This window comes from Paraburkholderia sp. BL21I4N1 (assembly GCF_002973525.1).
Taxonomy (GTDB): domain Bacteria; phylum Pseudomonadota; class Gammaproteobacteria; order Burkholderiales; family Burkholderiaceae; genus Paraburkholderia.
This window is the reverse complement of record NZ_PVEN01000001.1, coordinates 1-115062: the sequence shown is the minus strand read 5'-3', so window position 1 is coordinate 115062 and position 115062 is coordinate 1. Positions and strand designations below refer to the sequence as shown.

Genomic DNA, 115062 nt, shown 5'->3' with positions numbered 1-115062 from the left:
CCAGCCCGCTAGCCCATGAGTGGGAAGCGCTGGCGCCGGAACTCTCATCCATCGTCTTTCCGGAGCGGCATCGCGCCAACGCGCTCAGCAGCAACGATATCTCCGACGTACGGCATTTAGCCACAGCCATTCAGCACAGGCTCGCCGGTCTGGTCACCAACGACGGATCCATCCTCAATGCCGCAGCGAGGCTCAATGAAAAGTACGGCATTCAAGTCATTTCTCCCGGCGCTTTCAAACACCTGAATGCGGGCGCCACCAGAGAGGAAATTTTCGAAACGGGGGCGGACAATTCTCTTGCGATCTCCCGCCTCGATCGATCCGACGAAGCAGAAGTGCTTCAGCTTTTGTCCCGGTTAGGCATACACAAATCAGCCGTGGTCACGGAGTGGGCCGCGGTCGATTCGAATGAGCGGATTTGCAATCGGTATGGCGCCTGGTCAAAAGACCGTCTAGTTGGGTACCTGACGTGGCCCAAGGCCATGACACTGGAAAATATCAGCGCACACGTAGCCGTGGATGAAACGCAACCTGGAGCGTTTCACGCCGCCAGTCTTCTGCTCAGCCATCTGATCGAACAAGCCACCGTGGCGAGAGCGGCCCAAATCAGGCTTGCGTTTCCTCCGCAACAGGCGCAGATCCGTGAAATTGCTTCGACGCTCGGCTTCGGCGGGTTGGCGGGACAGACATCGCTGACCAAGCTTGCGTTGGGAGGCATCGTGACGACATCGAATTGGGCCGATCGCGCAGAAGACATTTATCTGGCCAGCCGGGTACGTCTGCCTGATGGGCCACCGGCCTATCGGGAAGTCGATCAACAGATTCGCCTTCTCAGACCCGACGGCAATGTTGGACATATCTCCTTGATGGCATTGGAAACCTTGCTTTCTCCCGCGCTCTTCTGTCTGCCCGGAAGATCGGCCGTCATTACGCCGCTCCGGCGAGCGTTTGCCGATCATCTGTTAGCACATTCCCCTCAGAAGAGTCTGCTCCCCCACGCTCGCGCCAAGCTCTACAAAGAGCGGCACTATTTCAGCGGCGCCGCCACGCTGAAGCAATTCAAGCGTGGTAACCTCATTCTGTTCTACGAGTCAGCGAAGAACCGGGGGCTTGGCGCCATTGTCGCAATCGCGCGCGTACAACACGCCTACCTGAAGTCCCAGCAGGCGTTGGACAATTCGGACCTCGATCCGTCAGTGCTGGACCCCGCGGGACTCGAAGCAATCGGTCGGTCCAAGACGAAAACGGTGACCGTGTTCGACAACATCATTCGCCTCGAACGTCCAGTACCACTTTCAACACTGCAGCGCCTCGGCTGCGGCAGTCCGACCAACCTGCTGACCACCCGCGCAATCAATAACACACAGCTTCAAGAAATCCTCGATGAAGGGTTTGCCCATGGAACATCCCGAACACGTACTCATTTCGCTTGAAGAGCGACACGCCGAAAACATATTTGCGGGCACCAAGCATGTTGAACTGCGGCGCCGCACGATGAACGTCAAGGCAGGCACTGTCGTCTGGATTTACGTCAAGCTGCCCGTTGGCCGCGTGATCGGCTGTGCGAGAGTGAGCGGCGCACATTCGCTTGCACCCGCCGCGTTATGGCGGCAATTTGCCGATGTGTGCGGTATCACGCGTAGAGAATTTTTCGACTATTTCGACGGGATTTCCAAGGGCTTCGCCTTGGGATTGCATGATGCGCAGCGCCTTTCCGGCACCGTTTCGCTGACCGAGTTGAGAGAAGCGTCGGAGGGATTCCAGCCCCCGCAGTTCTTTATTCGTATTGCGCCCGACAGCCCACTGCTCAGGGCATTCGAAGGCAAACGTTCATAGGCAATTCGTCGGAACAACCGCGCATCATGAACCCCCGCCTACGCTACCTCAGCGCCCTCGTCATCAACGTTGCACTGCCCTGGCTCGCCTACCGGTTCGCCTTCCCGCACTGGGGCCAACTCGGCGCGCTGGCCGCGTCGGCGTTGCCGTTGATCGCGTGGATGAGTTGGGACCTGCTGCACCGTCGCCATTTCGACGCGCTCAGCGCGCTCGTGCTGGTCGGCATTGCGTTGTCGAGTCTCGCCGCCGCTTTCGGCCGCAGCCCGGCGTTACGCGCGCTCGAAGACCCCATGGTGCTCGCCATGATCGGCGCGTTGTTTCTCGTCTCGCTCGCGCTGCGGAGGCCGCTGGTGTTCTATCTCGCCCGCTCGACGATGATGCGCGAAGGTCACCGCGACGCCGAGAACTTTGAAAAGCATTGGCGCGAACGCCCCACGCTCGCCGCGTATATCCGCCTGATGACGCTCGTGTGGGGCCTCGGCATGATCGGCGAGAACATTGTGCGCACGCTGATCGTCTGGCAATGGCCGACCGAGCCACGCTCGGGGATAGCTTCCGAAGCGGTGCGCTACGGCGTCTATGCCGCGCTGACGGCTTGGACCTTCTGGTGCCGTCGGTGCATCCGGCAAGATGCCCTGCGCTACGCGGACAACGCCGCGTCGCCCGCCACGCCGCCGCTCGCCAAGTCATAACCCACGCGCTCACGCCAACTCGAGAAATCGCGCCAGACACGGATTGCGATTCGCCGGCGACCACGCCAGCACCTGCTCAATCAAGGGCGCATCGACCAGCGGCCGGAACACCACGCCCGCAAGTTGCGCCTTGCGCATCGAAGCGGGCACCAAGGCCACGCCCACGCCTTCATCGACGAGACTCAGCACGGTCTGCTGCAACTGCACTTCGAAGCGGATATCCGGTTCGAAACCGCCCGACCGGCAATGGTCGAGAATCGCGGCACGCAAACCCGGCGCGACTTCCGACGAAGCGAGCACGAACGGCTCACCCGCCAGTTGCGCAATCTTCAACCGCCGGGCACGCGCCCGCGGATGCCCACGCGACAGCGCAACGCACAACGGCTCGCTCAGGATCGTGCGCGTGGCCAGCCCTTTGTCGGGCACGTTCGGAAACATGATGGCCGCGTCGATCTGTCCAGCCAGCACCTGCGCGGCCAGATCGTTCGACACCACTTCGCGCAGATTCAACGCCACGTCGGGAAACGCCGCGCCGAACACGCGCGCATAGCCCGGCACGACGCTGTACGCGGCACACATCGTGAAGCCGATCGCGAGCTTGCCGGCTTCGCCATGCGCTGCCGCCCGCGCATTGCGCACCGCCTGATCGAGCGACGCGAGAATCGCCTTCGCGTCAGCGTAAAAACGTTCGCCCGCCGCGGTCAACGTGACGCTGCGCGGGCTGCGCTCGATCAGCACGACGCCGAGATTCGCCTCCAGCGCCGCCAGTTGCCGGCTCAATGGCGGCTGCGACAGATTCAGACGCGCCGCGGCCCGGCCAAAATGACGCGTCTCGGCCAGCGTCACGAAGTAGCGTAGCGGCTTGATATCGATCACAATGCGCCCACCCGAAATGACAATGCTAAAAAAGTATCGTCGGACTCGAAAAACAGTATTGGATTGTATCAACGCAAGCCACTACGCTGGCGGATCGTCCTTTTTCCAAAGCCGTGCGCCTCGATGTTAGCCACCCTCGAAATTCTGCTTCCCGTCTTCGGTTTGATTTTCGCGGGCTTCGCCTGTCGGCGGCGCGGCGTGCTTGGACCGAACTCCGCGTCGGAGCTGAACCGATTCGTGGTCTGGCTCGCGCTGCCGGCGCTGCTGTTCGATACGATGGCCCGCGCCACGTGGCAGCAGTTGTATCAGCCGGCCTTCGTCGCGACCTTCTCGATTGCGTGCGCCGCCGTGTTCCTGCTGATCCTCGCGCTGCGTCTGATGAACGGCCGGCATCTCGCCGATGCCAGCGTCGATGCGATCGCGGCGTCGTATCCGAACACCGGCTACATCGGCTTCCCGCTGGCGTTGATCGCTTTCGGTCCCGCCAGCCTGACGCCGACCACGATCGCCACGATCCTCGTCGCCTGCGTGTTGTTCGCGTTCGCGATCGTGCTGATCGAAATCGGTCTGCAGACCGAGCGCGCGCCGCATAAGCTGGGTCTGAAAGTGCTGCGCGCACTGGCGCGCAATCCGCTAATCGTGTCGCCCATCGCGGGCATGCTGCTGGCGAGCTTTCACGTCGCGATGCCGGCCAGCGCAGAGACTTTCCTGAAGTTGCTGAGCGGCGCGGCAAGTCCGTGCGCGCTGGTGAGCCTTGGCTTGTTCCTCGCCGAAAAACGTCCATCGGAGCCCGGCGCGCGCGGCGTTGCGCTGCTGCTGACCGGCGTCAAACTGGTGGCGCAACCGGCGCTGACGTGGTGGCTCGCGGCGCGGGTCTTCGGGCTGCCGCCCACACTAGTCGAAATGGCCGTGGTGCTGGCCGCGCTGCCCACCGGCACCGGCCCGTTCATGCTCGCCGAGTTTTACGAGCGCGAGGCGCACATCACGTCGCGGACCATTTTGCTGTCCACGGCCGGTTCCGTCGTCACGCTGTCCGCCCTGCTGCTGTTAATGGGGCACCGCACCTGACGGCAGCCGCGCCGCGCGCTATGCTTCGCCCACGGACCGCCACGGTCCGCGATCCTCACTCGCGAAGCGCGACCCGAGCCGCCTGCCACCACCGTGCCCAAAGCCCGCCCTCCCGAACTCCGCGACGCCGCCGGCGCCGGCGCGCTCGCGCGCCACTACCCGCGCGGGCTGCGCATCGAACCGCACTCGCACACGTGGGCGCAAGTGCTATATGCGGTGTCGGGCGTGATGTGGGTCGAAGTCGGCCGCGAAGCGCTGGTCGTGCCGCCGCAACGTGCGGTCTGGCTGCCGGGAGGCACGCCGCATTCCATCCACATGATGAGCGAAGTGGAGATGCGCAACCTGTACTTCCACGAGCGCAACGTCGGCCATTTAAGCCGGCGCAGCGACGTGTTCGAAGTGAACGGTCTGCTGCGCGAGCTCATCACCTCGATCGCGGAACACGAACGCACGCAAACGGGCGATGAAGCCTATCTCGAAGCCGCCTATCGACTCGCCGTGCTGGAGTTGGGACGCGCGCCGCGATCGTCGCTGCGCATCGCGCTGCCCGATGCGTCGGACCGCCGTCTCGAAGCGCTCTGCCGCGCGGTGATCGGCAATCCGTCGATCGCGATCAGCTTCGAGCAGCACGCGGCGTCGGTCGGCGCGAGCGTACGCACGCTCGCGCGACTCTTCACGCGCGAACTGGGTGTGGGCTTCGCCGAATGGCGACGTCAGGTGCAACTGGCGGTAGCCGTTTCGGGACTCGCCGAAGGACGGCCGGTGAGCAGCATCGCGCGTGAACTGGGCTTCCAGCCGAGCAGTTTCAGCGACATGTTCCGGCGTGAGTTAGGTGCGCCGCCTACCGGCTTCGATCCGGGCGGCACGTTGAGCGAAGCGGCGGCGGCAGCTTCGGTAACGGCGATCGAGCCCCAGCCGGCGAAATCCGGGCGCGGCTGAAAGCTAGCCGGCAATGCGTTGCGCGACGCGCGCATTGAAACCTCCGCGTGCGGCCTCGAATACCGTGGTTCTCGCGTTGCGCCTTGTCCGAAATTCGAAAGTTTTTGTCATGACACCGCTCTTCCAGCCATCTACACTAGCCTCAATCCGCTGCCCATGCAGCCCAAGACCCAACAGGAGCGACACGCGATGAAAGCCATTCAATTCCAGTCCTTCGGCAATCCGGAAGTGCTCGAACACGTCGATCTGCCGGCGCTGCAAGCCGATGCGGACAGCGTCGTCGTGCAAATCAAGGCTGCGTCTGTGAACCCGAGCGACGTCAAGAACGTCTCCGGCCATTTCGAACACACGGTATTGCCGCGCACGCCAGGGCGCGACTTTAGCGGCGTGGTGGTGGACGGCCCGCAGGCCTGGATCGGCGCGGAAGTCTGGGGCACTGGCGGCGATATCGGCTTCACCCGCGACGGCACGCATGCCGAGTTCATCAAGATTCCGCTCGCCGCGTTGTCGCGCAAACCCAAAACGCTGAGCCACGCGCAAGCCTCCGCGATCGGCGTGAACTTCGTGGTCGCGTGGCTCGGCACCGTGGAATATGCGCATCTGCAAGCGGGCGAAACCATCGCGGTGATCGGCGCGGGCGGCGGCGTCGGCGGTGCGGTGGTGCAGATCGCGAAGGCGCGCGGTGCGCGTGTCATTGGGGTGGACCGTCATCCGCTGGACCCCGCCACGCCCGCGGGCCGTCTGATCGACGACTACGTACCGTTCGACGACGAGGCCGCCGGTCGCGTACGGGCATTGACCGGCGGTGCCGGCGCGGACGTGGTGTACGACACCGTGGGCGGCGTGGCGTTCGAGACCGCGCTGAGCCTCGTCAAACGTCGCGGCCGGGTGCTCGAAATCAGCGGCACGGGCAAACGCCGCGTCGAATTCGACCTGATCGATTTCTATCACAACGAGACCCAACTTCTCGGCGTGGATAGCGCCAAGCTCGGCGTCGCGGAATCGGCACCGTTAATGACCGCCTTGGTCGAAGGCTTCGAAAACGGCCAGTTGACCGGGCCGGTCATCGCGCAGACCTTCCCACTCGCCCAGACCCGGGAAGCCTATGCCGCCGTGGCCGGCGGTACACGCGGCCGGGTCGTCATCACGATGTAACGGCTGACGCGGGCACGGCGGTGCGACAGCCGCCCCGCTCGCGCCGCTCATAACAGGGACAACCAACATGAAAGCGTATCTGGTCTCGCTGGCCGCCGGTGTGGTGGTCGGCCTGCTCTACAGCGTGATGAACGTGAAGTCGCCGGCGCCGCCCACCGTCGCGCTGGTTGGCCTGCTCGGCATGCTGGGCGGCGAGCACGTCATTCCGCTCGTGCGCACCTGGCTGGCCGCGGGTCTGCATTGATCGCGCGGGGCACCTTTCCCATCCTCGGGCGTCACACGCTAAGATTGAGCCCGCCGGGCTCATGCGCCACATGACGGCGCGCCGCCCGATGACGACAAGAAAGCATTGCCTCGGAGAATCAGATGTCTGAAGAGTTTGAAGTGCATGGTCCGCACGACCATGCAGTGGAACACGCCGGTCACCACGACGAAGACCCTTTTGCGAGCCGGATGGCCGTGATGACGGCGATCCTCGCGACGATCGGCGCGCTCTGCGCCTATCAAAGCGGCAACAGTGAAAATCTGGCGCTGTACTACAAGAACGAAGCCGCGATCAAAAAGACCGAGGCGTCGAACCAGTGGAACTACTACCAGGCCAAGGGCGAGAAACAGAATCTCGCTGAACTCGGCGCGGCGCTGTCCACCGGCAATATCGACGCTCACGCGAAATTCCTCGCCGACGTCGACAAATACAAGTCGCAGAAAGAACCGATCCGCGCGAAGGCCGAAGCGATCGAAAAAGACGTCGTGGATAACGACGCCAAAAGCGAAGCGCTGTTGCACGGACATCATCGCTGGGCGCAAGCCACCACGCTGATTCAGGTGGCAATCGCGCTGTGCGCGATCACGTTGCTGACGCGCAAGAAATGGTTGCGCAATCTGTCGTTCGTGGTTGCGGCAGCGGGTGTCATCACCGGCGCGATGGCACTTCTGTCGGCCTGATGCGCGCCTGTGTCGCTTGGCCGCATTCTGGGCCGGGCGACACGCATGACAGCCTGTCACGCCGCACGTCCGTTTGCGCCAGAACCCGTTGACCATTAAAGAGATACCCGCCCACCCTACCTCATGACATAAATTAAGGATGCCGGATTAATTCACACACGAATGCAAACGTCCACTTCGATGCAATCGTGAGGTCCGGTGCAATCCGTCATGGAGGAATCACTGTGAACAAAACCACTGAGCTACCAGGCGCGCGCGCGGGCGTGGCCCATCTCGACGAAAGCATTCTGCTGCCGCAACTCGGCTGTCCTGCGGGCAGCATCGGCATCGCGGTCGGCGACATGCTGGAACATTCGAACCGCGCCGTGATCGAGGCGTCGTTCGAGTTTCTCGATCTGCACGCCAACGAGCGCATTCTCGAAGTCGGTCTCGGCAACGGCGCACATGTTCCGTTCGTGCTGGACCAGGCCCATGGCGTGCATTACACCGGCGTCGATATCTCGCCCACCATGATCGCCGTGGCACGCTGCCGCAATGCGGCCTATGTCCGCGAAGGCCGCGTGGCGTTCGAAACCGCGGACGTCGTCGCCATGCCCTTCTCAAATGCCTCGTTCGACAAGGCGATCACGATCAACAGCACGTATTTCTGGCCCAAGCTCGCGGCCGGCCTGAAGGGCATGCGCCGCGTACTGCGCGTGGACGGCACGCTGGTGATCGCGGCCATCACGCCGGACGCCGCCGTTGAATTGCCGTTTGCGGACTACGGTTTCGCCGTGCACGATGCCGCGACGTTGGAAGCGGCGTGCGCGGCAGCGGGCTTCGGCGATATCGGCATCACTCGTTATCTCGAACCGCTGGCCAATCCGCCGCAGGAGACCGGGCAGCGTGAGTTCTACCTGCTGCGGGCGGTCGCCGGGTGAAATCGCGGCACATAACACGCGTGCTCGCGGCGCACCGCATTCCATTCAAGACGTCATGCCACGAGCACGTTCAAGCAGCAACTCACGTTCGCGCGCGTTGCGCGTCATCGCCGCCGCGCGCTCGAACTCCGCACGCGCCTCACTCACGCGCCCGAGTTTCGCGAGCAGATCGCCACGAACGCTCGGCAGCCACTGATAGTTCGCGAGCAAGGCATCGGCGGCGAGCGCGTCGACAATTTCCAGACCGGCCGCCGGACCGAAGGCCATGCCTACGGCCACCGCCCGATTCAACTCGACCACCGGCGAAGGCGCGACCTGCGCCAACGCGTCGTATAGCGCAACGATCTGCGCCCAGTCCGTGTCTTCAGCGCGGCGGGCGCGCGCATGACACGCCGCCAGCGCGGCCTGCAGTGCATACGCGCCGCTCGCGCCGTTCAGCGCGTGCGCGGCTTCGAGCGCGGCCAGCCCGCGACGAATCAGCAGCGGGTCCCAGCGGCTGCGATCCTGATCGAGCAACAACACCGGGCGACCCTGTGCGTCGGTACGCGCATGAGTACGCGACGCCTGAATCTCCATCAACGCGACAAGGCCGTGCACTTCGCTTTCGTCGGGCATCAGACTGCTAAGCACGCGACCCAGTCGCAATGCTTCCTCGCAAAGTGCAGGGCGCATCCAGTCGTCGCCGGCCGTGGCCGAATAGCCTTCGTTGAAGATCAGATAGATCACCTGCAACACTGATACGAGCCGCGCCGCACGCGCGTCCGCCTGCGGCACCTCGAACGGCACCTTGGCCGCCGTCAGTGTGCGTTTGGCCCGCACAATGCGTTGCGCGACGGTGGGCTCGGGCACCAGGAACGCGCGGGCGATTTCGTCCGTGGTGAGACCGCCGAGCAGGCGCAGCGTAAGCGCGACCCGGGCGTCGGTGGACAACACGGGGTGACACGCGGTGAACACCAGCCGCAGCAGATCGTCGCCGATATCGTCGGCACGGGCGGCGTCGAGAGCGTCGACGAAATCCGGCACGAGATGCGCCTCCACTGCGTCGAGGTCGTGGCCCAGCTCTTCACGCTTGCGCGCATGCAGCGCTTCCTGCCGCAAACGGTCGAGCGCGCGGTTTTTCGCGGTGGCCATCAGCCACGCTCCCGGATTGTCGGGGACGCCCGCGTCGGGCCAATGCTCGAGCGCGGCCACCAATGCATCTTGTGCCAGCTCTTCGGCGAGCCCCACGTCGCGCACGATCCGCGCGACGTGAGCGATGACTTTCGCGGATTCGATCCGCCAGACTGCCTCGATGGCACGATGGGTGGCCGGTATCGTCACAGTGTCAGCCCGCTGCCTTGCCGTTCGGATCCATGTAGATCAGCTCCCAGATATGTCCGTCGATATCCTCGAAGCCGTGACCGTACATGAAGCCATAGTCTTGCGGCGCGCGCGGCACGGCACCACCGGCGGCGCGAGCCTTGGCCACCAGGGCATCCACCTCGCCACGGCTTTCGCACGACAAGCCCAGCAAGGCCTCGGTGCTCTCCTTCGGATTGCACAGCGGCTTGCGCGTGAAGGACTTGAACAGTTCCTTGACCAGCAGCATCGCGTAGAGGTTTTCGCCGAGGATCAGACAGGCGGCTTGCTCGTTCGTGAACTGCGGATCGAAGCTGAAACCGATCGCGCTGAAAAAGGCTTTCGAGCGCTCGAGATCGTTGACGGCGAGATTGACGTAAATCTGCTTATGCATGATGGCATCCATGAATCATGGTTTTCGACAGGGCGGCGAGGACGCGGCGGGATCAGCGTGTGAGTCAGCGCTCAACGCCGGTTCGCGTCCAGATCGCGAAACTTCTCCCGCTCCTCGCCAGGCTCGAAGTCGTCGAGTTCGAACAACTGCCGCACTTCGATTTCACCGTCGGCGTGTTCGCCGAACGGCGCCGGATAGCGTCGCGCCCACTCCATGGCTTCTTCGCGCGACCGCACCTGAATCAGCGTGTAGCCGGCAATCAGTTCTTTGGCTTCGGTGAATGGGCCATCAACCACGGTCCGCTGGCCACCGCTATAGCGAAGGCGCCAGCCCTTAGAACTGGGTTGCAGCCCGGTGGCGTCGAGTAGCACGCCAGCCTTCGCCAGTTCCTGATGGTAGGCGCCCATTGCCGCCATCAGGGAGGCTTCCGGCATCACGCCGGCTTCGCTGGCAGCCGTTGCCTTGACCAGAATCATGAATCGCATTGCCGTTCTCCTTGTGCGTGGTGAGAAGCGGAGCCGCGCAAATGGGCGGCTCCTTACTCACACGACGAGCAACGCGCCGCCGGATCGACAGGCGAACCGGCATGCCAGGGAAAACCCCCGACCAAAGAACAGCAGCGGGACGAATCGCCTACATGAAGCACGGCCCGAGCTTGCGGACTTCGACCGTGCACCATGAGGCCGCCGGGCAGGCCTCGGCGATCGCCACGGCTTCTTCGCGAGTGTCGCAATTGAGCAGGAAGAAGCCGCCGATCATTTCCTTGGCTTCGGCGAACGGGCCGTCGAGCAGTTTCGGCTGGCCGTCGCGCACCTGAACGCGCACGGCGTCGTTCGACGAAGTCAGCGATTCGACCGCCAGCAATTTGCCGCGCTCTTTCAGGTTCGTGGCGTAGCGCACCATCTGATCGTAGACTTCGCGCCCGGCGGCTTCACCGCGTTCGACGCGCTGGTTGGTCGGTTCAACGATGAGCAGCATGTAAGACATGGCGTCTCCGATTGATTGCCCTGCCCGCATGAACGCCCGGCAGGCGGATGGCGGCACAGGTCGCGCTGGCGGCGAGTGGGGCAGCCAGTCTAACAAGCGTGAAAGACTCCGGCAAACCCAATCCGGCTCGGGAACCGCGGCCGCTCGTCACCTTTACGAGGACTCGTAATATCCGTCACGCATAGGGATTTACTTTTGGCATGCGACACGATAACGGCGCTTTGAAGTATTCTCCGAAATCGTTAAAGTCGGCCGGCAAAAATGCCGTTTATCGTTTTAAGTTTAGCGACCGCGAATAATCGGATTCTTTCGGTTTGGCTACACAACACCACAATAAAGCCGGATAGTGGCGCGCTCATCGGCATAATCGGCCGGCAAAAACAAACGACTCCAATAATCAGGACATCGGGGAATTTCATGTATCGATCGTCAGTACGCACGGCCTTGGCGGCCGCCGCGGCTTTGGCCTTTTTCCAACTCAGCGGTTGCGGCGGCAGCGGCGGTTCCAGCACCGCCTCATCGGGCACGCAGACTGTCACCGCCAGTTCGGTGAGCGGCACGGTCGCCTCCGGCAGTCCGCTCGTCGGCGCCAATGTCACGCTCATCGACGCGACCGGCGCGACGGTCAGCGCGACCAGCGGCGCGCAGGGCGCGTACACGCTCTCCGTGAAGAACCTGACCGCGCCGTTCGTGATCGTCGCTACAGATGCCGCCGGCCTCGCCTCGCCGCTCGTCTCCGTGCTCGCCAGGCTGCCCAGCGGCACGGCGCCGGCAGTCGCCAACGTGACCCCGCTGACCACCGCGATCGCCGCGATGCTGACCGCCTCGGGCAACCCGATCGACCTCACGGCGAGCACGGCGCTCGCCCAGGTGACGCTGCAGCAGGTGCAAATCGCCACCATCACGCTCGACACGATCCTGACCAACCTGCTCGCGCAGAACGGCATTCAGGCGGCGGGCTTCGATCCGATCGGCACCGCTTTCACGCCGAACCATACCGGCGCCGACGCGGTGATCGATTCGGTGTCGGTCGCGAGCGCGCCGAGCGGCGGCTTGTCGCTGGCATCGAACGCGGCGCCGGGTACGACCTTGTTGCTGAACACGCAGACCGGCCTGTCGACGATGCTCGCCGCCCCGCCTGCCGCGGCCAACTACCTGGAGCCGCTCGCGACGCTGCTCACGGCCTGCGCCGCCTCCGGCACACTCAACACGTCCTGCTCTCCGGCGATCGACGCCGCGTACGTCGAGAACGGTTCGAACGACCTCGCCACCGGCCACAACCTGCCCGACGCCGTGTTCGCCGGCGCGGTCTTCGGCTCGCCGAAGACGCTGGCGTTTCTCACGCGCAACGGCAAGCAGATGGCGTTCGTGCAGTTGCCGGTCACGCTCGCGAGCGGCAACATCGAAGGCGTGCTGTACACGTTCGTGCAACAGCTCGCCACACCGGTCACGCTGGCCAACGGCACGCAACTCGGTTGGGATCTGATCGGCAATCAGTCGCAATTCGCGGTGTCGATCAATTCGCAGATCGCGCGCCGCACCTTCCTCGATTCACGACTCGCCGACGTCAATCGCTACGAGTCCGGTCTCACGATTTCGATTCCGAGCGCGTTGAATCCGACGGTGTATTCGGCGTCGGTCACCGGGCCGGGGCTCGCCGCGCCGGTCTGGCTGATGCCGCGCAACGCCGCAGGCAACAGCCTGCTGGGGATATCGGACACGCCGCTGAGCGCCGCGCCGGTCTCGCCTGCGGTGACCAATAGCAACACGTCGTTGTACCGCTGGTCGTGGCAATCGCTGTCGTCGACGGCGAGCTTCGCGCCGCCCACGTCGACCGGCTATTACGCGCCCCAATCGGTCGATGCGAGCACGGTGCCGCCCTTCGCCACTTACACGGTCACGTTCTACGACAAAAACGGCGCGCAGCTTGGCCAGTCGTCGGTGGTAAATCCGGGCAGTCCGCTGAATGCAACGGCGGGCGGTTCGGTTGCGTGGCCGTCGCTGCTGCCGGACTTCGAGACGCAGTTCCTGACGCCGGGCGGGTCGCTGGCCGCGTCGCAATATGCAATGAGCGTGACGTGGTCGAGTCTCGTGAACGGTCAGAATCTCGCGTACCCGGTCACGTCGGTGCAGATTCAGACGACCGGCATGGCCGCCGCCGGTCCGTTCGAAGTCGACGGGTTCTCCGTCGGCGTGCCGAACAACACCACGTTCGGCCAGTATCAGACCACCGTCAGCGCCGGGATCAATTCGCTCGGCGTGCAGACTTGCGTGAACTGCCAGTTCACGCCGCTGCAGGCGGGCAACTCACGGCTCGTGCAATTGAGCGGTGCTCAGAGTGGGATCAGCTATTACGACATCACGCGGTATAACGACTAGGGTTTGGCTTGGCCTGGACGATTACCGAACGTTAAAACGCCCCTCGCGGGGCGTTTTCTTTTTTCAGCGTCACTGCGCCGCGCGCCTCACCGGTTCGCGCGTTACGACCCGCGATGCCCGTCGTTAAACGCCACGGATCGTTTCTGCCGCTCATCGACGTTGAGCGCGAACACATCCGGCCGCGAGTAATGCCCCACGACGTCGAAGTCGTAACGCGCACGAATCAGTTCGTCCGTGTCGATTTCCGCGACGACCAGACCCGTTTCGCCGAGCAACGGCCCGGCAAGAATATCCCCGAGCGGCCCGACGATCACGCTGCCGCCATTGATCAAACGACGGTTCTCATCCCAGTCGGGCACGCTGATTCCCAACGCTTTGGGCGACGGCTGGACCTGACATGCGCTGACGACGAAACAGCGTCCCTCATGCGCGATGTGGCGCATCGAGCATTGCCAGATCTCGCGTTCGTCGACCGTCGGCGCGCACCAGATCTGCACGCCCTTCGCATACATCGCCGTGCGCAGCAGCGGCATGTGGTTTTCCCAGCAGATTGCGGTGCCCAGACGCCCCGCGCGCGATTCGACGACGGGCAGCGTCGAACCGTCGCCTTGGCCCCAGATCAGCCGCTCGGTGCCGGTCGGCATCAGCTTGCGGTGTTTCGCGACCAATCCGGCGCCCGGCTCGAAGAACAGCGCGGTGCAGTAAAGCGTGTTGCCGGATCGCTCGATCACGCCGATGACGATAGACGCATCGCAGCGCGTGGAGAAGGCGGCGAGTTCGTCGGTCTCGGGGCCGGGCACGTCGATCGCGTTGCGGAAATAATCGGCGAACGCCTCGCGCCCTTCGGGTAAGCGATAGCCGAGCCGCGTGCCGAAAATCTCGCCTTTCGGGTAACCCACCCAGCAGTGCTTCGGGCAGCACGACCACGGACGCGCCCGACGCCCGAATTTCGGCCTCATAGGCCAGGATGTTCTCGAGGGTGTCCTGCTTACCCTTGGGTGACGACCCGATTTGCAGCGCGGCGACTTTCGACTTGGACATGGTGATTGAACCGGTAATGGGATGTCCCAGATCTTGCGACCGTCATAAAATGAATGGAACGCCATTTCGAACTTTCTGATATGAACCGGAGTGATATCTCGGGCGTCGACCTGAACCTGCTGAAAATCTTCGAAGCCCTCTACGAAGAAGGCGGAGCAAGCCGGGCGGCCATTCGGCTGGACATGACGCAATCGGCCGTCAGCGCGGCCCTCAGACGGCTTCGTAGCCTCTATTCCGATCAGATGTTCGTGCGCACCGGCCGGGGGCTGACACCGACCTCCCGGGCCAGCGAGCTGAAGCCGCTGGTGAGCGAGGCGCTCGATAAATTCCGGCAGAGTCTCGCAATCGCGTCCCCGAACCCCACGGATTTCCTTGGTCGAGCCGTGGCGATCGGCATGTCCGACGATTTCGAACTGGCCATCGGCCGCAAGCTCATGGCGCTCATGGCGAAGCGCGCGCCGGGTCTGCGCGTGATATTTCGCCAGACCTACAGCCAGATCGTCACGGACGCGCTCGCCAATCAGGAGATGGACCTGGCCATTACATCGGGCGGCTTCGCGTTACGCGGCCTCAGCCGGCAGGTTCTGGGGAAAGGCCGCTACGCCTGTCTCGTCGACCCGGGTAGCCTGCGGGGCGGCAACACCACGATTTCGCTCGATGACTTCGCGAACCGCGATCACATTCTGGTGTCGGCCGGCGGTGTAGTCGGGATAGTCGACGAGATGCTGGCGAGCGTCGGACGCAAACGCCGGGTGGCCGCCTCGACCACGCATTTCGCGGGGCTTCCGTATTTGCTGAAGGGCAGCGAGGCGATTGCCACGATCCCGACGCATGCCGCACACGCCATCGCAGGCGTAACGGGACTTCTGCTTCTACCCTGCCCGCTGGCGCTGCCAGAGTATCCGATCGAAGTGGGTTGGCGAATCAATGCGCTGCGTGACACGGCGGTCGCCAAGGTTCAAGCCGCGCTGGCGGAATGCTTCGACCCGGCGCACGTCAAACTGGCGTGAAGCGAACGCGCTGGCGTCGATGAAGGAGAAGGGAACCATGGACCACGCTACTTTTCTCGCTGCCATCCGGCAACTGTGCGCTGCGGCTGACATCGCGGCCAGGGCGGGACCGCAGAACCTGCAGTTCGACGCGTTCCAGTTACTCGCGTGCTTTCGTCGATACGACAACGCGGGACTCAGCCGCGCGGCAGCCTCGACATCCCATGACGAACTGTTCCAGCGCACCGCCGAAGCAGCGCTGACAATGGCGGGACGCAACGAGTTTCCCGCGTCTCTCGCGTTGCTTGAGCAGGCCAGGTCGCTGCTCCACGCAACGTAGCGGCGACGGTCACGAGCGATCGGCTCACAGCGCGTCGTGGCAAAGCGCCATCATCCGCTGGACCATCGTGCTCGATTCGTTGAGTTCCATCTCGCTGGTGAACAGCGCATTCACGCTGGACAACCGAACCGCGACGCCGGCCTCGAGCAGGTCCTGCCGGGCAATCTTCAACGCGAGCTGGCCGATGCGTACCCGATCCAGCCAGTCCATCTTCAAGCCGTTTTTCCGCAGCCATTGGCGGCAGATCTGCACGACATGGTCCACTCGCCATTCGTTGGTCAGCGCATACGACGCCGCCGCAATCGCGACGAGAAGACACAGCAAGTCAGGGCGAGCGCTGTCGCGCTCGTTGAATTCAGGTTTGATCATGTCTATCGGTGTGTCGATTGCGTTTAAGCAAACCCGCACATGTGGGCAAACATGGGCAAATCAATCGCTCATGATTTACCCCCTTTTTCCGGGGCTCTGACAGACCCACCAAGCCGCGCAGCCATGGAGCCGTGCGTGTGCCGGCAACCGGGCGCGTCAAGTTGGTTTCCGCTGGATTATCAACTATGGTCAATAAGTTCGTGCGCACACCGACAACCAGCGAGGTGAAATTCATGTCAAGAATGAAGGCCGTACAGGTGGAAGAAGCGGGTGGTCCGTTGCAACTCGTCGAACGCGACGTGCCTGAAGCGAACGAAGGACAGGTCCGCATCAAGGTTCAGGCGTGCGGTATTTGCCACAGCGATTCGTTGACCAAAGAAGGGCACTGGCCGGGCCTGCAATTTCCGCGCGTTCCGGGCCATGAAATCGCCGGCGTGATCGACGCGGTGGGAGCCGGTGTAGAGGGATGGCGTGTCGGCCAACGCGTCGGTGTCGGCTGGCACGGCGGCCACTGCGGCCGCTGCGCGCGTTGCCGTCAGGGCGATTTCGTTCTTTGCGAAAAAGCCCAGGTACCAGGCATCAGTTACGACGGCGGTTATGCCCAGTTCGTCGTGGCGCCGGTCGAAGCGCTCGCCAGCATTCCGGACGACCTGTCCGATGCGGACGCCGCCCCGTTGCTCTGCGCGGGCATTACCACCTTCAATGCGCTACGCCATAGCGGCGCGCGCGCCGGCGACGTGGTCGCCATTCTCGGGATCGGCGGCCTGGGACATCTCGGCGTGCAGTTCGCGCGGAAAATGGGTTTCAACACCGTCGCCATCGCTCGTGGACAAGACAAGGCCGCGCTGGCGAAAGAACTGGGCGCGCATCACTACATCGACAGCACGACGCAAAGTATTCCGGACGAACTCAACAAACTCGGCGGCGCCAAGGTCATTCTCGCGACGGTCACAAGCGGCAAGGCCATGAGCGCGGCCGTGGGCGGCCTCGGGCTGAACGGCAAAATGATCATGGTCGGTATCTCCGAAGAGCCCGTTGAAGTGCCTATTGCCCAATTCATCATGGGACGTCATTCGATCCAGGGCTGGCCGTCGGGCACATCCGCCGATTCGCAAGATACGCTCGTATTCAGCGCACTCTCCGGCATCAAACCCATGATCGAAGAATTCCCGCTCGAACGCGCCGCCGAGGCCTATGACCGGATGATGAGCGGGGGCGCGCGTTTCAGGGTGGTATTGAAGGTTGCGTGAAGCGCCGCATGAGTTGTTATGATGATCGGCTTCGTGGGTGTGCCCCCTCGATAAACGCATGACGCCCCGCGAGGGGCGTTTTTATTGATCAGTTACTGTTGCGTTCCAACCCCATGCGGCCGCTCCGGCCCACCGGCCGAACGTATCGCCTCTGTCGTGGTCTCACCGGGTTACGGTGAAATCGTTCCACCGTCCACCCTCCACTCGAATCCCGATGCGCGCAACTTTCACCAAATGGCTGTTCATTGTCTACCTGCTCGGTAGCGGCACGCTGTATTCCATGATCATCCTGCTGTTGTTTCCGTTCGTCGGACGGGCCGGGCGATACTGGCTCGCCAGACAATGGTGCCGTGCGCTGGTGTTCGTGATGCGTTGGCTGCCGGGCGTGTCATGTTCGATCGAAGGACTTGAACATCTTCCCGCCGGTCCGGCGATTATTTTGTGCCGTCATGAATCGACGTGGGAAACGCTCACGTTCATGGCGCTCTTTCCGCGTCGCGTCAGTTTCGTGTTCAAGGAAGACCTGCTGCGTATTCCGTTTTTCGGCTGGGTGCTGCGTGGCCTCGATATGGTCAGCCTGAACCGTGGCTCCGCACGTCAGGCGCATCAGGCCGTGACGCAGGAGAGCGCCGAGAAGCTGGCCAAGGGCGACGTCATCGTGATCTTTCCGGAAGGCACGCGCGTGGCGCATGACGCGCCGTTGCGTTTGACCTCGGGTGGCGTTCGCCTTGCGTGCGCGACAGGCGTGCCGGCGGTTCCCGTGGTGCTCAATGCGGGCAAAGTGTGGCCGGCGAAAGGCTGGCCCACCGGCCACGGACATATCCGCGTGGTGGTCGGGCCCGCGTTCTCATCGCAAGAAATGTCGCAACAGGATTTGAGTCGCGCCGTGCACGAGTGGATGAAAAACGAACTGCAACAGCTGTGATCATTTTCAGGCTGGATCGACCGCGCAGCGACAGTCGCGACGCCAGCCGCAATTGAATCCGCGGCGCCTGGCGTTCGCGTTCTGCCCGACCCTCATTGCGCAGCTTTGGCGGTCTTCGCGGTGTCGTTAGCCGACATGCTGGGCATCGCCGTATCCGTCATGCTCATATCGCTTTTCATGCCGCCCGGCACGGTGCTCCACGGGCTTGTCACCGGCTCGCTGTGATAGGTCATGCCGGCGGTTGCCGCGCCGTGCGAACCGCCGCTGCCATTTCCCCCGTTCCCATTACCGCCGGCCTGCGCGAGGGTCGCGGCGCACGCGCAGAGTGAAACGACAGCGAGACGGGCCAACAAGGCATTCAACGTCATCTTTTCCATGGTAGTTCTCCGGCGATCTCTGAGTAGCCAAGCTTGATTGCCTGGCACGAACTCATATACGGCGTTCCGTTGCGATTGGATTCGAATCGCCGCATGTCATGCATTGTCACAATCGCTTGCTATACAGGTCAGGCAATCTGCGTAGGAGATCGCTTTGCCCATGCGAAAGTCAGCCTTGCACATCGAAAGTCCGGCGAAACATCCGTTTGAGAGCTGTTTCGTCGACCTTGGCGGCCACTCGGCGGAACGCGCACTGTCGGCGCTCACGGCGGCGGTCCACGCGGCCCAGCGAGAGATGAACGCGTTCGTTTGGCTGGAAGAAGCCCTGCCCGGGGCAACCCTGAAGCCTGCTCTGGCGTTCGGGACGGTCGGCGAGCTCTACCGGTCGTACACGCGGCCAGCCGAATTCGGGCGACTGAAACAGGTCTGGCGAGCCTGATAAGGGCTGGTAAGGGCTCGACCCGCGCGGACCGATCCGCACGGTGCAAAGAGGGGTCCGGCTTCGCGTCGGCGCCTTGGCGTCCGCTCACGTTTGCGCGCCTTCACGTCCGCGTGGGCCGCGCTCCGTATTTCTTCGTAATCTTCGTAATACTCAAGAACTTCGCTCCGCAGGCCGTTATCCCGTCGATAGACGGACTCGAGGCCATCCATGGTAAAGCCGCATCCCAGCCGCACGCATAGCGGACCGTCGAGACGGCGCGACACCGCCAGCTTTGCAGGGCTGGCATTGCATCGCGACCTCATCGGCAAGGCGTTTACGGCCATTGTCGTTGCGTTCATTCTTTCCGCGATCGGTCTGAATACGTTTCTGGCACGCCGGCAGACGCACGAACAGGAGAACTCCGTCGGCACGCTGCACGAATGGGGACGCCTGAAGCGCGACCTCGATCAGGTCCAGCAGATCATGCTGGACGAGCACGGCGAACTCAACACGCTGATCGGCACTCGCGCGTTTTATAAGCGCGCGCCGTACTACTTTCCCATGGCGACGTTGCTCGATCTGACCAACGACGCCCGCTCCGGCTGCCGCAATCGTCAGGACTGCCTGTCACGGCTGGACGAGCTCGACGATCTGATGCGCAAGCTCGGCGAACACAGCCAGGCGTTGGCGGTACGGGTCAACGACCGGCCGGGCAGCGTCAGTCTCGGCGACCCGGAACTCAACGAAATCGACGCGTATTTCTACAGCGTGCTCGAACATGTAGTCGACGTTCGGATGGAGGCGGACGCCACGCTCGATTCCGTCGTTAGCCAATCGTCGTCGGACGCGAAATGGGTGTCCAACGCGCTGCTGGTCAGCGGCTTCACGGCGGCGGCGTTGTTGCTGGTGCTGCTGCGCTGGAACGCCCGCATCGCGCGACGGCTGCGTGCCGCGCTGCGCCTCGCGGATTCCGCGCGCGCCCGCTATCAGCGGTTCTTCGACGAACATCCGCTGCCCATCTGGATCTACGACAACGAGTCGCTCAAGCTCGTCGCGGCCAATGGCGCCGCGCAGCGGAGCTTCGGCTATCAGGAAGAGGAACTGCTCGACATGTCGCTCGAAGACGTCCATTCGGCGGACGAGTTCGACCGCCTCAAGACGTTCTTCGAATCGAATGCCGGTGCGAGCTTCGGCGAAACCCGCGCAGCCGGCGTGTGGCGCTACCAGACCCGCGCAGGCGAGCAAAAATCGATGGCCGTGCATCACCTGAACGTTGCGTTCGAAGGCCGCGCGTCTACGATGGCCGTCATGGTGGACGTCACGCTCGAACTAGCGGCGCGCGCCGAACTGTTCGAATCGAAGCAGACGCTCGAATACGTGCTCGACCATATTCCGCAAGGCATCGCGTGGAAGAACGCGCAGCATCGCTATGTCGGCGGCAACGAGATTTATGCGAAAGACGCGGGGCTGCCGTCGCGAGAAGCGCTGATCGGCCTCAGCGATCACGATCTACTCTGGGGCACCGACGCCAACGTCGCGCAGAACGAAGACGTCCAGGTCATGTCCGGTCAATTGACCCGCCGGCATTTCGAACGCAGCGCCATTGCGGTGAACGGTTCCGAAGTGTGGATTTCGGAAACCAAGCTGCCGCTCAAAGACCAGAACGGCCATATCGTCGGCGTGCTGATCGCCTACGACAACATCACCGCCCGGCGCAATGCGGAACTGGTGCTGCGCCTGCAGGGCCGCGCCATCGACGCCAGCATCAACGGCATCGTGATCGCGGAAGTCCGCACCGAGCGCAACGTCGTGATATTCGCCAATGCGGCGTTCGAGCGCATTACCGGTTATTCGTCCGCCGAGGTCACCGGGTCGGATTGCGATTCGTTGTTCCAGCTGACCGGCGATCCGCAGAAATGGGCCGAGGTTCGCGCCGCGCTGGATCAGCACACCGAGGCCAACGTCACGCTGTCGTGTTTCCGCAAGAACGGCGAGCGATTCTGGAACAACGTGCTGGTGGCGCCGGTGCGCGACGAGCAGGGGCTCGTCACGCATCACGTGGGCGTGATGAGCGACGTCACCGCGCTCGTCGAATATCAGGCTCGTCTGGAGCATCAGGCGAAATACGACGCGTTGACCGAACTACCCAATCGCACGCTACTTGATGAGCGTTTGAGCGAAGCGATCAAACGCGCGTCGGACGCGAACAGTCAGGTCTCGGTCATGTTCCTCGACCTCGATCGCTTCAAGGAGGTCAACGATTCGCTCGGTCACCGGGTGGGCGACACATTGCTCGCCAGCGTGGCGAGGCGGCTGCAGCGGCTGGTGCGCTCCACCGATCTGGTGGCCCGCTACGGCGGCGACGAATTCATCATCGTCGCCGCGCGCGCGAGCAGCGAGCAACTGGTGCCCATGCTCGAACGCCTGATCGCCGCGATGACGGAACCGTTCTATGTTGGTGAACGGGAGCTGTACGTGGAAGCCAGCATCGGCGTCAGCACCTTCCCGCAAGACGGCGCGGACGCCGACACCTTGATCCGCAACGCGGATGCGGCGATGTACCTCGCGAAGTCACGCGGTCGCAACGGCTACCAGTTTTACCGGCCCGAGTTGAATCGCGCGGCCGCCGAACGCCTGCAACTGTCGACCCGGCTGCGCCGCGCCGCGAAAACGAAGTCGTTGCAGGTCGCCTATCAGCCGCAAATCGATATGGTGACGGGACGTATCTTCGGCGCCGAAGCACTGCTGCGCTGGCACGACGCCGAACTGGGTGTGGTGTCGCCCGCGGTGTTCATTCCGATCGCCGAAGAAACCGGCCTGATTCAAGGCATCGGCGAGTGGGTGTTGCGAACCGCCTGCGAGCAGACGAGCCAATGGCGAGCGCAGGGGCTGCCGCCAATCCGCGTGTCGGTGAACGTCTCGCCGCATCAACTGGAGCGCTCCGACCTGGTTGGCGTGGTGCGCGCCGCGTTGCACGACACCGGCTGCGACGCCGACATGCTCGAACTCGAAGTGACGGAAGGCGCGCTGATGCGCAATGCCGACGACGCCGCGCGCGTGCTGCACGATCTACGCGAACTCGGCGTGAAGATCGCGATCGACGACTTCGGCACCGGCTATTCCAGCCTGAGCTATCTGCAACGCTTCAGCGTGGACCGGATCAAGATCGACAAGGTGTTCGTGCAGGAGATCGGCAGGGGCACGGAATATGAAGCGCTGACGCTCGCGGTGATCGCGATTGCCGAGGCGCTGAAGTTCGACGTGATTGCCGAAGGTGTCGAAACCGACGTACAGCGCGGCTTTCTGGTCGAGCACGGGTGCAGCGAAGGACAGGGCTTTCTGTACAGCGCCGCAGTGTCGGGCGACGCCATCGCGGGCATGCTGCGCTCCGCGGCGGCACAGGCGGATCTTCGACAGCAAGGGGAGTATGCGGACTGACTGGTAACGCTTTGCCTTGGGGACACGCCACATAACCGTATATACTGTTTATACCATTATTACCGTGGAGTGCCCTATGAACGCACCGATCACCGCAAAGCCGACCAAGAAAGCATTTCATTTCCCGAAGAATTCGGACACCCAAGGCACGGGTAGCGCTGAGCCGGCAGAAGCCGCGGTTACGGCCAAACCCGCAGCGACCAAACCGTTTGCAGCACGAAAGGCCGCGAAGACCAAGCGTGCTTCGGCTGGCGCTGCGGCGGTAGCGGCCGCTGAGAAACCGGCCAGTACCAAGTCGGCCAAGCCGGCTTCGGCAAAGAAGGCGTCCAAAGCAAAACGCGCGGCGGTTCCGGTCACCGCCGCCCCCGTCGCAGAGGCTGAAAAACCGGCCGCAACCAAAGCGGCCGCGACGAAGAAGGCCGCCAAGGCCAAGCGCGTCGTTGAACCGAAGGTGGAAAAAATCGCCGCACCGGCCGAAGCCAAGCCGAAGCGCGTGAAGAAAGACAAGGTCGTGCGCGACAGCTTCACGATGCCCAAATCCGACTACGAAAAAATTGCTTCGCTGAAGCAGAAATGCCTCGACGCCGGCGTCTCCGTCAAGAAAAGCGAGTTGCTGCGCGCCGGACTGCTGATGCTCGAAGCCGCCGCACCCAAACGCCTGCTGGCCGCAGTGGCGGCGGTCGAAGCGGTAAAGACCGGTCGGCCCGTGAACGAATAAGCGCCCGCGACTCTCGCGAGCCCCGTGGGGCTTTCGGACAGCGTGACCATTCACTTAGTCCGCTGTTTCGTAAGCCCTACGAGATGCGATCGCGAAACGCGGCAACAGCAACGCTGACCCGTTTCAGACTGCGGCTTCCGCAATAGCCTGGACCTGCGCGGAGCGCATCAAGCCTTCTATCATCCGCGCTTCCGCGCTCGCGATCTCGCTCAACGACGCCACGGCAAGTTGCCCGTCAAGGATGGCCAGCGCCGTGCAGAGACGCGCGTAGTCGCTGTCTTCGAGCGCCCAGCTACCTGTTTCGTGTTCACGAGCGTCGAGTCGCACCATCGCCGCATGGGCGCTTTCAATCTCGGCGATCATGTCTTCGCCGAGGCCGAGCCGCGCCAACTCTTGCGACACCAGCAAATGCCGGCTCAGCGTCAGATGCAGATCCCGCGAACCCTGGCCGCGCCGGAACGCGTCGAGGGCGGTATAGCACTGCATCAGCATCGCCGCCGTCACCGGCTCGTGTGCCGTGCGGCTGAAGGTCAATGCACGCAGCAACGGTGACATGGCCGGTTGGTGGTGCTTGCGGACTCGCGACTTATTGGACATAACGGTTCAACCTCCATCACTCATTCTCGGCTTCGCCACCGAATGATCGTGCTCTGCGGTGGCAAACGCCGCCGACTTTTCCCGGCGGCCTGACAGGCCCTTAATGCGAGTCTGTGAAGCCATCATGGCAAGCAACTATTAAGACAGACTTAAACACCCGCAGGGCCGAATGAGGTGCGGCATCCTGCCGCCCTACCCACTCGCGGCCGGCAAACGGGCGCGGTATCAAGTCAACGCTCGCATATCGGTTCGAACGCGAGGAATACAAGTCACGCCGCGTGGCATCGACGAAAAAAAACCCTGTTCCCGCGAAGGAACAGGGCCGGACAGGATGGAACAGTCGCACATGCGCGTGGATGCTTGCCGACCTCTAACCATCAAAGCTAAAACGCTGTTGCTACTCGAACTGCCACTGCAGAAGCGGTTGCTGCATCACATCAACATTTTTACTGCCTGAACTGCTTGAACTGCCACTACGCGAACATCTGCTGCAAAAACCTTTGCTACTGACCTACCACTCAATCGCAGCCGGGTCCCTCGCCTTCAACTACACCAACACCTAGCCGCAACCCCCTGCTACTTCGCGCGCTTATCGCACTCACTGCGCGCCGTTTTCCATTGCTTCGACTTCCTACTGCTTTACTGCCCTGCCGCGTTCGACAACCGCGGCACACTGCCATCAACGGTACGGTTCAAAACAACGCGGGGGGAGACCGCGTCGATGGGGCTCGGTGATTTGTCGCGCCATGGAAAACAGTTTATAGGAGTCGTTGCGAATGCAATTGGGCGAAGCGAGGGGAATTGGCGGCCTAATTTGGCGAATCGGCGTAACACAAATTCAAACGCCGATTCGAACGAAAATTCGTCAGACAGAATCGCGACAGCCGTCAGCCGCGCGCGACGAAATCGCTGATGGTCAGCAGGACTTTTTCGCCCGGCCGCGCGAGCATCTTTCTTTCCGCGACCGCGGTGATACGTTGGCGGCCGTCCGCGAACGTCTTGAGAATGCGCGCCTCACCCGCGCCGCGCTGTAGCCAGAAATGCTGCTCCAACGCTTCACGCGTGACGGCGCACTCGAGATCCCGGCCTCGCGTCGAAAGCTGGAAAATCACCGCGCGTCCGTCTGCCGAGACGCTGGGTTCAAGCTCGATAATCTCCATAGCCCACCTCGCAATGTTCGTTAAGCCGTTCGCCGTCTTGAACGAATGACGGCGCATCAAACTGAATGGAAACGCAGGCCAGGCGTTCCATCATGTCGACTCATCCCATCCGCGCGGTTCTACCGCCCCGATCGCCGCACGCGCCCCCGCCCTCACGAGCAAAGGTCGTGGCGAATGAATCCATGTCGGGATGAAAGACAGGCGTCGGTGGTTCGACGTTTGGTACGCGCGGTGTCGATCCCGCGCCCACCAATCCGCGAACTAGGCAAAAGCAAAGCCCATGCCAATAAACGCTCAAGCGCTTGTGCCGAACCTGGCGAGCGCGGCGCAGTCGCACCGCGTCGAGCATGCGCGCTGCCTCGCGAGCCGCAAATGCCGACCGCGCCTGTTGCCGCGCGCCGTGCATCGCGCCCGGCGGTGTCGGCGCTGACCGTACGCCTATAGCGCCGACAACGTCGCTGAAGCAAAACGTGGAAAAGCCGAAACATCGCAGCATGGTAAAAAAGCGCAACGCACGCGACAATTCACAGCCATTCTTACCTGCCGCGTGGGCACCGCCAACGCTATCCACATGTCCGTTCAAGAACCCGCCCTCACCTTGCGTCCTGCGACACACGCCGACGAAGCCTTTCTATTCGAACTGCGCAAAGCCACGATGACGGAGCATCTGACCCGTGCCGGCGAACCCGTGGACGACACCGCCCATCGCGCGCGCCTGCTGCATCGCTACGACGCGGCGCAGGTGATTTGCATCGACGGCGCGCCGGCCGGCCTGCTTAAAGCGTATCGCACCCACACCGAGTGGGTCGTCGTGCAGGTGCAAATTGCGCCGGCTCAGCAAGGACGCGGCATCGGCGAGCGCGCGCTGCAATCGGTTTTGCAGATCGCGCGGACCGATGCGTTGCCCGTCACGCTCAAGGTGCTCAAAGGCAATCCGGCGAAGCGCCTGTATGATCGTCTCGGCTTCGAGATCGACGGCGAAGATGAGATGCAGTTTTACATGCGATACGCGCCACGCGCGTCGGCGGAAACTGAAGCAGAATAAATGTCGGATAAAGACTGAACCTCACCACGGACCCTGCCATGAACCTTCGCGACACCTCAGCCATAGAAAGCTGGCACGCCCACATCTATTTCGACGCGAGCAGCCGCGACGCCGCGTGGGCCTTTCGCGACGTAGTGCAAGCGCACTGGAACGGCAAGCTGCAATTGGGCCGCTTTCATGAACGCCCGGTTGGGCCGCACCCTATGTGGTCGTATCAACTCGCGTTCGCGCCCGAGCAATTCGCGGAACTGGTCGGCTGGCTCACACTGAATCACGGCGCGCTCGATGTGTTCCTGCACCCGAATACGGGCGATTCACTGAGCGACCATCGCGACGCGGCAGTGTGGATTGGCCGATCGCATGAGTTGGTATTGAGCGCACTGGGGTGACGGGTCACAAGCGGGTCACAAGCGGGTCACAAGCGGGTCACACGCGGTGCGTCGAAGCGGCCGCTCAACAGCCCGTCACATATTCGAGTACGAATCGCACCAGCCGCGCGCGGCGACCTGCTTGTCGCCGAACAGCGTGCAGCCGCCGTAGGTATCGGTGGTTTTGCCCTGAAACAGCGAGCAGTTGCCGCAATTCTGTCCCGCCGCATAGCCGGGATATTTCGCCTTGTCGACCTTCGAAGCGTCTTCTTTATAGCCGACGGCTTGCGCCTTCGGATCGGCTTCGCTGAGCGTATTCGCGGGGTCGGCGAACGCGGTGCCCGACAGAACGAGCGATGAGCCGACGCCCACGCTGAGCCTCAGCAGAAATTCGCGGCGCGATGTTTTCATGATGTTCCGATAGGAAGTGGGGGACTCACTTCAAGCGCGACGATTCTAGCGCGCGCCGTCGCTTTCCCGCTGGCAAGCCGGCAGGCGCGGGCCGGCACTCCGGTGTGCCCTGCCAAGCCCACAGCGTCCCCCGCCTAGCTCAGCGGCGTTTTCAGCGCATCGATCAGATCCAGCATTTCGAAGGGCTTGCGCAGCAGCATGGCGTGCGGCAACACCTTGCGCTGTTCCGGCGTCAGCACGAGGTCGTAGCCGGTCAGAAAGATCACCCGCAGATCGGGCCGTTCGCGGCACACGTCCAACGCCAGATCCACCCCGGACTTGCCGGCCAGCCCCACGTCGGTCAGCATCACGTCGATCGCGTGATCGCGCAGCATCTGCTTCGCTTCGCGCTCGCCTTCGGCCTCCAGAATGTCGAACTCGAACGTGCGCAGCAATTCCGCCGTGCTCACGCGGATCAACTCGTCGTCTTCCACCAGCAGAATCCGCAGCCGTGCGCTCGCGGCAAAACCGTCGGCGCTGTCCGCCGCGAGTGGCGGCTCGATCTCAAGAAGGTGCCGCTCGGCTTCGGCAATCTCGGCCGCTTGCGGATTCTGCGTCTGCAACACGTAGCGGACTTTGCGCGCCAGCGCCTCGTGCGTGTACGGCTTGCTGAGCAATTCGATGCCTTCGTCGAGCCGCCCGGAATGCACGATCGCGTTATCCGTATAGCCCGACGTGAACAGCACCGCGATCGCCGGCAGCCGCTCGCGCGCCTTGCGCGCAAGTTCGGTGCTGCGCAACGCGCCGGGCATCACCACGTCGGTGAACAACATGTCGATCGGCACACCGCTTTCAACAATCGCCAGCGCGCTCTGCGCGTCTTTCGCCTTCAGCACGCGATAGCCGAGATCGGACAGCATTTCGACCACGGTGGTGCGCACTTCCTCGTCGTCCTCGACCACCAGCATCGTTTCCGTGCCGCCCTTTGCCGGGCCGGCGTCGATATTGGTTTCGAGGTCCTCTTCCTCGCGGACGCGCGGCAGATAAATGCGAATGGTCGTACCGTGCCCTTCTTCGCTATAGATCTTCACATGGCCGCCGGACTGCTTGACGAAACCGTACACCATGCTCAAGCCGAGGCCGGTGCCCTGACCTTCCGGCTTGGTGGTAAAGAACGGTTCGAAGACGCGCTCGCGCACTTCCGGCGACATCCCCGCGCCGGTATCCGTGACCGCGAGCATGACGTACTGGCCGGGTGTCACCTCGGCGTTGCGCTTGGCGTATCCGTCGTCGAGCGCGGCGTTGCCGGCTTCGATCGTGAGCTTGCCGTGGCCGCTCATCGCGTCGCGCGCATTGATCGCCAGATTGAGCAGCGCGTTTTCCACCTGGAACGGATCGACCAGCGTATTCCACAGGCCGCCCGACACGATGGTCTCGATCTCGACGCCGTCGCCGAGCGCACGCCGCAGCATATCGTCGAGTCCACGCACGAAGCGGCCGAGATTGACGACCTTCGGCGCGAGCGGCTGACGCCGCCCGAACGCCAGCAATTGCGACGAGAGATTCGCACCGCGCGCCACGCCCGCCAGCGCATTGCGCACACGTTGCTCGGCCTTCTCCGCGCCCGCGACGTCTTTCGCGAGCAATTGCAGATTGCCGCCAATCACCTGCAGCAGATTGTTGAAGTCGTGCGCGACACCGCCCGTGAGCTTGCCGATCGCCTCCATCTTCTGCGCCATGCGCAACGCTTCTTCGGCGAGGTGCAGCGCCTCCGTGGTTTCCTTGTCGGCCGTGACGTCGCGGCCCACGCCGTGAATCCGTGCGGTATCGGGATCGAGCGCGAGCGTCCACGCGACCCAGCGCCAGCTGCCGTCGATCCGCTTGAAGCGGTTTTCGTAGCGCACCGGCACACCGGTACGGCGCAATTCGGCCAGATGCGCGGCGACGACCTCGATGTCATCCGGATGCACCAGGTCGACGTAAGACCGCGACAGCAGCCAGTGCTTGTTATGACCGAGCGCCGTGCTCCACGACGGGCTTACGCGTTGCAGGCGGCCCTCGATGTCGGCGACCACCAGCAGATCCTCGCTCAACTCCCACAGACGGTCACGGTCCGCCACCGTTTCGATCACGCGGCGTTCCAGCGTCTCGTTCAGATCGCTTAGCGCGTTCTGCGCCTTGGTGCGCTCGGCAATCTCGGTTTGCGCGGCCTGATAGAGACGCGCGTTGTCGATTGCAATGGCCGCCTGCGCGGCGATGCCGACGACGATCCGCTCGGCGCGCTCGGTGAACACGCCGGGCTCCGGGTGACCGAAGAACAACCCGCCGACCACCTCGCCGCTACGCGACTGCACCGGTACGGCCAGATAGCTGCGTACTTTCAGGTGGCCTTCCGGCATGCCCTTATGCGGCGCGTTGTGGCCGTAGCGCGGATCCTGGGTGATGTCCTCGACACGCACGATCCCCGTGCCGCTGAATGTGGGCGCGAACACCGCCGTGTTGCGCGGCATCGGGAAGCGATCGAAGGTTTCCTTCGGCACGCCGGACAGCGTGTAAAGCGTGTAACTGCCGCCATGATCGTCGAGCACGTTGTAGAAGAACGAGCCGAACGCGGCGCCGGCGAGTTCGGTGGCGGCATCGGTCACGATCTGCACCGCGCGGCTCAGATCGAGTTCGGCCGCGACCGTCGAGCCGACGCGATTAAGAATTTCCAGCGTGCGCGATTCCTCGCGCAGCTTCATTTCGGTCTCGCGACGCAAACGGGCCAATTGCAAATTGCCGGCCACGCGGGCCAGCAATTCGCGGGCGGAGAACGGCTTGGTCAGATAGTCGTCCGCACCGTGCTCGATACCGTCGAGGCGCGATTCCTCCCCCGCGCGGGCGGACAGCATCAGCACCGGCGTATCGCGCAACACGGGATCGGCGCGCAGTTCACGCAGCAGGCCGAAACCGTCGAGGCGCGGCATCATCACGTCGGACAACACCAGATCCGGCGGCGCCGCGCGCGCGGCGTCGAGCGCCGCCTGACCGTCGGAGGCGAGCTGCACGTCGTGGCCTGCCGCGCGCAGAATCCGGCTCATGTACTCGCGCAAATCCGCGTTGTCGTCGACCACCAGCAGGCGCGCGGCAGCCGCCGGTGCGGCATCGGAACCTATTGCGCCGCCGCGCGGGCCGTCGGCAACCGGCGCATCCGCGAGAATCTCGTTCTCCGGACTCCAGCGCAAAGCCGCGTCGGCATACGTGCGCGCGTGTCGGCTCATGGCGGCATGCACGGCGTCGTCTTCAGTCTGAGCCGGCACGGCGCCGCGCGGCAGCGTGACCGTGAAGCACGCGCCGTCGCCGAGTACGCTGTCCACCTGCACCGTGCCGCCATGCAGCTTGACCAGCTCCTGCACCATGGCGAGTCCAATGCCGCTGCCTTCGACCGAGCGGCCCGGCGCACCCGCCACGCGATGAAAGCGCTCGAAGAGGCGCGGCACTTCTTCTTCGGCGATACCAATGCCGGTATCCGTCACGCTGACCGTGACGCCCTCGCCCTGGATCGCATGCACCGTCACCCGGATCGTGCCGAAGAACGTGAACTTGTACGCGTTCGACAGCAGGTTCATCACGACCTTTTCCCACATCTCGCGGTCGAGTTGCACGACCACCGGCGCAGCGGGAACGTCCACCTCGAGCCGCAAGCCAGCCGCCTCGATCGCGGACTGGAACAGCGACGCGAGTTCAGCCGTGAAGGCGGCAATGTCGGTAGGCTGCGGGCAACTCTGAATGCGCCCCGCCTCGATCCGCGAAAAATCCAGCAGTGCGTTCACCAGCTTCAGCAGACGCAAGCCGTTGCGATGCGTGATCTCGATCAGCGCGCGGTCGTCGAGGTCGTTGCCGCCGCCGGGCACCGCGTTGACGACGCCCGCCTCCCGCTGCGGCCTGGCGAGCAATTCCTCGAGCGGACCCAGCATCAGCGTCAGCGGCGTACGGAATTCGTGGCTGATGTTGGAGAAGAAGGTGGTCTTCGCGCGGTCGATTTCGGCCAGTGCCTCCGCGCGCCGCCGCTCTTCTTCATAGGCCTGCGCGTAACCGATCGCCGCGCCGATCTGGCCGGCGGTCAGATTCAGAAAACTGCGGTAAGCGTCGTCGAACAGGCGGCAAGGATTCAGACCGGCGATCAGCACCACCGCTTGCGTCGTTTCGCTGCCCGTCGACACCGGCAGAATCACGGCCTGCTCGGGTGCGATGTGCCACGGACCGCGCGGCACCTCGGTACCGAAACGCTGCGTCAAACCGCGCACCATGTGCGGGACCTGGATATTCAATACGTCGGCCACGGGCCATGCCGGTTCACCGGTCAGACTCATGGACGCGGGCGCCAACGGATGCCCCGGCTCGACGCCACTCGACGCGACGAGCGTAACCGTATCGCTGCCGGGTTCGGCGGCATAGAGCAACGCGAAGGGGATATCCTGCTGATTCGACTTCAACGCGCGCGCGCTCAGTTCGCATGCCTCGCGCCAGTCGCGGCCGTCCGGACTGGCGGCCGCCAGTTCCTTCAGGAGCGCCAGTTGGCGTTCGCCGACCACGCGCAGCGTGTCGTCGCTATTGGCGCAGAGGATCCCGCCGGGCTCGCCGTCGTCGCCGGGAATCGGGCTATACGAGAAGGTGTAATAGGTTTCCTCGGGGAAGCCATTGCGCTCCATGATGAGGAACTGCTGTTCGACGAAGATGCCTTCGGTGCCCGTCATCGCAGTGTTCAGCAGCGGCTCGATCTCGGTCCAGATTTCGCGCCACACCACACGCGCAGGCTGACCGAGCGCCACCGGATGCTTGCCGCCAATGATCGACTTGTACGGGTCGTTGTAAAACTTGATGAGCTCGTCGCCCCAGCCGATCCAGATGGGTTGGCGCGAAGTCAGCATGATGCGGATCGCGAGCTTCAGCCCTTGCGGCCAGCTCTCGGGCGCGCCGAGCGAAGTCTGTGTCCAGTCGTAAGCACGAATAAGCGCGCCCAGTTCGCCGCCGCCGGACAAAAACGGCGGTGCGGCGCGGGGCGTAGACGGCATATCCGACGTGAAACTGTCCGGCTCTTTCAACGCGATCTCCTCGACGCGGCGGCGTCACGATCGTACGGCGCCGCGTTGAGGAACGGGTGCCCGATACGATGGAAGGCGGGTGCAAAACGGCGCAATTGTTCTAGCGCGATTCTCGCACGTCACAAGCTGCCGGGGGAAGTCGGGAAGGCGTGTAAACGCCTGAAGCGGCGGGGTTTTCGCGTCCCGGCGCGGGCTGCTGGACAGCACGCTTCGCAGGGACAAAGGAGATTGATGGTTGGCGGCAAAATGCCGGTAAAACGTACTTTAATAAAGCGCGCGGGCAAGGCGATCTTCCCGACCGTATCCTTGCCCGCCGCGTCGTGACGGTAGACCTGAAACAGCCCTACAGCAGACCCACACAAACCGCCGCAACGATCGAGCCGAGCACCAGCACGGCGCCCACCGTCTTGCGTTTGTTCAGCTCGGTCCAGAGCAGCACGCCGGTCAGCGACAGCAGAATGATGCTGCCCGCCAGCGTATCGATCAGCAAAACCCAGCCGACACTCAAGCCGACGCCCTTGTGCAGATTCGTCAGCATCGCGAGAAACGTGTTGTCGCTGCGCTTGACCGTCACATAGCCGTTGCCGACCCAGTATTCGGCCGAGGTATTTTCATGCGGCGACGCAAAGTTAAGCTGCCAATGCTCGGGTTGCACGACGCTGCGATCGCCCCATGCGACCGGGTGCGCCGGCTCTTTCTGCACGCGTCCCGGCGTGCCGGTCAGATGCAATTCGTGCTTCAGCCATTTGCCCAACTCGCGCGGCGTTTCCGGCGCGGGTTGCGGCAACGGCACTTGCATCGTCGACACTTGCGGCTCGCCGGTCGACACTTTCAACGGGCCGCCGCGATGATTCAGCAGAAAGCCCGTGGTACCGAACAACAGCCCCAGCGCCGCGCCCCACAAGCCGATCCAGCCGTGCACCTTGCGCAGCCATTTGACGAAGGTGGCGCGGCGCGAGCGCTGCTGGCGCGCCTTCAGTTCGCTGCCGCCGAGCCGTTGCGGCTCGCGCGCGGCCGGGTCGAGGCCCGTGGCTGGTTGAAGGTCGATTGCCTCGGGTACGCTCACGTTTCGCTCCAGGTACGCAACAGGTTGTGATAACAACCGACGAGGCTGCGGCGCGCGGCATCGTCGGCGTGGGTGGCATTGAGACGTTGAATCGCGGTGTCCATGTCGAACAGCAGCGCGCGCTGCGTGTCGCTGCGCACGAGGCTTTGCACCCAGAAGAAACTGGCGAGCCGCGCCCCGCGCGTGACCGGCGTCACCTGATGCAGGCTCGTGGCCGGATAGACGATCATGTCGCCGGCCGGCAGCTTGACCTGCTGCACGCCGTAGGTGTCTTCGATCACCAGTTCGCCGCCGTCGTATTCGTCGGGCCCGGAAATGAACAGCGTCACCGAGACGTCGGTGCGCAGCTTTACGCCGTTGGGCAGCACCCGCACCGCGCCGTCCACATGACTGCCGAACGTCATGCCGCTTTCGTAGCGATTGAAGAGCGGCGGATAGGCCTGATTCGGCAGCACCGCGCTGATAAACAGCGGATGCCGTTCGACCGCCGCGAGAATCACGTCGCCGAGTTCGCGCGCGAGCGGCGTGTGCTCGGCGATCTGCTGGTTGCGCTTGACCGGCGCGCCCTGATAGCCGGCGGTCGCGCGACCGTCGACCCAGGCGTCGCCGGCCTGATCGAGCCGCTCGCGCACGAAGCGCAACTGCTCGGCGTTCAGTACATTCGGAATCCGCAGCAACATAAGTGTTTCCTTGGCGTGGGCTTGCCGTTCTCGACCGAAAACGGCAAGCCTAACGCAACCGTTCGGCTTACATCAGAAGCGGTAGTCGAACGTGGCCAGCAGCGTGCGGCCGATACCCGGCACGGAGCGGCCGCCGTCCGATTGAATCAGACCGTCGTAGTACTGCTTGTTGGTCAGGTTCAACAGGTTCAGGCGCACGTCGTATTTCTTCGCGTGGTAAGCGGCGGTGGCGTCCCAACGCGTGTAGCCCGGCACTTCGACGTAGTTCGTATTCGACGCGTAGCGCGGCGACATGTACGTCGGGCCACCGCCAATTTCCCAATGCGGCGTGATCGCGTAGGTGGTCCAGAGCGTCAACGTGTTACGCGGCGTGTTGGCCGGCGTATGCCCTTGCGTACCGTCGAGCGCCTTCAGCACCACGGCGTCCATGTACGTATAGCCGCCGAAGATCTGCCACTTGTCGGTGATGTGACCGGTTACGCCGGCCTGGAAACCGTCCACGCGAATATCGCCGTCGAGTTCGTATTCGGTCGGCGAGACCTGGGTGCGGGCGTTGGTCATTTCCTCGCGGAAGAACGCCGAATTCACCGACAGATTGCCGCCGAGCAGATCCCACTTGCCGCCCACTTCATACGACTTGGTCGACTCCGGCGCGAGATTCTGCGTGAGGTTTGTGACAGTCAACGCTTCGAGCGACGGATCGAACGACGTACCGTACGACACGTAGTACGACTGCCAGTCGGTCGGCTGATAAATCACGCCGGCGCGAACGCTGGTGAAGAAGTTGGTTTGACTCGCGTAAGCCGGCAGACTGATCGAGTTGTGGATCTGCGCCTGGAAGCGATCCCAACGCAAACCGCCAATCACCTTCCAGTGCTGGCCGAGCGAAATCGTGTCGTTCACGTAGCCGGCAATTTCATTCGAGCCGGAGTTCGCGTAGTTGCCGACCGTGGTGGTGACTCCCGCTGGCGAGGACAGGTACGCCGGGTTCAGCATCGTCACGACCGGCAGGTTGTTACGCGTGTACGCCTGATTCGAGTAGCTGTCGTGGCCGAGTTCGACGCCGGCGATCAGGTCGTGCTTGATCGGGCCGGTGTCGAATTTGTATTCGACCGTGGTGTCGTTGTACAGCGAGTGGTTCTCGATCACGCGGTCGTGGCTTTGCAACTTGATGAACAGTTGCGACGGCGACAAGCTTGTGAAGTTGCCGTTGACCAGCGCGGGACTGGTAGCGAGCGGGCCCGTCAGCACCGATTGCGGCGCGGTCTCGCGGGCGTCGGTCATCGAGTGCGAGAACTGCGTCTGGTTGGTCAGCGTCAGCGCGTCGGAGAACTTGTGCTTGATCGCGGCGGTGAACGTCTGCACGTCCTGGATCGTGCGGTCGGTGGTCAGGCCGTAGAACGTATTCTTCGGCACCGGCGACGGACGGCCGTTCAAGGCCTGCACGCCGTAGTCAGGCATGTCGTCGTTGTGCTGGATCAGCGCGGACAGCGTCACCTCGGTCGGCGTGCCGATGCCGAAGCGCACTTCCGGCGCGATGCCATAGTCCTTGTTCTTCATCACGTCGCGCGTCGAGCCGAGACTCTGGCCGAATGCGTTCAAACGAATCGCCGCAGTGTCGGTCAGCTTGTGGTTCACGTCGACGGTGCTGCGATAGCGGTCGTCGGTGCCGATCATTTCCGAGACTTCCGCCGAGTCTTTCAGGTTCGCTTTCTTGCTGACCTGATTGATCACGCCGCCCGTGGAGCCGCGGCCGAACAACATCGACGACGGACCGTACAGCACTTCGAGTTCCTCGAGGTCGAAGGTGTCGCGATAGTACTGGTTGCGATCGCGGAAGCCGTCCAGATAGATGTCGTTCTGCGCGGTGAAACCGCGCAGGTTGATGTTGTTGCCGATCTGGCCGCCTTCGGCGCCGCCGATCGTCACGCCCGGCGCATTGCGCAGCGCGTCCTGGAACGACGTGGCGCCTTGCGAAGCGAGCACGTCTTTATTGATGACGGTGACCGTCTGCGGAATGTCGCGCAATGCGGTGGGCGTCTTCGCACCGACATTCGATTTCTCCGCCTGGAAGTCCTGTTGTTCAGCCTGCGCCGCGACGCCGATGGTCGGCAGCGTGCCGCTGTCGGTGGTGGCGGTAGCGGCGCTGGCGCTTGCGGCTTTGTCGGTCGACGACTGCGTCGTGCCTTGCACGGCAGTCTGCGCGACGGCCGGCGTCGCAAAAGGAATGGCAAAGGCTAGCGCTAACGCGGTCGCAAGCGGCGTGTGGTTGAACATGGAAATCCCGTCGGAGGTGCGCTTGCCGGATGCGCATGTCTGCGCATGCGATCAATGACAAAGCTGCATTTGGCTGGCTGCCGGTCTCCTGGATGAAGCAGGAACGACGGGATGGCTGGCTGATGGTTAAATGAGAATCGATATCATTCCATACGCATAAAGCGGCATCAACGTCGGCATCTCTTACTTCGTGAAATGGAATTATTTCGGTATTTTACGAGCGTATGGATAACGTAATTTTCAATGCGACGGCGCGATCCGTTTATTACGGTTTTGTAAAAATTAGACAAGCGCAAAGTAAAACAGATCAATGTGATTGAAAGCCACTCTGCATGAACTTGCTTTCAAACGGGTAACAAATCGTGAGCCCGATCACCGACACGAAATCACGACACGGTTTATCCTTTTTGCAACACCTCTGTCCTCACTGTTCCGTTCACCTCGGAGTTGACCATGCAATACCGCCAATTCGGCCGCACCGGCCTGAATGTTTCGCGACTGTGTCTCGGCACGATGACTTTTGGTCTGCAGACTGAAGAGGACGCCTCGCAGCGCATTCTCGACACGGCCGCGGAGGCCGGCGTGAATTTCATCGATACGGCCAACGTGTATCCGCTCGGCGGCGGCGAGGGTCTGGCCGGACGTACGGAAGAAATCGTCGGGCGCTGGCTGAAGGGCAAGCGCGACCGCTTCATTCTCGCGACGAAGGCCGTCGGCAAGATGGGGCCGTCGGCGTGGGACCAGGGCGCGTCGCGCAAACATCTGCTGGATGCGATCGACGCGTCGCTGCGCCGTCTTGGCACCGACTACGTGGACCTCTACCAGCTCCACTCCGACGACGCGAACACGCCGCTCGACGAAACGCTCGAAGCGCTGGACGTAATCGTGCGATCCGGCAAAGCGCGCTATGTGGGCGTGTCGAATTTTCTCGCGTACCGGCTGGCGCTCGCGCTGGGCCGCGCCGATGTGCTGCGCGTGGCGCGCTTCGTTTCGGTGCAGCCGCGCTACAACCTGCTGTTCCGCCAGATCGAGCGGGAGTTGCTGCCGCTGGCCGCCGAAGAGCATCTCGCCGTCATGCCGTATAACCCGCTCGCGGGCGGCTTGCTGACCGGCAAGCACAAGCTGGATGCCACGCCGACCTCGGGACGTTTCACCGAGACTGTCGGCAAGGCTGGCGCGATGTACCAGGCGCGTTACTGGCATCAACGCGAGTTCGAAACGATCGAACGCTTGCAGGCCATCGCGGCGCCGACCGGCGAGTCGTTGACGCGCGTTTCGCTGGCGTGGGTGTTGGCGAATCCGCAGATCACGTCGGCGATTATCGGCGCAAGCCGTGCGGAGCAATTGAGCGACACGCTCGCGGCTTCGGAGTGGGTGCTCGACCCGCAAATCAAGACGCAACTCGACGAGGCGAGCGTGGAATACCGCTGGGGCGACGCGGCGCGCTAGGCGCCGCGACGTGATTTATCGCCCGTAGCGCAGCACCGTGCTCGACGCGGCGAGCACATGATCCTTGATGGCCGCGAGCAAAGCGTCGCGCGTCAGCCCGGCGGGCAACGCATCGGGCGGCAGATCGAGCGCGTAGACCTGCGCGACGTAGTGATGCGGCACATCGCCTACGGGCGGACACGGACCGTAATACCCCGGTCCGCCCGTGCGATTCGTTCCGGAGACGCTGCCGGGCGGCGAACTGGCGCCGGCGCCGAGCGACGTCGTCGAAGCCGCGACGCCATACACGATCCAATGCACGATGCCCAGGCCCTTCGCGCCGTCCGGATCGAAGATCGTCACCGCGTAACTCTTCGTCCCCGCGGGCACATTGCGCCATTGCAGCGCCGGCGACACGTTGCCGCCGCCGCAATTGCTCGCGCTCGCGGCATGGCTCGCGTCCAGCGTGCCGCCGTCGGCCAGACCCGGCGAAGCAACCGCGAACGCTTCGGCCGCACGGCCATGCGTCGCTGCAAGCGCTAATGCCGCGCACACGCCCACCGAAAGCAGGCGTCGCGCGAGGTCAAACCGGCCGCTCCGTATCATCGTGCATCACCCCTTTTTTTACGCTCACGGCTTGCAGAGTCATTTGAACCGGCCTGTCCGTGCCGTCGCTTCCGGCAATTGGCGCGTCTCGCGGAACGACTTCGGGTGCCACAAACGCGCGCCGCCTTCGATACCCGCGTCGTTGGAAACGGTCGCCACGTTGGCCGGCAAATCGAACGTGAGACGTGCCGCGTTGCCGCCGCCGATCCACAGCTTGTCGTAGTTCACGAGCGCGCTGAGAATCCCGATCACTTTCTTAACGCGCCGGTTCCACGTTTTATTCCCGATCTTGTCGCGCGCGGCGTCGCCGATGTATTCGTCGTAGGCGACGCCTTTCTTGCTGACCGGGTGATGGGCCAGTTCGAGATGCGGCATCAGTTCGCCGTCGCGGAACATGGCCGTGCCCGCGCCCGTGCCGAGCGTCAGCACGAACTCGAGACCATGCCGCTCGATCGCGGCGAAGCCCTGCATCTCGGCGTCGTTGATCATGCGCACCGGCAAGCCGCCTAAGCGCTGCGCCAACGAATCCGCCAGCGGAATGTCATGCCAACCCTCCACGCCGAAATGCGGCGCGGTCAGGATGCGGTTGTTGCGCACCACGCCGGGAAAGCCGATCGACATCAACGTAGGCGGTTGCTGTTCGATCAACGGACCGGCCAGCTTCGCCAGCGCATCCACCAGTTGGTCCGGCGTACACGGATGCGGCGTCGCGACCCGCACGCGTTCGGTTTTCATCTGACCGTCGGCGTCGATAATCGCGGCCTTCAGACCGGTGCCGCCAACGTCGATCGCCAGAATCCGCTCGGTGCTGCTCGTCGCTTTCGTCTTGCGCGTCGCCACGGTCTTACGTGCTGCCACGGTTTTGCGTGTTGCCACGGTATCCCCCGAATAGTTTGAACCGCGTGATGGAATCACTTCTTTTCGACTGGAGCCTGTTGCAAGGGCCGCCATGCGTGGCCGTCGCGGGCGAGCAGCGCGTCCGCTTGCGCCGGACCTTCGCTGCCCGAGGCATAACCATGCACCGGCATCGCGCCGCCGTCTTTCGGATGCAGCACGTCTTCGACCGCCGCCCAACTGGTTTCGATGCTGTCGGCGCGCTGGAATAGCGTCTCGTCGCCGAGCATGCAGTCATAGAGCAAGGTCTCGTAGCCGACGTTCGCGCGCTCGGCGAAGAAGTCCGCATAGTCGAACGACGACTGCACCGCGCCGACCTGCATGACCGGTCCCGGCGTCTTGACGTTGAAGTCGAAGCTGGTGCCGTGCGCCGGATCGATACGCAAGGTCAGCACGTTCGGTGTGAGCGCGTCGACGGGCGTGTCGCGGAATAACCGGAACGGCACCGGCTTCAGTTGCACCGAAATTTCCGTGCGGCGTGCGGCCAGCCGCTTGCCGGTACGCAGATAGAACGGCACACCGGCCCAGCGCCAGTTCTCGACGTACACGCGCGCGGCGGCATAGGTTTCCGTCGTGCTGTCGGGCGCCACGTCCGGTTCCTCGCGATAGCCAACACCCGGCGGGCCCTTTTCGTATTGACCGAACACGACGTCGTCGGCGGTCAGCGGCTGGATCGCATGCATGATGTCGGCCTTCTTGTCGCGCACGGCTTCCGCATCGAATGAATTGGGCGGTTCCATCGCGACCATGCCGAGCAACTGGAACAGGTGGTTCGGCAGCATGTCGCGGAACGCGCCGGTCTGCTCGTAGAACTTGCCGCGCCCTTCCACGCCGATCGTTTCCGCCGCCGTGATCTGCACGCTGTCGATGTATTCGCGCCGCCAGATCGGCTCGAACAGCGCATTCGCGAAGCGCACCGCGAGAATGCTCTGCACGGTGTCCTTGCCGAGAAAGTGATCGATGCGATACACCTGCGATTCTTTGGCAAACGACAGGATGTGCGTGTTCAGATCGCGCGCCGACGCGAGATCGGTGCCGAACGGTTTTTCCACGACGATGCGGCGAAAGCACCCGCTTTCGCCCTCGCCTTCCTTCAGCAGACCCGCTTTGCCGAGACGCTCGACGATCGGTTTGAAGAACCGCGACGTGACGGCGAGATAGAAAATCACATTGCCGCCCTGCGCCTGATCGAGCTTCTGCTTCAGCTTGCTGAAGACGTCGTCGGTTTCGAATTCGCCGGCCATGTATTCGAGGCGTTGCCCGACCCAGTCCCACGCTTTTTCGTCGAGCTTGCCGGCGTGGAAGGTGCTGGCTTTGTCGGCGGCGAACTGTTCGAGCGACTTGTGCAGATCGTCGCGCCATGCACTCGTCTCGCGCTCGCCGTGATTCACGCCGATGATTTTCATGCCGTCGTCGAGCAGGCCATCCACGGCGAGGTTGTAGAGCGCCGGCATCAGCAGCCGTTTGGTCAGGTCGCCGCCGGCGCCGAAGATCACCAGCGTGCACGGCGGCGCGGGCCGCTTGCCGGCTGGCGACGCCGGAGCGGACGGCGCGTCGTGCGGGCTCACGCTGACTTTGCAGCTGGGTTCCGCAGCGGTGGCGGGGCGGTTGGAAGCAGGCGTATTCGGTGTAGTCGACATGGGATTCACTCAGGAAGCCAATGGAACAGACGTGGCGGTACATGAAAGACCACGCTTGAAGCCACACAGTTCAAAAACGACTCTACAACCGGGCCGACGCGCTGGCGTGTAGGGTTTATGTAACCTGCGCGCCGGGTTTATGTAACCTGCGCGCCGGGTGGCGCGGCCCACGGCTTGCTAACGCGCGACCCGCTAATGCTCGACGTGTTCGGCTTGCTACCTGGTAGTCACTGCGGTCACGAGCGCGGGTGCGGGCTCGGGCGCGGCTTCGGGCGCCGCGGCAGGCGCAAACTCCGTCGGGCACGCCGGCGTCGCGACCTGCGCATTGGGCCCGGTCGGAATCGGCGCCTGGTCGCCCTCGCCGGTCAACGGCACATTGCCCGACGCAGCCATGGCACGCGGTTGCAGCAGCAACGCAACCAGTCCGGTCCAGCCGGTCTGATGCGAAGCGCCCACGCCGCGCCCGTTGTCGCCATGAAAGTACTCATGGAACAGCACCAGATCACGCGAATGCGGGTCGGCCTGCAGCAACGGATACGCACCCATCACCGGACGTTCGCCATCCTTGTTCTTGAGGAATAGCGTCGTGCAGCGGCGTGCGAGTTCATCGGCGATTTCGCTCAGCGAGAACTTTTGCCCAGACCCGGTCGGATACTCCACACGAAAATCGTCGCCGTAATAGCGATGAAATTCGTACAGCGATTCGATCAGCAGATAGTTCATCGGCATCCACACCGGGCCCCGCCAGTTCGAATTGCCGCCGAACACGCGCGAATCGGATTCGGCCGGCAGGTATTTGACGGTGAAGCTGTCGCCGTTGTGATTGAATACGAACGGCTGGTCGCGATGAACCCGCGACAGCGCCCGCACCCCGTGATCCGACAGGAACTCGCTTTCGTCGAGCGCGCGGCGCAGCAGCGCTTTCATGCGATGTCCGCGCAACAGCGAAAGCAGCAACGCGTTGCTCTTGCCGGGTTCGTTCCAGCGTGAGACCAGCCGCGCCAGATCAGGGCGATGTTCGAGAAACCAGGTCAGCCGTTCGCGCAGCCCCGGCAAGCCGCCATGCAGACGATGTTCTAGCACGTGCACGGCAAACAGCGGAATCAGGCCGACGATGGAGCGCAGCCGCAACGGAACGTTGCTGCCGTCAGGCAGGCGCAGCTTGTCGTAAAAGAATTCATCTTCCGAATCCCAGAGTCCCGTCTCGCAGCCGTCGTCGCAACTCACGGCTTCGGCGATATACAGGAAGTGTTCAAAGAACTTCACGCCGATATCGACGAACACGTGGTTCGCATAGGCGAGTTCCAGCGCGATACGCATCAGGTCGAGTGCGTACGCGGCCATCCACGCGGTGCCGTCGGCCTGATCGATATGACCGCCGGTGGGCAGCGGCGAAGAGCGGTCGAAAATGCCGACGTTGTCGAGTCCGAGAAAGCCGCCCTGGAAAATGTTGTGGCCGTCGGCGTCCTTGCGGTTCACCCACCACGAGAAATTCAGCAGCAACTTGTGGAACACGAGTTCCAGAAAATCGCGATCCGCCTTGCCGGTGAGCGCCCGGTCGATTTCATAAACGCGCCATGCGGCCCACGCATGCACCGGCGGATTGGCGTCGCCCAATGCCCATTCGTAGGCCGGTATCTGACCGTTCGGATGCTGATAGCGGTCCTTCACCAGCAGCAGCAATTGACGCTTGGCAAACGCGGGGTCGATCAGCGCGAATGCGGCGGCGTGGAATGCCAGATCCCACGACGCGTACCACGGGTACTCCCACTTGTCGGGCATCGACACGATGTCGGCGTTGCACAGGTGCCGCCAGTCTGTGTTGCGGCCTTTTTTGCGGCTCGCGGGCGGTGCGGGTTGCAGCGGATCGCCGTCGAGCCAGCGTTGCACGTCGTACTGGTAGTACTGCTTCGACCACAGCATGCCCGCGAGCGCCTGGCGCTGCACGAGACGCGCGTCGGGATCGGTGATTTCGTGCTGCAACGCGCCATAGAATTCGTCGGCCTCGGCAATGCGGTGCGCGAAGACCGCGTCGGCATCGAGCAGCACGTCGTCGGGACTCGATTGCGGACGCCAGCGCATGTACACCACCGCGCGTCCGTGCGGACCCAATTCGATCGATGCATGCGCACCGGCCTTGGTGCCTTTATCGCGACGCACCGCGTGTTCGTCGCCATGCACGAGGTAGTCGTTGAAACCGTCTTTGAATGGACCCGGGCTGTCCATGTTGAACAGACGCTTGACGTTAGTGTCGTTCTCGCAGAACAGCCAGTCGACCTGCGGCGCGTCTTTCGACCAGGCCGTCACCACGATCGGATCATGGCCGTGCTGATGGCCGATCAATTGCGGGTTGCCGTTGTGATCCGTGCCGGCGGTCAGCGACGGCTTGTCTTTGTTCTCTTTCCAGGACCACGAATTGCGCGCCCAGATCTGCGGCAGCACATCCAGCGAAGCGGCCTGGTCCGCGCGATTATTGATCGTCACGCGCATCAGGATGTCGTCGGGCGCGTGCTTCGCGTATTCGACCTGCACGTCGAAATAACAGCAATCGTCGAACACGCCGGTATCGAGAATTTCATACTCCGGCATGTCGGCGCCGCGGCGGCCGTTTTCCTGCACGAGGTCGTCGTAGGGAAAGGCCGCGATCGGGTACTTGTAGAGCATTCGCATATACGAATGCGTGGGCGTGCCGTCGACGTAGAAGTACAGCTCCTTCACGTCCTCGCCATGGTTGCCCTGCGCGTTGGTGAGGCCGAACAGGCGCTCTTTCAGGATCGGATCTTTGCGGTTCCACAGCGCGAGCGACACGCACCAGCTCAGTTTGTCGTCGCCGAAACCGGCAATACCGTCTTCTCCCCAACGGTAGGCGCGGCTGCGGGCGTGGTCGTGCGGAAAGGAGTCCCACGCGGTGCCGTCCGGGCTGTAATCCTCCCGCACCGTGCCCCATTGACGCTCGCTGAGATACGGCCCCCAGCGCTGCCAGTGGGCACAGTCGGCCGAATGCAGGCGTGAACCTTCAAGGGTAGCGAGCAGATTCGCAGCGCGCAGCGGTGGCATGACTCCGTCCTTGCAGCAGGCTTGGCAGCGGGACACACATCGTAGCGCGGTTTACGCGCCAACGGGCTCCTGCCCGGCAAGTAGAACTTCAATGCGCAGCAACTCGCCGAGCGACCAGGCTTGAAACGGCGTGCCGGCCGGCGCGTGCGGGGCATCGCCATCGGCGATTTCCGACAGATGGTCGAGCCCGGCGTGATCGAGATGCGCGACCAGCGGGTCGAGAAAGCGCATTTTGGCTTCGCTGCGGGCCTCTGTTGCCGTACCGTGAACCCGCAGCCACGCTTCGACGAATGGACCGAGCAGCCATGGCCAGACGGTGCCTTGGTGGTAGGCGCCGTCGCGTGCGAGCGGCGGGCCGCCATAGTGTCCGCAGTACGCCGGATCGGACGGCGCAAGCGTTCGCAAGCCAAGCGGCGTGAGCAAGTGCGCCTCGACCTGATCGAGCACCGTGCGGGCCGCGGCGCCTTCGAGTAACGGAAACGGCAGTCCGCCTAGCGCAAAAATCTGGTTGGGCCTGATCGCGCGGTCGACCGTGCCTTTGACGTGGTCGACGTCGATGTTGTCGAACAGGGCCTGAGTCGACGGATCGATGAAGCGTTCATGAAACGCTTGCAACGCTCGGTCGGCGGATGACTGCCATTGCGGATTCCAGATTGCTGCAATGCGCAACGCGTTGATCCAGAGCGCTTGCACTTCGACCGGCTTGCCGATGCGTGGCGTCACCACCCAGTCGCCGACTTTCGCATCCATCCACGTGAGTTGCACGCCGGGTACACCGGCGCTCAGCAGGCCCTCTTCGGGCGATGCCTGAATCCCGAAGCGTGTGCCTTTCGTGTAGCCCGCGAGGATGGCCTCGACGGCTTGTTGCAGGCGCTGCGCGGTGGCGGCGCTAGCGTGCTGCGTGGCCAGATAGTCGTGGACGGCGACGATGAACCACAGCGAGGCATCGACCGAGTTGTATTCGGGCGTGTCGCCGTAGTCGGGAAATCGGTTCGGCAACATGCCCTCGGACAACGTGCCGGACCACTCGAGCAGAATCGCTTCGGCTTCGTCGAGACGGCCCGACGCGATCAGCAGGCCCCGCATGGCGATGAACGTGTCGCGGCCCCAGTCGGTGAACCATGGAAAGCCCGCGAGGATCGTACGGCCCTCGTTGCGCGCAACGACGTAGGCGTCGGCGGAACGCTGCAGGCGGGAGCCGAGGGCGGCGCGGCGTCGTTGTTCGATGCTGCCGAGTTCGGTCGCGTGTGGGGCCGCGGCTTGGGCGTTCAATGCGGGCTGCTTCTGCAATGGCGTCGCCAAGTTGGTTGTGCCTGCAACGCTCGCGGTAAGAATCATCACCGCTTCACCCTGCGCGAGATCGAAGCTGAACACGCCTGGCGTCGCGAGATCCTCGCTGAAGTCCAACCCCCGTTCCTGCTCCCGGACGTAGCAGAAATTTCGATACCAATCGGGCGCGTGCGTGTACGCGCCGTTCGTCGCGGCATGAATGGCCGGCACGTCGCCATAGGGCTGCCAGCTGACGCATGATCGATCGGCACTGGTCTGCGCGTTGAAGTCGAATGCCGGGTTCTCGTGATGCAACGCGTGATAGTCGCGGCCCGAAAGCAGCGGCCTGACTTTGAGCGTCGGCGCATTCATTGCTTCAGCAGCCGTTCCCGTGTCCTGCAACCGCCAACGCAACACCGTTTCGCGCGTCGCTTTGCTAACGAATACTTCCGCGATCAGCACCCTCTGCGCGTCGAGGTCGAAGCGCCACGTCGGCCACGGTGAGGTATCGAACTCAATAAGACGCGTTGTGAGGTCCGGGTAAATCACGTCGGGCACGTAGCGTTGCATGCTGAGCGGAAACCGCTGCCCATTCGCTTCAACCCATGCCTCCACACCGTTGACGAGCACCATCCGCCCGCCCGGCGCGCGCGTCGCCGTCAGCAGCAGTGCGTGATAACGACGCGTGCGCAGCGTGCCCACGGTGCCCGAGGCAAAGCCGCCAAAGCCGTCCGCCTCCAGCCATTCGTCCTCGAGACGCGTGATGTCGAAAGGTCGTTCGATGCGTGTCATGAAGTTATCGGGTACGCACAGCCGTTAATCGTTAGGGATGCCTCGACTGCCGGCATGTGGCGCTTCGGTGACCATTGTCCTTCTTATCACTTTCCATTTCCTTTCTAAAATCCGACGTAAATACGCAAGATTTGCCACTCGCAAACGTTTCACAATTATTTCTTGAAAGGAATAGAGACTGCATCCGCTTTCACGAAACTGGATGCCGACATGAGAAGAGACAAAAGCTTCGCGAGCGCCGTGGCAATTTCAATGGCAGTACTCGTATTGACCGCTTGCGGTCCCGACGATTCCGCGTCGAGCGGCGCGCCTTCATCGTCTTCCAAGGGCATGACCGCCGCCGATGGCGGCGCCGTCCAACGCGCCGCCGCCTTGCCCGCGACGCCAATCCTCAACACATCCTCAACGCTCGCCGCGAACGCGGCCGCAACTGCGAACGCCGCCGCCGCGGCATCCGATCCGATCACGCAAGACATGCAGGCCAGTCTCGCCGCCGATAGCCGGCAGGTCGCGCCGGTGATGCATTACGCGCCCGGCGACAGCGCCACCAGCAACTGACCCGATTCAAGCCGCGCGCCAGACGCGCTATTCTTCCTCCCCGCAGAAGGTGATATTCGATGACATCAACTAGCCGTCGCCGTTTCTTGCAGACCGTCGCTTCATCCGCCGGCGCCGCTGCCGCGCTGACCGCGCTGCCCGAGTCGATTCGCAATGCGCTGGCCGTCCCCGCGTTTTCGCGCACCGGCACCATTCGCGATGTCGAGCACATCGTCGTGTTCATGCAGGAGAACCGTTCGTTCGACCACTACTTCGGCCATTTGCGCGGCGTGCGTGGCTACAACGACCGCTTCCCGATTCCGCTGCCGGGCGGCAAGCCGGTGTGGTATCAACCGTCGAAGGAAGACCCCACGCAGCCGGTGCTACCGTTCCATCTGAACACGGCGACCACTAGCGCGCAATGCGTGGGCGATCTCGATCACAGCTGGTACAAGACGCAAGCCGCGATCGACGGCGGCCGCTACGATCAGTGGCCCGCCAACAAGACCGACATGACGATGGGCTATCACCTGCGCAGCGACATTCCGTTTCACTACGCGCTGGCCGATGCCTTTACCGTGTGCGACGCGTACTTCTGCTCGCTGCCGGGACCGACGCACCCGAACCGCGCGTATCTGATGAGCGGCATGGTCGACCCGAGCGGTACGATGGGCGGCCCGCTGCTCGACAACAACGATTTCGTCGACGGCGACGGTCCGCCGAATTACCAATTGCTCTCCTGGACTACATATCCGGAACGCCTGCAGGCTGCGGGAATTTCGTGGCAGGTGTATCAGCAAGGGTTGACCGGCGCCGATCCGTTGAACGGCAATTACGGCACCAACATCCTGCAGAATTTCACGAACTTCATCAACGCGCAGCCGGGTTCGCCGTTGTATGAGCGCGCGCAAACCGTGCGTACCATCGACGATCTGAAGGCCGACGTGATGGCCAACCAGTTGCCGCAAGTGTCGTGGTTGTGCCCGCCGGCCGCGTATTCCGAGCACCCGAGCTACACGCCGGCCTACGGCGCCGAATACACGTCGCAGATTCTGGATGCGTTGACATCGAATCCCGAGGTGTGGAGCAAGACCGTGCTGTTCATCATGTACGACGAGAACGACGGCTTCTTCGATCACCTCGTGCCGCCGCAACCGGCGACGACGCCTGCGCAAGGGCAGTCGACGGTCAGCACCGACGGCGAGATTCACAACGTGGTCAATCCGCAGCGCGGCGGCAGCTATACGGCCGATGGTTTCCCGTACGGCCTCGGCCCGCGCGTGCCGATGACGATCGTGTCGCCGTGGAGCAAGGGTGGTTTTGTGTGTTCGCAGGTGTTCGATCACACGTCGGTGATTCGTTTCATCGAGGCGCGTTTTGGGGTGTACGAGCCGAATATCACGGCCTGGCGTCGCGCTGTGTGCGGCGATCTGACGACCGCGTTCGACTTCCGCACGCCGGATTCGAAAGTGCCGCCGTTGCCGGATACGAGCAACTACAAGAGCATCGCGGACAACCAGTGCGCGACGCAGCCGAAGCCGACCGTGCCGACGACGCCGGGTGCAATCGATCCGCAGGAAAGTGGCATTCGTTTCGCGCGGGCGTTGCCGTACGAGTTGCATGTGAATGGTCATGCGGACGTGAAGAAGAACACGTTCGAAATTTCGATCGGCAATACCGGCGACCAGGGCGCGCATTTCTATGTGTACGGGACGAATCGCACGGATGGTCCGTGGCGTTATACGGTTGAAGCGGGTAAGTCGCTGAAGGAGACGTTCGATCTGACGTCGACGAGCGGTGTTTACGCGTTCGAAGTGTTCGGGCCGAATGGGTTTGTGCGTAAATTTGCGGGGAATACGCAGTTGGCGGCGGCGCAGACGTCGGCGGCTTCGCAGGTCGCGGGCTGGGGTGGGCATGAGAAGCCGGCGCATCCTGAGGTGAAGGTGCAATACGACGTGGCCAATGGGAATGTGTTCCTTAAGTTCAGCAATAGCGGCGGTGGGGTTGCGCGGTTGACGGTGACGGATAACGCGTATGGTGCCCGGACGCGTCCGGTGTTCGTGCCGGCTGGCGCGCATATTGAAGAAGCGTGGGTGCTGGCTTCGAGTCATCACTGGTATGACTTGACGGTGACGAGTAATGACGACGCCAGCTTCTTGCGTCGGTTGGCGGGGCATGTTGAGAACGGGCGGCCGAGTATTAGTGATCCGGCAGCCGTGGCGCCGGTTTTGGTTGGGATTTGAGGGTTTGCGGTTTAGCTTATGACCGTGGCAGGTGAGGAGAAAGGCGCGAATTGTTCGCGCCTTTTTTCTTTTTCTTTTGTCGACTACGGTCCGATCCGAAAGCGTTCCGGAGGCGTCAAAAAGTACGGGTAGAACTTCCGGGCACACTCCATGATGTCTGGCGGCCCATAGAACGCGCCGGTGCCCCATGATCGATCACCAAATGCGATCCAATCGCCTATGACGGGCATCACGACGTAGTACTCGGAATTGACTCCGAGCGCGTCGGCAAGACTGTCCCCGGGGTCTTTAAGCAAGAACTCAAAGAACTCGTCGTCGGTGTGCTCCGCTCGATGAATAAAACCAGGGTACTTTCCAAAATGAAAATGAAAGTAGCTGAACGGGTCCGGCTTCAAGACCAGCATGGCAAAGTCATGCGATCCCTCGACGGCAAGTAGATACCGAATAAGTTCGAAGAACTTCTGCGTTTGAAGATCTATCGAGTCGAAATAGAGCATGTCTGTGAGAGGTATGCCACGAAGCATTTGGAAACCTGCCGTGGCGCGTTCCCAAAGCGGCATGAACTCTGAATGCTCACGGATGAAGTCGATTTTGGTCATTTCGGCAATCGGATTTTGAGGGTTGGACGCTGCGCGCCAAGAGGGACAAAATCGGCGGTCGGCGATCCCGCATTCGACTCGTCACGAACGGTGTACCTTGCACCTTCTTTTGTGAAGATGTCAGCTTTGCCATCTTTGCTAAGAGACTGTATCCAACCGTCATTACGAAGATTCGCCTCAAATTCAGCCTTACCAACGTCCGTTTCAACATTTCTTGTACTTCGCCCCACCGTAATATCAGTGTATTCCGACGTAATCCTGCCCGGCGGAATCCCATCGACCTCGGTCTCCGCAGCGGGCTTGCACAACTGCTTGATGCGCTCCCAGTTCTCCGCCGCTTTCCTTGCACCCTGCCCGATCCCGTATCTAACCGCAGGGTTCTGCGCGAGCCGCCAGACAAACGCAATGCCACGCGCCGCACCGTCGATCAGCCCCGCTGAGAAATGGCAACCACCACAAACCGTCCCCGTCCCGGCAAAACCCCCAGCCCGCAGCATCTGCCGCACACCCTGCAGATTCGCAGGCGGCCCCACCGGCGAATCGCCATAGTTGTAGTTATCGATCCACTGGTCGGTCTCATCGCTACTGATCGGAAGATCCGTTCCGTCATTCAGATCGAGAACACTGCCATTCCGTGCAACCGTCCCTGCTCGCGAAACAACCTGACCATCCGGCGAGTAACCCCACCTGACCTTGAATACCCGTCGAACACCGCCATTCGCGGCACTCGCGTACTCACTGAACTTGAAGAGATCAATGCGTCCGCGCCGGTCGTAACGCAGATAGAAATCGCCCGTCGGGTTGTAGCCATTCAGAACACGGTGTGCCGCGTCCCGCATGATCATCTCGGTCGCGTCTGGAATCCTCTGCTGGATCACGATCGCAAACACGTTCCCGGTCGCATCGCGCGTGACTTTCCACTGTCCCACCACCTTGCCGTCCGCCAGTTGCTGAACGAACGCGAGCCGATTGGTCGCGTCGTACGTCATGCCGTAGGCCATCGTTACGCCGTCGGACTTCGGCGCGTCGAACGCGCTTGCGCCGGTCAGATCGCGCGTCGGCGTTTCGGCGATGCCGGTGGTGTTGCCGTTGGCGTCGTAGACGAACGACTGAAGCAGACCCGGCGATGCGATCATCAACGGCCGCAGACTCGTCCCGTCCGCATAGCGCATCGTGCTGATGGTGGTGCCGGACGCATTTTTAACTATCGCGCGGACGGGCCGTCCCACATCGTCGTAGCTATATTCGGTGCTACCTCCGCTTGCGTCCGAGTCCTTTAGCAGATTGCCGGACGCGTCCCATGTGGAAGCGGTGTTACCCGCGATCGACAAACTCCCCGTCGGCCGCAACATGCCGCCAATCGACGAGAGATTCAACGTCGTAGCGCGTCGGCTATCGGTAATAACCGTCGAGCCGGTGTTATAGGCAAACCGCACATTGCGCGACGTGTCAGGATGGCTGACCGCTACGGCGCGTCCCTGCGCGTCATAACTCCACGACGCAATGCGACTACCCGATTCGTCGATCTCTCCGGTCAGCGCGTTTTTAAAGCGGGTGTCGTCGTAGACATAGCGATGCACGTACCCATCGGGCCACGTGACGGAAACAAGATTGCTATTCGCGTCGTACCCGTATTGGGTCATTCCAGCCAACGGATCATTCAGGCGTGACAGACGCCGCCTGTCGTCGTAGTCCAGACGAAGCGTGATGTCCTGCTTCGCGTCCGTAGCAACCGCATGCTGCGTGATCGTGGTCAGCAAGCCAGACGCGTCGTAGGCGAGCGCCCGGACGAATCCCGTCTTCGTGCGTTCGGACAGCAGCACGCCTTGGGCGGAATACGACTCGACGGTCTCGGAGCGAAGGTCGGTTAGCGTCCAACCGGACCCATTCTGTGCAAGTGCAAGTCCCGTAAAGCCGGCCGAACGCCAACTGCCACTTGCCCATTTGAACGTGACCGGTTCGCCGTTCTCACGATAAGCAAGCACCGTCGACGAACTGCCGCTGTTCGCATTGGCCAGTCCCAGACTGCGTTGCCAACTGTGAACCCACACAGGCCCCATCGCCGCGGACGAAGCACTCAACGATTTCGAGCGATAAGTCCGCGTGAACCGCATCGGCAGATCGTCACCGCTGACGAAATCGGCCTCCGTCAGCGTGACCGCGCCATTCCCCGGATACACCGGATCAGCAACGGGACAACTGGCCTCAGGTTCGTTTGTCGCCGGCGTCGCGCACCATTGATCAATCAGCGCGAGGTCGTTGATACACGCGTAGTTGCCCATCCCGCCCGGCGTATTGCCCACGACGTCGAGGCGACACGTCTTGGATCCCGGCGATGCGCCAGACTGCGAGTAAAGCGTGAGACAGTCCGTCGCATTCGCGCCGAACGCGAACAACAGCAACGCGAACATGGCCAACACACGCGCCAGGTTTCCCGTCATTCCGCAAAACGGGTTCTCATTTCTCATACGTCCCCCCTGCTTTGTCATGCGTCGTTAGAAATCCGTAATGACCAGACGCTGAATCAGGGGGATAAAACTCAGAATAAGAAAACTCGGAAAAACGAAAGCTTGCGGCGTATCTTTACGAGTGTGCTGAGTTAACAGGCAGCACTCGGAAAATGCAGCACGCGACGCGATCTATTCCTACGCGGCGCGCCCAGACCTCGGCACGAAGCCGAAGAAAAATCCAAGCCACCGAAGATCGCGATAGAGACCCACCGCGAGTGCGGCGCCGACGACGACACGCCCTGCAGAAAACCCCGCCCCGCGTTAAAGTAAATCTCCCCCACCCCACAGCGAGCAAACCACCATGGACCGCGAAGCATTCACTGAAAGCCTGACGAAAGACGGTTTCCCCGAGGCCGTGGTGATCACGAAGGAACCCAGCACCACGATGGCCGTCCACACGCATCCCTTCGAGGCCAAGGCCTTGATCCTGGAAGGTGAGCTGCACATCATCTGCGGCGACGAAGAACGTTTGTACCAGGCCGGCGACGTCTTCCACCTGGCGGCGAACAAACCGCATTCGGAGCGCTACGGTCCGAATGGCGTGACGTATCTGGTGGGGAGAAAAGAATAGAGAACAGCAGACAGGCAACGACGGGCGAGGCAATTTCACATTCAAACAGCGAAACACACCACGCCCGTAGAGAGAAAAAGAAGAATCAGGCGCCCAACAACACCCCAGTCCTGAACGGACGCGTCCCCGTCACGCGTCCCAACGGCGCACCCGTCGTCACGAACCGAATCGCGCGGCGCATATAAAACACGCCCTCGGTATTGCTCGAAATCGTGGTGGTCTCATCCGTCAACGGATCGACAATATCGAACAGCGCCTGCCCAGCGCGAATCGTCTCGCCGATCTTCGCGCGATGAATGAGAATCCCGCTGACCGGCGCATAAAACTGCTCACTGCCGGCGAGCGGTGTCGCCGGCGACAACAACGCCGGCATCGGTTTCACCTCACGCCGAATCGCCTTACGCCACACCAGATAATCGACAATCGCATCCGCGTCCTCTTGCGCCACCTCGTAGGACACATCGCGCTGCCCCCGGCATTCCACCGTGACTGCAATCGCACCGTTCGGCACCGGCTTATCCGCCGGCATGTCCTGCTGCAATTTCCACCACAACAGGCTGTGCGTCTCGTCGAACGATTCGCCGCCCGAGTTCGTCGCCAGCAACGACGCCTGCGCGCCAAGATACCGCGACAAAGGCTCGAACTCCGGCCACGCTGCCTCGCTAGTGTAGAGATGCATCGCGGCTTCCAGCGAGCAATGCAGATCGATCACCACGTCTGCATCGTACGAGAGCTTCAGCGAGGCCAATTGCAGCGACTCGAACTCGGTCAACGGTTTCTGCGCGGCCAGTTCCTCGGCGATCAGCTTGCGCACGAGCCGCACGTTTTCCGCGGCATCGGAACCCAACACCTCTTTCGCCCGCGCGCTCAACTTCGTGAACTGCAGGAAATGGCGATTGAAGTTCTTCCCGCTGCCCAGATCGAAACGTCCAAGAAACTGTCCGAGCACGTATTGTCCGAGCCCGACCGGATTCGCCACCGGCACGAGCACGATTTCCGCATCCAGCGCGCCCTGCTGTTCCAGTTCGAGCAAACGGCGCTTCAGCAGCACCGTCGTCAACATCGCGGGGGTTTCGTCGGCATGCAGCGACGACTGGATATAAATCTTTTGCCCGCGATCCGTCGGGCCAAAATGAAACGACACCAGTTCGCGGTGCGTGCCGATAGCCGGCGAGAGAAGCGGAATCGATTGCCTGTTCATGGACGGAAAGCCTGATGCGAAAGAGTAGGAAGTAAAAGAATCAATTGCCGTACGGATCGAAGTCGAAGTACTTCTTTGCGATCTGCGCGTACGTACCGTCCTTGAGCATGGAGGCAATCGCCCCGTTGATGGATGCCTGGAGCGCCGTCTCGTCCTTGCGCAAGCCGATGCCCACACCGTGATCGCCCATCGAGAGCGGCTCGCCGACAAACGCAAAGCCCTTGCCCGCCGGCGTGCGCAGAAAGCCGTAATCCGCTTCCACCGTGCCGAGCAGCGCGCCATCAAGCCGGCCGTTTTCCAGGTCGGCGAATACTTCGTCCTGGCTCTTGTACGCGACCACGTGCACGCCGTTCGGCGCCCAATTCTTCAATGCGTACGACTCGAACTGCGTGCCCGACTGCACGCCGATCTGCTTGCCCGACAGCGCGTTCATGCCGCCCGCGAGCGGCGAGCCTTGCCGCGAGATCAGCCGCGATTTGAATTGAAACAGCTTCGACGAAAACAGAATCTGCTGCTCGCGCTTCTCCGTGATCGCCATCGACGACATCACGGCGTCGATCTTGCGCGCCTGCAGCGCCGGAATCATCCCCGAGAATTCGAGCTCCACCCACTGGCAGTGCGCGTGAATGCGCTTGCAGATTTCGTTGCCCAGATCGACGTCGAAGCCTTTGACGCTGCCGTCGGGCGCCTTGGAGTCCATCGGCGGATAGGTCGGGTCGATGCCCAGGCGCAAGGTCTGGGCATCGGCGGCGAACGCTCCGCTGCTAAACGTCAGCGCGGCGCTCAATATCATCAGCAGAATTTTCATGGGAGACGGAGTGTGAAGTGGGCGGAGAACGACAGCCCTATCCTATGCCGCGCTCGTGCTTCAAAGAAGTCCCGTTCAGGCTATCATGATCACTTTTACCGATCACAAGACCCGAACCGCCATGGCGTTGACGATCTCCCAGTTGCGCGCGTTCACGGCGGTGGCCGAGCACGGCAGCATCCGCGCGGCGTCGCGAGCGCTCGGCATTGCGCAGAGCGGTATCACGCAGCAGTTGCAGAACCTCGAATCGGTCCTCGGCGCCACGCTGTTCACTCGCACAAATCGCGGTATTGCGTTGACCGCGCTCGGTCAGCGCTTGCTACAGCGGGCCGGCACAATCATCGGCGAATGCGAGCGCGCCGAGCAGGAAGTGCAGCAATTGCGCGGCGATTACGTCGGCGAAGTGACCTTCGGCATGACCACGGAACCACTCGTCGACGCGCTCGCGCCGGTGTTGACGCAATTTCGTACGCGCTTCGAGCGGGTCGCGGTGCATCTGCGCACCGGCACCTCGCGGATGATGATCTCGATGATTCGCGAAGGCACACTGGATTTTGCGGTCGCACTCGTGTCGAAGCAAACCGATACCGCCGATCTGTCGGTCACGCCGCTTTATCCGTCCGATCCGGTGGTGGTGTGCCGCAAAGGGCATCCGAAAGCGGGCGCGACGTCGCTGGCCGAGCTGGTCGATTGCACGTGGGTCGCCACGCGTTCGCCGAATCTCACGGACGACCCGCAGGTCAGCCGTCTGCATCATCTGCTCGACAGCCACGGCTTGCCGCCGCCAACCATCATCGCGACGATCGAGGGGCTGTACGAGACCTTGCATCTGGTCGGGGCAACGGATTGCCTGTCGCTGGAAGCATCGGCCGTGGCCACGCGCGGGCCATTCGCCAGCACGCTCACCGTGATTCCCTTACGCGAGCGGGCGGTGGATCAGAACGTCTGCCTGCTGCAGCGCGCAGCGATTCCGCTTACGCCTGCGGCGCAGGAACTCGCCACCATGATCGCCTCGTACACGCGCACCGTGCGGGCGCGTTAGTCATGTGCTCGATGCGGCGCGGCGCGTCGGCGCTTACGGCCGAGTCAACCGATCGTTTCGAGCGCGATCAACTCGTCGAGAGTTTGGCGCCGCCGGATCACACGCGGCTGGCCGTTTTCGAGCAGCACTTCGGGCGCAAGCGGCCGGCTGTTGTAGTTCGATGACATCGCCGCGCCGTACGCGCCCGCATTCTGAAATACGACAAAGTCACCGATCTCCGGCGTGGGCATCGACCGGTTCAGGACTATGCCGCCCTCCGCCTGCGTGAAGACATCGCCGGCTTCGCAGAGCGGGCCGGCCACGGCGAACGCGTCGAGCGCGGCATCGCTCGGCGTCCCGTCGCGTTTCAGCACCGTCATCTCATGATGACTGCCGTAAAGCGACGGTCGCATCAGATCGTTGAATCCGGCGTCGACCAAAGCAAACTGCCGCGATGGACGCCGATTCAACGCATGCACCTCGGCAACCAGCACGCCCGCTTCGGCGACCAGGAAACGTCCCGGTTCGATTTCAAGCCTGACGCGATGCCCGACATGCGCCTCGATCCGCCGGCGCGCCGCGTCCCACAACCGGAAGTAATGCTCGATGTCGATACGCGGGTCGCCATTCCTGTACGGCACCGACAATCCGCCACCGGCCGAGATCGCTTCGATATCGTGGCCTTGCAGGCCTTTGACTGCCTCGACCATCGCATCGCAAACCCGCGACAGATGCCCATAATCGACGCCCGAGCCGATATGCATGTGCAGTCCAACCAGCTTCAACCGATAACGACGCACGATCCCCAGCGCCTTCGGCACTTCATCGAGCCAGATACCGTGCTTACTGTGTTCGCCGCCCGTGTTGGTCTTGTTGCTATGTCCGTGGCCGAAACCGGGGTTGATCCGCAGCCACACGCGATGACCTTCGGGCGCATGTCGGCCCACGCGTTCGAGCATGTCGAGCGACCCGGCATTGACCGTGATGCGATGCTCGAGCACGGTGGCGAGTGTCGTGCGATCGATCAGATCCGCCGTAAAAACCACGCCTTCCGGATCGCCGTTCGGTGTAAATCCCGCAGCTAGACTGCGTGCGATCTCGCCGTGAGACACCGCGTCGACCATCACCCCAGTGTCGCGCATCAGTTTCAGAATGTGCAGATTCGAACACGCTTTCTGCGCGTAGCGAATCACGTCGAAACTGCGCAGTTCGGCGATGCGTTGACGGATCACGTCGGCGTCATAGACCCACAGCGGTGTGCCGTGCTGCTGGGCAAGTTCGACAAGTTGTAGCGGATTGAATAGCGTCACGTTCCCGGCTCTCGATGCTTAAGCGTTGGCATGCGTGACATGATGCGGAGAAGTCGACATTCAGTAAAATACCGATTATTCGCCGATCCATTCATTCCTGATATACCCATCATGGCGCTCACCCACCGGCATATCGAAGTCTTCCGCGCTCTGATGACGGCGGGCAGCGTCACCCGCGCCGCCGAGATGCTCTTTACCTCGCAGCCCACCGTGAGCCGCGAACTGGCGCGCATGGAGCAGAGCATCGGTTTCGCGTTGTTCGAACGCGTGCATGGGCGGCTGCGTCCCACGTTGTCGGCGTTGACGCTGTTCGATGAAATCAAGCGCGCGTATGTCGGGCTCGAACGGGTGGCGTCCACGGCGGCGAGCCTGCGCGAATTCCAGGGCGGGCAGCTTTCCCTCATCGCATTGCCCGCGTTTTCACATTCCATCCTGCCGGGCGCGTCGAAACGCTTTCACGACGCGCAACCTGACGCGAGTCTGTCGATCGCCACGCGGGAATCGCCCTTCCTCGAAGAATGGCTCACGGCACAGCGCTACGACCTCGGCCTCACCGAGCACGGCGCGCCGCCGGCCGGCACCCGTCTGACACCCTTGCTCGAAGTGGACGAGGTCTGCGTGCTGCCCGACGGGCATCCACTGCTGGCCAAGCGCGTGATCGCGTTGAAGGACCTCGCGAATCAGCCGTTCATCAGCTTGTCGTCGAGCGATCCGTACCGGATTCAGATCGACGAAGCCTTCGCTCATGCCGATATCGCGCGCCGTCAGATTGTCGAAACGCCCACCGCCGTGTCCGTGTGCGGTTTCGTGCGGCAAGGGCTCGGCGTGGCGATCGTCAATCCGCTGACCGCGCTCGACTTCGTGGGCCGGCAGTTGCATATCCGCCCGCTCGCCGTGTCGCTGCCGTTTCGCGTGAGCGTGGTGCATCCTGAGCATCGGCCGAGTCATCCGCTCGCCGGTGCGTTCGTCGAAGCGCTGCAAAGCGAGGCCGCCGCGCTGCGGCTACAATTGAAAAGTCACACCGGACGCAAGCAGCCATAACGCCGTGGTCCGGCCCGCGACGCATACGAGACACGCCGCCTCGATCGCCCTCGTGGCAGGCAAGGCGCGTTAGGTCCCTTCTCAGCACACGGCCGTTCGCAGCGCGCGAACCCACGCCGATCCACCCGGCAATCAGACCGGGCACGCTTCACGCTAATTGACGTAGCAAACCGACTGCGGACGTGACCTCGCGCCTGGATTGCGCATTCGCGCCGTACGAAGTGTTCCCAGTAGGTCGTAGACCATCAACCGGAGTTTCCCAAATGATGAACCGAGACAATCCCGTCTGGCTGATCACAGGCTGTTCCACCGGCTTCGGCCGTGAACTCGCGAAGCTGGTGCTGGAGCGCGGCTGGCGCGCGGTAGTCACGGCGCGCGACGCGTCGAAAGTGAAAGATATTGCCGAAGCGCACGGCGACCGCGCGCTGGTGTTGCCGCTCGACGTGACGAACCTCGCGCAGGTCGAAGACGTGGTCAAGCAGGCGAAGCAGCGTTTCGGTCGCATCGACGCGCTGGTCAACAACGCGGGCTATGGCTATCTGGCCGCGGTGGAAGAAGGCGAAGACACCGAAGTCCGCGCGATGTTCGAGACCAACGTGTTCGGCCTGGTCGACATGACGAAGGCCGTCCTGCCGATCATGCGTGAACAACGCGGCGGACTGATCGTCAACGTGTCGTCGATTGGCGGCCTGACGAGTTTCGCGGCGACCGGCTATTACCACGCCACCAAGTACGCGGTGGAGGGTTTGTCGGAGTCGCTGGCGGCGGAGGTGAAGCCGCTCGGCATCGGCGTGCTGATCGTCGAGCCGGGACCGTTCCGCACGAACTGGGCGGGACCGTCGATCAAACAGTCCGCCACGCTGATCGACGATTATGCGAGCACGGCTGGCGAGCGCCGCAAGCAGACCGAAGCACGCAGCGGCAAACAGGCGGGCGATCCGGTACGTGCAGCGCAGGCGATTATCGACGCCGCGCTGTCGGATACGCCGCCGTTGCGCCTGCTGCTCGGGAAGATGGCGCTCGAACTGGCGCGCAAGAAGCTCGACTTCATGCGCGGCGATTTCGATGCGTGGGAAGCGGCCACGGTCGGCGCGGATTATCCGGAAGGGGCGGGTTAAGGCTGTTGGACGGCCCGGCGCGTTCTGCCGGGCCGGGCCGTGGCGTTGCTAGCTACTGGGGATCATCAATCAGCCGGTCGAGCAGACTCAAAACTCGACCAGCGCAAAATCTTCCTTGCCCACGTCGCAAAGTGGGCAACGCCAATCCGCCGGCACATCCGCCCAGCGCGTGCCCGGCGCGATGTCTTCTTCCGGCAGGCCCGCGGCTTCGTCGTAGATCCAGCCGCAGATCACGCAAACCCATTGTTTGAAGTCATCCACCGAGGCTGGAGCGTCGGCGACCGGCACGTCCGCCACGGGCGCATGCGCTGGCGCGTCGAGACTCACCACCAACGGCGCGGCAGTTCCGCCGCTTGCCCCGGCGAGGCGCGCCTGCAAGCTTTCCAGCAGTTGCTGCGCCTCGGCCTGCGTCAAATCGATCCAGTACGGATCGCCGGCGCCGTCATTGAGCCGTTCGGCGGAAAACTGGATTTCAACGGCTACGCCCTTCTTGTACATGGCAAATCGAAATATCGAGGAAGCCGGCAGCGCGTCCCGCGAGAAGACTTCTCGGGGAACGCACCGGCATAGGTCGGAAGTGTCGAGCTGAAACGTCGCGGCGGCGTCAGACGAACTGGTTCAGTACGATGGCGGCAATCAGGCCGGCGGCGCCGATGAGGCCCAGCAATTGCAGCAGAGTGAGGGATTTGCGCGATGCGGTGGGGATGTGTTGCGAAGTCACGGGCAGGGTCTTGAAAGTCGGAAAAAGCGAAATGGTACACGGGTCCGCGACCGGCACATGCCGTTTAGCGCAAACCCGCGTGCATCAGATGTCATGTCAGATGCCATTATCGCCGCCCGACGGCCGCTCATTGCCTACCGAGCGGAGATGGACTCATTCCCCACGCGGCGCAAAGGCAGCGGACAGACCGGCTACGAAACCGCTGCCTCGCTGGCGCGCTCCGACACGACGGCCACGATCTCGGCCACCGCCGCGGGTTCGAGCGTGAGGCCGATATGCCCGACACCGGGCACGATCGTGACCGGCACCACTCGCCCCGCGTCGGCGAAATCACCGGCGAAGGCTTCGGCATAAAAGGCTTCGTCGTTCGCGCCGACCAGTACTTCAAGCGGCCGACGCGTCGCGCGAATATTGGCCCGGTAGTGGTCGTGCGGGCGGAAATTCTGCATGAGGTTGTACGAGTACTGCGGCGTGAGTTTCGCCGCCGCCAGCGGCGCCAGCGCGAAAGCCACCGTGTGCAGATGATTGAACGCCGTGATACGCAGTTTGTTGAGCAGAACCAGCACGATAGTGCGTGGCATACCCACGCTGACCCAGCCACCGCCGCCGGGCACCGTACTCGGCGCATTGTGGTGAAGCAACGGCGCAAGCAGCACATAGCGCTCGAAGGCCAATTGCCGCGCATCGCCCGCATAGCGCAGTACGAACCCACCGCCCGCGGAAAACCCAGCCAGCGTGCGCGGCCCACGAGGCTGCACTTCGTCGAGAAAATCGCTGAGGTCGTCTTCGAGTTGGCCGATATAGGCGATCGTGCCTTTCGTGCCCGATTCGCCATGACCGCGTACATCGGGCACATAGACGTCGTAAGCGGCCGCGGCGAGCGCCTTGGCCAGCGTATGCATGCTCACGCCACTTGCCGATGAACCGTGAATCAGCACCACGCTGCCGCGCGCCTTCGCGACACGGCTCGGATAGAGCCGATAGGCGAGCGCGGTGTTATCGCGTGCGGTGGAACGTTTCAGAGGGGGTAAATCGGAGGTATCGATCGACTTGAAAGGCGCGTTGATCGAATCAAGCGGCGGCGGCGGTTTGGGACCGCCCTTCACAAGCGCCCACGCCACGACGGCGAGGCCCACCAGGAATACGACAACCGGCATAACCGTATGCAGTTCGGTACTCATCGAACGAGCCTCTCAGGCGATTATTTATGTTTGTAGCTTTCCCGATCGATGAACCCGCGCCCCGCGCATGTGTGTTGTGCCGCCCCGCCGCCCGGCTCGCCGCTCATCGTCGCGGATGATTGTACGGTCCCAGGCGGCGCGAAAAAACTCAAATATCTGTTATTCGGTGGCAGCCCGGTCCGGCCGGTCGTGACGCGAATCCCAGAAGCGAATCACGGATGTGTCGCCCGTACCGACGCCCACCACCTGATCCGGCGCACCGCTCTCGCGCAACAACGCGCGCAATTCGTTGATCACCGGAAACACCTCGTGATTCCAGTCCGAGCCCTGCGAATCGTGGGCGCGTTGTTCGGCTTCGACGATCTCGCGGTCTTCCTTGAAGATGCGTTCGGTGAACCACACGAGCAGCGGCCACGCGAGATTCAGCACGCCGGGAATACCCGGTTTGCGGATCGACAGCAGGCCGAACGTGCGGTTGGTGCGCTGCTCGCGATCGAGCGGCACATAGATGATCCACAGGTCCATGACCAGCGTGTTCTCCGACGTGCGGATCTGCAGCGTCTGATACGGATACTGCGTGCGGATCGTCATGACGTCTTTGTCATTGTCGCCGCCGGTCTTGCGACTCTGGCCGAACACGATCGCTTCGCCGATCGGCTGCTGGCCCGCCATGCGTGCAAACGTGTAATCGACCTCGACCCAGCCGTCGCCGCGCCGCCGGCCCAGCGAGCGTGCCCGCATCTGCCCCATCTGACGGCGGTGCAGGAACTGATGGTTCATGTCCATCAGGTTCTCGTGCATGAACGAGTAATGGCAATTCACCGGACGGCCGAAACGGCGCGTCTTGTACTTCGGGTCGGAGACCGAGCCGAGCGGCGGCAGCGGCCGTTCGTCGGCCAGCGCGGGATCGCCCGGAAACACGAAGATCAGCCCTTCCACTTCGCGGCACGGATAAGCGCGCACGCCGTTGGGCAGACGATCCTTGCCGAGATACGGCACGTCGATGCACTTGCCCGAGCAGTCGTAGGTCCAGCCGTGGTAACCGCAGCGAATCGATTCGCCCTCCACCACGCCCTGATGCAACGGCACCTGCCGATGCGCGCAACGGTCTTCGAGCGCGAACGCCTTGCCGGTCTCCGTGCGGGCCAGCACGATCGGCTCGCCCGCGAACGTCACACCGTGCGTCTTGCCGCGCTTCACTTCATGCGACCACGCGAGCGGATACCAGTAGTCAGGGTGAATACCGACGCGGCGCAGATCGCGGACCGGCGCGTCGTTCGCGGCCTGGTCCGGCGTGTGTGCGTCAGCGGCAGCATGCGCGCTTTTCGGCGATGCGCCATGAGCCGGCGGTGCATCGATCGTTGCTTCGACGGTGTCTTGTTCGAGCGGGGGAACAGCATGCATAGGTGGGGCCTCCTTGCACGAGCGGATAGAAGGTAGCCGCCTCATTACCAGCGCGGCATCGCCCGTCAGTCTACTCGAAGCGGGCCCCGACCGGGGTCCCCGGACGCACCCTGGGCCGCCCTGGCGGGCCGTCCAGCGAGGCGAGCGCGCCCTACCGCGCCAAAAAAACGGCCGCTAGCTTTCGTCGTGCGCGACCAGCCCGGAGCGCCGTTGCACGCCCCATGACCTGCCGCCGCGCAGGAAATGCAGCCAGCCGAGCGCTGCGCCCACATGCCGCACCAACTGGAACGTGAACGGCTCCGCCACGGCCGCCAGCATCGCCATGCCCAGACTGGAGCCGCTGCGCTCGCCGGTCCAGCGGCGGTAGAGATGAATGCTCCACAGATAGAACGCGAGATCGATCGCGGTCTTGATGCCGATCACGCTGAAGATCGAAATGACGATCGCCCCATGGCCGCCGAATAGAAACGCGACCAGCAAGCCAAACGCCGTCAGCCCGTAGATCGGCTGCATCGTGTCGATCGCCTTGACCGGCAGCATCAGCATGCCGAGCGTGCCGTAACGCGGATTGCCGGTCATATCGCGGTTCCAGTACTGCGTTTGCAGAAAGCCCGCGAACCAGCGGCGGCGTTGCCGCAGAAAACTGCCGAGGTTATCCGGCGCATCGGTGCGCGCATGCGCTTCGCCGACCACCCGCACGTCCCAGCCGAGGCCGTGATCGACCGAATAACGGCGCAGCCGGTGAATCAGTTCGTAGTCTTCGACCAGACAAGCCGGGTCGAAACCGCCCACGTCGACCAGCGCGTCGCGCCTGAACGAAGCGAACGCCCCCGAGATCAGCAGCAGACTATCGGCGCGCATCCACGCAAAACGGGCGATGAAGTTGCGCATGTACTCGTAGGTCTGGAACCACTGGAACACGCGGCCCGACACCGTCTTGCCGCAGACCGGCACCAGAATGCCGGCGGCGGCGACCAGCTTCGGCTCGCTCGCGAACGCGGCGCGCATCGCGTAGGTGGCGTCGTCGTCGAGCAGCGTGTCGGCGTCGACGGTCATCACCGTTTCGGTGGTCATCAGCGTGATCGCGGCGTTCAGCGCGCGCGCCTTGCCGCCGTGCGGCACGCGCAGCCAGAACAGGTTCGGATAAAGCGAACTCGGCGCGCTCAGCACACCCTCGGCGGCTGCCGTCAAACCGAAGCGTTCGATCAGCAACTCGCGGGTGTGGTCGGTGGAGCCGTCGTCGGCGATCACGATCTGCGCCGGACCGTGCGTCTGCCGCAGCAACGCGGCCAGCGTCACCGGCAGCACACTCGCCTCGTTATGGGAAGCGACGATCACGCCCATGGCCGGCAAATCACGCTGATCGTAGTCGGGTTCGAGCGGCGCGGTGCGCCGCATCAGCGGCAACGATTTCCACGTGACGAACGCCAGCAGCAACGTGTCGTACAACACGTAGGCGATACCAGTGGACCACGCCAACGCGCCTTTGAGAAAGAAGGCGCGCGCGAACAGCAGCACCCACAAGGCAAGCACGCTGAAATGAATCAGCAAGCTCAACGGCGTCGTGCGACGCGGCAGGATGCGTGGCGACGCCAGAGCGAGCGCCTGTTCCAGGGTTTTCTTCAAAATGACGACGAATTCTTCGAGGCTGCGGTTAAAGGACTCAACGAAGCGCGGTGTGACTCACGGCACCATGCGCTTCAGCACCGACTTGCGATCGATCCACTGATGCTTCAGTGCGCCGCCAATATGCATGGCCAGCAAGGCATAGAGTGCATAGCCGAGCCACGTATGCAACGCGCCGAACCGATCGTGCAAGCTCTCCTTGAGCGTCGGATCGAGGTTCATCACGTAGCCGATACGCGGCCACGGAAACAGGTTGAACAGGCGCATGGGATGTGTCGCCGCGTCTTTCCACGCGGAATCGTGCAACCAGCCGGACAGCGGCAACGCGATCATCAGTAGATAAAGCAGGAAATGCGCGACATGGGCGGCAATTTTTTCCCACGACGGAAACTCGCGCGGCAACGGCGGCGGCTTGTGCGACACACGCCACAAGATGCGCATGAGCGCGAGGCCCAGCACCGTGATACCGATCGACTTGTGGGTATCCACCACCGGACGCACCCAGTCATCGGGCAGCGAATCGGCGCTCAGACCGAGCACCACGTTGCCTATCATCAACAGCGCGATCAGCCAGTGCAGCGTCATCGCGGTGCGGGTGTAGCGGGCCGATGCTTCGTTCGAGTCAGACAGAGAATTGGCGTGGGTGTTCATCGTTGTATTCCATTCGCGAACGCAGTGCCGCGAAAGCTGTTTGAAATGCCGGCGACGCCGAAGGAATCAGGCGCCCGACTCAGTTAGCCAAACGCCTAAGTGTGGGCTTTTATTCCGCCACGCGCGTAAAGGTGTGTTTCAGATTATTTCGATGCGGCGTGACGGGCGCGAGATCGATGCGGACGCACGCATTGCGCCGGGCGGTCGATTCGATCCGTTTGTCGAAGTGGGCGCCATTTCGCGCGCACGGAGTCATCGGCGGCCGTGTCCCGCTGCGGCCAAAGTCAGATTGTGCCTTTATCGCGCCCCGCTTGCCTGGCACCGCGAGATTTGCGGGCGGCGCGCCGTCGGCGACGCGCATTCAATGCGGCGACCTGCCGTTGCGGAGATCGCCGGTTGTGGGTTGTTGGTCGTTACTCAGCGCTTCACGAACCGATAATGCCCGACACCCCACTCATTCCCGTTCGCGTAACCGAACAACTCCGCGACGGCCATGTAAAACATGCGCCAGCGCTGCAACCACACGGCTGCGTCGCGCGCGCCGTAGGTGTCGACGAGCATCGGCATGACGCGCTCACGCGCGGCGTCGAGCGCGGCCAGCCAATGATTCGCCGTGCGTTCGTAGTGCGTGCCGTCGACCCACCATTGCCGCTCCATCCGCAGATGGTCCTGGAAGTTCAGCAGCAGCGCTTCGGACGGCATCGTGCCGCCGGTGAAGAAGTACTTCGACATCCAGTCGCTGCCGTCCTGCACCTGGAAGTGATACGCAAGCGTGCGATGCACGAAAATATGCACGAACAGTTTCGCGTCGGCGTCGTCACGCATCCAGCGTGCGATTTTCGCGAGCAGCAGGCCGTAGTTCTTCATATGCTCGAACATCTCGATCGACACCACGCGGTCGAAGCCCTCGCCCAGCTGCGCCTGATCGAATTCGAAATCGACGACATTGCCCGTGACCACGGTAAGGTTCTGCAAGCCCCTTTCCGCCGCGCGCGCTTCGATGAAAGCGCGCTGCCCGTGCGAGTTGGATAGCGCGACGATTCGCGCGTGCGGATAGCGCGCCGCCAACCACAACGACAACGAACCCCAACCACAGCCGAGGTCGAGAATCCGCTGCCCGTCGGCGAGTTCCGCACGTTCGGCATAACGTTCGAGCATGGCGGCTTCGGCTTGCGCGAGCGTCTCCGTGCCGGTCGGATACAGACAGCACGAATACTTCAGATGCGATCCGAGATGCGCATGGAAGAATGACGCAGGCACCTCGTAGTGCTGCGTGTTGGCGGCTTGCGTTTCGATGGCGATCGGACTCGCGCGCAATTCGTCGAGCAGACGGTTGAGCCGTTGCGCACGCACCTCGCCGTTGTCGAGCGCTTCGTCACGCAGACGCTGACGCATCAATCGACGCATGCCGAAGCGGATCAAACCATCGGGCAGCCAGCCGCGTTCGCAACCGCGGATCAGCCAGTCATCGCCGGGTTCGGCGGGGGCGGACGGCGGGAGGGTGTGGTCGGTGGTGGAAAGGCTCATGAGGCTAACTCCCATCATTCATGTATTTGTCGGGACACGCACTTGCGCTTCGGTCGATGTTTCAATGCCGCGGCGGCCACGGAATCAGCGCGCTGGTGGTGCGCATGTACTCGGCGTAACCGGGCCGCCGTTTCGCCATGCTTTCTTCCAGCAGCGGAATGCCGGACAGCTTGAGCAACAGAAACGCCATCAGCAGCGGCGGCAGCAACGTGAACCAGACCCACGGCGTCCCCACCGACAGCGCGATATAAGCCACCCAATGCACACATTCGAAGAAGTAATTCGGATGCCGCGAATAGCGCCATAAACCGGCACGGCACACCGCGTCGCGATTGGCCGGGTCGGCCTTGAAGTGTTTCAGTTGCCGGTCGGCCAGGGCTTCGCCGATCACCGAAGCGATCCACAGCACGACCGCCAGCAACGACCAGCCGGCGGCCGGCGCCGCGGTCCGGTACGACGGCACCAGAAACGCGATCGACAGCAACATCGACACCACCACTTGCAGCTGGAAGAACCAGAACATCTTGCTCGCGGCCTGGTCGCCCCATTCCTCGCGAAAGCGGTGATAACGCGCGTCCTCGGGCTTGCCGAAATTGCGCCGCCACAGGTGAGTACCGAGCCGCACGCCCCACACCAGACCCCCCAGCGCGGTGAGCGCCCGCGTCGTCGGATCGCCGTTGCCGAGCACCGCGTAAAGCACGGCGACGAGACCCAGCGAGTAGGCCCAGATCAGATCGATCATGCCGGCGTTGTCGGTTTTCAATTGCCAGGCCCATGCGGCGCTGAAGATCGCGACGAGGCCGATCAAGGCAATCACGGCGGCGGCAAGTGGCGGCATAAGGCGCTCATTCAGTAACGATGCGGGTTATACGCGATGAAAACAGGATCGGATGCGGCATGCGCGACACAGGCGACGCAGCCGACACACGCGAACGCGCTCCGCGCCCTAGTTCTTATCCCCCGGCGACGCAAAGCCCGCCTTGCCCAACTGCTCCGGATGCTGCGGCACGCGCTTGAAACGCGACGTGTCGTAACCCATCGCATCGAGACGGGCGAGCAGTGCCCGGTAGGTGTCGTCGCTCATATCGGGCTCGCGCGAAAAAATCCAGCCGAGGTTTTTGCCCGGATAACCCAGGATCGTGTAGCGATAGTCGGGATCCACGTACAGCGTGAGTTGCGCCACGTGAACCGGCCAGAAGATCTGCACGCTCCATTCGCCGCCCTCTTTGCCCGGCACCGGCGTGTCCAGAAACTGATAATGCTTTTCCGGCGCATCGAAACTTTTCTTGCGCGCGTAGTACGAGTCGTCGATCTTGCCGTCCGGACGCAATTGCCATTCCGCGCGGCTCGCCACCATGTCGCGTTCGGCAAAGTACGGAATGTTTGCAATGATGTACCAGCGGCCCATATAGCGCGGCAAATCGACCGGCACGGTGGCGAGCGGTTCGCTCGCGCGCGGGTTCGGATTGGGCGGATCGTTGGAACAGCCGGCGAGAGACAGCAGCAGCACGGTCATAACAGCGGCGGCGGAGAACAGGCGGCGCATGGCATGGGCCTCGAACGTAGCGTCAATAAACGGTTTACGCTCGACGGGGCCGGATGGATGCGTGCGCAATGGGTAGGCGATTCGGTTCGCCCGGACCGGCGCGATGAGGTGAGCGCCTATAGCGGACTGAGAACCGCCAAATAATGCTACATTCCGCCCATTCCAGACTTTGGCGCTCGAATCAACCGAATGGACAACCTCAGCGGTATCGTCGCCTTCGTGCAAACGGCGGAAGCATCCAGTTTCGTCGCCGCGTCGCAGCGGCTGGGCGTGTCGCCGTCCGCCGTCGGCAAAAGCGTGGCGCGGCTCGAACAGCATCTCGGCGTGCGCCTGCTGCAGCGAAGCACGCGCCGCGTCAGCCTGACCGACGACGGCGAACGCTTCTACGAGCGTTGCCGGCAAATCCTCGACGCGCTAAGCGAAGCCGAATCGATGATGCTGGAAGCCAACGCCGTGCCGCGCGGCCGGTTGCGTGTGAGCCTGCCGACCATCGGCTATCGCTTTCTGCTGCCGATCCTGCCGGCCTTCGCGGAGCGCTATCCGGAGATCGACCTCGAGCTGGATTTCAACGACCGCATCGTCGACGTGATCGAGGGCGGCTTCGACGCCGCGATCCGCAGCGGCAACCTGGCCGATTCGCAACTCATGGCGAAGCGCCTCGGCCCGTTCCGCTTCGTGCTGTGCGCGTCGCCCGGCTATCTGCAACGGCGCGGCGTGCCGCTCACGCCCGCGGACCTCGCCGAGCATGCGTGCCTGCGGTTCCGCTTCCCGACTTCAGGCAAGCTGCAGCCCTGGGCGTTTCGCGGGCAACCGGAAGAAGCGGCCGCGCGCTTTCCCACCGCGCTAACCTGCAACAACATGGAAGCGTTGCGGGCCGCCGCCGAACTCGGTCTGGGCATTGGGTACATGCCCGATTTTCTGGCTCGCGACGCGCTCCGCGCGGGGACACTGCAAAGCGTGCTCGACGATCACCTGTCGGACCCCGGGCAGTTTTCGGTGCTCTGGCCGTCGAGCCGCCAACTTTCGCCGAAGCTGCGAGCCTTCGTGGATTTCCTGTCCGAACACGTATTCAGCGACGCGTAACGCCGTCGGTCAGCGTCGGATCGCGCTATCGTGTCTGTCACACCCGCTTTTTCCATCGGACTTGCCGATTATGTCCCTCCGCTTTAACGCCGCTTTCACCGCCTTGCTCGCCGCCGCGCTGTTCGGTGCGACCACGCCGCTCGCCAAGGCGCTGCTCGGCGCGTTGTCGCCATTTCTGCTGGCGGGGTTGTTCTACCTCGGCAGCGGCCTCGGTTTGGCCACCGTCATTCTGGTGCGCCGGCTCAGAGGGCACGCCGCGGGGCAACCCGCCCGCCCACACCCGTTCCCGTTGCGCGAAGCACCATGGCTGGCCGGTGCGATCGTCGCGGGCGGTGTTGCGGGCCCCGCGTTGTTGATGCTGGGTCTGCAAACCACACCCGCCGCCACCGGCTCCTTGCTGCTGAATCTCGAAGGCGTGTTCACGGCGCTGGTCGCGTGGATCGTGTTCCGCGAAAACGTCGACGTGCAGGTGTTTCTCGGCATGGCCGCGATCGTCGCGGGTGGCGTGGCGCTGTCCTGGCAATCCGGCACGCTGGATTTGCCGCCCGGCACGCTGCTGCTGGTCGGCGCATGCGCATGCTGGGCGATCGACAACAACCTCACGCGCAAAGTGTCCACGCACGACGCCATGTTTATCGCCTGCCTGAAAGGGCTGGTGGCCGGTTCGGTCAACGTGGCGCTCGCATTCGCCCTCGGCGCCTCGTGGCCGACCGGTGCGACCGTCGCACTGGCGATGCTGACGGGTTTCGCCGGCTACGGCGTCAGTCTCGTGCTGTTCGTCGTCGCGCTGCGCCATCTCGGCAGCGCGCGAACCGGCGCGTATTTCTCGGTTGCACCGCTGTTCGGCGTGACGCTGTCGTGGCTGCTGTGGCCCGAGTTGCCGCCACCGCTGTTCTGGGTCGCCGCCGCGTTGATGACGCTGGGTGTGTGGCTGCACATCCGCGAACGTCACGAGCATCCGCATACGCATGAGCCGCTCGACCACACGCATCGGCACCGGCACGACACGCATCATCAGCACGAGCACGACTTCGCGTGGGACGGTGAAGAACCCCACACGCATCCGCATGAACATGCGCCGCTCACGCATGTTCATGCGCATTTCCCTGACATACATCATCGTCATTCACATTGATTTTCCGCGTCGCCGCACCACGCGGCGACTTGCTGCACAGCAAGACAAAAATCTCTGTGAAACAGTACGTGCGATAGGGCGATTCAATTGGCATCGGCGCGAATCGCATCCTCTAATGAAACTCCTGTTGTCCGTGCCCGCTGTCCAACCCGCCTCCCCGGAGAGACTCATGTCCCAACCCGAGCCAAATATCGATGAAGTCGTGAGAAGCATTGCAGAGGAGACCGACACCCCCACGGAAACAGTATCGAAGATGTACGCAGACACCTTGGCCACTTACCGCGACGAAGCACGCGTATTCGATTACGTGCCGCTATTCGCAGCGAAAAAAGTGCGCAACCAGCTTCGCCATAACCCGCATCGCAAACACTGACACGGTGCGCGCGGAGACCACCGCCTAGCGGGTTTTTGCGTCGTGTCGCTCAGTCCGCTCGCACGCCGATCCGCACGAACCCCTACCGATTATTTATTTTCCGCTGCTAGACTCTGTGCCGGAACCATCGACTCGGGGGAGTGGGCATGCGGGTGACAATCGTAGGGGCAGGCATTGCCGGGTTGAGCACGGCGTGGTCGCTCGCGAAACTGGGACACGACATCACATTGATCGAGCAAGGCTCGATTCCGAATCCACTGGCCGCTTCCGGCGACCGGACCCGAATGATTCGCCGCGCCTATGGGAACGCCGATGGTTACGCGCGCACCATGGCCGAAGCTTTCGATAGTTGGGATTTGCTGTGGAATGATCTCGGCGTGTCGCACTATGCGAATTGCGGCGTGCTCGGCATCTCGCAATTCGCCGGCGACGAAGCCGAACAATTTCGCGCCGGCCTCGACCGGATGCAATTCGAGTACGAGCAACTCGAACCGCAAGAAGCGGCGCAGCGCTATCCCTTTCTCGACCCCGCCACGTTTCGCTACGCGTACCTCGATGAGGACGGCGGCGCGCTGTTCAGTGAGCGCATAGCGCGCGACATGAAAGCGTGGCTCAAGATGCGCGGCGCCGACATCCGTACCCAGACGAAAGTCCTCTCGGTCGACCCGCATACCGCTTGCGTGCGTATCGACGACGACAGCATCGTACGCGCCGACCGCCTCGTGATTACCGCGGGCGCATGGACGCTGCAATTGTTCCCCGCGCTGGCCGAAACCTTGATGACGTTCCGCAACGTGGTCGCGTACATGGAGCCGCCCGCGGATCTCGAAGACGCGTGGGCGAATGCGCCGGCAATCCTCGACATTGTTGGATCGAGCGGGGGTTATGCGCTGCCGCCGCTCGACGGCATTGGTCTGAAGTTTGGCGCCGGCACCCACAAGGTTCACGCGCCCGACCCCGACGCGGACCGCGTCGCGGCGCACGGCGAGGGCAACAGTGTGCGCCGGCTGTTTGCGCCGCCGTTCAGCCGCATCGGCGACTACACGGTGTCTGAAGTCAAAACCTGCATGTACACCTTCACGGCCGACAGCCGTTTCTTTTCGAAGCGGATAGGTAACGCGCTGGTGGTGTCCGCGTGCTCGGGGCACGGCTATAAATTCGGTGCGGCGATCGGCCGGCGCGTCGCCCAGGCGCTGGATACGGACGACGACGCGATGCTCGCGCACTGGCTCAGAGCCGAAGCGGCCTGAGCAACCTGAGCGGTTCTCAGCATCGCCGCACCTACTGGGACGAGGCGAAAGACTGGCCGCGTCGTCACAACAACCCGCGCACCACCGCAGCGAGCCGCGCCACCAGCGCTTCCGCCCCCTGCGGTTTCACGCCCGCGTAGCCGAGCATGAAGCCGTTGTAATGCTCTGCGTCCCGCTCGGGATGCTGACAGAACGCGCTCAACGCAGCGATATGCAAGCCGTGCTCGCGCGTCGCGGCGCTCACGTCCTGATCGCGCAGCGGCGCGTCGAGCCGCACGGTCAAATGCATGCCGCCGCCGTCGGACGACACCGTCACCAGATCACCCATATGCCGCTCGATCGCCGTCACCAGTGCGCTGCGGCGTTGCTGATAAAGCCGCCGCATGCGCCGCAAATGCCGCGCATATTTCCCGCTATCGATAAAGTCCGCCAATGCGATCTGTTCGGCCACGCGCCCTTGCCGCGCGATCTCACTGAGCGTGCCGTCGACCTGCGTCACGAGATGCGCGGGCACGACCATGAAGCCCATGCGCAGCGCCGGAAACATCGTCTTGCTAAAAGTGCCGAGGTAGATCACCGGCGCGTGCTCGACAAGCCCTTGAATCGATGGGAGCGGCGGACCGCTGTGACGCAACTCGCTGTCGTAGTCGTCTTCGATAATCCACGCGCCGTGCGCCACCGCGTTGTCGATGATCGACCAGCGCCGCTCCAGACTCAGCACGCTGCCGAGCGGATACTGATGCGACGGCGTGAGGTACAGCAGGCGCGGCGGCGTTTGTTGCCAATCGTCGGCGGTCGGCGCCATGCCGGCGGCGTCGACGGGAATCGGCACCAGTTGCAACCCAGCAGCCTGAAACGCCGCCTTCGCGCCGTGATAGCCGGGGTCTTCAACCCACACGCTGTCGCCGGCGTCGGCGAACATGCATGCGCAGAGATCCAGACTCGCCTGCGTACCCGCGGTGATGAACACCTGCTCCGCGGAACAGCGCACGCCGCGCGACACGCGCACGTACTCGGCAATCGAACGGCGCAGCGCGGGATGGCCCGAGTTGTTGCCGTACCCCAGTTCATCGGACGAGACCGTACGCCACGCGCGTTCCATCGACGCTCGCCATGGCGCGAGCGGGAATTCGTCGAGCGCGGGCACGCCTGGACGGAACGGTGTGGGATCGTCGGGACTGGTGCGCTCGCGCGGCAGATCCGCGACGCGCCGCGACAGCCCACTGCCGGACGACTGCAGCCGTGCCACTGCGGTTGAAGCCGTACCCTCCGCGCCACTCACCATGGTGACAATCGAACCATGCCGGCTCGCGGCGATGAAGCCCTCTTCGGTCAGCCGTTCGTACGCGTACAACACCGAGTTACGCGCAATGCCCAATTGCTCCGCCAATGCGCGGCTGGCGAGCAGACGGCTGCCGTGGCGAATCGCGCCATCGAGAATCGCGCGGCGCAGGCTTTCGTAAAGCAGGTCCTGTTGCGTGAGCTTGCGCCCACTCAACGTTCGCTCGACGTTCGACATCAACAGACCGTAGTCCAAATCGTGGCTCCAAAATTTGATCGCCTTGTGGAGCTAACAATGGTGCCACAAATTTCTTATGCTGACGGTTCGGGCGCTGTCGCCGCTAGGAGAGGGGACCACGATGATGAATACGCAGACACGCAAAACGACGCCCCTACTCGCCGGCTACGACGCCTCGGCAACGTGCTGCGTGGCGCTGGCGTGCGCCGCGTGTGTCTACGCCGCCCTCGATCCGGCCACGACCGCGCGCGCGAATCTGGACGCCTGCTTGCGCGACCGCCTCGCGCCGCGCGGCGACGCGGCGGGCGCGGCAGCGTCAGGCGCCGTTGCGCAGGTCGCACGCGTCGCCAGCCGTGATGAACGCGAGCAGGCGCTCAGCGTGGCGTTCTATGCCTGTTCGACTCAACCCTAGCGTCGTCCCGGCGGCCTGCCCGCAACACGTCATCCATTCACAAGGAAACTCACCCATGTCCGACCCGATCCAGATCCGGCCCGCCACACCCGCCGACTTCGACGCCTGGCTGCCGCTATGGGACGCCTACAACGCGTTCTACGGCCGCTCGGGCGAAACGGCCCTGTCGCGCGATATTACGCACATCACATGGGCGCGTTTCTTCGACGCCTACGAGCCGATGCATGCCATGGTCGCCGAACGCAACGGCCAGTTGCTCGGCATTGTGCATTTTCTGTATCACCGCCATACGACGATGGCCGCGCCCACCTGCTATCTGCAAGACCTCTACACGCTCGACACCGAGCGCGGCAAGGGCGTGGGCCGCGCGTTGATCGAAGGGGTGTACGCGCGCGCCAGGGCGGATGGTCTGGAGCGCGTCTACTGGCAGACCCACGAAACGAATCAGACCGCGATGAAACTCTACGATCAGGTCGCGGATCGCTCAGGTTTCGTGGTGTATCGCAAGGCGTTGTAACGCCGCAGGTTTCCGATTCCCGCATGCCAGCGGTCCGTGCCGCTCAAGTTTTACGCGCAGCTTGCCGTTATCGCCATTGGACGGAGCTACTCGCGGCTCCCGCGCGGTTGATCCGCGGCAACCTGGGCGATCTCCTCATGGAGGGGCGCGAAACGGAATCGGAAACTGACCATGCCTTCGATCATCGGCATCGATCTTGGAACCACGCATAGTCTCGCGGCGGTCTGGCGCGACAACCAGGCTGTGCTCATCCCTAACGCATTGGGGGAGACGCTCACGCCCTCGTGCGTTTCGATCGACGACGACGACTCGATCCTTGTCGGCCGCGCCGCTCATGACCGTTTGCATACGCACCCCGAGCGTACCGCCGCGAACTTCAAGCGCTATATGGGCACGAATCGCAGCGTGTCGCTCGGCACGCGGACGCTGCGTCCCGAGGAACTGTCTTCGCTGGTGCTCAAAGCGCTGAAGGCCGATGCCGAAGCCTTTCTCGGCGCAACGGTCACCGACGCCGTGATCGCCGTGCCCGCCTATTTCAGCGACGCACAACGCAAAGCCACCCGCATTGCCGGCGAACTGGCCGGACTCAAGGTCCGACGTCTCGTCAACGAACCGACCGCGGCCTCGCTCGCGTATGGCGTGCATCAGCGCGACAGCGAACGCAAGTTCCTGATCTTCGATCTGGGCGGTGGCACGTTCGACGTGTCGGTGCTCGACTTCTTTGAAGGCGTGATGGAAGTACGTGCCAGCACCGGCGACAATTTTCTGGGCGGCGAGGACTTCACCGAGGCATTGGTCGAGCTGTTCTGCCAGCGCAATAGTCTGAAACTCAATGCGCTCTCGCCGATCGCCGCGCAACGTCTGCATCAGCAGGCCGAGCGCGCCAAACGGCAGCTCACGCAACAAGGCGGCGCCAGCGTCACGCTCAAGCTCGCGATCGACGACCGCGACGCCTCGCTCGAACTCGACACCGCCGCCGCCGAACGTGCCTGCGAGCATTTGTTGCAACGGCTGCGCAAGCCGGTTGAACGGGCGTTGCGCGATTCGAAGATCGCCGTCGACGCGCTCGACGAAATCATCCTGGTCGGCGGTGCGTCGCGCATGCCGATGGTCCGCAAGCTGGTCTCGAAGATGTTCGGCCGCTTGCCCGCCGGGCATCTGAATCCGGATGAAGTCGTGGCGCTCGGCGCCGCCGTGCAGGCGGGACTGGTCACACGCGACGCGGGGCTCGACGAAATGGTGCTGACCGATGTCGCGCCGTATAGCCTCGGCATCGACACCGCTATCCAGCTCGCGCCGAATCAGCTCGTGCCGGGCCATTTTCTGCCGATCATCGAGCGCAATACGATCGTGCCGGTGAGCCGCATGCAGCGGATTTTCACCGTGCGCGACCGTCAGCAGAGGCTCAGCATCAAGGTGTTTCAAGGCGAAGCGCGTCTGACTACAGACAACGTACCGCTCGGCGAATTCACGCTCGACGTGCCGCTAAAGCCGGCAGGCGAAGCGGGCGCGGACGTGCGCTTCACTTACGACGTGAACGGTGTGCTGGAAGTGGAAGCGACCGCGTTTCCCGGCGGTGTGAAGCGCGCGATGGTGATCGAGGAAAACCCTGGCGTGATGACGCCGGAAGAAATCCACGAGCGGCTGGCCGCACTAAGCACGCTGAAGATTCATCCGCGCGATCAACTCGAGAATCGCACGCTGCTGACGCGCGCCGACCGTGTCTATGAAGAAACGCTCGGTGACCATCGGCAGGTTCTTGCCGCGCACATCGCCCGTTTTCAGGCGCTGATCGAACAGCAGCATGCCGATGAAATTGCCCTTGCGCGCAGCGACCTGAGCGCGCTGCTGGATCGTTTCGATGTGCATGTGACTTATTGATCGGCCATGACTACGAGTTCTGACAACGCATGGCCGTGGGACGCGCTCGGCATCGAATCGAATGCGGACGAAGGCGCGGTGCGCCGTGCCTACGCGAAGCTGCTGAAGCAACAGCGGCCGGATGAGGACGCGGAGGCGTTTCAGCGCCTGCGGTATGCGTATGAGTCGGCGTTGCAGATGACGAGTTGCAAGTCGGTTGCGGCGAGCCCTGCGCAGGAAAAACCCATGCAAGTTGCGACGCTCACGCCAGCGATGCAAACCGCCCGCGAACCCGATGCGTTCGAAAGCGCGGTGCAACTCTGGCAGGACTTCGTCGCGCAAACCGATCAACTCGAGTCGCGCCGTTCGCTCGAGGAACTGTTCGGCTCCGTCGTCAGCATTGCAACGCGCGAAGAACTCGAGTGGCAAGCGCTGTGCCACTGTCTGAACGAGGACACGCCCGCCGAACTGCGCATGAATCTGACCGCCGTGCTCGGGTGGCGGGACAACGCCACGCATCTGCGCCGGCGCAACGCGCCCATTGCGACTCTCGCGCTGGACCGCGTATTCGCCGACGAGGACTACAACGCGCTGCGTTTGCGCTTCATGAACGCGATGGCGCTGCTCGAAGCGCCGTCGCCGCCCATCGCGATCGGCGCGCGGGCGTTGCTGCGTGCCGGCGTGCGCGCGGAGATGGAGCAGTTGTTGACCGCACTGAGCCGCTACCATCCGAACGTAATGCGGTCGCGTTTGGATCGTGAGAAGGTCGAATTCTGGGGCCGGTGCCTAAAATTCCGTATCGGTGTGGGTCGCCTGCTGGGTCCGGCGCTCGCGCTGAATGCGTGGTGCGGCGTGCTGTTCGCCACCGCCTCGCTGAACCCTGCAAGCGATCGATGGTTAGATAAATGGGCGCCGCCGCAACTTGCCATTCTTCTGTCGACGTTGATGCTCACGCTTGTCACCCTCGCTGCGACAAGTGTGCTGCTTTCCGAACCGCAGCAACAGCGGTTGCGCACGTTGCGTTCCGTCGGCTGGCTGCGTTATGGCTGGATTCCCATATGGCTAGGCACCACCGCCGCGGCGTTGTGCGAAGACGGCAACGGCCATTCCACCTCGATGGCGATGATCACGCTTGGTGTCTGCACAATCTGGGCGGCGCTGATCCACGGCTGGCCGTCTATCAAGCGGTTGGCGATTCTGGCTGTCGCCAACGCCAGCGCGTTCGGCTTCGTGGGCCACTGGGTCGCTACCGACCCGCGTGCATGGCCGATGCCGTTCGCTCATGGCGTGCTGTTCGCGTTCTTCCTCTCGTTCGCGCAGGCCGAGTGGCGCGATTGGCTCACGCGCCGGTCGCGTTTGTCTTCAGTTTGCCTGCCGATCTGGTTCGCGGCATTCGTCGCGTTGATCGTGCTGCTGTTACAGCGTGAAGAGCGCTCGACACAGTTCGCGTGGGCGCTCTTTGCGATGATGTCGGCGGCGGGAGGCGTGCTGGAGACAACTCGCTGGAACGAAATGCGCGCGGCGATACCGGCGTTTTTTCGCGGTTATGTGAGTCTGTTCTGGATGGCGCTGGCGGTGACCAAACCGGACATCGTCGCGTCCGTGAGCGCGGGGTTGATGAGTATCTGGATCATCGAGGGTGTGAGGCGACGGAGCGGGCTGGGCACCAACCACCGGGAATAGCCGGCCACCGCGACGGGTTGCCACGCGGCGGCCTTACCCGGCGGTCGCTCTCCACCATGGATACGCGCCGGTCGAACCCACCAATACGGCAGTCGCCGTATAGAAGGCGGCTGGCTTTCTCAGCGCGTCCAACCTGTCGGCAAGCGACATTTTCATCTTTTCATCCACCGCATGAACTCATCAAGTTCATGCTGATACGCGTCGTTTGCCCGTTGTGAACGAACAATAGAATTCGACACAAGCCAATAGACCTTGGCACCCACCTCCTGAATCGTCAAATTTGTTTGCAGGCGTTTGACACGCATCATGGCAGCCTGATAATTTCTGGCCGCGTTCTTCTGAATATAAGTGGCCACGCTGTTTCTAATGATCAGTGTTTGGCTAGTTTATTTCGCATAACTTGTTAATCCAGATCCGGGAATCTGATCGTGAGTTCCGTTCTTCAACGCGTATTCAGCGGCGCCCTGCCCTCGCAGGATAATCGGCCATTCCGTCTGTTCTGGCGGAGTTCGCAGAACCTTGCAGGTCTGCTGCTGATCCAGCGTCTCGATATCCGGGAGGAACTGTGCGGTGGCATCGAAGGCCACCTCTCCTGCATCTCGACCAGCACCGGCGCGCCTCTGGAGACATTCCTCGGTCAGCCCGTCACGGTACAACTTGTCACTGACCAGGGAACTCTCCACTCGATCTGTGCAATCGTCACGGACGCCTATGAGGGCGAAGGAGATGGGTCGATTGCGACTTATCAACTCGTGATCCGTGACGCATTATCGATAATGGAGCGTCGCACCAATACGCGTATTTTCCGCACAAAAAACGTCATCGATATTATTCAGACGCTTGTACGTGAATGGCGGCGTAAAAGCGCGACGCTTGGTAGCACCTTCGACGTCGATATATCCAATCTGGATATATCGAAATATCCGGCTCGCGAGCAGACACTTCAGTTTGACGAATCGGACGCTGACTTTATCCGGCGTCTTTGCCGTCGCGATGGCATTACCTGGTTTATCCGTGCCGGTGGAACACAGGGTGCCAACGTCTCAACGCAGCCGTTCCACACACTGGTGCTGTTCGACAACGCGATCAAGCTCACGCAGGCGAGCGCCGGGACGGTTACCTATCACGCCGATGCGGCGATCGGCCCACGTGACTCGATCACGCAACTGTCGATGGGGCGGCAGATTGTTTCCGGTTCTATCCGGCGCGTGAGCTGGGACCTCAAACCCAGTCGTGTCGATCAGGTCCAGGCACCCACGCGCGTTGACCAGGGAAGCGCTGGCAACGATCTCGCCGGCCTGTTGTCGGACTCGCGGATCGACTCCCCACATATGGCCGACTCATGGGGTGACTACGACCGCATCGGCATCGCGCGCCTGATGTCGCACGGTGCACGCTCGGTACGTGTGGACGGCGCAAGCGGTGTGCGTGATCTTGCGATCGGCTACTGGATCACAGTGTCCGGCCATCCGGAACTCGACCAGTTACCGGAGCAGCAGCGTCGCATTGTCGTCACGACCCTGCATCACACCGGCGAAAGCAATCTGCCGAAGGACCTGAATGAACGCGCACAGGCGCTGTTTGCGGCGAGCCGCTGGCAGCCGGTGACCGCACCGGCCTCGGTCGACACACGCGAGCGCCCAACCAGTTTCGACGGCTCGTCGCAGAGTCGCTATGAAAACATCTTCAGTGGTGTGCCGCAAGGCACGCCGCTCACGCCGACCTATGATCCGCGCATCCACCTGCCAAAGGTGTATCCGATCACCGGCACGGTGATCGCGGTTCAGGGCGACCAGGTGCATTGCGACCCCTTCGCACGCATCAACGTGCAGGTCCAGGGGCTTGACCCGGCGGACCACGACCACGCCAGCGGCGCCGGTACCAATGGCACGCCAGCGGACAGCGCGTCGGTGCGGGTGCTGTCCAACTGGGCGGGCGACAACTTCGGGGCACACATGGTCCCGCGCGCGGGCATGGAAGTGCTGCTGGATTTTGCGAACGGCGACCCCGACCGGATGTATGTGGCGGGTGTTTTCAGCAACGGCGACAACATGCCGGCGACCTTCAGCCGCACGGGCTCGTTGCCGGGCAACCGTTACCTCTCCGGACTCAGGTCACGCGAAATCAATGGCGAGCGGTACAACCAGCTCCGGCTGGATGACACGCCGTCCCAGATCAGTGCCCAGCTCGCCAGTGAGCATGCCTCGTCCGAACTGAACCTGGGTTTTCTCACGCAGCCCCGGGACAACGGGCAAGGCGCGAATCGTGGCGAGGGTGCGGAACTGCGTACCGATGCGGCTGCATCGCTACGGGCCGCACAAGGCATTCTGCTCACAACTTATGCACGCGCCCAGGCGAGCGGCAACCAGCTCGACCGGCAGGAACTCGTGCAGTTGCTCGGCGAGTGTACTGAACTGTTCAAGTCCCTGGGCGACTACGCCGGCCAGCATGGCGGACAGACGACCGACGCGGCCGGGCAGACCGCCGTTGCCGACACGTTCAAGGGCTGGCAGGCGGGCGGCAAATCCGGCTCGGACGGATCGCAGGCGCTGATGGCGCTTGGTGCACAGGCGGGATCGGTCAACCTCACGCCAAAGACGCATGTCACGTATGCCGGTGAGAACATCGATCAGGTCGCGCAAAAGAACGTACAGGTCGCAAGCGGCCAGCGGATCAGCCTTCAGGCCGGACAGGGCGTCGCGATGTTCGCGCAAAGCGACGGCATATCGGCTATTGCGAACCAGGGCAAGGTGCTGGTCCAGAGCCAGGCCGACGACACTCAGATCGACTCGGCGAAGAACCTCCATTTCACAGCCGCTGGCGGCAAGATCGTCGGGATGGCCAGCGACCAGATTACGCTCGCTACATCGGGCGGCGCCTACCTGAAGCTTGATGGTCCGAATATCGAACTGGGCTGCCCCGGTTCGTTCACGGTCAAGTCGGCGGGACATACATGGGCCGGTCCAGCCAGCATGAGCACCGATATGCCGAAGTTCGACCAGGGGTCACTCGGACGTGTGCCGACGCTGGTGCGTCCGACCGACGGACAGGGCGTCCAGGGCATCCAGGCGGAAATCACGAAAGCATCGGGCGAACTGGTGAAGGGGCAATCCAGCGCGACGGGTGAACTCGCGCCGATCCAGGGCAATCAGTTCGAAAAGCTCGCTGTGCAATTCTTTAAAAATAAAACCTGATTGGGAAAATCGGTATGACGGACGCCACCGACATGACAGCGGGTACACCGGGAAGTGATCAGATTGCGTCGGCAGCGGGCAACGACGCGGGCGCACTCAACCCGCGCACGCCTGCCACGTCGTCAGCAGGCGCGAGCAATGGCGGGTCGGGTCGCTATATGGTGGCGAGCGGTGAAGGCGTGACGCTACTCGACCAGGCGAAACTCCTCTGCGTGTTGCAGATGCCGCTGCCAGGCGTCGTGATCTTTGTGCATGGGGTGAATTCGGAAGGCGAATGGTTCAAGGCAACCGAGGAAGGCCTGTGTGCCGGCCTGAACCGGAGACTCGGCCGGATGAACGATCACCTGGTCCATACCGGCAAGGCAGCCGGCCAGATGGCGCCGATGCAATACACCGGCAGCCTCACCGCGGATGGTTTCATCAACCCGCAGTTGTGGTCTGGAAACTATCTTCAGCCGACCAGCGACACCTTTTCTCCGGTGATTCACTTCCGCTGAGGCTACAAGGCGAACAAGGACGAACTGAAACGCTACGGCGACAAGATCTTCCTGAACGAGCAGGACTATTGGGGCGGCGGTCCGTTCGCGAACGGATGCGGCAGTCTGCCCGATCTGTGGAACCTGGGCGTCGATCCGCGCATCTTCGGTTTCCTTAACGTCCAGGGCGTCAATCCGACCAACCGGCCCATCTTCGAGACGCCCCCGCGCTCCTATAACGTCATGGCCGCGCTCCGCCTGGCCAGGCTCATCGAGTCGATCCGCAAGGCCCAGCCGGACGTGCCGGTTACGGTCATCTGCCATAGTCAGGGAAACATGGTGGGCCTCGCCGCCGCCTTTCTCGGCGACCGGTTATCGAAGGATGCAGGTGTGCGGTGTGTGGCCGACACCTACGTGCTCGCGAACCCACCGTACAGCCTGCTGGGCACCCTACCGGGCGACAACTCGCCAGCGATGGAGGTGTGGACGGATCGGATGGACAAGGACTCGCACGGTAACCGCGGTCGGGTCGGAAGCACGGCGCGAGCGGACACGCTGAAGAAATTCTTTGCTCTGATCGCGCAGGGCAAGGATCGGGAGGATCAACGCGATCCCCTCGACTTCCGGATGACGATGGCCAACCAAAATCCCGGCCCTGGCGGCAAGCCGTTATATGACCCGGACGCCGATCGCCAGCGCTACGGTGTGCAGAATCACACCTATGGCCGCGTGACGCTGTATTCGTGCCCGCACGACCAGGTGATCTCCGCCGCGCCCGTGCAGGGCATGGGCTGGCGCGGCCTGCATCCGGAAGAAGTCGCCACAGTCAAAGGCTCCAGTCTGTTCACGCAGCGTGTGTTCGCGAGCGGCTTCAAGGTCGGCGAGTCCGCCGTCTCAGCCCCGGCATCGATCCCGGGCTTGCCCACGCCCGGGGTCTATCGCACCTGGCAGGATGACTGGCGCTACAACAAAGGCTCGACGACGCAATTCTTCTACCCGACATCGCCGCCCGCGCGGTTCAATCTGGTCAGGAATCTACGTGCGAACGAACACTGGGTCGCGAAAATCCTGGCCGTTGCGTCGGCGCCGGTGCTCTACGTGGTCACGATGGCAACATCCAGTCTTCGACTCGCACGTGCGAACGGCGAGCCGCCGAAGGACTGGTACGTGGTTTGTGATGCGCCGGCCTTGCCCGAGTCATTCACGCCGCAAGCCAGGCGCTTCGGCAACGTTGTTCATGTGCAGGATGGAACCGCCACCAGCGACTTCAATGAGGAAAACGACCCGGCCGCCTCGTACCGTAACAAGGACAAGTCCGGCAACAGGGATGACCCCTACGACATCTTTCAGCCGACTACCCGGGACACGACATTGCAGGACCAGATGAAGCCGCAGGGCGACGTGGATTCTGAAGCCGGGCAACGCTATGAAGATCATGCAATCACGCGGATGGAAGCGCGGCATGACAATAATCCTGACTGGGTTAAGGACGGGGTGGTGATCGGTGAAGCGGGTCCCAGCGCGGAGATGCCCGATGGCTACAAGGCATGGCGGGACAAGGAAGTGACGCACCTTCTTGACGCTGCGATCAACAATCCGACGAACCACTCGACCATCATGACGAACGCCATGCACGCGGAGAAGGCGCTTGCCTACGACGTGGCGATCGGCATTTGCCGGTTGTCGGAAAAGCAGATGAACAAGTTCAGAATTGAGGCGGACTGGCGACTTGGGAGCGGGCTGGATAAACACAATCCGAATAGAATTTATTTTGAATATTTCTTGAAAGGAAAAATGAAGACCCAGTTTTTGCAAGACTGGATTCAAAATGACGGCGATGCAAAATTGCCCTCGGAAATCAACGATACGCGTGAAGGCGGCAAGATTCTGGTTGTCGGGGAAGCCGTATGAGATCGTTGATTTCGACCTGGCCGAAACGCCTCGCGGTGACGTTCGTCACCGTCCTCCTGGTGACAGGCGCAGCGCTCATCAGAGCACACTACTATCAAAGTGAAACGGATGTCTGGAGTATGGGAGAAAGCATGAAAAGATTAGTCGCACTACCGTTGCTCGCGGGCATTGCCGTGCTCGCGTTCACGACAGCATGGTCGGGGTCGGCTGCACAGGCAGCGGAAGTCAATGGGACAACGTCCGCGGTTGCCGCCGCATCTGTAAAACCGTTTCTGGCACAGGTCGTAGGCCTCGAATGGATGAATCCGTTGCAGCGGCGGGATTATCCGACTGAATGGCAATTGCTTTGGACGATGGGCCTTGTCAAGCCGAACAAGAACGACGACATGGTGAGAACAGATCCGAAGAGTTTTACCACGATCCAGCCGGTTGCGGGAATTGCGAATGGTAACGATGGCAGAGAACGTTTCGATGGTTTCTATGAAAAATACATCGAAAGTCTGCTCGTTTTATTTGCAACAAAATACGTGATGAATGGTCACTATTTTTATACGGTTCAGCCTGAGAGTCGGCGTCACTGGAGGGAGCTGGCGGGTATCCGCGTCGAATTTGCAATTCCTGCTCGCCTTTGCCCCAAGGAGGCACAAGGTTATTTGGCATATCAAATAAAAGATTTTTTTGAAATCGGAAATCAGTCCGCAAAGGATCTGTGGAGCAAGGATCTGCCTGCCGACGTTCAGATGCACGTTGGCGGCGCCAATGCCGGCTTCACATCGCTGAACGCGGCGCTCGACTACCTGCAGTCAAACCCGCAGGAAAGCGTGTGGGTGATGAACTGGGACGCACCAAGCTTCCCGCCCAAAGACCAGCAGATGAACGAAAACCTCACCCTGCTGTTTCTCGCGGGCCCTGACCTGAAAACCGAGCGTGAACCGCTCGCCTGGATCGGCCGCGCTGCGACAGGCAATGTGAGCGACTACGAAGCGAAGACCGGCACGACCCGCGCCGTCCAGGCGTGGAAGGCTACGATCGCCCAGGCGGCCCACAACGCGAACGTCGATCCCGCGAGCCTCCAGTTCGTCGTGCACGACGCGGGCAAGGGCGGCGAAGCCGCGTCGACGCGCCTCGGATCGCTCTCGCAAACACTGACTGAAACGCTGCCGGAATTCGACTACGGGAAGCAGACTTTCAACACGCCGGCGCTACTCGGCGACATGGGCGCGGGCACGGCCCTCACGGACATTGCGCTCGCGATCGGGCGGATCAACCACTTCGGCGGCAATGCGCTGGTTGCGGGGAGCACGGACCCGAATCATCCGACCGCGGTCGTGATCCTGCCGCCGTCGAAGCTCACCCCGATCGATCCGGACCAGGACTGGTTCCGCGCGCGTGGCGAAGACAACGCGTACCTGCCGTGGTGGGGACGCCGCTACGACACGAAGTACGGCATGCAGGGCTATTCGTACTGAGGACAAACCATGCGAGGCATTATTCGTGTCGGCGATCTGCATAGCCACGGCGGTCGCGTGGAAACCGGGGCGGCACACAGCGAGGTCATGGGGCGAGCGGTTTCCCGCAAGGGTGATCGCTGTACTTGTCCTCTCCACGGAGAGTGCGTCATTGCCGAAGGCCATGCGGATTTCATCGTGGACAACGAACCGGCCGCTTTCGAAGGTCATAAAACATCGTGCGGCGCGACGCTGATCTCGAGCCTGCCGTCTTCCGGGCGCGAGTGACTACCCTGTTCCCGGCCGCCTTGATTGCTGCTCCCGCAGACACTGCGCCGGCGTGCCGCCCATCATCGGATTGCACGTCGTCGCGGTGCGTTGTCTCCGTTAGCAACATGCAGTTTTCCTGTGTCCCGATGCGCCCTGACACGCCCTGATGCGATTCCTGATGGACGAACTGTTACCCGACTACGAACACGAGCTGGCGCTGCTACGCGGCGCCCTCGGCAGATTTGCACAGCACTTTCCCAAAGTAGCGGCGAGACTCGCCATATCGGGCGATCACTCGGAAGATCCGCACGTCGAACGGATGATCCAGTCGGCCGCTCTGCTCAATGCGAGGAGTAACGCCCGGATCAACGATGAGGTTCCGGAGTTCACCCGCGCATTGCTGGAAGTCCTATATCCCGAATATCTGCGCCCGTTTCCGTCCTGTTCGATCGCCCAGTTCATGGGCAGCAGTGCGCTGGAGAAGCTGACGGAGCCCTTTGTGATCGAGCGTGGCGTCGAACTCAAGGCGCGGGGCCGCGACTATTGTTTCCGCACTGCGCACCAGGTGGTGCTGGCGCCCTTGCGCATTTCGCACGCGCGTTATGATCCGAACGCGACCGCGCCGGCCAACGTGCAACTGTCGCCGGATACGACGGGGGTGATGACGCTCGGCCTCGCCGCACTCGCACCTGGGCAGCGGCTAGGCACGGCGATCCCGCAAAGGGTTCGCGTGTTCGTGGATGGGCCGCAAATAGCGGTCGCCGCGACGATCGACACACTGCTGCAGCGCGCGAACGTCGCCTTTGTCGAAGCCGACGGTAACGGGCGCTGGATCGAACTGCCGACCGTACCGCTGTCTGCGGCGGGTTTCGGCAACGATGAAGCGCTGATCGAACGAGCGGACGGCGGGCAGTCCCCGTTCCGGCTTCTTCTCGAGTATTTCGCCTTCCCAGACCGGTTCAACTTCATCGACATCGATTTCGCCGCACTCCGGCGAAAGACCGGTCCGTGCGAGCGGCTGAGCCTGCACCTACCTGTCAGTGGTCTTCACCGGGACAGCGCTGCGGCGCGCGCCATGCACTCTCTTGCCGCCGGAAGTTTCAGGCTTTTCTGCACACCGATCGTCAACCTGTTCAGACGGGCCGCCGAACCCGTCTCCCTGAAAGACACCCCGATGCCTTTCTATCCGGTTGTGCCGCAGGCATTGAATACGCCGGAGGTAGCGGTCTATTCGGTCGATGCCGTTCGCGCTACCCAAGGTAGTGTGGTCACCCACATCAGGTCGTACCAGTCCGTGTCCCACGGCGGGAACCTCTATTGGCTGGCCGAACGCGATACGCGGCTCGGCCGTTTCAATACCGGGCAGGGCACGCTGCTTTCGCTGATAGACCGTGATGGCGAGCGCGTGCGGCCTTCCGCGGCGCAGATCGACGCCGACCTGACGTGCACGAATGGCAATTTGCCGGCGTCGCTCTCATTCGGCAATCCCGCTGGTGACCTGGTCTATGGTGACAAGGCACTGGCGGGCTCGATCATGATGTTGCGACGCCCGGGCGCAAGTCCGCCGGTTTCCGTCACCCGGGGACGGCTGTGGAAGCTGATTTCGATGATCTCGGCCGGACCCGTGAGTCTCGACCATTCCGGGTTGCCCGCGCTGAAGGGATTGCTCGCCCAGCACGTATCTTCGCCCTCGGCCACGGTTGCCCGGCATATCGAAGGGATCGTGGGGCTCGCGCGCGAATCCGTCATGGAGTGGATGCAGATGAAGCCGTCGCCGATGATGGTGCGGGGTATCCGCGTGCGGGTGACAATCGACGAAGCCGCTTTCGCCGGCCATGCGATCAGCACCTTCGTGCGCGTGCTCGAAAGCGTATTCGCGCGATACGCGCCGATCAACAGCTTCGCGCAACTGGTCCTGATATCGCAGCAAAACGGCGCTGAACTGGCGCGCGGTAGTCAGCTACCGGGACGGATTCCGATGATCTGATTCTCCAACGTTATGCTTACGGACGTACCTCTCGGAACTGCCCCAAAAACAAAGGGCGCACCACCCAGTGCGCCCTTTGCCTTCCTGCCATTGCGGTACTACCCATCACCGCCCACCAAACTCAGTACACGAGCAAGCCTCAAGCTTCCAACTGCTCCAGCACCTTGCCCTTGGTCTCGATCCCAAGAAAATGCACCGCGATCGCCGCAACGAACGGCACGGCCGCGAGAATATAAAACGCGACCTGCAAGTTACCGCCGATCATCGTCTTCGACACGATCGCCGGCGCGAAGATCGCCGCCACCTTCAGCCACGCGCCGCCGACGCCGCAACCCATGGCACGGATACTGGTCGGGTACAACTCCGGCGTGTACACATACGCCGTGATAAACCCGCACGCCAGGAACCCAAGCGAGAACGCACAGCACGTCGCCACCACGTACACCGACGACTCGTGGAACACGCCGGCCAGCAGCAACGAAATCGCGCACGCCACGAACGACAGATTGATAATCGGCTTGCGTCCCACCTTATCGACCAGCAGTGCACAGGTCAGCGAGCCCACCACGCCCAGCACCGAAGCCGCCACCGCCAGATTCAGCGCCAGTTGCAGCGGCGCGTGATAAACCGTGCGATAGATCGTCGGCAGCCAGGTGGACAGACCGTACTGAATGAAGCCGCAGGTCACCCACAACATCGCCACGGCGAGCGTGCGCTTCAGATACGCCGGACCGAACAGATCGCTCATGCGGCGCTTCGGGTGACGATTGACCATCGCTTCGAATTCGGCCGATTGCAGCACCGGCGGCAACGGCCCCTTCGCGGCACGTTCGAACGCATGCACGGCGGCATCGGCATCGGCCATCCGTTCACGTTCGGCGAGCCAGCGCGGCGATTCCGGCACGAGCTTGCGCAACACGAAGAACAGAATCAACGGCATGCCGCCGATAAAGTACATGACCTGCCAGCCGAAGCGCGGCACGATCCACGCACCCAACGCATTCGACGCCAGCAGTCCCACCGGAAAAACGATTTCATACAACAGCACGAAACGGCCACGACCATGGGCACGGCTGATCTCGTTGATGTATGTCGCGGCCACCGGCAATTCGCCGCCGAGCCCCAATCCCTGAATCACACGCAGCACCACGAAGGCGGCAAACGTCGGCGCAAAACCGCACGCAATACTGGTAATGCCGATAATTCCCGAGCTCAGCGCAATCGCCCTCACGCGGCCTTTGCGTTCCGCGTACCACGGAAACACGAACGCGCCGATCAGTTGCCCGACCGAACCGGAGCCGATCAGAAAGCCGATCTCCCAAGGCGTCAGATGCCACTTCGCGATCAGAATCGGCAGCGTCGCCGCGATGGCGATCACGTCGAAGCCGTCGAAGAACGTCGCGAGGCCGATCAGTATGCGCGCGCGCACCTGCATCGCGTTGCCGGGCAAACGCTCCAGCCGCGCAATGATCGAGCCCCGGGTCACGGGGCCTGAGACACCGGCGCTGCTGCGGTCCCCCATGGTGTTGTCGATGGTTCTCATGCCGTGGTGCCGTCCGTAGATGTGGTTAGGCAAGCGCCGTCGAGGCGTCGGTCAGGGTGGCAAGGTCGATCGTCCGGCCCTGGTTCATCCATTTGCGCGATAGTTTCAGTTCGCGCGGCGTGTTGATGGCGATCACGCCGCGAATCGCACCGTCTTCCAGATGGAACAGCGTGGCGCGTTTGCCCGGCAAATCGCCGCGTACGGCAAGTTGCGCGTCGGCGGGAATGTCGCCGAGAATTTGCAGATTGACGTCGTACTGATCGGACCAGAACCACGGAATATCCGCGTACGGTTCAAAGTGACCGAGCAGTGCTTTCGCGGAGGAGATCGCCTGGTTCTGCGCATTGGCCCACGATTCGAGCCGCACGCGGCGCTTCAACCACGCGCTCGGATGATTCGCCACGTCGCCGCACGCGAAAATGCGTGGGTCGTCGGTGGCGCCGAAATGGTCGACCACGATGCCGTCTTCCACTTTCACGCCCGCCGCTTCGGCCAGCGCCGTATGCGGCGTCAGACCGATGCCGGCGACGGCGAAATCGGCGTCCAGCGTCGAACCGTCCGCGAAGGTCGCGCGAATCCGGTTGGCGTCATTCGGGTGATCGTCGAGCGTTACCAGCGACGCGTTCAGGCGCACGTCCACGCCATTCGCGCGATGCAGGTCGAGCAGGAAGCCGGAGACCATCGGCGGCAACGAACGCGCGCACAGACGCGGCGCGCCTTCGATCACCGACGCCTCCACGCCTAATTTGCGCGCCGTAGCCGCGACTTCGAGGCCGATCCAGCCGCCGCCCACCACCAGCACGCGCTGGCTAGCGCGCAGCCGTTCACCGAGCGCGACGGCTTCGTCGAGCGTACGCAGATAGGCAATGTGCGAGGTCTTGACGAGCGCGTCCGGCAGACGGCGCGCGGCGCCGCCCGTGGCGATCACCAGCCGGTCGTACCGCACTTCGCGGCCCGACTCCGTGCGCACTAAGCGCTGTTCGCGATCGATCGAACTCGCGCAATCCGGCTGCCACGCTTCAACGTTTAGCGCATCGAAATCGTCCGGCTTCACGAGGCGCACGGTGTCGATGTCCGCTTCGCCGGCCAGCACCGCTTTCGACAGCGGCGGGCGCTCGTACGGCAGATGTACTTCGTCGGCAATCATCACGAGACGGCCGTCGAAGCCTTCCTTGCGCAGCGTCTTGACAACCCAGCCGGCCGCCTGACCGCCGCCGATCACGACGATCGTGCGCGGCGCCTCGAGTCCTTCGTGTGCGGCTTGCGCCTTGGCTACAGCAGCGTCAGTCATTTTTCCGCTCCGTCATGAACTTGCCTTCCGGCGCCTTCGCATTTTTCTGCCGCCGCGTATTGCCGTCGATGCCGCCGTCGATCGCCCATTCGGCGAACACGGTCGGACCCGGTTCGAAATCGCGCGGCTGCCAGTCGGGTGTGAGTTGATCTTCGTCGGCGTAGTACTCGATCAGGCCGCCAGCCGGATTCTGGAAGTACCAGAAGTAGGCCGACGACACCGGATGACGCCCCGGTCCAAGCTGCGTATCCCAGCCACAGCGGCTGATATGCATGCCGCCGCCGAACACCTCGTGGATGTCGCGCACGGTGAACGCCACATGATTCAGACCGCGCTTACCGCCCGGCAACGCCAGCAGAAAAATGTCATGGTGGCCGCCGTGCGGCGCGCAGCGCATGAACGCGCCGCGACCCGGATAACGGTCCGACATTTCGAAGCCGAGCAGTTCCTGATAGAACTTTTCCTGTTCGGCAAGCTGGTTGGTGAAGAACACCACGTGACCCACTTCGACCGGCTCGGCGCGCTCGTAAATCGTCGACGGCTGATCGACGCGCAACGTTTGCCCCCACACGTTCGACGGCGAACCGTGAATGTCGAGCGCACGCTTGCGGGTCACTTCGACGCGAATCGCCATCCCGTTCGGGTCGATACAGCCGACCGCGTCGTCGGTTTCGAAGTGACCCGGCTGACCGGCGAAGCGGCCGCGCAATGCATCGAGTTCCGCTTTCGTTGCAACGCCCCAAGTGACTTCGCGCAACGTCGGGCCTTCTTCGAAAGCAGGCGGCAGCGACGGATCGCTCGCATGCACAGCGAGCACCGTGCAGCCGTTCAGCGTTTCGAAGCGCGCGTGCGTTTCGTCGTGCGCGACTTCCTTCAAGCCCCAGTCCGCGAAAAAGCGCCGACAGGCGGCCAGATCCGTCACGCCGTAAATAATCTGTTCAATGCCGAGAATCGTCATAACGTGCCTCTTGCGTATCTTGCGTGTCTATTTAGTTCGCCCACGCCAGCGGCGCGTCGTTCAAGCCCCAGTAGAGGCTCTTCTGTTGCATGTATTCGCGGATGCCGAGCCGGCCTTTCTCGCGCCCCATGCCACTCTCCTTCCAGCCGCTGAACGGTGTCGAGATCGAGAACAGCTTGTAGGTGTTGATCCAGATGGTGCCGGCTTCGAGCGCACGGGCAATCCGGTAAGCGCGCTTGTAGTCGCGCGTCCAGATGCCGGCGGCGAGGCCGAAGACGCTGTCGTTCGCGTCCTTTAGCAGCGAGGCCTCGTCGTCGAACGGCATTGCCACCAGCACCGGGCCGAAAATTTCTTCCTGGCAGATGCGGGCATTGTTCGTGAGGCCTTCGAGTATCGTCGGCTGAAAGTAGGTGCCTTGTTCGCGACCGTCGCCGACCGGACGCTCGCCGCCGCACAGCAGACGGCCGCCTTCTTCGAGACCCAGCGCGACGTAACGCTCGACGGTTTCGCGATGCGCAGCCGTAATCAGCGGCCCCATTTGCGTGTCAGCGCGCGACGGATCGCCCACGCGCAGCTTGCGCGCGCCTTCGGCGAGACGCTTCATGAACGCGTCGTAAATCGAGCGCTGCACGAACAGCCGCGAACCGGCAATGCATGCTTCGCCCGACGAACTGAAAATGCCGTACAGCACGCCGTTGACGGCGTGATCGAGATCGGCGTCGTCGAACACGATGGTCGGCGATTTGCCGCCGAGTTCCAAAGAAACCGGCATCAGCTTGTCAGCCGCAATACGCGCGATGCCGCGACCTACTTCGGTGCCGCCCGTGAACGACACTTTCTTCACCAGCGGATGACGCACCAGCACGTCGCCGATCACCGAGCCCTTGCCCGGTATCACACTGACCACCCCCTTCGGCACGCCGGCTTCTTCGCAAATGCGCGCCAATGCCAGCGACACCAGCGGCGTCACTTCAGCGGGCTTCAACACGACGGCATTGCCGCCCGCCAAGGCCGGCGCCAGCTTCTGCGCGTCGGATGCGATCGGCGAATTCCACGGCACGATCGCCGCGATCACGCCGATCGGTTCGTAAATGCTCATGGTCAGATAATCGCCGCGCGAGGGCGTGACTTCTTCGTCGAGCGTTTCGAGGCAGGCCGCAAAATAGCGGAACGTATTGGCGGCGCTGGCCACCAGCACGCGCGTTTCGCCGATCGGCTTGCCGTTATCGCGACGCTGCAATTGCGCGAGCGCTTCGTGACGCGCCATGATCAAATCGGCGATGCGATACAGAATCAGCGCGCGTTGATGCGGCTTCAATCCCGACCAATCCGCTTTGCGCCACGCCAGGTCGGCGGCTTCGATGGCGTCGCGGGCGTCGTCGGCATTGGCCGTCGAAATTTCCATGTTGACCGACTGATCCGCCGGATACAGGCTTTTATACGGGTTGCCGCGCCCCTGCCGCCATTCGCCGCCGATGAAAATATCGCCGTTGGGCACGAGGCTGGTATCGAAGTGAGTCATGTCGGTCATTCCGGTTTGCTTGCTTCTGCTAATGGCTTAAGACTGAAGGCTTAAATCACGCAACGTGCCGCGCGATTGCGCAGCGCGCGAATCGCGCTATAGGCCGTCAACGCGGATGTCTTCGGGTTATCCGGCAGTGGCTTGCCGCACATTTCCAGCGACATCTCGCCGAACGCGCCACGCGCGAGGATGCGGTGCACGTTGCGCGTCACGTTCGGGTCCGCGATCAGGCGCACCGTGGTGTGGTCCAGACCGAGGCCGGCCAGCGCGATTGTCGCGGCCACGTTGGCGTTCTTCGGATACAGCCGCGCCGCTTCGCGCGCGCTGCCTTCGAAGATCACGGTTTCTTCTTTCAGCGTGTTCAGATCGCAGACCTGTTCCGCCGGTGTGCCGAGCCAGCCGGTAGGCGGCTTGCGACCCGTGTACAGCACTTCGTCGAGACCGCCCAGTTTCGCGGCGGCCAGCGCATCCACGCCGCCAATCGCGCCGGAGAGCAGCGTCAACGTCGCGTCGCCTTCGTCGGCGGCGGCGGACAACGCGTCGAGCAACAGCATGTCGGACAGCGCACCGATCGACGCCACCGCGCAATCGGTGCCAGCCTTCAGCAACGGCACCACGTGGTCGACCAGCGCGCTATGTCCCGCACATTCCAGCGCGAAATGCGGCTGGCTGCTCAAGGCGGCCACGGAAGCCACCACGTCCACCGACGACCCCACCACTTCACGCACCGAGGCCATATGACGTTCCGGCACGATCACGTGCGACACGCGCACGGTCGGGTCGGCGGCGACCGAGCGATACACCGCCTGGCCGATCGCGCCGAAGCCGATCATTGCGACGTCGACGGGTGCGTGATGCCCCGCGTAGCCGGCGTCATGCATGTTCCGGCTCCTCTTTCTTGACCGGCGGGCCCGCGAACGCGGTGGCGAACGAGCCGACCGACAGCATGTCCACTTCGACCAGCACCGGACCGGCCTTCGCCATGCCTTCGCGAATGATCGCGTCGACCTGGTCGAGCGATTTGACGCGGTAGTGCGTGAGCTTCAGACTCTCGCAGAACTGCGCGAAATCCGGCTGATGCAGATCGACGTAGCAACGGCGGCCGCCGTATTGCGCGTCCTGAATGTTGCGGATCACGCCATAGCACTGGTCGTTCATCAGCACGATCATCACGTTGGCGTTTTCCTGCACGGCCGTCGCGAGTTCGCCGACGTTGACCATCAAACCGCCGTCGCCAACCAGGCACACGGTCTTCGCGGCGCTGCCCGCGAGCGCCGCCCCGATGCCCATCTGCATGCCCTGGCCGATGCCGCCACCCAGCGCATGCACGCCCGCGCGCGGCGAGAAGATCTGCAGCATGCGGTTGCCCCAGGTGCTGTTCGAGATCGTGACGTCGCGTACCCAGTTGTAGTCGCGGCCCACCGCGCCTTGCAGCGCGTCGACCAGTTGCTTGTACGGGCCGAGGCCCTTGCCCACGTCGGCGACGGCGCTAACGCGCGCGGCGGCCAGATCGGCGGCGAAGGTCGGATCGATCTTGAGGCGCCCCTCAAGCAGCGTCGCCAGTTCTTCGAGCACGGCGGAGGCGTCGCCGTGAATGAACATCTCGTTGCGATAGCCGCGATTGTCGGCGAGCGCGTCGGCGTCGATGCGATACAGCGGTTGCGGCAGCGCAAGCTTGTACTTCAGCGTTTCATTGCCACGCAGACGCGAACCGACGACCAGCAGCGCGTCGCAAGTCTTGTAGAAACTTTCGACGGCAGCATGCACGTTGAACGCGCCGAGCGTCGCCGGATGATCTTCCGGCAGCACGCCACGGCCTTGCACGCTGGTCACTACGCCGAAGCCGAGGGCCACCAGACGTTCGACCGCCTTGACCGCGTGCCGCGTGCCGCCGCCGAGCCACAGCAACGGGCGCTTCGCGTTGACCAACTGCTCGGCGAGTTGCGCGACGCGCTGTTGGCAATGCGTGAGCGTCGTGATGTGCGGTGCAGCCAGGTCGGCCGGCCATTCGACTTCCGCCGCCTGAATGTCGATCGGAATCTCCACGCTCACCGGGCCGCTCGGCGCGGTTTGCGCCACGCGCACGGCTTCGCGAATGGTCGGCAGCGCGGTGTCGACCGAGCGCACGCGAAACGCGGCTTTCGAAATCGACGACAGCATCGCCAGTTGATCCGGTGCTTCGTGGATATACGCGAGGTCCTGATCGAGATACTCGGTTTCGATCTGACCGGTGACGTGCAGCAAGGCCGTGCCCGCGGTCAGCGCTTCGACCATCGCGCCCGCTGCATTGCCCGCTGCCGTGCCGGTGCTGGTGAATGCGACGCCGAGCCCACCCGACACACGTGCCAGACCGTCGGCCATATTCACCGCGCCGGCTTCGCCGCGCGCGCCGACGTAGCGAATCTTGCCGCGGTGATGGATCGCGTCGAGGATCGGCATGTTGTGGATCGAGATCACGCCGAATGCGGTTTGAACGCCGCATTGCTCGAGAAAGGCGGCGATCAGTTCGCCAACGGTGGTTTTATTAGACATGTCGTGCAACGCCTCCAGAAACATCGATATGACTGCCCGTCGTATAGGACGACAGCGTCGTAGCCAGATAAAAGAGCGCTTGAGCGGCTTCTTCGGGGCGACCGAAGCGGCCTAGCGGAATGTTTTTCTTGCGCGCCAGTTCGGCGGTCCAGTCTTCCCAGCTCTGGCCCGGCTCGGCTTGCGTCGCGTAACGGCGGCGCCACTGACCCGATTCGACAATGCCGATCAGAATCGAATTGACGCGGATACGCTGCGGCGCGAGTTCGACCGCGAGCGACTTGATGAGGCTCAGCACACCGGCGCGCGCCGACGACGTCGCCACCATATGCGGCTCCGGCTGCTGGGCCAGCAGCGAGTTCACGCAGACGATCGAGGCGGTGTCGTCTTTGGCGGCGGCATCGCGCAGCATCGGCAGGAACGCGCGGGTCGGGCGGATCACGCTGAAATACTTCAGGTCGAGTTCTTCGCGCCAGGCGTCGTCGGTGGTGTCGGCAAACGTCGACACGCGACCCTGGCCCGCGTTATTCACCAGCATGTCGGTGCGGCCGAAACGCGCTTGCACGGCTTGAGCGAATGCGCCGACGTCGTCGGCATCGAGCACGTCGCAACGGCGCGCGAGAAGTTGGGCGTCGGGAAACTGCGCGTTCAGCGCGGCTTCCGCTTGCGCGAGACGCCCGGTGTCGCGGCCGCAGATCGCGACCGAGGCGCCGGCTCGCAGAAACAGTTCGGCGGTCGCGAGGCCGATACCGGACGAACCGCCCGTCACCACCGCCACCTGCCCGGTCAAGTCGATTTGAATCATCAGAGCCCCAGTGCCTTCATGTATTTGCTGCCCGCATTCGGCCCGTTTTTCGGCCGGTAATTGAGCCGCTGCGAGAGTTCTTCGGCCGCGCGGCGCACCTTGTCGATCAGTCCGCTGTCCAGCAGCGAGGCGTCGATCTCGTGGCGCGGAATCGTCGTCGTAATCACGGCGACGATGCGGCCCGTGTCATTACGCACCGGCGCGCTAACTACGGAAATGCCGCGCTCAAAAGACGACTCGCTGATCGCGAATCCGCGCCTCGCGTCGTCGCGAATCCGTTCGTACAGATCCTCGAGCGTGGCCGGCGTCTGTTTCGTGAAGCGTTCGAGTTCCGGTTCGGGATACAGCTTCTTCAGGTCGTCGAGCGTCATGTCGCCCATCAGCACCTGACCGTGCGTCGTCGCATACGCGGGCAGACGCGTGCCGACGTTGACCTTCACCGAGCTGAAAATCGGCGCGTGGCTTTGTGCCTTGGCGACGAACACGACATCGCGTCCGTCGCGAATCACGATATGGCTCGTCAAGCCGGTGTCGTCGCGCAATGCCTCGATGATGGGCAGGCCGAGGTCGGTCAATTCGAGCGAGCTCAGATATTCGAAACCGAGCCGCAGCACCGCGACGCCGAGGCGATAGTTGCGGTCCTTGTCGGCACGTTCGAGAAAGCCCAGCGATTCGAGTGTTTGCAGCAGACGGAACACCGTCGTGCGGGGAATCTTCAGGCGCCTGGATAATTCCGGTGCGCCGAGAACCGGCTCGCGAGGCGAGAATTCGGTGAGGATCCTCAGACCGCGTTCGAGACCCGGCACGCGGTAACTGGCGTCGCTACCCGTGTCGTTGCGGTCGTCGTCCGCGTCGCGCTCGGCGTTGATGAGGTCGGGCGTCATTCAGGGCTCCGTTGTCCGTCGCTCGCGCGGCAGAACGTGTCGATGATCGCGGTATACGCGGCGGGAGCTTCGATATAGCCGGCGTGCCCCGCGTGCGGCACGACCTGCAAGGAGGTGCGCGCCGCCAGCGCGAGTCGCTCGCAGGCTGCGGGGGGCGTAATGATGTCGTCCGCGCCGACGGCGACGCTGACGCGGCCGGTGTAGCGCGTGAGGTCGGCGGCGAGATCGGCGTTGGCGAGCAGATGCGTGGCCTGCTCATAGCCGTGCGGAATCACACGCGACATGTTCCAGCGCACCCACGCGCGGGCTTCGTCGTTTGCTTGCGCGGACAACATATTGGCGCTGCGCTTCTCGGCGAGACCTTGCGGGCCGAGTTCGTTCAGCATCGTGAGGCGCTGATCGCGCTTCGTATCGCGTACGTCGGCCGAGGCCGCGCCGTATCCACCAGCCGGCGACAACAGCAGCAAGCCGGCCACGCGCCGCGGATATGCAACCGCAAACGCACCGGCGACGATCGCGCCCAGCGAATGGCCCACCATCACGCAACATTCAACGCCGAGTGCGTCGAGCCATTCGTTCAGGACCGTGGCGTAGTCCATGGCGTTCGGCGATTCCGCCGCGACCGGCGTGGAGGCGCCATAACCCGGCGCGTCCCACGCCAGCACGCGGCGCGTCGCGCCGAGCACTTCAAACTGCTGTACCCACGAAGCCGCGCCCGACCCGATACCGTGCAACAACACCAGCGGCAACGCGCCGCCGTTGATCTGGCTGTCAGCGCACTCCGCTTCGCGATAGCTCACCGCGCGTTGCGAGGCCAGCCAGATCTGCTGCGCCGGAAAGCGCGCAGCGCGTGCTTCGAGCCCGGCGTGCGTGGCGTGCTGATCGGCGGTAGCGGTCGGGACTGCGGACATGATTTCCTTCGCGAGTGTGTTTAGTGCAGTGAAATGGGCTTAGCGCTTTAGCTTGGCCAACGGCGAATCCGGCGGATACGTCGGCGTGATCGGCTTCGGCGAACCAAGCATCACGCACATCAGCGCGTCTTCCTCGCCGACGTTCACTTCGGTGCGGTACACGCCCGGCGGCACCGAGATCAGATCGCGCTCGCCGAGCACGGCTTCCCACGTTTCGCCGTCTTTCTCGCAGACCACTTTCATCTTGCCGCGCAGCACGAAGAAGATTTCTTCGACATCCATATGGATATGGCTCGGGCCGATGTTGCCGGCCGGAATCACCATCGTCGAAAACGTGAAACCGCCCGCGGGCACCGTGTTCATGTCTTTCGCGACGCCCGTGCCGCCCGTGCCGACGTAACGCATTTGCGCGCGGCGGTACTTCGGGTCGTAGTCCGCCTGAAACTTCAGCGCGTCCCAGTCGTAGCGCCGCGTTTCCAGGCGCGCGACGCGGCTGTCCAACCATTGGTCAAAGCTCGCGTCCGCGGGTTGTTCCCACGATTTGCGTTCGAGTTCGGCGTCCGCCATCTCTTTCTCCTTTCGATTCGACAAGATCAATTCATCACGAAGCCGCCGTTCACCGGCAGCAACTGGCCGGTCACGAAGCGCGCGGCATCGGACAACAGGAACAGCACGGGCCCGGTCACGTCGTCGGGCACTTGTGCGCGCGTCAGCGCGCGGCCTTGCAGGTAATACTGATGACGCTCGGCGGGCACGTAGGCGGTGGCCTCGACTTCGGTCAGGCCCGGCGCGATCGCGTTGACGGTCACGTTGTGCGCGCCGAATTCGCGCGCGAGCGAGCGTGTCATCGAAATCACCGCGCCCTTGCTGGCGACGTAGGCGAGCAGTTTCGGCGCGCCCCACATTGCCGTGTCCGATGCGATGTTGACGATGCTGCCGTGGCCCGCGTCGCGCAGATAAGGCAGCGCGGCGGTGCTCATCAGCCAGGTGCCGCGCACGTTGACGTTCATCACGGCGTCCCACGTGTCGACCGACAACTCGTCGGCAAACTTGCCGCCGGAGTGGGTGATCGCCGCGTTGTTGATCAGCGCGTCGAGACCGCCGAGTTGCGCCGCAGCTTGCCGCGCGAATTCGGTAATGCTGGCGGGGTCGGCGAGATCGAGCGGCAGATAGGTCGCCGCATGCCCTTGTTCGACGAGCGACGCAGCCAGCGCTTTACCTTCTTCGTGCAGCACGTCGCCGAACACCACGCTCGCGCCGGCTTGCACCAGCGCGCGGACGAACGCCGCGCCGAGACCGCGCGCGCCGCCCGTCACGACGACGCGCCGGCCGGTGAGCGTTGCGAGCGCGTCGTTATGCATGGCTGTGGCCTGCTTCGGCTTGTGCCGCCGCGACTGTCGAGCCGGACGCGGCCTCAGTCGCTTGCGCGCGAAGCGCATCCAGCGCGGCAAAATCCTGCTGCGCGCGCTGACGCAGCATGCGACGCACACGCGTCATGCCGACGTCGTGCTGATAGAGGAATTCCTGATCTCGGGCATTCGGCGCCATGCTTTCCAGCACGTAGCGGTCTTGCTCCAGCACCGCCCAATGCAGACCTTCCAGACGATTGCGATACATGAAGCGCCACGCGTCGCGCTGCCAGCCGGACACTTTGCGCGTGCGCCAGAAATACACCTGGCAGTTGTTTTCATCGACGGGAACGGCGAAGCCGATAATCCCGAAGTTGCCGCCCGGGCCGAACTTCTTCTTGTATGGAATCGCGAGACGCATCCACAGGCAGCCGGTTTCGCCGAGTTCCACCCAGTCGAAGTTCACGTCGCGCTGACCGACCTTTTCGAACATCAAGCCGGTTTCGGTTTTGCGCACACGCATGTCGGCCTGCTTGTCGCCTTCAGCCATGGAGTGCGACGTCGCGTGCAGATACGCGCCGTGCATCGGGTCCATCACGTTGTCGATCGCGTACTGGTAATTGCACTTCCAGTTCGACATGCACAGGAAGTTCGCGTAGTCCTCGCCGACCAGTTCTTCCGGCAGCACGAGCGGTGTCGGCTCCTTATGCGCGTCGTCGCCGAACCACAGAAAGATCGCGCCGGCATGTTCTTCGACCGGGTACGACTTCACGCATTTCTGGCCTTCCAGCGGACAGTTCGACACGGCCGGCACTTTGGTGACCTCGCCGCTGCCGTCGATCTCGATGCCGTGATACCAGCACGCGACGCTGCCGCCGAGATTCCAGCCGAGCGACAGACGCGCACCGCGATGCGGGCAGCGGTCTTCGAGCGCGCGAACCTGACCTTCCTTGTCGCGCCACAGCACGATCTGATCGCCAAGGCGCGTAATGCCGACCGGCGCGTCGCCAACTTGCCAGCTCGGTGCGACGGGATACCAGTAATTGCGCAGACCTTTGTCCAGATAGGACTGGATCGGATCGGCCGCACGTTGAGTCGTTGTATTGGGGGACGTCATCAAAAGACTCCGGAGACGAAAGCGATGAAACGTGTTCGGGAAAGCGCGCTTATTCGGCGAGCAGGCGGAATTCGGCGGCGAGGCGGTCGGCGTCCCACGTGTTGCCTTCCGGAGTGCGGAAGCCCACGCGATTCAAACCGTCGACCACTTCCTGCAACTCCACCGCGCCGGCGTCGAACACTTTTTCGAGTGCGTCGCCGAAGTCGTTTTCGTATTGGGTCGGCTCGGCCTTGCGGGTTTGCCAGATGAAGTTGCCGGTTTCGCCCGGCTTCTCGATCACGCCCTTGCCGGCGACGTTGTTCGGCTGCGGCGCGAGCCACGGCTTCAGGAAGGGATTGAAGTTCACGATTTGCTCTCGCATGTCATTCCACCTTGATCTGGATTTCTTCGCCGGCGAGTCGCACCGAGTACATCTTCAGGTCGCGGCCGCCGGGCTCTTTCAGGCATTTGCCGGTCGGAATATGGAACACGGCTTCGTGCAGCGGGCATTCGACGGTGTCGCCGTCGATAAACCCCTGCGTCAGCAACGCGTACGCATGGGGGCAGACGTTTTCCAGCGCGTACAGCGCATCGCCCACCTTGTAGATGCCGATCTCGGTGCCGTCGAGCTTGAACTCGATCGGCGCGTCATCGGACAGGTCGCCGGCATGGCCGGCGCAGCGCCATTGTTCAGTCATTTCTCGCCTTCTCCTGAAGCCTTATGTTCCATCTAAGGAACATCAGTTCGTGTATGGATAATTATAGGAGTGGCTTTGGCGAGAAAAAATAAAAATCTGAACCGCCTGGGGAAAACACCGACTGTGGCATTCGCAACACAGCATTGCGTGATCCGGCCGGAATCCTCGAATAGCGCGCAACGCCTTCTGGCGCCTCGTTCAGGCGTTATGGGCAGACAAATTGAAATGCTCCGATGCGGGTTTGTACGGGGTCCGAAAATTTATTTTGACCACTTTCAGACTCACTATACTTTTCCATAGGCGATACAGACGCCCATAGGTGGAACATAAAGCGGTGCAGTTTTGGCGCATAAACCCAACGCTGCAATCAACCCCAAAGCAAGGATCAGGGACGACGAGATCGGCGCAGGCCAATCCGTCGTGCGATCAGGAGAACCAACGGTGAAGCACATCATTGCGGCCGGCTTGACGGCAATCTGCGCAACGACTGGCGCATGGGCGCAGAGCAGTGTGACGCTATACGGCAGTCTGGATGCCGGTATCGCGTACATCAGCAATGCGGGCGGCAGTTCGAAATGGATCGAGGAACAAGGCAACATGCAGCCGGACCGCTGGGGCCTGAAGGGCGTCGAAGATCTGGGCGGCGGACTGAAGACGGTTTTCCAATTGGAGAACGGCTTCTATACGAACACGGGCGCCTTCGCTAAAGCAGGCGTGCTGTTCAACCGGCAGGCCTTCGTGGGCTTGAGCTCGGACAAAATCGGCACGGTGACGCTCGGCCATCAGACGCCGTTCAGCTTCGACGTGCTGGGTCCGTTGAGCACGGCTTATCTGGCCGCCAGCTGGTACGCGTTCCACCCGGGCAATATCGACGAACTGGCCGACACAGGCGTCGTGCCGTTCGATAACTCGGTGAAATTCCGCTCGGCGAGTTTCAACGGCTTTTCAGTCGGCGCGATGATGGGTCTCGGCAATACCACCAACTTCTCGACCGGCAAGACGCTGAGCTTTGCGCTTAGCTATGCGAACGGCCCGTTCAAGGCCGGCGCGACGTATGCGAACGAGCACGACCGCACGCCGTCGATCGTCACGACGGGTATCACGAACTTTCAGGGCGTCGCCGCCGCGACCTACACGGCGGACAAGGTCGAGAACATGGGCGCAGGCGCGTCTTACCAGTTCGGCAAGCTGCTGGTGCATGGTCTCTACACGCGCGTGAAGCTGGAGTACGCCGGTCATTCGAACACGTATCAAAGCTACGATGCGGGCGCGAATTATCAGTTCACGCCGTTCAATAGCATTGCCGGCGGCGCCGCGACCACGACGCTGGCGGGACATCGCTGGACGCAGTTCGAGATCGGCGATATCTACGCGCTGTCGAAGTCGACGCAGTTATACGTGAATGCGCTGTATGAGCGTGCGGGCTCGAATACGGACGCCGCGTTCTTTACCGCCGGTGTGTCGAGTGGCCGGAATCAGACGATTTTCCTGACGGGGATTCATCACTCGTTCTGATGTGTTGATCGTCCGATACGGGACGGCGGCGAAAATGCAAAAGCGCGCGAGTCGGCTGTGAACAGCCTGACTCGCGCGCTTTGTCGATTCAGTTAGCGGCTCGATCAGTTCGCCGCAACCGGCCGGCGGCGTGCTTGCGCCGCCGTCGGATCGTCCGGACGCGGACGATAGCTCAGACGCTCGGACAATTCGAGCGCCGCCTGGCAGACCGCGATAATGAGCGGCTCGCGCTCCTCGGCCTCGCCGATATCCGAACGTGGAATCGTGACGGTCAGCGCGGCGGCAATTTTGCCGCTCTGATCGCGCACCGGCGCGCTCACGACCGAAATACCCCGCTCGAACGACGCTTCGCTCAACGCGTAGCCCAGCGCCGCACTTTCGCGCACCCGGCCATACAGTTCTTCGACGGTATTCGGCGTGCGCTCGGTGAAGCGTTCGAGTTGCGGCTCAGGATACAACTGACGCAGTTCCTCGAAACTCAGATCACCCATCAGCACCTGGCCGTGCACGGTTGCATGGGCCGGCAGACGCGTGCCGACATGCACCTTGACGGAACTGAACATCGGCTCGTGAGTTTGCGCCTTGGCGACGAACACCACGTCGCGCTGATCGCGAATCAGCAGATGCGTGCTCAAGCCGGTAGCGTCGCGCAGACGTTCGAGAATCGGCGTGCCGACGTCGGTCAATTCGAGCGAACTCAGATACTCGAAGCCGAGCCGCAACACGGCGACGCTCAGCCGAAAATAGCGGTCGCCATTCACGCGTTCGAGAAAACCCAGCGCTTCGAGCGTCTGCAACAAGCGGAACGTTGTGGTGCGCGGAATGCCGATTCGTTTCGACAATTCGGGCGCGCCGAGCACCGGTTCGCGCGCGCTGAACTCAGCGAGAATCCGCAAGCCACGCTCGAGGCCAGGCACGAGATAAGTCGATCCGCCGGCGCTTTCTTCGTCGGTGGAATCGTGGGACTCGGCGCCTTCCATCTGGGCCGGCGACAGCGCGTCGTCCTGAGAAATCGAGGCCGCCGCACCGCGTGACTTTGCCTGCTTGCGTCCCACTCCTGTTTGCTCTTCTTTTGCCATCTTGGCTGCCGTTTCTGCGGTTCATCGTAGTCAGATCAGCATCATAGCGCGAAGCACCCGGCGGTCATTTATCGGTGCCGCTACCCATTCGCGCGGTGCTATCCTTTGATCCGGTCCATCGCGCGCCGTCTCACCGCCGCGCTTTCGCTCCGCTCAGGTGTCCGGAGGCCAACTCATGTCCGATTCCATCCAGATTCAGGTTGCCGACTCGCATCTTTATCCGGGCTGCGCGGTAAGCATTCCGCATTTGCCCGAATCGGCCCGCGAGGCGATCGCCGTCGTCGAATTCGCGGATGGTTCGGGCGCGAATGCAACCTGTCACCGCCGCGCGCTTGACGAACTCGAATTGGCCGTGGACCGCTATGCGACACAAAAGCGTCATCCTGTTGATAGTAAACACTGGCTGCTGTTCGCCGTCGATGCAACGCACAACAGTTGGCGCGTGAAGCGCCGATTACCTTAGGCAGCGTCTTGCGGCTCGCCCGGATCTGCCACCGTTGGCGCACGCGCATGCTGTCACCGTGCGCCGCCCCAGCGCCCGTCACGCCCACTTCGGAAACGACCGATGACCGACCACGACTCCACCCTGCCACCCAACGCCAGCCACGCCGATCACACTGACAACGCCCCCGACGATCCCGACCGCCGCCGCGTTCTCACCGGCATCGCGGCGGTCGGCCTTGGCATCGCCCTGGCGGGCTGCAAGACCGAGCAAAACCTGTCGAGCGACGGCGCACCGCGCAGCGCCGCCGACTTGCGCCTCGACGCCGCGCTGCACGATCAGGTCAAGCACATCGTGGTGATCTATGCGGAAAACCGCAGCTTCGCCAATCTGTACGGCAATTTCCCGGGCGTCCAGCATCCGCTCGATGCGGTCAGCGCCGAGCGTTATCTGCAACTCGACCGCGACGGCAAGACGCCGCTGTCGCGTTTGCCGGCCATCTGGGGCGGCCTCGTGCCGCAAGCGCAGGAAGTGGATGGCAAGCGTTACATGATCGCGCAGAAGGACCTCGGCAATCTGCGCAACCAGCCGTTCCATATCACCGACGCGCAGGGCGCGCCGCTGCCCAACGGCGTCATTACGCGGGATCTGGTGCACCGCTTCTATCAGAACCAGATGCAGATCAACGCCGGCCGCAACAATCAGTTTGCCGCGTGGGGCGATTCCGGCGGCCTCGTGATGGGGCACTACCGCAATTCCGCCGACACGCTGCGCCTGTGGAATCTGGCGCAGCAGTACACGCTGTGCGACAACTTTTTCATGGCGGCTTTCGGCGGTTCGTGGATGAACCACATCTTTCTGATTTCGGCGCAGCCGCCGTTCTATCCGGACATTCACAATAGTCCGGCGAAGAAGCTCGCCTCGGTGGTGGAAGGCGACGATCCGACCGGCACGCGGCTGAAGCTCGCGGAAGACTCGCCTGCCTCCGCGCTCGACGGTCCGCCGAAATTCGTCAACGACGGCGCGTTCACCGCCGACGGTTACGCCGTCAACACCATGGCGCCGCCGTATCAGCCGAGCAACGTGCGTCCGGCCGAGGGCGGCAATCCCGCATTCGCGGATCTGTCGAATCCGCGCGTGCTGCCGCCGCAAAATTACGCGACGATCGGCGACCGGCTGACGGACAAAGGGGTGGACTGGGCGTGGTACAGCGGTGCGTGGCAATACGCGCTAGACCATCAGGACACGGGCGCCGTGCCCGATTTCCAGTATCACCATCAGCCGTTCAACTACTTCGCCAATTACGCACCGGGCACCGCCGCGCGCCGCCAACATCTGCGCGACGCGGGGCTCGGCAACGACGCGGCGAGCAACCGTCTGATCGCGGATATCGACGCGGGCCGTTTGCCCGCGGTCGCGTTCTACAAGCCGCAAGGCGATCTGAACATGCACGCGGGTTACGCCGACGTCGAATCGGGCGACCGCCACATTGCCGCGGTGATCGACCATATCCAGCGCGGGCCGCAGTGGGCGAATACGGTCGTGATCGTCACCGTCGATGAAAACGGCGGCTGGTGGGATCCGGTGTCGCCGCCGAAGGGCGATCGCTGGGGTCCGGGCTCGCGCATTCCGGCGCTGGTGGTGTCGCCGCTCGCGAAGAAGGGTTATGTCGATCACACGGTGTACGACACGAATTCGATTCTTCGGCTGATCACACGCGTGCACGGGCTGGCGCCGCTGGACGGCGTGGTGGCGCGCGACCGCGCGTTTGCCAGCAATGGCCTCGCGCCGCTGGGGGATTTGACGGGGACGCTGGATCTGGCTTGAGTGCGGGCGGGTTGGCGCGGGTTTTTGTTTTTCGTGCGTTGTGTTTTGCGTGTGAATTTTGTATCGCGCCTGCGGCAGTGCCGCGGGCGCGTCACCTCGTCGCGTCACTTCGCGCTACTGCACCGCGCCATGCAGTTTGGCGATCACCGCGTCCGAGATTTCCTGAGCGGTTTTCTCGATCGTCTTTTTCTCGTCGCCGCTCGCCATCACGAACTTCGCGGCGATCACATAGGGATTCAGCTTGATGGCCGCGCCCGGCTTATTCTTGCTGTCGGCCGCTTCAACGGCCTGATACAGCGGCGGCAGATCGGCCGCTCCCAGGCTATCGCACGACACCGCCACCTGAATATTGTTCTGCCCGGCGCCGAATCCGACCATCGCACGGCGCAGGCGATTGCCGTCGTCGACATTCAGGAACACGCCACGCACTTGCCAGCCCGCCGCCGGCAGCGGTTGACCCGGTACGCTGCGGCGCGCATCCACGCCGCCCTTTTTCAAATCATCGGTCAGCGCGTCCGCCATTTCGTCGACGATGTGTTTCGCGTGATCTTGCGGATTCTTATCTTGCCCTAACGGACCTGGCCCGCTCGGCAGCAAACCGCGCAGACGACGCACCCGCTGCCCGGGACCGCTGTCGGGCGTCACGTTCGCGACGTCGAGATCGAAGTCGGCCACATAGACGACCGGCGCCGGCGCGGCGAACGGCGCGTTGTCCGCCGCGACGCCGGATATCGCTGCCGTAGTCAGGTATCCCGTCACCACCGTGTACCGCAACAATCGATCCAGCATGGCGCGTCTCCGTAAACGTCAACACGATGCGGCTATCGTACCGCCGCGTGCGTGACGTGTTCGTTTTTTCGAGTCGGAACCTGATACTTCCAGACTTGAATAACGCCCGTCTCGGCCTAGACTGATAGAGCCCAACTTCGCAATCTGTACGGAACTGCCATGCGCCTAACCATTCTCATCAACGGTTCGGATCCCACCGTCAGCCACGACTATGCCGTACTCTGGCTCGACACCGAAGAACATCGGTGGTCGAGAGAGGCGCATCAAGGGATCGATCTCCCACCGTGGGGCGAACTGCACGACGAGGACGGCGTGACGACCCTCTGTGCGCCCAGCACCGACGCGCCGCTATGCACGCTGCGCGGCCTGCATGTGGATCGCAAGCAACGCGTGAGCGCGGCGCAAGGCGCCGCCGCATGGACCGCGCTGCCCACGCGCGCGCCGACGAGCGGATTCTGGCGTCTGCAGGCGGTGGATCGTCAGACGGTCCATGCCGAGAATAGCGTGTTCGGTAATTGAGTTCTGGCGCTTTCTTTTCAGTCGGTCGGAATGGCTTTGTGTCGGCGAGAGTGCAGTTTGCCCGTGAACAATTCGCACGTGCGTTCGCGTCTTCGCTTGCTGAACTTCTGTTGTTGAACTTCGCCGCTGATGCCTTTTAAGCCCACCTTAAGTTTCCATCCGTAGAGTTGGAACTCCACGCATTAGGGTCGCTGCAAAGCGGCCCGTTTTTTTTGGTGCGACGGGATTACGATCACGCCGCGCACACCACATTCGTGTCTCTTCTTCACCGCGGCACACCGTAGCACTTCGCTTTCTTCTTCCGGTTTTTCGCAGTGTTTGGCATCGCTCGAATCGCGCTTGCGACGCTATACTTGCGCCCCCATCCCTCGACCGATTGACACATGAAGAAGTGGTTTGCCTCTCTGCTTTTCGCTGTTGCCGCGCATGCAAGCGCGGCGCCCTCCTGCACCGAATTCACCCCGAATGCGCAATGGCCGGTTCTGACCAATCAGAAGATGGCGCCGAAAACACGCATGCTCTGCTATAGCGATTTCGCGGTGCTGCATTCCGGTCTCACGCATGGTCCGTTGTGGTCCGCCGAACATCTGACGCCCGACCATATCGAAGCGGCCAAAGACATGGTGCGCACCAACAAGTTCTTCGAAGACGCGCGCCTGCCGGACGGCGAAGGCGCCACGCTCGCGGACTACAAGCGCAGCGGTTTCGATCGCGGTCATATGAGCCCGGCGGGCAATCGCTGGAATCAGGAAGCCATGGCGCAGTCGTTCTCGCTAGCCAACGTCGTGCCGCAGAATCGCGAGAACAATCAGCGGCTGTGGGCGCGTATCGAAACGTCCGTGCGCAAGATCGCGGTGTCGTACGGCGATACGTATGTGGTCACGGGTCCGCTCTTCAACGGTCAGCAGTTGCAGACCATCGGACCGACGCGCGTGTTCGTGCCGACCCAGTTATTCAAGGTTGTCTACGTGCCGTCGCGCAAACTGGCCTTCGCGGTGATGGTGGACAATGTGTCGACCAACCGTTACGACATCAAGACGATTCACGAACTCGAAGCCGCATCGGGCATCCGCTTTCCGGGCATTCCGGAGAACCTCAAAGATCAGCGACCGGGAGGAATAAAAGGTGTTTAAACCCTATTCGAACGATGACGATGTGCTCAACATTCAGGGCGACGCATTCACGGTGAGCAACGGTACGACGCGCGTCGTGCTGAACGGCACGCTGGAATTGACGCGGGATCAAGCCGGGCTGAAATCGGTACTCGCGCTTAAGGAAGCGGTCGACGCCGTCGCCGCCGCGTTGCAGGCGCAAGCGAATCTACCGGCGAAGGTGAAAGACGAGCCGGATGTGAAACCGGGCGTGGTGCGGAATCCGTTTCAGTGACGTGTCGGTGGGGGGCGAGGGGGCGGTAACAGTTCATCGCGTTCGCGTCGAGTTGCTCGTGCCGCCCGCCCTGATTCAGTACCCCGACATGTTTCAGCCGTTACGTTTTGTCACCAGAGCGTCGTCAACTCCTGTCTTCCGGCCAACGTTAAACCGGCAGCGCTGAACACAATCAGCCGCGATACAAGAAACCACCGGTTTAACCAGGAGTAACACCATGAAGACGCTTTTCGCCGCTCTCGCTTCCGCTCTCGTCGTGTCGACCGCATTTGCTCAAACGGCCGCACCGTCCGCCGCGCAACCGGCACAACCCGCGCAAACGCAGGCCGCCGGTCAAGCGAACCTGAAGGCCAGCACCGCCGTGCAAACCGGCGCAACGGACGAAGGCGCCGCGGCCACGAAAGCGCCGGCCAAGGCCGCGAGCAAGTCGCATGTGAAGAAGGTTGCCGCTCACCACACGGCCAAGCCGCATAAGGTCACCAAGAAGGCCGCCGTCCAAACGAGCGCCGCAAAGAGCAAGACGGAGAACGCGAAAGAGGCCAGCAATGCCCCGGCGAAAGTCGACGGCGCAACGACCGACACGACCAAGACGCAATAACACGTGATCGGTTTCGGCACGCATCGGCCATGCATGGGTAGTTAGTCGAAGCCGCACTGTGCCGTTCAGGGAGGGCGAGTCCAAGGACTCGCCTTTTTTTATGTGCGTCTCGTGCGAAGCATGCTTCATCGTGGAAAACGTCCGCACGATTTTTTCAATCCACACCCGAATTTTTGCACTGCGTTTACCTGCGGAAGTCTAATCTCGAACTGTCCTGATCAACCTTGGCGTCGACGAACGCCGGATTAAATGGCACTCACACAAACCATCGACAGCTTCGCTCCGCAGCCGCTCAACGCGCCGCCGGCCGCATCACGCAACAACGTCATTCCCTTCCCCTCCGCACGCGTGCGTCTGCAAGTCGGTCTACCGCACCTCGCGCATGATCTTCCCGGCGCCCAGTTACGCGCGTTACTTCACTCGCCGCTCGGCGTGTATGTGGTCAGTACCGAAGCCGATCGCGACGAAGTACGCGTGCAGCTCGACATTGCGCTCGACGACCTCGACTTCACCCTGCACACCCTGATCTCGACACTCCCCGCCGCATTGATCGGCCCCGTGAAGCGCCGCAGCGCGGTCGCAAAGGTGCGCTGATCATGTTCTCCGGTATCTGGTTGCCCATCGTTACGCCGCTGCGCAACGGCGAAGTCGATATCGACGCGTTGCAACGCCTCGCCGACTACTATCTGCGCACCGACATCAGCGGTTTCGTTGCGCTCTCCACGACCGGCGAAGCCGCCTTGTTACAGGAAGCCGAACGTCTCACCGTGCTGCAAGCGCTCACGGAAGTGGTCGGCCAGCGATTGCCGATGCTGATCGGCGTCGGCGGCTCGAACACGCGTGATGTACTGCACGATATGCAACGCTACGAGCGCTGGGATTGCGCGGGTTATCTGGTGTCGGCACCGTCGTATGTGTGTCCGGATCAGACCGGTGTGCAGTGGCATTTCGAGCAGCTGGCGCTCGCCACCGAACGGCCGATCGTGTTGTACAACGTGCCGCACCGAACCGGCGTGACCATCGCGCCGGAGACGGTCGCGCGGCTCGTCGAGCACGCGAATATCGTCGCGATCAAGGAATGCGTGAGGGAACACTTCGAGAAGCTGACCGCACTGCCGATCAACGTACTGTGCGGCACCGACGAAGCCTTCGACGACTGTCTGCATCACGGCGGCACCGGCGGTATTCTGGCCAGCGCGCATGTTTGCGCGGATCTGCTGGTCGCGGTACAGGAACTGATCCATGCCGATCGCGCGACGGACGCGCGCACATTATTCGCCAGTTTGCTGCCGGTGTTGCGCCTGCTGTTCGCGGCGCCGAATCCGTCGGCGATCAAGGCCATGCTCGCTTTCGATCATTCGCTCAGCGACGAGACACGTATGCCGATTACGCGCGCATCGGCTCAGCTCGTCGAGCGGTTGAGTACGGCGCGCGACCGCTTGCAGGATCTGCGCGCCGAGTTTGCCGGTGCGATGAGTTGAACGGTTTACTTTTCACACCGCAGTATTGATCGCAAACTAAACACGCGCCGCGAATGGCTTCTTCATTCGCGGCGCAGACTCGCGTCGAAACTTTGCATGCGCAACACCACACGCCGCGCGTAGCCACGACCGCCGCCGCTGTAGCGAAGCAAGGCGGCGGCGAGATCACCGCCGCTCGCGTCGAGGTAGTCGCGCAAAATCGTCGTGCCGATACGCACGTTGATCGCGGGATCGGACAGATCGGTCGTCCCGGCGATCAACTGCGGATGTGCCGAGGGCAGCACCTGCATCAAGCCGCGTGCGCCGGCGACGCTCACCGCGTGGCGATCGAAGCTCGACTCGACCGACATCACCGCGAGCAGCAATACCGGCGAGATCGCGTGACGGTCGGATTCGGTCAACACGGCACGGGCGATCGTCATCGATTCCATCGGCGCGACGCGAAATTGCGCGCGTAGCATCGCGGTGATGTCGCTCAGCGACGGGAGCGCGGACTCGGGTATCGAATCGCTCGTCGAGTTGCTCATTGACGCGCTGATCGAATTGCTTGCGACCGCAACCGGTGTGACCGCCGCCGACTGTGCATCGGCAGCCTGCGCGGCAACGCCGAACGACAATGCAATCGCCGCGAGCATCGTCGTCAGACGAGATGCCGGGCAAATACTTCCGGCCTGTCGTTGTCTCTGCACACCATCCAGAACGCTATTTCCATGCATGTTTTCGCTTCCTGACCCGGAGTGTCTCGACCTTACCGGGCTTGGCATAGCGAATCGCCAAAGAAACAGGGGCACGCCGTAAAATGCTTATAAAGATGCCGCGCGATCCGACACACGTATACGCATCTTTTGCGCGGCGTGGTGCGTTATTGAGGCATTCGATATGTCGTGAATGTCAGACTTCGATGATCGGTTTTCGGGAGATCATCATGTCCAGTCTGAACGTCCGTCCGTACGGCGCCGCATCGCAGGGCAGCGCGGAAGACACACGGCACCGCGCTTCGCTTGTCGGGCGACAAGCGGTCCGGCGACGGACGCTCACCCTGGCGATAACCAGTAGCGCGGTCGCCGCGATTGCGATTGCCGCGGGCTTGCCTTCAATGGGTATTGCCGTTTATCTCGCCGCGACGTTGCCGTTCGCGTTCTTCTCGTAAGCGGCGGACATGTGTGTTTCGGTCGTCACTCAGCAGCAGGATCAAGCTCCGCTAGTGCGCCAAGTTTTTTTGCATCGATGATTTCGATCTCGGCGTAGCCGAGTTTTAACGCCCCTTGCGTTTCGAACTGCTTCAGCACCTGGTTGATCGTCTGCCGCGATAACGCCAGCATCATCGCCAGATCCTCCTGCGGCACCTTCAACACGCGCCGCAGTGCGCCGGGTTCCCCGTAACCGCCCGCCATCAACAGCAAACGGCGCGCTATGCGCTGCGCGGCGGGCAGTAACGCGGCTTCTTCGATAGCGTCGAACGCTAGTCGCAGCTTTTGCGTCAGCAACAAACCGAACACGTGCCAGTACGCGGGCGCGCGTTCGAGCATCGCGGCCAGCGCGGCGCGCGTCACATGAAACAGCACGGAATCGCGTTCGGCATACGCGTTATGGGTTCGCGGCCGATTGTCAAACAGTGCGATCTCGCCGAACCAGTTCACAGGTTCGATCACGGCCAGCAAGGCTTCCTTGCCGGCCGAACTGGCCGCGCCAATTCTCACCAGACCGTCGAGCACGCAATAGAAGCCGTCGTCGGCATCGCCGCGCGTGAAAAGCCGCTGCCCGGCAACGAGGCGCTCCACGCGCCCCGCACCGATTAATTGCGCCTGCAAGTCGGCCGGCGCCGAGCGAAACCACGCGCTGCGCGCAAGCAGCGCGCCCAGTTCATTCTCGTTCGATGAAAAACTCGCAGTCATAGGACGGCATCCGTGCCTGATTGTCGGCTACCCGATGGTTTCAAATTCCGCTGCCCGCGATTATGCTGACTTTGACGAAGGAGGGGCATCCATGAGAACGCTGACGCAACAACTCACGCAATACGCGGCTTACCATCGCGACCGGCGCAATATCGCCACGCATTTCATCGGCATTCCGATGATCGTGGTGGCGCTGGCGGTGCTGGTGAGTCGTCCCGCTTTCGCAGTCGGTGCGCTGCCGTTGATGGTGTCGCCGGCGTGGCTTTTATTGGGCGCGGCGACTATTTATTATCTCGTGCTCGACGTGCCGCTCGGCGTGATGATGGCTGTCGTTGCGGTTGTGTGTGTCGCGTTCGGGCAATGGATCGCCGCGCAATCCACATTGATCTGGATCGCGACCGGCGTGGGTTTGTTCGTGGTTGGCTGGGTGTTTCAGTTCATCGGCCATGTAGCTTATGAACACCGCAAACCGGCTTTCGTCGACGACGTGATCGGCCTGCTGATCGGCCCACTGTTCGTTCTCGCGGAAGCATTGTTCGGCTTCGGCTGGCGTCCGTTGCTACGCGAAGCGATCGAGGCCCAAGTCGGCCCGACGCGTGTCAATGCGGAGCGAGCGGCGGCGCATCACTGAGATCGCCTGGTGCGGCGCGGCACGTATCAGGCGTTTCAATTCGGCGCCAGTCGAACCAGCCGCACACTATGCAACGCGGTCAACGCGACCGCGATCCAGATTGGGATATATGTTGCCAACTGCGCGGCGCTCAACGTCTCGCCGAGCAGCATGATCGAAATCAGCACGAGCAACACCGGCTCGACATAACCAAGAATCCCGAACAACGCGACCGGCAACAAGCGGCTCGCCTTCAGATACGAAGCGAGCGCGAGCGTGCTCAATGCGCCGAGGCCCGGCAGCAATAAAAACCACATATCCAGACGGCCGCCAATCGCCGCAAACGAACCGCCGCTGATCGCGAAGACAATTGCCGCCGGCAGTAGCAACGCCATCTCGACGGTGAACATGGCGAGCGAATCCTGATTGATCCTGCGGCGCAACACGAAGTACGGCGGATAACCGAGCGCAACGAGCAAGGTCGGCCACGAGAACGCGCCCGTCATCCACAGTTCATGGGCAACGCCCACGGCGGCGCAAATCACCGCGAGCCACTGCAAACCGTCGAGACGTTCGTGATAGTAGAAGCGGCCGACCAGCACCATCGCCAGCGGCAGCAGGAAATAGCCCAGCGAGACTTCAAGCATGCGGCCATGCAGGGGCGCCCACAGAAATACCCACAGTTGCGCGCCAAGCAGAGCAGCGCCGACTATCATCGCCACACCGAGTTTCGGCTCGGTCACCATGCGGTAAAGAAGCTGCCTGAGAATTGGCAGGCGTTTGCGCAACGCGACCAGCAGAAGCGCGCCGGGCACGGTCCAGATAATCCGCCAGGCGAAGATGTCGAGGCCGCTCAACGGCGTGAGCAGCGTGGCGTAAGCGGACAGTAATGCGAACATCGCGGACGCGCCGACCGACAACGCAATGCCGCGCTTTGGGTCATACTCATTCATTGCACGGTCCGTGACGCGATCGCGATAATAGGCAACGCAATGGCAAGTGTCGTTGCTGTCAATGTTGTTTGCGGCGCAGCATCCGGCAGCGCGGCGTGGAGGTTCGTCATTGGCGGCGTGTCTCTTAAGCGGGCAGTACGGTATCGCGAGTGCTGTCTAACGGTTCGCTGCGTTCTAGTTTTTCCGTAGGTTCGTCAGGCAGTGCAAGCCGGCATTCTAGACGGGTTGGTGAGTCGCGGCTCTGCGTGTTCCCGTCGACCGGCTGCAAATTATTCCGTGCGCATCGCGTATCGATGCACTAGAACTTAACTTCACGCGCGACGAGCAAAGCGTGGGCTTGTCAAACGGCAGCGTCTCCCGCCGCCGCCCAAGTTGGCTCAAGCGCGAATCTTGCTACAAAGTTTGCGACGCTGTTCGCCCTGTCGTTCGCCGCGCCCACGCTGCAATGTCCCATGGGCGACACAGCTTGTGCAGCATCCCTGCGCCGGGCCGGCGTAACACGTCCTACGGACGAACCCGGCCGCCTCGTCCGCGGCATGTCTCGACAGCGTTTCAACGCGCCTGTCACCGCCCTGCCGGCAACCCCGCTCATCGAATGTGACTACTGGAGCCACCATGACCCAGCCAGCCCTCTCGCACGATGCCTCACCCGACTTCCGCTCCACCTTCGCCGCCGACGTCCGCGCCGGACTCACGCACACGCCGCAAAAAGAACTGCCGTCGAAGTATCTGTACGACGAAGTCGGCTCCGCGCTATTCGAAGTGATCACCGTACTGCCCGAATACGGCGTGACGCGCGCCGAAGAGCGGCTGCTCGCGAAGCACGCGGCAGACATCGTCGCGCATTTGCCGCATGACGTGACCGTCGCCGAACTTGGCAGCGGCAGTGGGCGTAAAACGCGGCGCATTCTTGAGGCGCTGTGTAAAAAGCGCCCCACTTCTTACTGCCCGATTGAAATTTCGCGCAGCGCGTTGCAGTTGTGCCGGCGCGAATTGGGGGACATCGAGCGGATTTCGATTGTGGGTTATGAACGCGATTATCTCGCCGGTCTGGCTGAAGTCAGCAAGGACCGCGCGGCGGACGACCGGTTACTCGTGCTGTTTCTCGGCAGCACGATCGGCAATTTCGGCCGGCTCGCGGCCACGCGTTTTCTGCGCGACATCCGCAACATGCTTGCCCCCGGCGACGCGTTGCTGCTCGGCACCGATCTGATCAAGCCGACGCCCGTGCTGATCGCAGCTTATGACGACGCGGTCGGTGTAACCGCATCGTTCAATCTGAATCTGCTGGCGCGAATCAACCGCGAACTCGACGGCGATTTTCCGCTCGACGCGTTCGAGCACGTCGCGCGTTTCAATCCGGACGCGCGCAGCATCGAAATGCATTTACGCGCCAAGCGCGATGTCACCGCGCACGTCGGCGCGGCGCAGTTGACGGTTTCGCTGAAAGCGGGCGAAACGATCTGGACCGAGAGCAGCCACAAATATCGCGCGGAAGAAATGCCCGCGATCGCCGACGACGCCGGCTTCGTATGCAGCCATCAGTGGGTCGAAGATGAATGGGGATTTGCGGAGAGCTTGCTGGTGGCGCGCTGAACGCTGAAGCAAAGCCGATTCACCCGCTGACCCGTCCTGCTATAGGTTGACAGGTTTTGCCAGGGTATCCGGCTGGTAAAGATACCCCCTTAACGACGCCCGATGAACTTCATCGGGCGTTTTGTATTTGAGCGAGTGATGTGGTCGTTCGCTGTTGTAGATCTGCACCGACTGTCTGACCATGCGCACAGCCTGGGCCAGATTGGCGGGACGATGCAGCAACAGTTCCGTTTTCAGAATGCCGTTGATGCGCTCGGCCAGTGCGTTCTGGTAGCAGTCATAGCCGTCGGTCATTGAGCAGGT

At 62.7% G+C, this 115062-nt stretch carries 108 protein-coding genes and 1 pseudogene (1 of these 109 only partly in view); 52 read left to right on the top strand and 57 right to left on the bottom strand.

The features are described 5' to 3' along the window. The 3 genes in view from B0G83_RS00530 to B0G83_RS00520 are tightly spaced (at most 26 nt apart) and all read left to right on the top strand, a layout consistent with a single transcriptional unit that may run on beyond the window. Positions 1-1433 carry the 3' portion of a GNAT family N-acetyltransferase gene (locus B0G83_RS00530; protein WP_105505497.1) on the top strand. The gene continues 760 nt to the left of window position 1, outside the view, so the window shows 1433 of its 2193 coding nt (coding positions 761-2193); its start codon lies beyond the left edge, outside the window; it ends in the stop codon at positions 1431-1433. After that, a complete protein-coding gene (locus B0G83_RS00525) occupies positions 1399-1836 on the top strand; it encodes a transcriptional regulator (protein ID WP_105505496.1) in 438 nt (145 codons plus the stop codon). Before B0G83_RS00530 ends, B0G83_RS00525 begins: the two co-directional genes overlap by 35 nt. A 26-nt stretch (positions 1837-1862) precedes the next feature. Then, on the top strand, positions 1863-2528 hold the full coding sequence (locus B0G83_RS00520) for a VC0807 family protein (RefSeq protein WP_105505495.1): 666 nt from the start codon (positions 1863-1865) through the stop codon (positions 2526-2528). Between the two features lie 9 nt (positions 2529-2537). On the opposite strand, the gene B0G83_RS00515 is transcribed toward B0G83_RS00520, so the two are convergent. Beyond that, positions 2538-3404, bottom strand: coding sequence for a LysR family transcriptional regulator (locus tag B0G83_RS00515; protein ID WP_105505494.1), 867 nt, complete (start codon positions 3402-3404; stop codon positions 2538-2540). 123 nt (positions 3405-3527) lie between these two features. Here B0G83_RS00515 and B0G83_RS00510 point away from each other — a divergent pair, with 123 nt between their 5' ends. The 6 genes from B0G83_RS00510 to B0G83_RS00485 all read left to right on the top strand — a co-directional run bounded on the left by B0G83_RS00510 (position 3528) and on the right by B0G83_RS00485 (position 8431). Continuing rightward, positions 3528-4472 carry an AEC family transporter gene (locus B0G83_RS00510; RefSeq protein WP_105505493.1) on the top strand — a complete coding sequence of 315 codons (945 nt, stop codon included), beginning with the start codon at positions 3528-3530 and terminating at the stop codon, positions 4470-4472. Positions 4473-4565: 93 nt separating this feature from the next. Beyond that, complete coding sequence (locus B0G83_RS00505; RefSeq protein ID WP_105505492.1) at positions 4566-5411, top strand: helix-turn-helix domain-containing protein; 846 nt, start codon at positions 4566-4568, stop codon at positions 5409-5411. A gap of 189 nt (positions 5412-5600) precedes the next feature. After that, a complete protein-coding gene (locus B0G83_RS00500; RefSeq protein ID WP_105506507.1) occupies positions 5601-6566 on the top strand; it encodes a zinc-binding alcohol dehydrogenase family protein in 966 nt (321 codons plus the stop codon). Positions 6567-6633: 67 nt separating this feature from the next. Beyond that, a complete protein-coding gene (locus B0G83_RS00495; protein ID WP_105505491.1) occupies positions 6634-6810 on the top strand; it encodes a DUF1427 family protein in 177 nt (58 codons plus the stop codon). A 122-nt stretch (positions 6811-6932) separates the two neighbouring features. Continuing rightward, positions 6933-7511 (top strand): DUF4337 domain-containing protein, encoded by a 579-nt coding sequence (locus B0G83_RS00490; protein WP_105505490.1) that lies wholly within the window; start codon positions 6933-6935, stop codon positions 7509-7511. Between the two features lie 224 nt (positions 7512-7735). Continuing rightward, entirely contained in the window at positions 7736-8431 is a 696-nt protein-coding gene (locus B0G83_RS00485; protein ID WP_105505489.1) for a class I SAM-dependent methyltransferase, read from the top strand. 45 nt (positions 8432-8476) lie between these two features. On the opposite strand, the gene B0G83_RS00480 is transcribed toward B0G83_RS00485, so the two are convergent. The 5 genes from B0G83_RS00480 to B0G83_RS39025 form a co-directional block, all read right to left on the bottom strand. Further along, positions 8477-9751: an RNA polymerase sigma factor gene (locus B0G83_RS00480; protein WP_105505488.1), complete on the bottom strand. Its 1275-nt coding sequence runs from the start codon at positions 9749-9751 to the stop codon at positions 8477-8479. A 4-nt stretch (positions 9752-9755) separates the two neighbouring features. Further along, the gene (locus tag B0G83_RS00475) at positions 9756-10163 is read right to left on the bottom strand and encodes a VOC family protein (RefSeq protein WP_105506506.1); all 408 of its coding nucleotides are present in this window, start codon (positions 10161-10163) and stop codon (positions 9756-9758) included. Positions 10164-10234: 71 nt separating this feature from the next. Next, complete coding sequence (locus tag B0G83_RS00470) at positions 10235-10648, bottom strand: YciI family protein (RefSeq protein ID WP_105505487.1); 414 nt, start codon at positions 10646-10648, stop codon at positions 10235-10237. 148 nt (positions 10649-10796) lie between these two features. After that, on the bottom strand, positions 10797-11150 hold the full coding sequence (locus B0G83_RS00465) for a YciI family protein (protein ID WP_105505486.1): 354 nt from the start codon (positions 11148-11150) through the stop codon (positions 10797-10799). A 242-nt stretch (positions 11151-11392) separates the two neighbouring features. After that, on the bottom strand, positions 11393-11710 hold the full coding sequence (locus B0G83_RS39025; protein WP_258167632.1) for a hypothetical protein: 318 nt from the start codon (positions 11708-11710) through the stop codon (positions 11393-11395). Between B0G83_RS39025 and B0G83_RS00460 the strand changes: the two genes are divergently transcribed. Continuing rightward, complete coding sequence (locus B0G83_RS00460; protein ID WP_258167631.1) at positions 11700-13529, top strand: carboxypeptidase-like regulatory domain-containing protein; 1830 nt, start codon at positions 11700-11702, stop codon at positions 13527-13529. The two genes, B0G83_RS39025 and B0G83_RS00460, sit on opposite strands and share 11 nt — an antisense overlap. Before the next feature lie 101 nt (positions 13530-13630). On the opposite strand, the pseudogene B0G83_RS00455 reads toward B0G83_RS00460, so the two are convergent. After that, a pseudogene (locus B0G83_RS00455) lies at positions 13631-14570 on the bottom strand (carbon-nitrogen hydrolase family protein). Between the two features lie 80 nt (positions 14571-14650). Between B0G83_RS00455 and B0G83_RS00450 the strand changes: the two are divergent. Both B0G83_RS00450 and B0G83_RS00445 read left to right on the top strand, forming a co-directional pair. After that, the gene (locus tag B0G83_RS00450) at positions 14651-15580 is read left to right on the top strand and encodes a LysR substrate-binding domain-containing protein (protein WP_105505484.1); all 930 of its coding nucleotides are present in this window, start codon (positions 14651-14653) and stop codon (positions 15578-15580) included. A 37-nt stretch (positions 15581-15617) separates the two neighbouring features. Next, positions 15618-15899: a hypothetical protein gene (locus B0G83_RS00445; protein WP_146120137.1), complete on the top strand. Its 282-nt coding sequence runs from the start codon at positions 15618-15620 to the stop codon at positions 15897-15899. 24 nt (positions 15900-15923) lie between these two features. On the opposite strand, the gene B0G83_RS00440 is transcribed toward B0G83_RS00445, so the two are convergent. Continuing rightward, complete coding sequence (locus B0G83_RS00440) at positions 15924-16268, bottom strand: hypothetical protein (protein WP_105505482.1); 345 nt, start codon at positions 16266-16268, stop codon at positions 15924-15926. Between the two features lie 233 nt (positions 16269-16501). On the opposite strand from B0G83_RS00440, the gene B0G83_RS00435 reads away from it, so the two are divergent. Then, positions 16502-17518 carry an alcohol dehydrogenase gene (locus tag B0G83_RS00435; RefSeq protein ID WP_105506505.1) on the top strand — a complete coding sequence of 339 codons (1017 nt, stop codon included), beginning with the start codon at positions 16502-16504 and terminating at the stop codon, positions 17516-17518. Between the two features lie 214 nt (positions 17519-17732). Continuing rightward, positions 17733-18443, top strand: coding sequence for a 1-acyl-sn-glycerol-3-phosphate acyltransferase (locus B0G83_RS00430; protein ID WP_105505481.1), 711 nt, complete (start codon positions 17733-17735; stop codon positions 18441-18443). Positions 18444-18535: 92 nt separating this feature from the next. On the opposite strand, the gene B0G83_RS00425 is transcribed toward B0G83_RS00430, so the two are convergent. Beyond that, a complete protein-coding gene (locus tag B0G83_RS00425) occupies positions 18536-18820 on the bottom strand; it encodes a hypothetical protein (RefSeq protein ID WP_105505480.1) in 285 nt (94 codons plus the stop codon). 160 nt (positions 18821-18980) lie between these two features. Here B0G83_RS00425 and B0G83_RS00420 point away from each other — a divergent pair, with 160 nt between their 5' ends. The 3 genes from B0G83_RS00420 to B0G83_RS39510 all read left to right on the top strand — a co-directional run bounded on the left by B0G83_RS00420 (position 18981) and on the right by B0G83_RS39510 (position 23397). Next, a complete protein-coding gene (locus B0G83_RS00420) occupies positions 18981-19259 on the top strand; it encodes a hypothetical protein (protein WP_105505479.1) in 279 nt (92 codons plus the stop codon). Positions 19260-19469: 210 nt separating this feature from the next. Further along, positions 19470-22679 (top strand): EAL domain-containing protein, encoded by a 3210-nt coding sequence (locus tag B0G83_RS00415; protein WP_105505478.1) that lies wholly within the window; start codon positions 19470-19472, stop codon positions 22677-22679. A 16-nt stretch (positions 22680-22695) separates the two neighbouring features. Beyond that, a complete protein-coding gene (locus B0G83_RS39510; RefSeq protein WP_374954879.1) occupies positions 22696-23397 on the top strand; it encodes a hypothetical protein in 702 nt (233 codons plus the stop codon). A 123-nt stretch (positions 23398-23520) separates the two neighbouring features. Here B0G83_RS39510 and B0G83_RS00405 read toward each other — a convergent pair whose 3' ends face one another. Then, the gene (locus tag B0G83_RS00405) at positions 23521-23994 is read right to left on the bottom strand and encodes a hypothetical protein (RefSeq protein WP_105505476.1); all 474 of its coding nucleotides are present in this window, start codon (positions 23992-23994) and stop codon (positions 23521-23523) included. An 887-nt stretch (positions 23995-24881) separates the two neighbouring features. Then, positions 24882-25154, bottom strand: coding sequence for a DUF1488 domain-containing protein (locus tag B0G83_RS00400; protein ID WP_105505475.1), 273 nt, complete (start codon positions 25152-25154; stop codon positions 24882-24884). Positions 25155-25725: 571 nt separating this feature from the next. On the opposite strand from B0G83_RS00400, the gene B0G83_RS00395 reads away from it, so the two are divergent. Further along, positions 25726-26199 carry a GNAT family N-acetyltransferase gene (locus B0G83_RS00395; protein WP_105505474.1) on the top strand — a complete coding sequence of 158 codons (474 nt, stop codon included), beginning with the start codon at positions 25726-25728 and terminating at the stop codon, positions 26197-26199. Positions 26200-26237: 38 nt separating this feature from the next. Then, positions 26238-26588 carry a DOPA 4,5-dioxygenase family protein gene (locus tag B0G83_RS00390; protein WP_105505473.1) on the top strand — a complete coding sequence of 117 codons (351 nt, stop codon included), beginning with the start codon at positions 26238-26240 and terminating at the stop codon, positions 26586-26588. Positions 26589-26663: 75 nt separating this feature from the next. Here the strand turns inward: B0G83_RS00390 and B0G83_RS00385 are convergent, their stop codons facing one another. The 5 genes from B0G83_RS00385 to B0G83_RS00365 all read right to left on the bottom strand — a co-directional run bounded on the left by B0G83_RS00385 (position 26664) and on the right by B0G83_RS00365 (position 36064). Further along, positions 26664-26978: a high-potential iron-sulfur protein gene (locus tag B0G83_RS00385; protein WP_105505472.1), complete on the bottom strand. Its 315-nt coding sequence runs from the start codon at positions 26976-26978 to the stop codon at positions 26664-26666. 134 nt (positions 26979-27112) lie between these two features. Next, on the bottom strand, positions 27113-32011 hold the full coding sequence (locus B0G83_RS00380) for a response regulator (RefSeq protein WP_105506504.1): 4899 nt from the start codon (positions 32009-32011) through the stop codon (positions 27113-27115). A gap of 373 nt (positions 32012-32384) precedes the next feature. After that, positions 32385-33107, bottom strand: coding sequence for a PepSY-associated TM helix domain-containing protein (locus tag B0G83_RS00375; protein ID WP_105505471.1), 723 nt, complete (start codon positions 33105-33107; stop codon positions 32385-32387). Then, positions 33104-33787 (bottom strand): Fe2+-dependent dioxygenase, encoded by a 684-nt coding sequence (locus B0G83_RS00370; protein ID WP_105505470.1) that lies wholly within the window; start codon positions 33785-33787, stop codon positions 33104-33106. The genes B0G83_RS00375 and B0G83_RS00370 overlap by 4 nt, the downstream gene beginning before the upstream one ends. Before the next feature lie 72 nt (positions 33788-33859). Then, entirely contained in the window at positions 33860-36064 is a 2205-nt protein-coding gene (locus tag B0G83_RS00365) for a TonB-dependent siderophore receptor (RefSeq protein WP_105505469.1), read from the bottom strand. Between the two features lie 453 nt (positions 36065-36517). On the opposite strand from B0G83_RS00365, the gene B0G83_RS00360 reads away from it, so the two are divergent. Then, complete coding sequence (locus B0G83_RS00360; RefSeq protein ID WP_105505468.1) at positions 36518-37513, top strand: aldo/keto reductase; 996 nt, start codon at positions 36518-36520, stop codon at positions 37511-37513. A 15-nt stretch (positions 37514-37528) separates the two neighbouring features. On the opposite strand, the gene B0G83_RS00355 is transcribed toward B0G83_RS00360, so the two are convergent. From B0G83_RS00355 to B0G83_RS00335, 5 genes are all read right to left on the bottom strand, one after another. Continuing rightward, positions 37529-38098, bottom strand: coding sequence for a YbhB/YbcL family Raf kinase inhibitor-like protein (locus B0G83_RS00355; RefSeq protein ID WP_105505467.1), 570 nt, complete (start codon positions 38096-38098; stop codon positions 37529-37531). Positions 38099-38137: 39 nt separating this feature from the next. Then, positions 38138-38938, bottom strand: coding sequence for an ROK family protein (locus tag B0G83_RS00350; RefSeq protein WP_105506503.1), 801 nt, complete (start codon positions 38936-38938; stop codon positions 38138-38140). A gap of 71 nt (positions 38939-39009) precedes the next feature. Further along, on the bottom strand, positions 39010-40632 hold the full coding sequence (gene zwf / locus B0G83_RS00345; RefSeq protein ID WP_105505466.1) for a glucose-6-phosphate dehydrogenase: 1623 nt from the start codon (positions 40630-40632) through the stop codon (positions 39010-39012). Positions 40633-40848: 216 nt separating this feature from the next. Then, on the bottom strand, positions 40849-43689 hold the full coding sequence (locus B0G83_RS00340) for a glucosidase (RefSeq protein WP_105505465.1): 2841 nt from the start codon (positions 43687-43689) through the stop codon (positions 40849-40851). 51 nt (positions 43690-43740) lie between these two features. Beyond that, the gene (locus B0G83_RS00335; protein WP_105505464.1) at positions 43741-45750 is read right to left on the bottom strand and encodes an amylo-alpha-1,6-glucosidase; all 2010 of its coding nucleotides are present in this window, start codon (positions 45748-45750) and stop codon (positions 43741-43743) included. A 252-nt stretch (positions 45751-46002) separates the two neighbouring features. Between B0G83_RS00335 and B0G83_RS00330 the strand changes: the two genes are divergently transcribed. Both B0G83_RS00330 and B0G83_RS00325 read left to right on the top strand, forming a co-directional pair. Beyond that, entirely contained in the window at positions 46003-46308 is a 306-nt protein-coding gene (locus tag B0G83_RS00330) for a hypothetical protein (protein ID WP_258167630.1), read from the top strand. A 59-nt stretch (positions 46309-46367) separates the two neighbouring features. After that, a complete protein-coding gene (locus B0G83_RS00325) occupies positions 46368-48530 on the top strand; it encodes a phosphocholine-specific phospholipase C (RefSeq protein ID WP_105505462.1) in 2163 nt (720 codons plus the stop codon). A gap of 83 nt (positions 48531-48613) precedes the next feature. Here the strand turns inward: B0G83_RS00325 and B0G83_RS00320 are convergent, their stop codons facing one another. Further along, positions 48614-49129 (bottom strand): hypothetical protein, encoded by a 516-nt coding sequence (locus tag B0G83_RS00320; RefSeq protein ID WP_105505461.1) that lies wholly within the window; start codon positions 49127-49129, stop codon positions 48614-48616. Next, on the bottom strand, positions 49126-51540 hold the full coding sequence (locus B0G83_RS00315; protein WP_258167629.1) for a DUF6531 domain-containing protein: 2415 nt from the start codon (positions 51538-51540) through the stop codon (positions 49126-49128). The genes B0G83_RS00320 and B0G83_RS00315 overlap by 4 nt, the downstream gene beginning before the upstream one ends. A gap of 400 nt (positions 51541-51940) precedes the next feature. Here B0G83_RS00315 and B0G83_RS00310 point away from each other — a divergent pair, with 400 nt between their 5' ends. After that, positions 51941-52210: a cupin domain-containing protein gene (locus B0G83_RS00310; RefSeq protein ID WP_105505459.1), complete on the top strand. Its 270-nt coding sequence runs from the start codon at positions 51941-51943 to the stop codon at positions 52208-52210. Between the two features lie 85 nt (positions 52211-52295). Here B0G83_RS00310 and B0G83_RS00305 read toward each other — a convergent pair whose 3' ends face one another. Beyond that, entirely contained in the window at positions 52296-53411 is a 1116-nt protein-coding gene (locus B0G83_RS00305; RefSeq protein WP_105505458.1) for a succinylglutamate desuccinylase/aspartoacylase family protein, read from the bottom strand. Between the two features lie 40 nt (positions 53412-53451). Then, positions 53452-54219 carry a transporter substrate-binding domain-containing protein gene (locus tag B0G83_RS00300; protein ID WP_105505457.1) on the bottom strand — a complete coding sequence of 256 codons (768 nt, stop codon included), beginning with the start codon at positions 54217-54219 and terminating at the stop codon, positions 53452-53454. A gap of 121 nt (positions 54220-54340) precedes the next feature. Here B0G83_RS00300 and B0G83_RS00295 point away from each other — a divergent pair, with 121 nt between their 5' ends. Beyond that, the gene (locus tag B0G83_RS00295) at positions 54341-55261 is read left to right on the top strand and encodes a LysR substrate-binding domain-containing protein (protein ID WP_105506502.1); all 921 of its coding nucleotides are present in this window, start codon (positions 54341-54343) and stop codon (positions 55259-55261) included. Between the two features lie 44 nt (positions 55262-55305). Here the strand turns inward: B0G83_RS00295 and lysA are convergent, their stop codons facing one another. Next, positions 55306-56550: a diaminopimelate decarboxylase gene (gene lysA / locus B0G83_RS00290; RefSeq protein ID WP_105505456.1), complete on the bottom strand. Its 1245-nt coding sequence runs from the start codon at positions 56548-56550 to the stop codon at positions 55306-55308. Positions 56551-56661: 111 nt separating this feature from the next. Between lysA and B0G83_RS00285 the strand changes: the two genes are divergently transcribed. Both B0G83_RS00285 and B0G83_RS00280 read left to right on the top strand, forming a co-directional pair. Further along, on the top strand, positions 56662-57591 hold the full coding sequence (locus tag B0G83_RS00285; protein WP_105505455.1) for a LysR family transcriptional regulator: 930 nt from the start codon (positions 56662-56664) through the stop codon (positions 57589-57591). Positions 57592-57854: 263 nt separating this feature from the next. Continuing rightward, positions 57855-58709, top strand: a complete 855-nt coding sequence (locus B0G83_RS00280) for an oxidoreductase (RefSeq protein WP_105505454.1) — start codon at positions 57855-57857, stop codon at positions 58707-58709. A gap of 87 nt (positions 58710-58796) precedes the next feature. Here B0G83_RS00280 and B0G83_RS39420 read toward each other — a convergent pair whose 3' ends face one another. From B0G83_RS39420 to B0G83_RS00235, 9 genes are all read right to left on the bottom strand, one after another. After that, a complete protein-coding gene (locus tag B0G83_RS39420) occupies positions 58797-59207 on the bottom strand; it encodes a rubredoxin (RefSeq protein ID WP_105505453.1) in 411 nt (136 codons plus the stop codon). Positions 59208-59621: 414 nt separating this feature from the next. Further along, on the bottom strand, positions 59622-60611 hold the full coding sequence (locus B0G83_RS00270; protein ID WP_105505452.1) for an alpha/beta fold hydrolase: 990 nt from the start codon (positions 60609-60611) through the stop codon (positions 59622-59624). Positions 60612-60770: 159 nt separating this feature from the next. Continuing rightward, positions 60771-62015, bottom strand: a complete 1245-nt coding sequence (locus B0G83_RS00265; RefSeq protein WP_105505451.1) for an aromatic ring-hydroxylating dioxygenase subunit alpha — start codon at positions 62013-62015, stop codon at positions 60771-60773. A gap of 174 nt (positions 62016-62189) precedes the next feature. Beyond that, positions 62190-63641, bottom strand: coding sequence for a glycosyltransferase (locus B0G83_RS00260; RefSeq protein ID WP_105505450.1), 1452 nt, complete (start codon positions 63639-63641; stop codon positions 62190-62192). Between the two features lie 57 nt (positions 63642-63698). Then, positions 63699-64292: a cytochrome b gene (locus B0G83_RS00255; protein ID WP_105505449.1), complete on the bottom strand. Its 594-nt coding sequence runs from the start codon at positions 64290-64292 to the stop codon at positions 63699-63701. A 109-nt stretch (positions 64293-64401) separates the two neighbouring features. Beyond that, positions 64402-64653, bottom strand: coding sequence for a hypothetical protein (locus B0G83_RS00250; RefSeq protein WP_105505448.1), 252 nt, complete (start codon positions 64651-64653; stop codon positions 64402-64404). 56 nt (positions 64654-64709) lie between these two features. Continuing rightward, a complete protein-coding gene (locus tag B0G83_RS00245; protein ID WP_105505447.1) occupies positions 64710-65819 on the bottom strand; it encodes a cyclopropane-fatty-acyl-phospholipid synthase family protein in 1110 nt (369 codons plus the stop codon). A gap of 61 nt (positions 65820-65880) precedes the next feature. Further along, positions 65881-66657, bottom strand: a complete 777-nt coding sequence (locus tag B0G83_RS00240; protein WP_105505446.1) for a DUF1295 domain-containing protein — start codon at positions 66655-66657, stop codon at positions 65881-65883. A gap of 108 nt (positions 66658-66765) precedes the next feature. After that, complete coding sequence (locus B0G83_RS00235; RefSeq protein ID WP_105505445.1) at positions 66766-67365, bottom strand: lipocalin family protein; 600 nt, start codon at positions 67363-67365, stop codon at positions 66766-66768. A gap of 189 nt (positions 67366-67554) precedes the next feature. Here B0G83_RS00235 and B0G83_RS00230 point away from each other — a divergent pair, with 189 nt between their 5' ends. The 4 genes from B0G83_RS00230 to B0G83_RS00215 all read left to right on the top strand — a co-directional run bounded on the left by B0G83_RS00230 (position 67555) and on the right by B0G83_RS00215 (position 71206). Then, positions 67555-68448, top strand: a complete 894-nt coding sequence (locus tag B0G83_RS00230; protein ID WP_105505444.1) for a LysR family transcriptional regulator — start codon at positions 67555-67557, stop codon at positions 68446-68448. Between the two features lie 70 nt (positions 68449-68518). Further along, on the top strand, positions 68519-69583 hold the full coding sequence (locus tag B0G83_RS00225) for a DMT family transporter (protein WP_105505443.1): 1065 nt from the start codon (positions 68519-68521) through the stop codon (positions 69581-69583). A gap of 169 nt (positions 69584-69752) precedes the next feature. Continuing rightward, positions 69753-69956, top strand: a complete 204-nt coding sequence (locus B0G83_RS00220; protein WP_105506501.1) for a DUF3562 domain-containing protein — start codon at positions 69753-69755, stop codon at positions 69954-69956. A gap of 146 nt (positions 69957-70102) precedes the next feature. Next, positions 70103-71206, top strand: a complete 1104-nt coding sequence (locus B0G83_RS00215) for an FAD-binding oxidoreductase (protein ID WP_105505442.1) — start codon at positions 70103-70105, stop codon at positions 71204-71206. Positions 71207-71270: 64 nt separating this feature from the next. Here B0G83_RS00215 and B0G83_RS00210 read toward each other — a convergent pair whose 3' ends face one another. After that, positions 71271-72743, bottom strand: a complete 1473-nt coding sequence (locus B0G83_RS00210; protein WP_105505441.1) for a PLP-dependent aminotransferase family protein — start codon at positions 72741-72743, stop codon at positions 71271-71273. Between the two features lie 103 nt (positions 72744-72846). Here B0G83_RS00210 and B0G83_RS00205 point away from each other — a divergent pair, with 103 nt between their 5' ends. The 4 genes from B0G83_RS00205 to B0G83_RS00190 all read left to right on the top strand — a co-directional run bounded on the left by B0G83_RS00205 (position 72847) and on the right by B0G83_RS00190 (position 77197). After that, positions 72847-73137: a hypothetical protein gene (locus B0G83_RS00205; protein ID WP_146120136.1), complete on the top strand. Its 291-nt coding sequence runs from the start codon at positions 72847-72849 to the stop codon at positions 73135-73137. Positions 73138-73192: 55 nt separating this feature from the next. Continuing rightward, positions 73193-73654 (top strand): GNAT family N-acetyltransferase, encoded by a 462-nt coding sequence (locus B0G83_RS00200; RefSeq protein WP_105505439.1) that lies wholly within the window; start codon positions 73193-73195, stop codon positions 73652-73654. Positions 73655-73825: 171 nt separating this feature from the next. Continuing rightward, complete coding sequence (locus tag B0G83_RS00195; protein ID WP_105505438.1) at positions 73826-75535, top strand: molecular chaperone HscC; 1710 nt, start codon at positions 73826-73828, stop codon at positions 75533-75535. A gap of 6 nt (positions 75536-75541) precedes the next feature. Next, a complete protein-coding gene (locus B0G83_RS00190) occupies positions 75542-77197 on the top strand; it encodes a J domain-containing protein (RefSeq protein WP_105505437.1) in 1656 nt (551 codons plus the stop codon). Between the two features lie 152 nt (positions 77198-77349). Here the strand turns inward: B0G83_RS00190 and B0G83_RS38015 are convergent, their stop codons facing one another. Next, on the bottom strand, positions 77350-77553 hold the full coding sequence (locus B0G83_RS38015) for a hypothetical protein (protein WP_146120135.1): 204 nt from the start codon (positions 77551-77553) through the stop codon (positions 77350-77352). 66 nt (positions 77554-77619) lie between these two features. Between B0G83_RS38015 and B0G83_RS00185 the strand changes: the two genes are divergently transcribed. The 6 genes from B0G83_RS00185 to tssF all read left to right on the top strand — a co-directional run bounded on the left by B0G83_RS00185 (position 77620) and on the right by tssF (position 86483). Then, on the top strand, positions 77620-80391 hold the full coding sequence (locus B0G83_RS00185; RefSeq protein WP_374954888.1) for a type VI secretion system Vgr family protein: 2772 nt from the start codon (positions 77620-77622) through the stop codon (positions 80389-80391). Between the two features lie 14 nt (positions 80392-80405). Beyond that, complete coding sequence (locus B0G83_RS39415) at positions 80406-80888, top strand: hypothetical protein (RefSeq protein ID WP_308701371.1); 483 nt, start codon at positions 80406-80408, stop codon at positions 80886-80888. Positions 80889-81110: 222 nt separating this feature from the next. Continuing rightward, positions 81111-82778 carry a hypothetical protein gene (locus B0G83_RS00180; protein ID WP_308701370.1) on the top strand — a complete coding sequence of 556 codons (1668 nt, stop codon included), beginning with the start codon at positions 81111-81113 and terminating at the stop codon, positions 82776-82778. Beyond that, complete coding sequence (locus tag B0G83_RS00175; protein WP_105505435.1) at positions 82775-84247, top strand: virulence factor; 1473 nt, start codon at positions 82775-82777, stop codon at positions 84245-84247. The genes B0G83_RS00180 and B0G83_RS00175 overlap by 4 nt, the downstream gene beginning before the upstream one ends. Before the next feature lie 9 nt (positions 84248-84256). Beyond that, positions 84257-84514, top strand: coding sequence for a PAAR domain-containing protein (locus B0G83_RS00170; protein ID WP_105505434.1), 258 nt, complete (start codon positions 84257-84259; stop codon positions 84512-84514). 160 nt (positions 84515-84674) lie between these two features. Then, the gene (gene tssF, locus B0G83_RS00165; RefSeq protein WP_181156644.1) at positions 84675-86483 is read left to right on the top strand and encodes a type VI secretion system baseplate subunit TssF; all 1809 of its coding nucleotides are present in this window, start codon (positions 84675-84677) and stop codon (positions 86481-86483) included. Positions 86484-86622: 139 nt separating this feature from the next. Here the strand turns inward: tssF and B0G83_RS00160 are convergent, their stop codons facing one another. Genes B0G83_RS00160 through B0G83_RS00095 form a run of 14 tightly spaced genes read right to left on the bottom strand, consistent with a single transcriptional unit; the run spans position 86623 to position 100069 of the window. Next, a complete protein-coding gene (locus tag B0G83_RS00160) occupies positions 86623-88026 on the bottom strand; it encodes an MFS transporter (protein WP_105505432.1) in 1404 nt (467 codons plus the stop codon). A 25-nt stretch (positions 88027-88051) separates the two neighbouring features. Then, positions 88052-89317 carry an NAD(P)/FAD-dependent oxidoreductase gene (locus B0G83_RS00155; protein ID WP_105505431.1) on the bottom strand — a complete coding sequence of 422 codons (1266 nt, stop codon included), beginning with the start codon at positions 89315-89317 and terminating at the stop codon, positions 88052-88054. Beyond that, a complete protein-coding gene (locus B0G83_RS00150; RefSeq protein ID WP_105505430.1) occupies positions 89310-90275 on the bottom strand; it encodes a VOC family protein in 966 nt (321 codons plus the stop codon). The genes B0G83_RS00155 and B0G83_RS00150 overlap by 8 nt, the downstream gene beginning before the upstream one ends. 31 nt (positions 90276-90306) lie before the next feature. Beyond that, on the bottom strand, positions 90307-91797 hold the full coding sequence (locus B0G83_RS00145) for an aldehyde dehydrogenase (protein WP_105506500.1): 1491 nt from the start codon (positions 91795-91797) through the stop codon (positions 90307-90309). A 50-nt stretch (positions 91798-91847) separates the two neighbouring features. Continuing rightward, complete coding sequence (locus B0G83_RS00140) at positions 91848-92678, bottom strand: aspartate dehydrogenase (protein WP_105505429.1); 831 nt, start codon at positions 92676-92678, stop codon at positions 91848-91850. Next, entirely contained in the window at positions 92671-94329 is a 1659-nt protein-coding gene (locus B0G83_RS00135) for a thiamine pyrophosphate-binding protein (RefSeq protein ID WP_105505428.1), read from the bottom strand. The genes B0G83_RS00140 and B0G83_RS00135 overlap by 8 nt, the downstream gene beginning before the upstream one ends. Beyond that, positions 94322-95131 (bottom strand): SDR family oxidoreductase, encoded by an 810-nt coding sequence (locus B0G83_RS00130; protein WP_105505427.1) that lies wholly within the window; start codon positions 95129-95131, stop codon positions 94322-94324. Before B0G83_RS00130 ends, B0G83_RS00135 begins: the two co-directional genes overlap by 8 nt. Then, entirely contained in the window at positions 95131-96015 is an 885-nt protein-coding gene (locus tag B0G83_RS00125; protein WP_105505426.1) for an IclR family transcriptional regulator, read from the bottom strand. Before B0G83_RS00125 ends, B0G83_RS00130 begins: the two co-directional genes overlap by 1 nt. Next, positions 96012-96926 carry an alpha/beta fold hydrolase gene (locus B0G83_RS00120; protein ID WP_105505425.1) on the bottom strand — a complete coding sequence of 305 codons (915 nt, stop codon included), beginning with the start codon at positions 96924-96926 and terminating at the stop codon, positions 96012-96014. Before B0G83_RS00120 ends, B0G83_RS00125 begins: the two co-directional genes overlap by 4 nt. 39 nt (positions 96927-96965) lie before the next feature. Further along, the gene (locus tag B0G83_RS00115) at positions 96966-97493 is read right to left on the bottom strand and encodes a cupin domain-containing protein (RefSeq protein WP_035560458.1); all 528 of its coding nucleotides are present in this window, start codon (positions 97491-97493) and stop codon (positions 96966-96968) included. Between the two features lie 26 nt (positions 97494-97519). Then, complete coding sequence (locus tag B0G83_RS00110; protein ID WP_105505424.1) at positions 97520-98287, bottom strand: SDR family oxidoreductase; 768 nt, start codon at positions 98285-98287, stop codon at positions 97520-97522. Beyond that, entirely contained in the window at positions 98280-99392 is a 1113-nt protein-coding gene (locus B0G83_RS00105; protein WP_105505423.1) for an aromatic ring-hydroxylating dioxygenase subunit alpha, read from the bottom strand. Before B0G83_RS00105 ends, B0G83_RS00110 begins: the two co-directional genes overlap by 8 nt. Before the next feature lie 49 nt (positions 99393-99441). Further along, positions 99442-99753: a recombinase-like helix-turn-helix domain-containing protein gene (locus B0G83_RS00100; RefSeq protein WP_105505422.1), complete on the bottom strand. Its 312-nt coding sequence runs from the start codon at positions 99751-99753 to the stop codon at positions 99442-99444. A 1-nt stretch (position 99754) separates the two neighbouring features. After that, a complete protein-coding gene (locus B0G83_RS00095) occupies positions 99755-100069 on the bottom strand; it encodes a non-heme iron oxygenase ferredoxin subunit (protein WP_105505421.1) in 315 nt (104 codons plus the stop codon). A 441-nt stretch (positions 100070-100510) separates the two neighbouring features. Between B0G83_RS00095 and B0G83_RS00090 the strand changes: the two genes are divergently transcribed. Next, a complete protein-coding gene (locus tag B0G83_RS00090) occupies positions 100511-101584 on the top strand; it encodes a porin (RefSeq protein WP_105505420.1) in 1074 nt (357 codons plus the stop codon). 104 nt (positions 101585-101688) lie between these two features. On the opposite strand, the gene B0G83_RS00085 is transcribed toward B0G83_RS00090, so the two are convergent. Continuing rightward, positions 101689-102663 (bottom strand): IclR family transcriptional regulator, encoded by a 975-nt coding sequence (locus B0G83_RS00085; protein WP_105505419.1) that lies wholly within the window; start codon positions 102661-102663, stop codon positions 101689-101691. A 175-nt stretch (positions 102664-102838) separates the two neighbouring features. Here B0G83_RS00085 and B0G83_RS00080 point away from each other — a divergent pair, with 175 nt between their 5' ends. Both B0G83_RS00080 and B0G83_RS00075 read left to right on the top strand, forming a co-directional pair. Next, the gene (locus tag B0G83_RS00080; protein ID WP_105505418.1) at positions 102839-103126 is read left to right on the top strand and encodes a hypothetical protein; all 288 of its coding nucleotides are present in this window, start codon (positions 102839-102841) and stop codon (positions 103124-103126) included. 102 nt (positions 103127-103228) lie between these two features. After that, complete coding sequence (locus B0G83_RS00075; protein ID WP_105505417.1) at positions 103229-104932, top strand: acid phosphatase; 1704 nt, start codon at positions 103229-103231, stop codon at positions 104930-104932. Between the two features lie 114 nt (positions 104933-105046). On the opposite strand, the gene B0G83_RS00070 is transcribed toward B0G83_RS00075, so the two are convergent. After that, positions 105047-105721 carry a DUF4410 domain-containing protein gene (locus B0G83_RS00070; protein WP_105505416.1) on the bottom strand — a complete coding sequence of 225 codons (675 nt, stop codon included), beginning with the start codon at positions 105719-105721 and terminating at the stop codon, positions 105047-105049. A gap of 159 nt (positions 105722-105880) precedes the next feature. Between B0G83_RS00070 and B0G83_RS00065 the strand changes: the two genes are divergently transcribed. The 6 genes from B0G83_RS00065 (at position 105881) to B0G83_RS00040 (ending at position 109705) form a co-directional block, all read left to right on the top strand. Next, on the top strand, positions 105881-106240 hold the full coding sequence (locus B0G83_RS00065) for a DUF3564 domain-containing protein (protein ID WP_105505415.1): 360 nt from the start codon (positions 105881-105883) through the stop codon (positions 106238-106240). Between the two features lie 383 nt (positions 106241-106623). Further along, positions 106624-107373, top strand: coding sequence for a DNA/RNA non-specific endonuclease (locus B0G83_RS00060; protein WP_105505414.1), 750 nt, complete (start codon positions 106624-106626; stop codon positions 107371-107373). After that, a complete protein-coding gene (locus B0G83_RS00055; RefSeq protein ID WP_105505413.1) occupies positions 107366-107626 on the top strand; it encodes a hypothetical protein in 261 nt (86 codons plus the stop codon). The genes B0G83_RS00060 and B0G83_RS00055 overlap by 8 nt, the downstream gene beginning before the upstream one ends. A gap of 217 nt (positions 107627-107843) precedes the next feature. Continuing rightward, entirely contained in the window at positions 107844-108224 is a 381-nt protein-coding gene (locus B0G83_RS00050) for a hypothetical protein (protein WP_105505412.1), read from the top strand. A 249-nt stretch (positions 108225-108473) separates the two neighbouring features. Beyond that, positions 108474-108818, top strand: coding sequence for a hypothetical protein (locus tag B0G83_RS00045; protein WP_105505411.1), 345 nt, complete (start codon positions 108474-108476; stop codon positions 108816-108818). Positions 108819-108820: 2 nt separating this feature from the next. Further along, complete coding sequence (locus B0G83_RS00040; protein WP_105505410.1) at positions 108821-109705, top strand: 4-hydroxy-tetrahydrodipicolinate synthase; 885 nt, start codon at positions 108821-108823, stop codon at positions 109703-109705. Between the two features lie 62 nt (positions 109706-109767). Here B0G83_RS00040 and B0G83_RS00035 read toward each other — a convergent pair whose 3' ends face one another. Continuing rightward, positions 109768-110421: a lytic transglycosylase domain-containing protein gene (locus tag B0G83_RS00035; protein ID WP_105505409.1), complete on the bottom strand. Its 654-nt coding sequence runs from the start codon at positions 110419-110421 to the stop codon at positions 109768-109770. 209 nt (positions 110422-110630) lie between these two features. Here B0G83_RS00035 and B0G83_RS00030 point away from each other — a divergent pair, with 209 nt between their 5' ends. Then, positions 110631-110855 (top strand): hypothetical protein, encoded by a 225-nt coding sequence (locus B0G83_RS00030; RefSeq protein WP_105506499.1) that lies wholly within the window; start codon positions 110631-110633, stop codon positions 110853-110855. Positions 110856-110880: 25 nt separating this feature from the next. Here B0G83_RS00030 and B0G83_RS00025 read toward each other — a convergent pair whose 3' ends face one another. After that, the gene (locus B0G83_RS00025; protein ID WP_105505408.1) at positions 110881-111600 is read right to left on the bottom strand and encodes a Crp/Fnr family transcriptional regulator; all 720 of its coding nucleotides are present in this window, start codon (positions 111598-111600) and stop codon (positions 110881-110883) included. Positions 111601-111691: 91 nt separating this feature from the next. On the opposite strand from B0G83_RS00025, the gene B0G83_RS00020 reads away from it, so the two are divergent. Next, a complete protein-coding gene (locus B0G83_RS00020; protein ID WP_105505407.1) occupies positions 111692-112231 on the top strand; it encodes a DUF962 domain-containing protein in 540 nt (179 codons plus the stop codon). A 35-nt stretch (positions 112232-112266) separates the two neighbouring features. Here the strand turns inward: B0G83_RS00020 and rarD are convergent, their stop codons facing one another. Continuing rightward, positions 112267-113163, bottom strand: a complete 897-nt coding sequence (gene rarD, locus B0G83_RS00015; RefSeq protein WP_105505406.1) for an EamA family transporter RarD — start codon at positions 113161-113163, stop codon at positions 112267-112269. Positions 113164-113778: 615 nt separating this feature from the next. Here rarD and egtD point away from each other — a divergent pair. Beyond that, positions 113779-114759, top strand: coding sequence for an L-histidine N(alpha)-methyltransferase (egtD, locus tag B0G83_RS00010; RefSeq protein ID WP_105505405.1), 981 nt, complete (start codon positions 113779-113781; stop codon positions 114757-114759). 39 nt (positions 114760-114798) lie between these two features. Here the strand turns inward: egtD and B0G83_RS00005 are convergent. Continuing rightward, the coding region (locus tag B0G83_RS00005) for an integrase core domain-containing protein (RefSeq protein WP_146120134.1) at positions 114799-115062 on the bottom strand (264 nt) is incomplete at its 5' end.

Bases quoted from the DNA above. Each gene is read 5' to 3' on its own strand.
- B0G83_RS00525 (WP_105505496.1), top strand. From the start codon at position 1,399: ATGGAACATCCCGAACACGTACTCATTTCGCTTGAAGAGCGACACGCC.
- B0G83_RS00520 (WP_105505495.1), top strand. From the start codon at position 1,863: ATGAACCCCCGCCTACGCTACCTCAGCGCCCTCGTCATCAACGTTGCA.
- B0G83_RS00510 (WP_105505493.1), top strand. From the start codon at position 3,528: ATGTTAGCCACCCTCGAAATTCTGCTTCCCGTCTTCGGTTTGATTTTC.
- B0G83_RS00500 (WP_105506507.1), top strand. From the start codon at position 5,601: ATGAAAGCCATTCAATTCCAGTCCTTCGGCAATCCGGAAGTGCTCGAA.
- B0G83_RS00495 (WP_105505491.1), top strand. From the start codon at position 6,634: ATGAAAGCGTATCTGGTCTCGCTGGCCGCCGGTGTGGTGGTCGGCCTG.
- B0G83_RS00490 (WP_105505490.1), top strand. From the start codon at position 6,933: ATGTCTGAAGAGTTTGAAGTGCATGGTCCGCACGACCATGCAGTGGAA.
- B0G83_RS00475 (WP_105506506.1), bottom strand. From the start codon at position 10,163: ATGCATAAGCAGATTTACGTCAATCTCGCCGTCAACGATCTCGAGCGC.
- B0G83_RS00470 (WP_105505487.1), bottom strand. From the start codon at position 10,648: ATGCGATTCATGATTCTGGTCAAGGCAACGGCTGCCAGCGAAGCCGGC.
- B0G83_RS00465 (WP_105505486.1), bottom strand. From the start codon at position 11,150: ATGTCTTACATGCTGCTCATCGTTGAACCGACCAACCAGCGCGTCGAA.
- B0G83_RS00450 (WP_105505484.1), top strand. From the start codon at position 14,651: ATGAACCGGAGTGATATCTCGGGCGTCGACCTGAACCTGCTGAAAATC.
- B0G83_RS00445 (WP_146120137.1), top strand. From the start codon at position 15,618: ATGGACCACGCTACTTTTCTCGCTGCCATCCGGCAACTGTGCGCTGCG.
- B0G83_RS00440 (WP_105505482.1), bottom strand. From the start codon at position 16,268: ATGATCAAACCTGAATTCAACGAGCGCGACAGCGCTCGCCCTGACTTG.
- B0G83_RS00435 (WP_105506505.1), top strand. From the start codon at position 16,502: ATGTCAAGAATGAAGGCCGTACAGGTGGAAGAAGCGGGTGGTCCGTTG.
- B0G83_RS00430 (WP_105505481.1), top strand. From the start codon at position 17,733: ATGCGCGCAACTTTCACCAAATGGCTGTTCATTGTCTACCTGCTCGGT.
- B0G83_RS00425 (WP_105505480.1), bottom strand. From the start codon at position 18,820: ATGGAAAAGATGACGTTGAATGCCTTGTTGGCCCGTCTCGCTGTCGTT.
- B0G83_RS00420 (WP_105505479.1), top strand. From the start codon at position 18,981: ATGCGAAAGTCAGCCTTGCACATCGAAAGTCCGGCGAAACATCCGTTT.
- B0G83_RS00415 (WP_105505478.1), top strand. From the start codon at position 19,470: ATGGTAAAGCCGCATCCCAGCCGCACGCATAGCGGACCGTCGAGACGG.
- B0G83_RS00405 (WP_105505476.1), bottom strand. From the start codon at position 23,994: ATGTCCAATAAGTCGCGAGTCCGCAAGCACCACCAACCGGCCATGTCA.
- B0G83_RS00400 (WP_105505475.1), bottom strand. From the start codon at position 25,154: ATGGAGATTATCGAGCTTGAACCCAGCGTCTCGGCAGACGGACGCGCG.
- B0G83_RS00395 (WP_105505474.1), top strand. From the start codon at position 25,726: ATGTCCGTTCAAGAACCCGCCCTCACCTTGCGTCCTGCGACACACGCC.
- B0G83_RS00390 (WP_105505473.1), top strand. From the start codon at position 26,238: ATGAACCTTCGCGACACCTCAGCCATAGAAAGCTGGCACGCCCACATC.
- B0G83_RS00385 (WP_105505472.1), bottom strand. From the start codon at position 26,978: ATGAAAACATCGCGCCGCGAATTTCTGCTGAGGCTCAGCGTGGGCGTC.
- B0G83_RS00380 (WP_105506504.1), bottom strand. From the start codon at position 32,011: ATGCCGTCTACGCCCCGCGCCGCACCGCCGTTTTTGTCCGGCGGCGGC.
- B0G83_RS00370 (WP_105505470.1), bottom strand. From the start codon at position 33,787: ATGTTGCTGCGGATTCCGAATGTACTGAACGCCGAGCAGTTGCGCTTC.
- B0G83_RS00365 (WP_105505469.1), bottom strand. From the start codon at position 36,064: ATGTTCAACCACACGCCGCTTGCGACCGCGTTAGCGCTAGCCTTTGCC.
- B0G83_RS00360 (WP_105505468.1), top strand. From the start codon at position 36,518: ATGCAATACCGCCAATTCGGCCGCACCGGCCTGAATGTTTCGCGACTG.
- B0G83_RS00355 (WP_105505467.1), bottom strand. From the start codon at position 38,098: ATGATACGGAGCGGCCGGTTTGACCTCGCGCGACGCCTGCTTTCGGTG.
- zwf (WP_105505466.1), bottom strand. From the start codon at position 40,632: ATGTCGACTACACCGAATACGCCTGCTTCCAACCGCCCCGCCACCGCT.
- B0G83_RS00340 (WP_105505465.1), bottom strand. From the start codon at position 43,689: ATGCCACCGCTGCGCGCTGCGAATCTGCTCGCTACCCTTGAAGGTTCA.
- B0G83_RS00335 (WP_105505464.1), bottom strand. From the start codon at position 45,750: ATGACACGCATCGAACGACCTTTCGACATCACGCGTCTCGAGGACGAA.
- B0G83_RS00330 (WP_258167630.1), top strand. From the start codon at position 46,003: ATGGCAGTACTCGTATTGACCGCTTGCGGTCCCGACGATTCCGCGTCG.
- B0G83_RS00325 (WP_105505462.1), top strand. From the start codon at position 46,368: ATGACATCAACTAGCCGTCGCCGTTTCTTGCAGACCGTCGCTTCATCC.
- B0G83_RS00320 (WP_105505461.1), bottom strand. From the start codon at position 49,129: ATGACCAAAATCGACTTCATCCGTGAGCATTCAGAGTTCATGCCGCTT.
- B0G83_RS00315 (WP_258167629.1), bottom strand. From the start codon at position 51,540: ATGTTCGCGTTGCTGTTGTTCGCGTTCGGCGCGAATGCGACGGACTGT.
- B0G83_RS00310 (WP_105505459.1), top strand. From the start codon at position 51,941: ATGGACCGCGAAGCATTCACTGAAAGCCTGACGAAAGACGGTTTCCCC.
- B0G83_RS00305 (WP_105505458.1), bottom strand. From the start codon at position 53,411: ATGAACAGGCAATCGATTCCGCTTCTCTCGCCGGCTATCGGCACGCAC.
- B0G83_RS00300 (WP_105505457.1), bottom strand. From the start codon at position 54,219: ATGAAAATTCTGCTGATGATATTGAGCGCCGCGCTGACGTTTAGCAGC.
- B0G83_RS00295 (WP_105506502.1), top strand. From the start codon at position 54,341: ATGGCGTTGACGATCTCCCAGTTGCGCGCGTTCACGGCGGTGGCCGAG.
- B0G83_RS00285 (WP_105505455.1), top strand. From the start codon at position 56,662: ATGGCGCTCACCCACCGGCATATCGAAGTCTTCCGCGCTCTGATGACG.
- B0G83_RS00280 (WP_105505454.1), top strand. From the start codon at position 57,855: ATGATGAACCGAGACAATCCCGTCTGGCTGATCACAGGCTGTTCCACC.
- B0G83_RS39420 (WP_105505453.1), bottom strand. From the start codon at position 59,207: ATGTACAAGAAGGGCGTAGCCGTTGAAATCCAGTTTTCCGCCGAACGG.
- B0G83_RS00270 (WP_105505452.1), bottom strand. From the start codon at position 60,611: ATGAGTACCGAACTGCATACGGTTATGCCGGTTGTCGTATTCCTGGTG.
- B0G83_RS00265 (WP_105505451.1), bottom strand. From the start codon at position 62,015: ATGCATGCTGTTCCCCCGCTCGAACAAGACACCGTCGAAGCAACGATC.
- B0G83_RS00255 (WP_105505449.1), bottom strand. From the start codon at position 64,292: ATGAACACCCACGCCAATTCTCTGTCTGACTCGAACGAAGCATCGGCC.
- B0G83_RS00250 (WP_105505448.1), bottom strand. From the start codon at position 64,653: ATGCGCGTCGCCGACGGCGCGCCGCCCGCAAATCTCGCGGTGCCAGGC.
- B0G83_RS00245 (WP_105505447.1), bottom strand. From the start codon at position 65,819: ATGAGCCTTTCCACCACCGACCACACCCTCCCGCCGTCCGCCCCCGCC.
- B0G83_RS00240 (WP_105505446.1), bottom strand. From the start codon at position 66,657: ATGCCGCCACTTGCCGCCGCCGTGATTGCCTTGATCGGCCTCGTCGCG.
- B0G83_RS00235 (WP_105505445.1), bottom strand. From the start codon at position 67,365: ATGCGCCGCCTGTTCTCCGCCGCCGCTGTTATGACCGTGCTGCTGCTG.
- B0G83_RS00230 (WP_105505444.1), top strand. From the start codon at position 67,555: ATGGACAACCTCAGCGGTATCGTCGCCTTCGTGCAAACGGCGGAAGCA.
- B0G83_RS00225 (WP_105505443.1), top strand. From the start codon at position 68,519: ATGTCCCTCCGCTTTAACGCCGCTTTCACCGCCTTGCTCGCCGCCGCG.
- B0G83_RS00220 (WP_105506501.1), top strand. From the start codon at position 69,753: ATGTCCCAACCCGAGCCAAATATCGATGAAGTCGTGAGAAGCATTGCA.
- B0G83_RS00215 (WP_105505442.1), top strand. From the start codon at position 70,103: ATGCGGGTGACAATCGTAGGGGCAGGCATTGCCGGGTTGAGCACGGCG.
- B0G83_RS00205 (WP_146120136.1), top strand. From the start codon at position 72,847: ATGATGAATACGCAGACACGCAAAACGACGCCCCTACTCGCCGGCTAC.
- B0G83_RS00200 (WP_105505439.1), top strand. From the start codon at position 73,193: ATGTCCGACCCGATCCAGATCCGGCCCGCCACACCCGCCGACTTCGAC.
- B0G83_RS00195 (WP_105505438.1), top strand. From the start codon at position 73,826: ATGCCTTCGATCATCGGCATCGATCTTGGAACCACGCATAGTCTCGCG.
- B0G83_RS00190 (WP_105505437.1), top strand. From the start codon at position 75,542: ATGACTACGAGTTCTGACAACGCATGGCCGTGGGACGCGCTCGGCATC.
- B0G83_RS39415 (WP_308701371.1), top strand. From the start codon at position 80,406: ATGACGGACGCCACCGACATGACAGCGGGTACACCGGGAAGTGATCAG.
- B0G83_RS00180 (WP_308701370.1), top strand. From the start codon at position 81,111: ATGGCCGCGCTCCGCCTGGCCAGGCTCATCGAGTCGATCCGCAAGGCC.
- B0G83_RS00175 (WP_105505435.1), top strand. From the start codon at position 82,775: ATGAGATCGTTGATTTCGACCTGGCCGAAACGCCTCGCGGTGACGTTC.
- B0G83_RS00170 (WP_105505434.1), top strand. From the start codon at position 84,257: ATGCGAGGCATTATTCGTGTCGGCGATCTGCATAGCCACGGCGGTCGC.
- tssF (WP_181156644.1), top strand. From the start codon at position 84,675: ATGGACGAACTGTTACCCGACTACGAACACGAGCTGGCGCTGCTACGC.
- B0G83_RS00160 (WP_105505432.1), bottom strand. From the start codon at position 88,026: ATGAGAACCATCGACAACACCATGGGGGACCGCAGCAGCGCCGGTGTC.
- B0G83_RS00155 (WP_105505431.1), bottom strand. From the start codon at position 89,317: ATGACTGACGCTGCTGTAGCCAAGGCGCAAGCCGCACACGAAGGACTC.
- B0G83_RS00150 (WP_105505430.1), bottom strand. From the start codon at position 90,275: ATGACGATTCTCGGCATTGAACAGATTATTTACGGCGTGACGGATCTG.
- B0G83_RS00145 (WP_105506500.1), bottom strand. From the start codon at position 91,797: ATGACTCACTTCGATACCAGCCTCGTGCCCAACGGCGATATTTTCATC.
- B0G83_RS00140 (WP_105505429.1), bottom strand. From the start codon at position 92,678: ATGCATGACGCCGGCTACGCGGGGCATCACGCACCCGTCGACGTCGCA.
- B0G83_RS00135 (WP_105505428.1), bottom strand. From the start codon at position 94,329: ATGTCTAATAAAACCACCGTTGGCGAACTGATCGCCGCCTTTCTCGAG.
- B0G83_RS00130 (WP_105505427.1), bottom strand. From the start codon at position 95,131: ATGATTCAAATCGACTTGACCGGGCAGGTGGCGGTGGTGACGGGCGGT.
- B0G83_RS00125 (WP_105505426.1), bottom strand. From the start codon at position 96,015: ATGACGCCCGACCTCATCAACGCCGAGCGCGACGCGGACGACGACCGC.
- B0G83_RS00120 (WP_105505425.1), bottom strand. From the start codon at position 96,926: ATGTCCGCAGTCCCGACCGCTACCGCCGATCAGCACGCCACGCACGCC.
- B0G83_RS00115 (WP_035560458.1), bottom strand. From the start codon at position 97,493: ATGGCGGACGCCGAACTCGAACGCAAATCGTGGGAACAACCCGCGGAC.
- B0G83_RS00110 (WP_105505424.1), bottom strand. From the start codon at position 98,287: ATGCATAACGACGCGCTCGCAACGCTCACCGGCCGGCGCGTCGTCGTG.
- B0G83_RS00105 (WP_105505423.1), bottom strand. From the start codon at position 99,392: ATGACGTCCCCCAATACAACGACTCAACGTGCGGCCGATCCGATCCAG.
- B0G83_RS00100 (WP_105505422.1), bottom strand. From the start codon at position 99,753: ATGCGAGAGCAAATCGTGAACTTCAATCCCTTCCTGAAGCCGTGGCTC.
- B0G83_RS00095 (WP_105505421.1), bottom strand. From the start codon at position 100,069: ATGACTGAACAATGGCGCTGCGCCGGCCATGCCGGCGACCTGTCCGAT.
- B0G83_RS00085 (WP_105505419.1), bottom strand. From the start codon at position 102,663: ATGGCAAAAGAAGAGCAAACAGGAGTGGGACGCAAGCAGGCAAAGTCA.
- B0G83_RS00080 (WP_105505418.1), top strand. From the start codon at position 102,839: ATGTCCGATTCCATCCAGATTCAGGTTGCCGACTCGCATCTTTATCCG.
- B0G83_RS00075 (WP_105505417.1), top strand. From the start codon at position 103,229: ATGACCGACCACGACTCCACCCTGCCACCCAACGCCAGCCACGCCGAT.
- B0G83_RS00070 (WP_105505416.1), bottom strand. From the start codon at position 105,721: ATGCTGGATCGATTGTTGCGGTACACGGTGGTGACGGGATACCTGACT.
- B0G83_RS00065 (WP_105505415.1), top strand. From the start codon at position 105,881: ATGCGCCTAACCATTCTCATCAACGGTTCGGATCCCACCGTCAGCCAC.
- B0G83_RS00060 (WP_105505414.1), top strand. From the start codon at position 106,624: ATGAAGAAGTGGTTTGCCTCTCTGCTTTTCGCTGTTGCCGCGCATGCA.
- B0G83_RS00050 (WP_105505412.1), top strand. From the start codon at position 107,844: ATGAAGACGCTTTTCGCCGCTCTCGCTTCCGCTCTCGTCGTGTCGACC.
- B0G83_RS00045 (WP_105505411.1), top strand. From the start codon at position 108,474: ATGGCACTCACACAAACCATCGACAGCTTCGCTCCGCAGCCGCTCAAC.
- B0G83_RS00040 (WP_105505410.1), top strand. From the start codon at position 108,821: ATGTTCTCCGGTATCTGGTTGCCCATCGTTACGCCGCTGCGCAACGGC.
- B0G83_RS00035 (WP_105505409.1), bottom strand. From the start codon at position 110,421: ATGCATGGAAATAGCGTTCTGGATGGTGTGCAGAGACAACGACAGGCC.
- B0G83_RS00030 (WP_105506499.1), top strand. From the start codon at position 110,631: ATGTCCAGTCTGAACGTCCGTCCGTACGGCGCCGCATCGCAGGGCAGC.
- B0G83_RS00025 (WP_105505408.1), bottom strand. From the start codon at position 111,600: ATGACTGCGAGTTTTTCATCGAACGAGAATGAACTGGGCGCGCTGCTT.
- B0G83_RS00020 (WP_105505407.1), top strand. From the start codon at position 111,692: ATGAGAACGCTGACGCAACAACTCACGCAATACGCGGCTTACCATCGC.
- rarD (WP_105505406.1), bottom strand. From the start codon at position 113,163: ATGAATGAGTATGACCCAAAGCGCGGCATTGCGTTGTCGGTCGGCGCG.
- egtD (WP_105505405.1), top strand. From the start codon at position 113,779: ATGACCCAGCCAGCCCTCTCGCACGATGCCTCACCCGACTTCCGCTCC.